At 42.2% G+C, this 115,343-nt stretch carries 96 protein-coding genes, 15 tRNA genes and 2 pseudogenes (2 of these 113 running past the window's edge); 82 read left to right on the top strand and 31 right to left on the bottom strand.

Features of this window, described 5'->3' with window-relative positions; genetic code table 11:
* From OCV24_RS13215 to OCV24_RS13195, 5 genes are all read right to left on the bottom strand, one after another.
* On the bottom strand, positions 1-166 hold the 5' portion of the coding sequence (locus tag OCV24_RS13215; protein ID WP_150879058.1) for a murein hydrolase activator EnvC family protein. 986 nt of this gene lie to the left of the window's left edge; only the first 166 of its 1,152 coding nucleotides appear in the window; its start codon is at positions 164-166; its stop codon lies off the left edge, out of view.
* A gap of 98 nt (positions 167-264) precedes the next feature.
* On the bottom strand, positions 265-1,086 hold the full coding sequence (gene cysE / locus OCV24_RS13210) for a serine O-acetyltransferase (protein WP_017055665.1): 822 nt from the start codon (positions 1,084-1,086) through the stop codon (positions 265-267).
* A gap of 47 nt (positions 1,087-1,133) precedes the next feature.
* Positions 1,134-2,180: an NAD(P)H-dependent glycerol-3-phosphate dehydrogenase gene (gene gpsA / locus OCV24_RS13205; RefSeq protein WP_136979562.1), complete on the bottom strand. Its 1,047-nt coding sequence runs from the start codon at positions 2,178-2,180 to the stop codon at positions 1,134-1,136.
* Positions 2,181-2,433: 253 nt separating this feature from the next.
* Positions 2,434-2,901: a protein-export chaperone SecB gene (secB, locus tag OCV24_RS13200; protein WP_009847959.1), complete on the bottom strand. Its 468-nt coding sequence runs from the start codon at positions 2,899-2,901 to the stop codon at positions 2,434-2,436.
* A 110-nt stretch (positions 2,902-3,011) separates the two neighbouring features.
* Entirely contained in the window at positions 3,012-3,446 is a 435-nt protein-coding gene (locus tag OCV24_RS13195) for a rhodanese-like domain-containing protein (protein ID WP_060466965.1), read from the bottom strand.
* A 393-nt stretch (positions 3,447-3,839) separates the two neighbouring features.
* Between OCV24_RS13195 and OCV24_RS13190 the strand changes: the two are divergent.
* From OCV24_RS13190 to OCV24_RS13110, 17 genes and pseudogenes are all read left to right on the top strand, one after another.
* Positions 3,840-4,088 (top strand): annotated as a pseudogene (locus OCV24_RS13190) (transposase); the annotation flags it as partial.
* 539 nt (positions 4,089-4,627) lie between these two features.
* Positions 4,628-5,752, top strand: a complete 1,125-nt coding sequence (wecB, locus tag OCV24_RS13185; RefSeq protein WP_102508059.1) for a non-hydrolyzing UDP-N-acetylglucosamine 2-epimerase — start codon at positions 4,628-4,630, stop codon at positions 5,750-5,752.
* A gap of 11 nt (positions 5,753-5,763) precedes the next feature.
* On the top strand, positions 5,764-7,026 hold the full coding sequence (gene wecC, locus OCV24_RS13180) for a UDP-N-acetyl-D-mannosamine dehydrogenase (RefSeq protein ID WP_102508057.1): 1,263 nt from the start codon (positions 5,764-5,766) through the stop codon (positions 7,024-7,026).
* Positions 7,023-8,294 carry a Vi polysaccharide biosynthesis UDP-N-acetylglucosamine C-6 dehydrogenase TviB gene (gene tviB / locus OCV24_RS13175; protein WP_167514279.1) on the top strand — a complete coding sequence of 424 codons (1,272 nt, stop codon included), beginning with the start codon at positions 7,023-7,025 and terminating at the stop codon, positions 8,292-8,294. Before wecC ends, tviB (OCV24_RS13175) begins: the two co-directional genes overlap by 4 nt.
* Before the next feature lie 89 nt (positions 8,295-8,383).
* On the top strand, positions 8,384-9,397 hold the full coding sequence (locus OCV24_RS13170; RefSeq protein ID WP_102508053.1) for an SDR family oxidoreductase: 1,014 nt from the start codon (positions 8,384-8,386) through the stop codon (positions 9,395-9,397).
* Positions 9,394-10,659 (top strand): lipopolysaccharide biosynthesis protein, encoded by a 1,266-nt coding sequence (locus tag OCV24_RS13165; protein ID WP_102508050.1) that lies wholly within the window; start codon positions 9,394-9,396, stop codon positions 10,657-10,659. The genes OCV24_RS13170 and OCV24_RS13165 overlap by 4 nt, the downstream gene beginning before the upstream one ends.
* Positions 10,656-11,639, top strand: a complete 984-nt coding sequence (locus tag OCV24_RS13160; protein WP_102508048.1) for a glycosyltransferase — start codon at positions 10,656-10,658, stop codon at positions 11,637-11,639. Before OCV24_RS13165 ends, OCV24_RS13160 begins: the two co-directional genes overlap by 4 nt.
* Positions 11,636-12,664, top strand: a complete 1,029-nt coding sequence (locus tag OCV24_RS13155; protein ID WP_150879056.1) for a hypothetical protein — start codon at positions 11,636-11,638, stop codon at positions 12,662-12,664. Before OCV24_RS13160 ends, OCV24_RS13155 begins: the two co-directional genes overlap by 4 nt.
* 352 nt (positions 12,665-13,016) lie before the next feature.
* Positions 13,017-13,943 (top strand): hypothetical protein, encoded by a 927-nt coding sequence (locus tag OCV24_RS13150; RefSeq protein ID WP_150879054.1) that lies wholly within the window; start codon positions 13,017-13,019, stop codon positions 13,941-13,943.
* 8 nt (positions 13,944-13,951) lie between these two features.
* On the top strand, positions 13,952-14,569 hold the full coding sequence (locus OCV24_RS13145) for a CatB-related O-acetyltransferase (RefSeq protein ID WP_150879052.1): 618 nt from the start codon (positions 13,952-13,954) through the stop codon (positions 14,567-14,569).
* Positions 14,569-15,729, top strand: coding sequence for a glycosyltransferase family 4 protein (locus OCV24_RS13140; protein ID WP_150879050.1), 1,161 nt, complete (start codon positions 14,569-14,571; stop codon positions 15,727-15,729). Before OCV24_RS13145 ends, OCV24_RS13140 begins: the two co-directional genes overlap by 1 nt.
* A gap of 44 nt (positions 15,730-15,773) precedes the next feature.
* Complete coding sequence (locus OCV24_RS13135; RefSeq protein ID WP_102506021.1) at positions 15,774-16,913, top strand: N-acetyl sugar amidotransferase; 1,140 nt, start codon at positions 15,774-15,776, stop codon at positions 16,911-16,913.
* A complete protein-coding gene (gene hisH, locus OCV24_RS13130) occupies positions 16,910-17,524 on the top strand; it encodes an imidazole glycerol phosphate synthase subunit HisH (protein ID WP_102506020.1) in 615 nt (204 codons plus the stop codon). The genes OCV24_RS13135 and hisH overlap by 4 nt, the downstream gene beginning before the upstream one ends.
* Complete coding sequence (locus tag OCV24_RS13125; RefSeq protein ID WP_150879048.1) at positions 17,511-18,275, top strand: AglZ/HisF2 family acetamidino modification protein; 765 nt, start codon at positions 17,511-17,513, stop codon at positions 18,273-18,275. The genes hisH and OCV24_RS13125 overlap by 14 nt, the downstream gene beginning before the upstream one ends.
* 7 nt (positions 18,276-18,282) lie before the next feature.
* The gene (locus OCV24_RS13120) at positions 18,283-20,403 is read left to right on the top strand and encodes a bi-domain-containing oxidoreductase (RefSeq protein ID WP_150879046.1); all 2,121 of its coding nucleotides are present in this window, start codon (positions 18,283-18,285) and stop codon (positions 20,401-20,403) included.
* Between the two features lie 47 nt (positions 20,404-20,450).
* Entirely contained in the window at positions 20,451-22,079 is a 1,629-nt protein-coding gene (locus OCV24_RS13115; RefSeq protein ID WP_150879044.1) for a heparinase II/III family protein, read from the top strand.
* 2 nt (positions 22,080-22,081) lie between these two features.
* Positions 22,082-23,305, top strand: coding sequence for a glycosyltransferase family 4 protein (locus OCV24_RS13110; RefSeq protein ID WP_150879042.1), 1,224 nt, complete (start codon positions 22,082-22,084; stop codon positions 23,303-23,305).
* A 149-nt stretch (positions 23,306-23,454) separates the two neighbouring features.
* Here OCV24_RS13110 and wecA read toward each other — a convergent pair whose 3' ends face one another.
* A complete protein-coding gene (gene wecA, locus OCV24_RS13105; RefSeq protein ID WP_102506015.1) occupies positions 23,455-24,516 on the bottom strand; it encodes a UDP-N-acetylglucosamine--undecaprenyl-phosphate N-acetylglucosaminephosphotransferase in 1,062 nt (353 codons plus the stop codon).
* Positions 24,517-24,725: 209 nt separating this feature from the next.
* On the opposite strand from wecA, the gene OCV24_RS13100 reads away from it, so the two are divergent.
* The 9 genes and pseudogenes from OCV24_RS13100 (at position 24,726) to OCV24_RS13060 (ending at position 35,683) form a co-directional block, all read left to right on the top strand.
* Complete coding sequence (locus tag OCV24_RS13100) at positions 24,726-24,848, top strand: hypothetical protein (RefSeq protein WP_261878787.1); 123 nt, start codon at positions 24,726-24,728, stop codon at positions 24,846-24,848.
* Positions 24,797-25,267 (top strand): annotated as a pseudogene (locus tag OCV24_RS13095) (2,3-bisphosphoglycerate-independent phosphoglycerate mutase); the annotation flags it as partial. The gene OCV24_RS13100 and the pseudogene OCV24_RS13095, both read left to right, overlap by 52 nt.
* A 200-nt stretch (positions 25,268-25,467) precedes the next feature.
* Positions 25,468-26,592 carry an LPS O-antigen chain length determinant protein WzzB gene (locus tag OCV24_RS13090; RefSeq protein ID WP_208806553.1) on the top strand — a complete coding sequence of 375 codons (1,125 nt, stop codon included), beginning with the start codon at positions 25,468-25,470 and terminating at the stop codon, positions 26,590-26,592.
* 802 nt (positions 26,593-27,394) lie between these two features.
* A complete protein-coding gene (locus OCV24_RS13085) occupies positions 27,395-27,937 on the top strand; it encodes an outer membrane beta-barrel protein (protein WP_017055686.1) in 543 nt (180 codons plus the stop codon).
* Between the two features lie 19 nt (positions 27,938-27,956).
* The gene (locus OCV24_RS13080; RefSeq protein ID WP_150879039.1) at positions 27,957-28,862 is read left to right on the top strand and encodes a serine/threonine protein kinase; all 906 of its coding nucleotides are present in this window, start codon (positions 27,957-27,959) and stop codon (positions 28,860-28,862) included.
* Between the two features lie 170 nt (positions 28,863-29,032).
* Positions 29,033-31,114, top strand: coding sequence for a YjbH domain-containing protein (locus tag OCV24_RS13075; protein WP_244291738.1), 2,082 nt, complete (start codon positions 29,033-29,035; stop codon positions 31,112-31,114).
* 508 nt (positions 31,115-31,622) lie between these two features.
* Entirely contained in the window at positions 31,623-32,756 is a 1,134-nt protein-coding gene (locus OCV24_RS13070; protein WP_017055689.1) for a polysaccharide export protein, read from the top strand.
* Positions 32,757-32,949: 193 nt separating this feature from the next.
* On the top strand, positions 32,950-33,390 hold the full coding sequence (locus OCV24_RS13065; RefSeq protein ID WP_017055690.1) for a low molecular weight protein-tyrosine-phosphatase: 441 nt from the start codon (positions 32,950-32,952) through the stop codon (positions 33,388-33,390).
* A 121-nt stretch (positions 33,391-33,511) separates the two neighbouring features.
* Positions 33,512-35,683: a polysaccharide biosynthesis tyrosine autokinase gene (locus OCV24_RS13060; RefSeq protein ID WP_150879035.1), complete on the top strand. Its 2,172-nt coding sequence runs from the start codon at positions 33,512-33,514 to the stop codon at positions 35,681-35,683.
* Between the two features lie 245 nt (positions 35,684-35,928).
* Here OCV24_RS13060 and glpQ read toward each other — a convergent pair whose 3' ends face one another.
* The 5 genes from glpQ to OCV24_RS13035 form a co-directional block, all read right to left on the bottom strand.
* Complete coding sequence (gene glpQ, locus OCV24_RS13055) at positions 35,929-36,984, bottom strand: glycerophosphodiester phosphodiesterase (RefSeq protein WP_137009026.1); 1,056 nt, start codon at positions 36,982-36,984, stop codon at positions 35,929-35,931.
* 78 nt (positions 36,985-37,062) lie between these two features.
* Positions 37,063-38,433: a glycerol-3-phosphate transporter gene (gene glpT, locus OCV24_RS13050; protein ID WP_017055406.1), complete on the bottom strand. Its 1,371-nt coding sequence runs from the start codon at positions 38,431-38,433 to the stop codon at positions 37,063-37,065.
* A 386-nt stretch (positions 38,434-38,819) separates the two neighbouring features.
* Positions 38,820-39,155, bottom strand: coding sequence for a hypothetical protein (locus tag OCV24_RS13045; protein ID WP_016784030.1), 336 nt, complete (start codon positions 39,153-39,155; stop codon positions 38,820-38,822).
* Between the two features lie 453 nt (positions 39,156-39,608).
* Complete coding sequence (locus OCV24_RS13040) at positions 39,609-40,250, bottom strand: N-acetylmuramoyl-L-alanine amidase (RefSeq protein WP_390902089.1); 642 nt, start codon at positions 40,248-40,250, stop codon at positions 39,609-39,611.
* On the bottom strand, positions 40,202-40,666 hold the full coding sequence (locus tag OCV24_RS13035) for a hypothetical protein (RefSeq protein ID WP_060466988.1): 465 nt from the start codon (positions 40,664-40,666) through the stop codon (positions 40,202-40,204). The genes OCV24_RS13040 and OCV24_RS13035 overlap by 49 nt, the downstream gene beginning before the upstream one ends.
* 320 nt (positions 40,667-40,986) lie before the next feature.
* Here OCV24_RS13035 and OCV24_RS13030 point away from each other — a divergent pair, with 320 nt between their 5' ends.
* The 16 genes from OCV24_RS13030 to gpmM all read left to right on the top strand — a co-directional run bounded on the left by OCV24_RS13030 (position 40,987) and on the right by gpmM (position 60,636).
* Positions 40,987-42,039, top strand: coding sequence for a helix-turn-helix domain-containing protein (locus OCV24_RS13030; RefSeq protein WP_150879033.1), 1,053 nt, complete (start codon positions 40,987-40,989; stop codon positions 42,037-42,039).
* A gap of 95 nt (positions 42,040-42,134) precedes the next feature.
* On the top strand, positions 42,135-42,455 hold the full coding sequence (locus OCV24_RS13025) for a hypothetical protein (RefSeq protein ID WP_137009019.1): 321 nt from the start codon (positions 42,135-42,137) through the stop codon (positions 42,453-42,455).
* 337 nt (positions 42,456-42,792) lie between these two features.
* Complete coding sequence (gene tviB / locus OCV24_RS13020; protein ID WP_150879031.1) at positions 42,793-44,073, top strand: Vi polysaccharide biosynthesis UDP-N-acetylglucosamine C-6 dehydrogenase TviB; 1,281 nt, start codon at positions 42,793-42,795, stop codon at positions 44,071-44,073.
* A 192-nt stretch (positions 44,074-44,265) separates the two neighbouring features.
* Entirely contained in the window at positions 44,266-45,309 is a 1,044-nt protein-coding gene (locus tag OCV24_RS13015) for an SDR family oxidoreductase (RefSeq protein ID WP_150879029.1), read from the top strand.
* A gap of 779 nt (positions 45,310-46,088) precedes the next feature.
* Positions 46,089-47,315 carry a hypothetical protein gene (locus tag OCV24_RS13010; RefSeq protein ID WP_150879027.1) on the top strand — a complete coding sequence of 409 codons (1,227 nt, stop codon included), beginning with the start codon at positions 46,089-46,091 and terminating at the stop codon, positions 47,313-47,315.
* Entirely contained in the window at positions 47,309-48,568 is a 1,260-nt protein-coding gene (locus OCV24_RS13005; protein WP_150879025.1) for an O-antigen polymerase, read from the top strand. The genes OCV24_RS13010 and OCV24_RS13005 overlap by 7 nt, the downstream gene beginning before the upstream one ends.
* Positions 48,561-49,595, top strand: a complete 1,035-nt coding sequence (locus tag OCV24_RS13000) for a glycosyltransferase (RefSeq protein WP_150879023.1) — start codon at positions 48,561-48,563, stop codon at positions 49,593-49,595. The genes OCV24_RS13005 and OCV24_RS13000 overlap by 8 nt, the downstream gene beginning before the upstream one ends.
* Positions 49,570-50,199 (top strand): HAD family hydrolase, encoded by a 630-nt coding sequence (locus OCV24_RS12995; RefSeq protein WP_150879021.1) that lies wholly within the window; start codon positions 49,570-49,572, stop codon positions 50,197-50,199. The genes OCV24_RS13000 and OCV24_RS12995 overlap by 26 nt, the downstream gene beginning before the upstream one ends.
* A 1-nt stretch (position 50,200) precedes the next feature.
* Entirely contained in the window at positions 50,201-50,977 is a 777-nt protein-coding gene (locus OCV24_RS12990; RefSeq protein WP_150879019.1) for a glycosyltransferase, read from the top strand.
* The gene (locus OCV24_RS12985) at positions 50,974-51,633 is read left to right on the top strand and encodes a sugar transferase (protein ID WP_150879017.1); all 660 of its coding nucleotides are present in this window, start codon (positions 50,974-50,976) and stop codon (positions 51,631-51,633) included. The genes OCV24_RS12990 and OCV24_RS12985 overlap by 4 nt, the downstream gene beginning before the upstream one ends.
* Positions 51,620-52,795, top strand: coding sequence for a DegT/DnrJ/EryC1/StrS family aminotransferase (locus tag OCV24_RS12980; RefSeq protein ID WP_150879015.1), 1,176 nt, complete (start codon positions 51,620-51,622; stop codon positions 52,793-52,795). The genes OCV24_RS12985 and OCV24_RS12980 overlap by 14 nt, the downstream gene beginning before the upstream one ends.
* 96 nt (positions 52,796-52,891) lie before the next feature.
* Complete coding sequence (locus tag OCV24_RS12975; protein WP_150879013.1) at positions 52,892-54,058, top strand: nucleotide sugar dehydrogenase; 1,167 nt, start codon at positions 52,892-52,894, stop codon at positions 54,056-54,058.
* 11 nt (positions 54,059-54,069) lie between these two features.
* The gene (locus OCV24_RS12970) at positions 54,070-55,074 is read left to right on the top strand and encodes an NAD-dependent epimerase (RefSeq protein WP_150879010.1); all 1,005 of its coding nucleotides are present in this window, start codon (positions 54,070-54,072) and stop codon (positions 55,072-55,074) included.
* A 310-nt stretch (positions 55,075-55,384) separates the two neighbouring features.
* Positions 55,385-57,319, top strand: a complete 1,935-nt coding sequence (locus OCV24_RS12965) for a polysaccharide biosynthesis protein (protein ID WP_150879008.1) — start codon at positions 55,385-55,387, stop codon at positions 57,317-57,319.
* A gap of 95 nt (positions 57,320-57,414) precedes the next feature.
* On the top strand, positions 57,415-58,968 hold the full coding sequence (locus OCV24_RS12960) for a bifunctional GNAT family N-acetyltransferase/carbon-nitrogen hydrolase family protein (RefSeq protein WP_017055391.1): 1,554 nt from the start codon (positions 57,415-57,417) through the stop codon (positions 58,966-58,968).
* A 135-nt stretch (positions 58,969-59,103) separates the two neighbouring features.
* A complete protein-coding gene (gene gpmM / locus OCV24_RS12955; protein ID WP_046223488.1) occupies positions 59,104-60,636 on the top strand; it encodes a 2,3-bisphosphoglycerate-independent phosphoglycerate mutase in 1,533 nt (510 codons plus the stop codon).
* Positions 60,637-60,760: 124 nt separating this feature from the next.
* Here gpmM and OCV24_RS12950 read toward each other — a convergent pair whose 3' ends face one another.
* Positions 60,761-62,098, bottom strand: a complete 1,338-nt coding sequence (locus tag OCV24_RS12950) for an MATE family efflux transporter (RefSeq protein WP_150879007.1) — start codon at positions 62,096-62,098, stop codon at positions 60,761-60,763.
* 262 nt (positions 62,099-62,360) lie between these two features.
* Here OCV24_RS12950 and OCV24_RS12945 point away from each other — a divergent pair, with 262 nt between their 5' ends.
* From OCV24_RS12945 to gdhA, 3 genes are all read left to right on the top strand, one after another.
* Positions 62,361-62,651 (top strand): co-chaperone GroES, encoded by a 291-nt coding sequence (locus tag OCV24_RS12945; RefSeq protein ID WP_010433998.1) that lies wholly within the window; start codon positions 62,361-62,363, stop codon positions 62,649-62,651.
* 51 nt (positions 62,652-62,702) lie between these two features.
* Positions 62,703-64,349: a chaperonin GroEL gene (gene groL / locus OCV24_RS12940; protein WP_017055388.1), complete on the top strand. Its 1,647-nt coding sequence runs from the start codon at positions 62,703-62,705 to the stop codon at positions 64,347-64,349.
* Between the two features lie 503 nt (positions 64,350-64,852).
* On the top strand, positions 64,853-66,205 hold the full coding sequence (gdhA, locus tag OCV24_RS12935) for an NADP-specific glutamate dehydrogenase (protein WP_150879004.1): 1,353 nt from the start codon (positions 64,853-64,855) through the stop codon (positions 66,203-66,205).
* Between the two features lie 135 nt (positions 66,206-66,340).
* Here the strand turns inward: gdhA and OCV24_RS12930 are convergent, their stop codons facing one another.
* Positions 66,341-67,636 (bottom strand): methyl-accepting chemotaxis protein, encoded by a 1,296-nt coding sequence (locus OCV24_RS12930; RefSeq protein ID WP_150879002.1) that lies wholly within the window; start codon positions 67,634-67,636, stop codon positions 66,341-66,343.
* A 252-nt stretch (positions 67,637-67,888) separates the two neighbouring features.
* Between OCV24_RS12930 and OCV24_RS12925 the strand changes: the two genes are divergently transcribed.
* Positions 67,889-68,965, top strand: a complete 1,077-nt coding sequence (locus OCV24_RS12925; RefSeq protein WP_137009163.1) for an HPP family protein — start codon at positions 67,889-67,891, stop codon at positions 68,963-68,965.
* Between the two features lie 199 nt (positions 68,966-69,164).
* On the opposite strand, the gene yciA is transcribed toward OCV24_RS12925, so the two are convergent.
* Positions 69,165-69,584 carry an acyl-CoA thioester hydrolase YciA gene (yciA, locus tag OCV24_RS12920; protein ID WP_137009165.1) on the bottom strand — a complete coding sequence of 140 codons (420 nt, stop codon included), beginning with the start codon at positions 69,582-69,584 and terminating at the stop codon, positions 69,165-69,167.
* A gap of 88 nt (positions 69,585-69,672) precedes the next feature.
* Complete coding sequence (locus OCV24_RS12915; protein ID WP_137027421.1) at positions 69,673-69,960, bottom strand: GreA/GreB family elongation factor; 288 nt, start codon at positions 69,958-69,960, stop codon at positions 69,673-69,675.
* 639 nt (positions 69,961-70,599) lie between these two features.
* Here OCV24_RS12915 and OCV24_RS12910 point away from each other — a divergent pair.
* Positions 70,600-71,616 (top strand): diguanylate cyclase domain-containing protein, encoded by a 1,017-nt coding sequence (locus OCV24_RS12910; protein ID WP_150879000.1) that lies wholly within the window; start codon positions 70,600-70,602, stop codon positions 71,614-71,616.
* Positions 71,617-71,862: 246 nt separating this feature from the next.
* On the top strand, positions 71,863-73,428 hold the full coding sequence (locus OCV24_RS12905; RefSeq protein WP_150878998.1) for a sensor domain-containing diguanylate cyclase: 1,566 nt from the start codon (positions 71,863-71,865) through the stop codon (positions 73,426-73,428).
* A 283-nt stretch (positions 73,429-73,711) separates the two neighbouring features.
* Here OCV24_RS12905 and OCV24_RS12900 read toward each other — a convergent pair whose 3' ends face one another.
* Entirely contained in the window at positions 73,712-74,647 is a 936-nt protein-coding gene (locus OCV24_RS12900; RefSeq protein ID WP_150878996.1) for a DMT family transporter, read from the bottom strand.
* A gap of 299 nt (positions 74,648-74,946) precedes the next feature.
* Positions 74,947-75,357 carry a nucleoside diphosphate kinase regulator gene (rnk, locus tag OCV24_RS12895; protein WP_017055385.1) on the bottom strand — a complete coding sequence of 137 codons (411 nt, stop codon included), beginning with the start codon at positions 75,355-75,357 and terminating at the stop codon, positions 74,947-74,949.
* An 850-nt stretch (positions 75,358-76,207) separates the two neighbouring features.
* Here rnk and OCV24_RS12890 point away from each other — a divergent pair.
* The gene (locus OCV24_RS12890; RefSeq protein WP_017055384.1) at positions 76,208-76,765 is read left to right on the top strand and encodes a VC2662 family protein; all 558 of its coding nucleotides are present in this window, start codon (positions 76,208-76,210) and stop codon (positions 76,763-76,765) included.
* A gap of 196 nt (positions 76,766-76,961) precedes the next feature.
* Here the strand turns inward: OCV24_RS12890 and epmB are convergent, their stop codons facing one another.
* Positions 76,962-77,984 carry an EF-P beta-lysylation protein EpmB gene (gene epmB, locus OCV24_RS12885; protein WP_150878994.1) on the bottom strand — a complete coding sequence of 341 codons (1,023 nt, stop codon included), beginning with the start codon at positions 77,982-77,984 and terminating at the stop codon, positions 76,962-76,964.
* A 33-nt stretch (positions 77,985-78,017) separates the two neighbouring features.
* Here epmB and efp point away from each other — a divergent pair, with 33 nt between their 5' ends.
* Complete coding sequence (gene efp / locus OCV24_RS12880) at positions 78,018-78,584, top strand: elongation factor P (protein WP_060467020.1); 567 nt, start codon at positions 78,018-78,020, stop codon at positions 78,582-78,584.
* Between the two features lie 180 nt (positions 78,585-78,764).
* Here efp and frdD read toward each other — a convergent pair whose 3' ends face one another.
* From frdD to frdA, 4 genes are read right to left on the bottom strand one after another with little or no spacing between them, the layout of a single operon-like run.
* Positions 78,765-79,142 carry a fumarate reductase subunit FrdD gene (gene frdD, locus OCV24_RS12875; RefSeq protein WP_017055381.1) on the bottom strand — a complete coding sequence of 126 codons (378 nt, stop codon included), beginning with the start codon at positions 79,140-79,142 and terminating at the stop codon, positions 78,765-78,767.
* 12 nt (positions 79,143-79,154) lie between these two features.
* Positions 79,155-79,538: a fumarate reductase subunit FrdC gene (gene frdC, locus OCV24_RS12870; RefSeq protein WP_017055380.1), complete on the bottom strand. Its 384-nt coding sequence runs from the start codon at positions 79,536-79,538 to the stop codon at positions 79,155-79,157.
* Between the two features lies 1 nt (position 79,539).
* On the bottom strand, positions 79,540-80,319 hold the full coding sequence (locus tag OCV24_RS12865) for a succinate dehydrogenase/fumarate reductase iron-sulfur subunit (protein ID WP_017055379.1): 780 nt from the start codon (positions 80,317-80,319) through the stop codon (positions 79,540-79,542).
* Complete coding sequence (gene frdA / locus OCV24_RS12860; RefSeq protein ID WP_046223495.1) at positions 80,319-82,139, bottom strand: fumarate reductase (quinol) flavoprotein subunit; 1,821 nt, start codon at positions 82,137-82,139, stop codon at positions 80,319-80,321. Before frdA ends, OCV24_RS12865 begins: the two co-directional genes overlap by 1 nt.
* Before the next feature lie 500 nt (positions 82,140-82,639).
* On the opposite strand from frdA, the gene epmA reads away from it, so the two are divergent.
* On the top strand, positions 82,640-83,611 hold the full coding sequence (epmA, locus tag OCV24_RS12855; protein ID WP_150878992.1) for an elongation factor P--(R)-beta-lysine ligase: 972 nt from the start codon (positions 82,640-82,642) through the stop codon (positions 83,609-83,611).
* 89 nt (positions 83,612-83,700) lie between these two features.
* Here epmA and OCV24_RS12850 read toward each other — a convergent pair whose 3' ends face one another.
* The 5 genes from OCV24_RS12850 to rsgA all read right to left on the bottom strand — a co-directional run bounded on the left by OCV24_RS12850 (position 83,701) and on the right by rsgA (position 90,685).
* Entirely contained in the window at positions 83,701-84,588 is an 888-nt protein-coding gene (locus tag OCV24_RS12850) for a DMT family transporter (protein WP_046223497.1), read from the bottom strand.
* Between the two features lie 149 nt (positions 84,589-84,737).
* Positions 84,738-86,618: a methyl-accepting chemotaxis protein gene (locus tag OCV24_RS12845; protein ID WP_077679881.1), complete on the bottom strand. Its 1,881-nt coding sequence runs from the start codon at positions 86,616-86,618 to the stop codon at positions 84,738-84,740.
* A 259-nt stretch (positions 86,619-86,877) separates the two neighbouring features.
* Positions 86,878-88,293, bottom strand: coding sequence for an SLC13 family permease (locus OCV24_RS12840; protein WP_150878990.1), 1,416 nt, complete (start codon positions 88,291-88,293; stop codon positions 86,878-86,880).
* Between the two features lie 264 nt (positions 88,294-88,557).
* Positions 88,558-89,469, bottom strand: coding sequence for an archaetidylserine decarboxylase (gene asd, locus OCV24_RS12835; RefSeq protein WP_060467027.1), 912 nt, complete (start codon positions 89,467-89,469; stop codon positions 88,558-88,560).
* Positions 89,470-89,629: 160 nt separating this feature from the next.
* A complete protein-coding gene (gene rsgA / locus OCV24_RS12830) occupies positions 89,630-90,685 on the bottom strand; it encodes a small ribosomal subunit biogenesis GTPase RsgA (RefSeq protein ID WP_017055372.1) in 1,056 nt (351 codons plus the stop codon).
* A gap of 150 nt (positions 90,686-90,835) precedes the next feature.
* On the opposite strand from rsgA, the gene orn reads away from it, so the two are divergent.
* From orn to OCV24_RS12750, 16 genes are all read left to right on the top strand, one after another.
* Positions 90,836-91,381, top strand: a complete 546-nt coding sequence (gene orn, locus OCV24_RS12825; RefSeq protein ID WP_017055371.1) for an oligoribonuclease — start codon at positions 90,836-90,838, stop codon at positions 91,379-91,381.
* Positions 91,382-91,560: 179 nt separating this feature from the next.
* Positions 91,561-91,636: transfer RNA gene (locus tag OCV24_RS12820), tRNA-Gly, on the top strand.
* Positions 91,637-91,703: 67 nt separating this feature from the next.
* Positions 91,704-91,780 (top strand) — tRNA-Met (locus OCV24_RS12815).
* Between the two features lie 59 nt (positions 91,781-91,839).
* Positions 91,840-91,915, top strand: a tRNA-Gly gene (locus OCV24_RS12810).
* Positions 91,916-91,976: 61 nt separating this feature from the next.
* Positions 91,977-92,053: transfer RNA gene (locus OCV24_RS12805), tRNA-Met, on the top strand.
* A 59-nt stretch (positions 92,054-92,112) separates the two neighbouring features.
* A tRNA-Gly gene (locus OCV24_RS12800) sits at positions 92,113-92,188 on the top strand.
* A 67-nt stretch (positions 92,189-92,255) separates the two neighbouring features.
* Positions 92,256-92,332 (top strand) — tRNA-Met (locus tag OCV24_RS12795).
* Positions 92,333-92,391: 59 nt separating this feature from the next.
* A tRNA-Gly gene (locus OCV24_RS12790) sits at positions 92,392-92,467 on the top strand.
* An 87-nt stretch (positions 92,468-92,554) separates the two neighbouring features.
* A tRNA-Met gene (locus OCV24_RS12785) sits at positions 92,555-92,631 on the top strand.
* 59 nt (positions 92,632-92,690) lie between these two features.
* A tRNA-Gly gene (locus OCV24_RS12780) sits at positions 92,691-92,766 on the top strand.
* Between the two features lie 67 nt (positions 92,767-92,833).
* A tRNA-Met gene (locus tag OCV24_RS12775) sits at positions 92,834-92,910 on the top strand.
* Positions 92,911-92,968: 58 nt separating this feature from the next.
* Positions 92,969-93,044, top strand: a tRNA-Gly gene (locus OCV24_RS12770).
* Between the two features lie 80 nt (positions 93,045-93,124).
* Positions 93,125-93,201, top strand: a tRNA-Met gene (locus OCV24_RS12765).
* Positions 93,202-93,260: 59 nt separating this feature from the next.
* Positions 93,261-93,336: transfer RNA gene (locus OCV24_RS12760), tRNA-Gly, on the top strand.
* A gap of 80 nt (positions 93,337-93,416) precedes the next feature.
* Positions 93,417-93,493 (top strand) — tRNA-Met (locus tag OCV24_RS12755).
* Positions 93,494-93,551: 58 nt separating this feature from the next.
* A tRNA-Gly gene (locus tag OCV24_RS12750) sits at positions 93,552-93,627 on the top strand.
* A 612-nt stretch (positions 93,628-94,239) separates the two neighbouring features.
* Here OCV24_RS12750 and queG read toward each other — a convergent pair.
* Positions 94,240-95,382 carry a tRNA epoxyqueuosine(34) reductase QueG gene (queG, locus tag OCV24_RS12745; RefSeq protein WP_017055699.1) on the bottom strand — a complete coding sequence of 381 codons (1,143 nt, stop codon included), beginning with the start codon at positions 95,380-95,382 and terminating at the stop codon, positions 94,240-94,242.
* 247 nt (positions 95,383-95,629) lie between these two features.
* On the opposite strand from queG, the gene tsaE reads away from it, so the two are divergent.
* The 8 genes from tsaE to hflC all read left to right on the top strand — a co-directional run bounded on the left by tsaE (position 95,630) and on the right by hflC (position 105,134).
* Positions 95,630-96,094 (top strand): tRNA (adenosine(37)-N6)-threonylcarbamoyltransferase complex ATPase subunit type 1 TsaE, encoded by a 465-nt coding sequence (gene tsaE, locus OCV24_RS12740; protein WP_017055700.1) that lies wholly within the window; start codon positions 95,630-95,632, stop codon positions 96,092-96,094.
* Positions 96,088-97,803, top strand: a complete 1,716-nt coding sequence (locus OCV24_RS12735; protein WP_060467033.1) for an N-acetylmuramoyl-L-alanine amidase — start codon at positions 96,088-96,090, stop codon at positions 97,801-97,803. The genes tsaE and OCV24_RS12735 overlap by 7 nt, the downstream gene beginning before the upstream one ends.
* A gap of 51 nt (positions 97,804-97,854) precedes the next feature.
* Positions 97,855-100,083 carry a DNA mismatch repair endonuclease MutL gene (gene mutL / locus OCV24_RS12730; RefSeq protein WP_150878988.1) on the top strand — a complete coding sequence of 743 codons (2,229 nt, stop codon included), beginning with the start codon at positions 97,855-97,857 and terminating at the stop codon, positions 100,081-100,083.
* 96 nt (positions 100,084-100,179) lie between these two features.
* A complete protein-coding gene (gene miaA, locus OCV24_RS12725) occupies positions 100,180-101,112 on the top strand; it encodes a tRNA (adenosine(37)-N6)-dimethylallyltransferase MiaA (protein ID WP_017055703.1) in 933 nt (310 codons plus the stop codon).
* Between the two features lie 193 nt (positions 101,113-101,305).
* Entirely contained in the window at positions 101,306-101,569 is a 264-nt protein-coding gene (gene hfq / locus OCV24_RS12720; RefSeq protein WP_017055704.1) for an RNA chaperone Hfq, read from the top strand.
* A 44-nt stretch (positions 101,570-101,613) separates the two neighbouring features.
* Positions 101,614-102,921 carry a ribosome rescue GTPase HflX gene (gene hflX, locus OCV24_RS12715; RefSeq protein WP_017055705.1) on the top strand — a complete coding sequence of 436 codons (1,308 nt, stop codon included), beginning with the start codon at positions 101,614-101,616 and terminating at the stop codon, positions 102,919-102,921.
* A gap of 27 nt (positions 102,922-102,948) precedes the next feature.
* Positions 102,949-104,151, top strand: a complete 1,203-nt coding sequence (gene hflK, locus OCV24_RS12710; protein ID WP_017055706.1) for an FtsH protease activity modulator HflK — start codon at positions 102,949-102,951, stop codon at positions 104,149-104,151.
* A 2-nt stretch (positions 104,152-104,153) separates the two neighbouring features.
* On the top strand, positions 104,154-105,134 hold the full coding sequence (gene hflC, locus OCV24_RS12705) for a protease modulator HflC (protein ID WP_046225119.1): 981 nt from the start codon (positions 104,154-104,156) through the stop codon (positions 105,132-105,134).
* A 145-nt stretch (positions 105,135-105,279) separates the two neighbouring features.
* On the opposite strand, the gene OCV24_RS12700 is transcribed toward hflC, so the two are convergent.
* Positions 105,280-105,468, bottom strand: a complete 189-nt coding sequence (locus tag OCV24_RS12700; RefSeq protein WP_017055708.1) for a DUF2065 domain-containing protein — start codon at positions 105,466-105,468, stop codon at positions 105,280-105,282.
* Between the two features lie 172 nt (positions 105,469-105,640).
* Between OCV24_RS12700 and OCV24_RS12695 the strand changes: the two genes are divergently transcribed.
* Positions 105,641-106,957: an adenylosuccinate synthase gene (locus OCV24_RS12695; protein ID WP_017055709.1), complete on the top strand. Its 1,317-nt coding sequence runs from the start codon at positions 105,641-105,643 to the stop codon at positions 106,955-106,957.
* 460 nt (positions 106,958-107,417) lie between these two features.
* Complete coding sequence (gene motX / locus OCV24_RS12690) at positions 107,418-108,053, top strand: flagellar protein MotX (protein WP_017055710.1); 636 nt, start codon at positions 107,418-107,420, stop codon at positions 108,051-108,053.
* A gap of 161 nt (positions 108,054-108,214) precedes the next feature.
* On the opposite strand, the gene OCV24_RS12685 is transcribed toward motX, so the two are convergent.
* Positions 108,215-109,624 (bottom strand): amidohydrolase, encoded by a 1,410-nt coding sequence (locus tag OCV24_RS12685; RefSeq protein WP_046225117.1) that lies wholly within the window; start codon positions 109,622-109,624, stop codon positions 108,215-108,217.
* A gap of 247 nt (positions 109,625-109,871) precedes the next feature.
* Between OCV24_RS12685 and rnr the strand changes: the two genes are divergently transcribed.
* From rnr to rplI, 5 genes are all read left to right on the top strand, one after another.
* A complete protein-coding gene (rnr, locus tag OCV24_RS12680; RefSeq protein WP_017055712.1) occupies positions 109,872-112,370 on the top strand; it encodes a ribonuclease R in 2,499 nt (832 codons plus the stop codon).
* 155 nt (positions 112,371-112,525) lie between these two features.
* Complete coding sequence (rlmB, locus tag OCV24_RS12675) at positions 112,526-113,266, top strand: 23S rRNA (guanosine(2251)-2'-O)-methyltransferase RlmB (protein WP_046225115.1); 741 nt, start codon at positions 112,526-112,528, stop codon at positions 113,264-113,266.
* A gap of 321 nt (positions 113,267-113,587) precedes the next feature.
* Positions 113,588-114,001 (top strand): 30S ribosomal protein S6, encoded by a 414-nt coding sequence (gene rpsF, locus OCV24_RS12670; protein WP_004735855.1) that lies wholly within the window; start codon positions 113,588-113,590, stop codon positions 113,999-114,001.
* Positions 114,002-114,132: 131 nt separating this feature from the next.
* Complete coding sequence (gene rpsR / locus OCV24_RS12665) at positions 114,133-114,360, top strand: 30S ribosomal protein S18 (RefSeq protein ID WP_000090472.1); 228 nt, start codon at positions 114,133-114,135, stop codon at positions 114,358-114,360.
* Positions 114,361-114,398: 38 nt separating this feature from the next.
* A complete protein-coding gene (gene rplI / locus OCV24_RS12660; RefSeq protein WP_136997320.1) occupies positions 114,399-114,851 on the top strand; it encodes a 50S ribosomal protein L9 in 453 nt (150 codons plus the stop codon).
* Between the two features lie 162 nt (positions 114,852-115,013).
* Here the strand turns inward: rplI and OCV24_RS12655 are convergent, their stop codons facing one another.
* On the bottom strand, positions 115,014-115,343 hold the 3' portion of the coding sequence (locus OCV24_RS12655; RefSeq protein ID WP_077679893.1) for a DUF481 domain-containing protein. It continues 612 nt past the right edge of the window; 330 of the gene's 942 nt are visible here — the last part of the coding sequence; its start codon lies off the right edge, out of view — the gene reads right to left on this strand; it ends in the stop codon at positions 115,014-115,016.

The raw sequence follows: 115,343 nt of genomic DNA, 5'->3' as shown, positions 1-115,343 counted from the left end.
GCTGTGAAGATAGGGCTTTTTGTTGACGAGATATTTCGCTCGACACACCTTTTAGCTCACCTTGCGATGCGGCAAATGACGATGAAGATAAAACAGCAACACAAAGGCTGGTCGATATCAAAAGAGTCGTATTAATGGCGAGAATTTTTTTCTTCATTATTGTCATTCAGTGTCTTTTTTTAGTTATCAGGTCGCACGCGTTTTTTTGAGTCTTTTCCCAGAGCAAGCCTTTTTCATCCCGACACTCGCATCTCGTTACTGCGCTTAAATCCCATCACCATAGATAAAATGCTGTGAGCGACCGTTAAACCCTTGGTCCATATCCAAAGACGGTTTATCCGTTTGTGGTTTGCCGACAATCTTGGCTGGAACACCAGCAACGGTAGTATGGGGAGGCACGGCTTGCAGTACCACAGAGCAAGAACCTATCTTAGCTCCTTCGCCCACTTCAATGTTGCCCAAAATCTTCGCACCGGCCCCAATCATGACACCTTCGCGAATCTTAGGGTGACGATCACCACCTTCTTTACCGGTACCACCCAATGTAACGTCTTGAAGAATCGACACATCATTTGCAACTACAGCCGTTTCACCAATCACAATACCTGTAGCGTGGTCGAGCATGATTGCTTTACCAATACGAGCCGCTGGGTGAATGTCCACTTGGCAGGCGACTGAAATTTGGTTTTGTAAGTAAGTAGCAAGCGCGATGCGCCCTTGTTTCCATAACCAATTCGCCACGCGGTAGCCTTGTAGAGCATGATACCCTTTTAAATAAAGCAGAGGCATTGAATACATTTCAACGGCGGGGTCGCGGGTGACCGTCGCGCAAATATCACAAGCGGCAGCGTCAATGATGTCTGCATCTTCCGCGAAGGCTTGTTCAACCACTTCGCGCACAGCCATTGCTGGCATTGAAGCGGTTTTGAGTTTATTGGCAAGGATATAACTAAGCGAAGCACTCAAACTGTCGTGATTGATAATAGTGGCGTGGTAAAAACTCGCTAGCATAGGCTCTTGTTCTGATTGCTCGCGAGCTTCCTTCACGATGCATTGCCAAACTTTTTGCTGTTCACAGTGTTTCATTCTTCCATCCATCTTATCTATTTTATTCCACGACTGAATACGCGATGTTATCGCTCTGACTTTTTGTCTCGAGCAAGTAGGTCTTGCGCCGCTAAGTGAGCATCTTTCCCTTGATACAGCACTTGATAAATTTGTTCAACAATTGGCATCTCAACGCCCATACGCTCTGATAGTAACCAAACTTCTTTGGTGTTGCGATAACCTTCGACCACTTGACCGATTTCTTCTTGCGCCGTGTCGACGTCTTTACCTGAACCTAAAGCTAAACCAAAACGACGGTTACGAGATTGGTTATCGGTACATGTCAGCACTAAGTCGCCCAGTCCAGCCATGCCCATAAAGGTTTCTGGTTGCGCACCAAGTGCGGCGCCTAGTCGGCTCATTTCAGCCAAACCTCGGGTTATCAAAGCCGTACGTGCATTGGCACCAAAGCCAATACCATCCGACATGCCTGCGCCGATAGCGATGACATTTTTAACTGCGCCGCCAAGTTGCATGCCGATGAAATCTGAGTTTGCGTATACGCGGAATGTTTTGCCGCAGTGGATCTTCTCTTGCAGCTCTTCTAGGAACTTTTCATCTGGCGAAGCCACTGAAATGGCGGTGGGCATACCCATCGCCAGTTCTTTAGCAAAAGTAGGGCCAGACAGAACAGCCAGTGAGTAGCCATCACCCAGTATATCGTGTGCGACATCTTTCAGTAGGCGCCCTGTCTCTGGCTCCAAACCTTTGGTGGCCCAGCAGATGCGAGAGTTCGTCGTTAAGTACGGCTTCAGGTTGTTGAGCACGATACCAAACACATGGCTAGGAACGACAATGAGAAGGTCACGGCTTGCAGTGACTGCTTTTTCTAAATCCGACTCAATGATTAAACTTTCCGGAAAATCGATATTGGGTAGAAACGCATTGTTAGCTCGCTCTAATTCGAGACGTGCCATATGCACAGGATCATGTCCCCAGAGAACAACATTGGCACCGTTACGAGCTAGAGATATCGCTAAAGATGTCCCGTAAGAACCTGCGCCAATCACTGTCATAGCAATCTCTTTGCCATAAGCATTGGTCGTATTAGTCGGGTGAGTTGTTTCTGTCATGCTTCCACCTAAAAATAATGAGGGAAATCGAAAAGTTCTGTGAGTGCTCTTTATCTAATAAAGGTGCTCCCCCTAAAAGGAAGCGCTCTCTACCAAGAGAATATACAAAAAATGCACATCGCAGAAGCTGCGATGTGCATTTAAAAGCTCATTCTCTAATAAAAGCCAAGCTTCTAATCAAAACTAAGCTCCCAATAAAAAACCAAGCTTCAAATAAAAGTGGCTATATAAGCGTTAAGTTCTGATTGGAGACTTAAGCTTGTTCGCCTTCAGCTTGTTGAGCTTGGTTTTGTAGGTAGTTCATGAACAAAGCATCGAAGTTGACTGGTGCTAGGTTCAGTTGTGGGAATGTACCTTTAACCACTAGGCTAGAAATCGTTTCACGAGCGTATGGGAACAAGATGTTCGGGCAGAAAGCACCTAGGCAATGTGCAAGCTGGCCAGCTTCCATTTCGCTTGCAGAGAAGATACCACCTTGCTGAACTTCACAAAGGAATGCTGTGTCTTCTGCGTTCTTAACAGTAACCGTTAGACGTAGGATGACTTCGTACACGCCTTCGCCAAGTTCACGGCTTTGAGTGTCTAGGTCCAGTTTTACATCTGGGTTCCACTCTTTTTGAAACATGTCTGGAGAGTTTGGTGCTTCGAAAGAGACGTCTTTTAGGAAAATACGTTGGATTGCGAAGTTCTGTTGTGCGTCTTGTTGTGCTGCTTCAGCCATTTTCTTGTCCTTAAAAATTTATAATTAGGTTTTGCCTGTCAGTTTGTCACTCACAAAGAGCGCCATACTTAAGCAAAACCTGAAAGTCATATTTGTTGAGTCAGGTCAGCTTATTTCTTACCTTTAACTAAAGGCAAGTTAGCTTCGCTCCACGCCGCTAAGCCACTTTTTAGTACGCTAACATTTTCAAAACCAGCTTTAACCAGTAAGTTAGCGCTTTCTTGAGCAGTTTGACCTGTCTTGCATACTACGATGATTGGGTCAGCTTTATGACTTTCAAGGTTACCAAAGCTATTTGCTTTAATATCTGACGGCAAAATGTGAAGTGCGTCAGTAATATGTCCCTTTTTGAATTCATCCTTTGTACGAATATCAACCACAACGCCGTTTTCACGGTTAATTAGTTGTGTGGTTTGCGCTGCAGTAACCTCTTTGTAGGCCGCGTTTGATGTTTTGATAACGCTCGCAATGATGGCAACAACCAAGCCGATCCATACGATGGCTAAAATCATATTCTCTTGAAAAAATGGAACTAACTCTTGCATATCTTGAACTCTTATTCGTTATTGGGCGAAAACTTATAGGGTAGGAGTATAGCGAGAAAGGGTAGGAGAATACAGAGGAAGGGTGTTGTGGAAGTCAGTGTTACCTCTCTTTCTTAATACTTCGCATCTCGTTCACCCGAATCCCACATTCGCACTTCAAATTATTCGACAACCCTAGCTTTTGGTTCTCCCCCTTAAACGCCGAACTATTGTGAGTGGTGATGTTAATAAAAGGGGGGGGGGGGGGGGGGAATTAGAGGGGGCTAGCTAATGCCTAACCAACCCCTTCCTGCCTCCCCTTATATTGATATTTTTTACAAAGTAACTGTAGTGGTCTAATGATCCCGGACACCAAATTAGGTGGTAAAGTCTCCACCATAAATGAGGTGTTCAATGACAAAACGACAACGACGTACATTTTCTGCTGAGTTCAAAATAGGTGCTGCAAGTTTGGATCTTGACCAAGGGGACTCCATATCTAAGGCTGCTAATTCTATGGGCGTAGGTGAAACGGCTTTATGGCGATGGGTCGACCAACTCAAAGTTGAGCGAGGTGGGATGACTCCAACGACTAAAGCCCTCACGCCTGAGCAAAAGAAAATCCAAGAGTTAGAAGCCCGGATTAACCGGTTAGAACGAGAAAACCCATACAATGAAAGTTTTGTCTCGCTGTATTAACGGCAAGATTTTTATCGACCTTGAAAAGCGCTACTGCGATGCCGGCACAAGAAAACCGTTATTACATAGGGTCGCAGTAGCTACAAGGTTTGCAATGCTTTCGCTGGGTGAACGCGTTGTAACAGCCTAATCGAGTAATATAACTATACTAGTGTGTATACGAGTAATTTGCTAAAATCAGCCCAAATATTAAAACCGTATAAAAAAACACATAACTGAAATTCTTGCCTTTAGGAGCCAAACCTAAGGGCGGTAGCGTACCCAAATACAACTTTTAGTAAGGTGAAAAGCTGATTTTTGGATGAAACCTGCTCAGGTTGGCGATTGGTGGCCTATTGGGGCGGTGTTAAGAAAGTAAGTGAAAATTTATGAGGGATGGTTGAGATTTGACTGTCTCAAAATGTATAAAAAGTGTCTCAGGTTGGTTTGGATGTCTGAGATGGAAATGTAAATTTTGAAGCGCTCAGATTAGCGTTTGTATTAGAACTATAGAAGTTGAAATCATGGCTAGGAAAAAAGTCTTAACCGTTTTTGGCACTCGCCCAGAAGCAATAAAAATGGCTCCTCTTGTTCACGCATTAGCAGCCGATGAGAGATTTGAATCAAAGTGTTGTGTAACCGCACAACATCGCGAAATGTTAGATCAAGTTCTTGAGCTGTTTGAAATCACTCCAGACTATGATTTAAACCTCATGAAATTCGGTCAAACACTGAATGATGTGACGGCGCGTATTGTTCAAGAACTCAAATCTGTACTCCAAGAGTTTAAGCCTGACGTTGTGTTGGTTCACGGTGATACGGCGACAACATTTGCTGCTAGCTTAGCCGCTTACTATGAGCAAATTGAAGTCGGGCATGTGGAAGCTGGCCTACGCACTGGTAATATCTATTCACCATGGCCAGAAGAGGCGAATCGCCGATTGACTGGTGTCCTTACTAAATACCACTTTGCTCCAACAGAAACCTCTAAAGAAAACCTCCTACGCGAAAACTTCAATCCAGAAGATATTTCGGTAACGGGTAATACCGTGATTGATGCTTTGCTGATGGTGAAGGATAAAATCGAATCTGATAGCGATTTGAATGCCACACTAGCCTTGCAATTCCCATTCTTAGACGATAACAAGAAACTCATTTTAGTAACTGGCCACCGAAGAGAAAGCTTTGGTGGTGGATTTGAGCGAATTTGTGAAGCTCTGTCAAGAGTAGCGAGAGAACATCAAAATGTGCAAATTCTTTATCCAATGCACCTGAATCCGAATGTAAGAGAACCAGTAAATCGTATCCTCGATGGTATAGATAATGTTCTGTTAATTGAACCTCAACAGTATCTCTCTTTTGTCTATTTGATGAGTCGGGCGAGCATCATCCTCACAGACTCCGGCGGTATACAAGAAGAAGCTCCTTCTTTAGGAAAGCCAGTTCTGGTTATGAGAGATACTACGGAAAGGCCGGAAGCTGTAGAGGCCGGAACGGTTAGGTTAGTTGGCACTGAAATCGATGCAATAACGCGCGAGTTAATTCATTTGCTGACAGATCATGATGCATACGAGAAAATGAGCTTTGCACATAATCCATACGGTGATGGTCTAGCTTGCCGAAGAATACTAGAAGAATTAGCAAAATAACTGGGTAATTTATGTCTTTTGAAACAATTTCAGTAATTGGTTTAGGCTATATCGGCTTACCAACAGCAGCAATGTTTGCTTCACGTAAAAAAAAGGTGATTGGTGTAGATGTCAATCAGTATGCGGTTGATACGATAAATCGAGGTGAGATTCATATCGTCGAGCCCGATCTAGATATGCTTGTAAGTGCAGCTGTGCAACAAGGATACCTAAAAGCAACACTAGTTCCAGAATCAGCAGATGCTTTTCTCATTGCTGTACCAACTCCTTTTAAACCTTGTAAACAGGGAGAGGTTCCAGAGCCTGATTTAAGCTACATAAAATCTGCTTCCGAAGCGATAGCTCCTGTACTGAAAAAAGGTGATTTAGTTATATTGGAGTCTACTTCACCTGTAGGTGCAACAGAGCAAATGGCTGCGTGGCTTGCAGATGCGCGCCAAGACTTGAGCTTTCCACAAACAGCAGGAGAATGGGCTGACATCAATATCGCACATTGCCCAGAGCGTGTATTACCGGGCAAAGTGGTGACGGAGCTTGTCCAGAATGATCGTGTGATTGGTGGTATGAGCAAGCGCTGTTCAGAGCGTAGTGTCGAACTGTATAAAACATTTGTGATGGGTGAGTGTGTAGTCACTAATGCTCGCACTGCCGAAATGGCCAAGCTTACAGAGAACTCATCGCGTGATGTTCAAATCGCTTTTGCAAACGAACTTTCGATGATATGCGATGAACTGGACATTGATGTTTGGGAGTTGATTTCACTCGCTAATCGCCACCCTAGAGTGAATATTCTTCAGCCGGGACCGGGTGTCGGTGGTCACTGCATAGCTGTAGACCCTTGGTTTATTGTTTCAAAAACGCCGGAAACAGCAAAAATCATTCACACTGCCAGAAATGTCAATGATTATAAGCCGGAGTGGGTAATTGATAAGGTGAAGGTTGCAGTAGCTGATTTTCTAAATGTTAACCCAACTAAAACAGCGAAAGATGTTACGATCGCTTGCTATGGGTTAGCATTCAAGCCAGATATTGATGATTTACGTGAAAGTCCTGCACTCGATATAACAGAGTCTATCGCTAAAAACCATCCCGGTGATGTGCTAGCGATTGAACCTAATATTACATCTATCGATATAGACAATGTAAGTTTAGTATCTATAGATGAGTCTCTGACTAGAACTGATATTCATGTCATGTTAGTTGATCATAAGCAGTTTAAAAAAATTAAAATTAATGATGCATTTGTTATTGATACTAAAGGTATTTGGGTATGAATTTGAAAGATATAAACATTGGTATTGTCGGTTTGGGGTATGTTGGACTTCCCCTAGCGGTCGAGTTTGGAAAGTCTCTACCGACCATAGGCTTTGACATCAATCAAAATCGAGTACGTGAATTGCGAGATGGTTATGACCATACTCTAGAGTGTGATGGTAGTGAGCTTAGAAACGCAAAAAATCTTAAATTTTCCTGCAACGTTGATGATTTGAAAGAATGTAATTTCTTCATTGTTACAGTCCCAACACCGATAGACCAGCATAAACAACCGGATTTAACTCCTTTAATCAAGGCGTCAGAAACTTTAGCAAAAGTTCTAAAAAAGGGTGATGTCGTTGTTTATGAGTCGACTGTTTACCCTGGCGCAACAGAAGAAGTTTGTGTCCCGGTTTTAGAGGAGTTAAGTAGGCTTTCTTTAAATATAGATTTCTATGTAGGTTATTCGCCTGAGCGTATAAATCCGGGTGACAAAGAGCATCGAGTTACTAACATATTAAAGGTTACTAGCGGGTCGACACCGGAAGTTGCAAGTTTTATAGATGAAGTATATGCATCAATCATTACTGCGGGTACTTTTAAAGCATCTAGCATCAAAGTTGCTGAAGCTGCAAAGGTAATCGAAAACACTCAGCGAGATGTTAACATTGCTTTAATAAATGAACTTTCTATTATTTTTAACAGGTTGAAAATTGATACTTTAGAAGTGCTAGAAGCTGCAGGAACTAAATGGAACTTCTTACCGTTTCGTCCTGGACTCGTAGGAGGACATTGTATTGGTGTTGACCCATATTATTTAACGCACAAGGCACAAATGGTCGGATATCACCCAGAGATGATTTTAGCAGGACGTCGCTTAAATGATAATATGGGAAGACATGTAGTATCAGAATTGGTAAAAGCCATGCTTAAAAAGCGCATACATGTCGAAGGGGCGAACATATTATTGATGGGTTTGACTTTTAAAGAAAACTGCCCTGACTTAAGAAATACCAAGGTAATCGATATTGTATCTGAGCTAAGGGAATATAACATTAATGTTGATATCACTGACCCATGGTGCTCTAGTATAGAAGCAGAGAAAGAATACGGCGTTAGCGTAACAAAGCCTAAAGTTGGACATTATGATGCTATTATTATGGCTGTCAGTCACGACGAGTTTAGATATATGGGTGCAGATGCCATCCGTCAACTTGGTAAAGAAACGCATATAATCTATGACTTAAAGTACGTATTAGACAAGTCTGATGTAGATATGCGCCTCTAAATTATAAGAATCACTATAGTAAAGTAGAAGTTATATTTTTCTTCTACTTTTTACTCATTAATATATGAAACGATACGAAAGAGAAATTTATGTCTAAATATGAACAAATAAAACTAGAACTACTTTCCTCACCAAAAACTTGGTTAGTTACAGGTGTTGCTGGGTTTATTGGTTCAAACCTTTTAGAAACGTTGTTAAAGCTTAATCAGAAAGTTGTTGGGCTTGATAACTTTTCGACAGGTTATCAAGCTAACTTAGATGAAGTTAGAGCTTTGGTTGAAGAAAAACAATGGTTGAACTTCTCGTTTATAGAAGGTGATATCTGTGACTATGATATTTGTAATAAGGCTGTAAAGAACGTTGATTATGTATTGCATCAAGCAGCTCTTGGGAGCGTTCCAAGATCAATTGAGGACCCTATAAGTTCTAATGCAGTGAATATTACAGGCTTTTTAAATATGCTCAACGCAACTAAAGAAGGAGGTATTAACAGTTTTGTATATGCAGCGAGTAGCTCAACGTATGGTGATCATCCCTCCCTACCTAAAGTGGAAAATAATATAGGAGCACCACTTTCTCCTTATGCAGTTACAAAATATGTTAATGAATTATATGCCGATGTCTTTGCAAGAACTTATGGGGTAAAGTCTATTGGACTAAGGTACTTTAACGTCTTTGGTCAAAGGCAAGATCCAAATGGCGCTTATGCAGCAGTTATACCAAAGTGGATATCAAAGATTATTAATGGTCAACAAGTACAAATCAACGGCGATGGTGAGACTACTAGAGATTTTTGTTATATTGATAATGTTATACAAATGAATATCATAGCAGCTACAGATTGTAATACCAATACAGATGTATACAATGTCGCATTAGGTGATAGGACTTCCCTTAACTCTCTATATTCCGAGATCGTTTCTCAACTCATCGAACAACAAATTATCAATGAATCTATTCCACCTTTATACGTAGAGTTCAGAGCAGGAGATGTAAGGCATTCACAAGCTGATATTTCAAAAGCAGTTGAAGCATTAGGTTATACTCCGGAGATTAAAATAAAGGACGGACTTAAAAAAGCACTTTCCTGGTATACAAAATGAATGAATTGACGAGGCTAAAAAATAGTTTTTTTTCACTATTAGGAGGTACTTTTTTTTCCTCGGTTTTAGGTTTTTTGAGTATTGGTCTTATTGCGAAAGGTTTAGGTTTAGAGCAATTTGGTATATTTTCCCTGTGTCTAAGTATCGTTGCAGTTATAGATAAGGTAGTAAATTTTCAGAGCTGGCAAGCTCTTATTAAGTTTGGTACCGACTATCTTAACAATAAGAAATATAATGAGTTTTCACAACTTGTTAAGTTTTGTATATTAATTGACTCTATAACGGCACTATTAGGTTTATTAATAGCTTTGATTTTTTCTCCCCTTATAGTAATGTATTTCTCATGGGGAGATGAATATCAAACAGTTCTTAACATCATTATTATTTCGCTTATCTTTAAGTTCTCCTCTTTTTCCCTTGGTGTATTCAGATTATTCGACCGAAACAAAGAACAAGCTTTGGTACAAGTCTATTCTTCTGTTATTAAATTATCATTAATTGGTGGATGTTATTTATTAGATGCAGATATTGAATATTATGCATTAGCTTGGACTGTATCTGAGCTTGTTTTAAACTTTTGTCTTTCTATTCAAGCTATTTTAATATTAAAATCAAAAAACAAAAAATGGTTTTTTCCTTTTGAAATTACCATGGATAAAAAGGTGTTTAAGTTTGTTTTCTGGACCAATCTCACTTCTTTAGTAGATCTCCCTGCGAAGGAACTCGATGTAGTTATTCTTAGTGTTTTAACTAACGAATCTCAAGCGGGTTTATATAGATTAGCAAAACAGGCAATGACAATAATTGGGCGTCTCGTCGGACCTCTATATCAATCTGTATATCCTATACAGGCTAATTTTATTGAGAAGAAGAAAATTGCTGATGTGATGAGTTTTACGAAAAATATCACTTTAAAAATTGGTGTTTTTTCAATATTACCAATTTTATTTTCTTATTTTTCAATGGAATATTTTGTATTGAACACTCTCGGACGTGAATATATAGAGCTTATCCCTATAGCGATTTTTGCAATATTTATAAAGTGCATTGATGTAATATTCACGTTGTACCATTCATTGTTTATAGCGTTTGGATATGTGAAGAAAAACGTCCAGATTGTGTTGATAGCAAATCTAATAATGATGTTATTGTTCCTATTCACCGTACCAGTTTATGGCACGTATGCTGCTATTACTTGCTTATCTTTTCAGTCTATGTTTACTTTTGCTTGGAAGTATAGATATATAAATGAAAGGTTATGATGGCTATGATAAATATCAACTTTGTGATTCCAAATAAAGGAAATTATGAAAATTATTATTCAGACTTTGATGGAGACATAGACAATAATTGGCGATTTTTTATTAACGGTGAATGGGCGTGGATAATTCAAACTTATCATAGACTTATAGACTATGGTGTTATGGTGCAACATCAAGAGAGTCCACTAGAGGAATGTATAAATGTTATTTTTGCAAATGACTACGTCGAACTAAAAAATAAGAATGAGTTTTATTGCATAGTTATTACTTTGGATAGAGTTGTGTTTTTTCCAGGTGACCTAAATGTTATCCAGAATAAGAGTCAGAAAATACCATTTCGCAAAAAGTACATACCTCATTGGAGCCAATGTGGAATTATTCCATCGTCAGATACCATACCGAAAAATGACAGGTTTAAAATAGGATTCTTTGGATTGCCGACTAATTCGATCAATCTTATAAGCACCTTGACTGAAGAGTTTAGTGATGAGGCGGAAATGTTTACATTTGGGCCGGATAACTGGAACGATTATTCTCATGTAGATCTAGCCGTTGGTATACGAGATTTTAAAGGAAAACATATACACAAACCGCCCACAAAACTGCTCAACGCATGGAAAGCAGGAGTTCCGTTTATCGGTGGAGGCGATTCTGCTTATGAACAAGTTGGTACAAACGGTTTCGATTATATAAGAGTTCAAAGTAAGAAAGAGTTGAAAGAGAAAATCAGATACCTGATGAATAGTAAAGAAGCTCGACATTTGTTATCTATGCGAGGTAAGGAGAGCTTTAGTCAATATAGCGATAGAAGTCTAGTCTTTGAGTGGGAAAAGCTCCTTTTCGCAGAAAGAGAAAAGTTTCAGATTTGGTCGAAGAGTTCTTTGGTGACCAAAAGCGTTCATGTTGAACTTAGAAGAGTGTTTTTTAATTATTTAAGAATAAAACGTCGATTACTAATGGCAATAGGTAAATACAAATGAAGAGTGACATATGGGGCTTAGTTCAAAAGTCTGATATAAAGTCTCAAATGTGGAGTAAACATAGCGTTACAGGTGTACGGCTAGTAGCTTTACCAAGATCACAAATTTTCGACTTGCTAGAACTAGTCTATTTAATTTATATAAACAGATCTAGACCAGACTTTTTTGTGTTTCGATATCTTAATGACTATCAATCATTTACAAGAACTATATGTCGTTCTATTTCAGAGATAGCGGTTATTCTATTCTGTAGAATTATTAAGATCAAGATTTTTTGGGTGTGTCATAATGTAGATAAAGAAAGTGTATCTTTTTTTCCAAAAATAACCAAATTGAGAAGAATATTATTATCTAAGGTGTCAGAAAAAATCTTTGTTACTAGTGAATTACTTGTCAAGGATGCTTCACATATTTTGAGAAAGAAAAATATAGACAATATAAGCTTTGGATTGATAGAAAAAAACGAAAATAAAGTTTCGTACCCAAATAATTTTAGAAGATTTAATCAAGACGCAGATTTAAGAATACTCATACTAGGTGCACCTGTAGCAAAGAGTAAGCATTTTGATTTAATTACAGACTTAATAGAGAGATGCCGCTGTTTAGACATATCTATCTCGGTATTTATAGCTGGTGAGTTTGATAAAAGTGAACGGAGCAATAACCTTAAGTTAAAGTATAGTGATTTTCCAGAAATAGATTTAATGGAAAGCTACGTAGGTCTAACCAAATCTTGTATTAAGGATAACTTTAACTATTATTTTCGTGTTTACGATGACCTCTCGGTGCCATATACCCTTTATGAATCTTGTAGTTATTATATTCCTACCATTTCATTAGATGGTTGCTTCACAGCTAGGTTAATTTCGCATTATGGTATTGGATATGTTTTGGATAAAGATATGAATAATGTGGAAATACTGTTGGATGATATCGTTCCTTTGGAAAATTATGACCGGTTTTTAAAGGTAAATAACTGGTGTTCCTTGTCATCTAAAATTAAAGAAAGCCTGTCGGATGACTAAATTTAAAACAAACTTTATACAATATATAACTTATATTCTGATCTTCTTTTTTATATATTCTCCTTACATTAAACTGTTAGGTATAAATATTAACTTCCCTCTTTTTTTGACCTTGATTTTGATCGCTTCTCTTTTGTTAAGAACTATAAAAATTGGTCTTGATATTAATGTTTTTCTACTCGCGTTTGTATACTTAATTCCATTTATTTATATACTCTTAACTACTATAATACATAGTACTATGGATACTCAAGTCATAATCGACTATGTATTGACGATTCTGTCAATATTTGCTGCAAAGGAACTAGTAACACTATATCAGAATTATATAGGTACTGAATCTGAAAGGTTTGTGAAGACATTATTTATATTAGGAGTTGTACATGCCTATATAATGGTTTCCGTATTTTTTGTACCATTCCTGAGAGATGCTCTATATAGCGTCGTTTATATTAATGAAGTTGGGGCTGAGTTTCTTGATTTGAATTATCGTTCTCCAGGGCTTACGACAGCAGGAGGGGATGGTTTGGCATTTATTCAGTCTGTCCTACTTGTCTTTGGTATTTTGTTATTTTCAAACATGAAGAAAAGAAAAAGTATAATTTCCTATCTTTTCTATTCTTCAAGTTTTGCTATTTTGTTGTTTTCCATATTCATATCAGGTCGGACGGGTTTCGTATTTCTTCTTTTTGGACTGTTCCTAATATTAACGTTCAGAAGCGTTCCTCTTCTCGTTATAAGTAAAAAGTTCACTTTTCGGATGTCTTTCCTGGTACTTGTACTAGTAACTTTATTGTTTGTTGCTTTCATGGTTTTGTCACAAAGTGATTATGTTAAGTTATTTCTTCGAGTATTTGAATTATTCTTGAGTTACTTCACAACTGGCGAAGCGACAACGACATCGACCAATGATCTTGGAACAATGTTTTTCTTTCCTCAAGATGAAATGCATTTATTGTTTGGGGATGGTAATTTTGGTCGATATAATGAAAATCGTATTATTGAGTCGGATGTCGGGTACGTAAGATTCATCTTTGGCAGTGGAATTTTAGGTACACTACTTGTTTATGGAACTATAATGGCGATTTCTACCATCCTTTTCAGTAGAACTGAGAGCTATTATGGTAGGTTTGTCGTACTTTTTGTATCATCCTCTCTATTTATAATGAATGTTAAGGTGCTTCACTATTTTGGAAGTGCACTTGTTATAAAATTATTCTTCTTGATTTTCTTTTTCTATATGACAAGAAAGTCAGGCAGTAGCGCAGTTTATCGATGAGGGACAACATGAGTTTATCTAAATTACACATACGCATAATTCATAAAGTGTTAAAAAAGCTCCGCCTTACCAATCAACTAAATTCTACGGTTCATTCTTCGTCTAAAATCGAATCTGGTACAAGTTTTATTAAGTCTTCAATGGAGAAATATTCATTCTGTGGCTACGATTGTGATATCAACCATGCTCAGATAGGAGCGTTCACATCTATTGCTAATAATGTGGTCATAGGCGGAGGTCAGCACCCTATTAAATGGGTTTCCACATCACCGGTATTTTATAAGGGTAGGGACTCCGTAGCTAAGAAGTTTTCAGAGTATGAGCGTGATAACATTAAAAATACAATAATTGGGAATGATGTCTGGATTGGACAGAATGTTGTTATTAAACAGGGTGTTAATGTTGGTAATGGTGCAGTTGTTGGTATGGGATCTATTGTTACTAAAGACGTACCTCCGTATGCCATTGTAGGGGGGAATCCTGCTAGGTTGATTAGGATGCGGTTCAGTAAAGATGTCTTAGAAAGCATTAATGCTAGTAAATGGTGGGATCTTCCAGATGAAAGAATACAGGAGTTAAGTGAGCATATTCGTAATCCAAAATTGTTCTTGGAGAATATTAAATAATGAAGATAATGCATTGTTGCTTAGCTGCATTTTACATTGACAACTATGGTTATCAAGAGAATATTCTGCCCAAGTATCATAAGCTTGACGGTCATGATGTATATATTGTTGCCTCAACAGAAACTTATAGTGAGAATAAAACCCTTTGTTACGTTACTGAATCCACATATGTAAATGAATATGACATTCCTGTTACACGACTACCTTATGTTGAATGGTTACCCCCCAAAATTGCCCGAAAATTTAGGTTATATAAAGGGTTAAAAGATCAACTTCTTCAATTCGAACCAGACATTATATTCCTACACGACATACAATTTATAGATGTTTTAACTATCGTCAATTACGTCAAATTAAGGCCAAATGTCAAAGTTTACGCTGATGGTCACACTGATTTTATTAACAGTGCCAGAAGTGCTCTATCCAAATACTTTTTGCACGGTGTAATTTATCGTTGGTGTGCGAAGAAAATAGAACCCTATGTTGAGACATTTTTTGGTGTAACACCTTTGAGATCAGATTTTTTCTCCGACATGTACAAGATTGACAAAAGTAAAATTGAGTTGCTTCCTTTAGGTTATGATGATTCTTTGTTAGCGACTGAAGATATTTCTGTGATAAGAGATAGTGTGAGGGCTATGTATGACATTTCTACAACAGACTTTGTCATAGTTACTGGCGGTAAAATTGACGAAAGGAAAAAAATCCACCTCCTTATAGAGGTGTTTAATAAGCTTTCGCTTTCAGATACCAAATTGTTGGTGTTCGGAGAATCTACGCCAGATATGGAGCCTTTAATTAATAAAGCAAAGCGAAATGAAAACATTATTTTCGCTGGTTGGTCTAAGCAAGAAGATATTTATCGAATGTTTTTGTCCTCTGATATTGCAGTTTTTCCAGGTACGCATTCTGTATTATGGGAGCAAGCCGTAGGTTTAGGGGTTCCGTGCATTTTCAAACGGTGGTCGGGAATGGAACATGTAGATTTAGGTGGCAATTGTATAATGCTTGAAGAGTCTTGCCCAGAGCAGTTATATGAAGCGATAGTATATGTTTACAATAAGCGTGAAGCCCTTAACGAGATGAAGCGAGTTTCTCAAATAAAAGGGAAAGAGTTTTGTTACAGCAGTATAGCACGCAGATCTATCGGATTAGAGTAGCTGTAATAGTTCCTTTTCGCTAATTAATTTTTAATGAGTACTTTATGATGAAAAATATAACCCAAATTTGTTCTAACTGTGTCATGGATACGACTGATTCGAAGATTGTTTTTGACGGGGATGGCGTTTGCGATCACTGCAATACTTTTAAGGCGATGATACTACCTAAGTGGAACCCTAACGGTATTTGTGATGATGCTCTTCTAGAACTAGCAACTAAAATTAAAAAAGAAGGTAAGGGGCATGATTTTGATTGCCTTATGGGAATGAGCGGCGGAGTTGATAGTTCATATTTATTATATCTCGCTGTTGAAAAAATGGGACTTCGTCCTTTGGTTTTTCACGTAGATGCTGGTTGGAACTCGCAAGAAGCTGTAAATAATATTCAGCGAATGGTGGATGGCCTAGGATTAGATTTATATACGGAAGTGATTAATTGGGAAGAGATGAAAGATTTGCAACTTTCATTTTTCAAATCAGGAGTTTCACATATAGATACCCCTCAAGACCATGCCTTTTTTGCGACCATGTATAAATTTGCATCTAAACATGGAATTAAGAATATTCTTACTGGTGGTAACTACTCTACAGAATGTACAAGAAATCCTTTAGAATGGATGTACTATCAATCTGATTCTAGACAATTGAAGGATATACATAATAGATTTGGCCAACGTCCTATTAAAACATACCCTGTAACTAATATCTTATGGCATAAAATATATTTACCATATATAAAAGGCATTAAACTAACTAGGCCTCTAGATTATATGAAATATGATAAAGAAGAGGCAACTAAGTTGTTAGAGGATAAGTTTGGATATCAGCGTTATCCTCAAAAACATTTTGAATCCCGTTTTACTCGTTTCTATGAAGGCTACTGGCTTCCACAAAAATTTGGTTATGATACTAGGAAAGTGCAATTTTCTAGCCTAATTCTAACTGACCAAATGACGAGAGAAGACGCATTAGAAGAGCTTAAGCAACCTGCAATGACCGACGAGCAAGTACGTCAAGAGTTTGAATATATTGCTAATAAATTAGGTATATCAACAACTGAATTACAGACTTATTTCGATGCGCCAAATAAAACTTACAAGGATTATAAGTCGATGCAAGGTATCTATGATATTGGAGCTAAAGTACTTAAAGGGCTAGGTATTGAGAAAGGTGGCAAACGTTGATTGCAATCGTTGATTATGGTTTAGGTAACATTCGAGCATTTGGTAATATCTATAATAGACTCAATATCCCTTTCGTTTATGCTTCAACTGTAGAGTCGCTGAAAGGTGCTTCAGGTATTATTTTACCTGGTGTTGGATCATTTGATTATGCTATGCATAAACTTAATGAATCAGGTCTTCGAGAGACATTAGACGATTTGGTTTTGAATGAAAAAGTTCCAATTATCGGAATCTGCGTCGGAATGCAAATGATGGCTATGAAGAGTGACGAAGGTAATTCAGAGGGACTGGCTTGGTTAAAGACGGCTGTCAGAAAGTTTGAAACAAAAGAAAACTACCCTTTACCACATATGGGGTGGAATCAATTATCTTTATTAGAAAACCCAATATTTAAAGACTTAGAAGAAAAACCTGAATTTTACTTCTTACACTCTTATCATTTTGATTCTGACTATGAGCATGTTATTGCTTCTGCAGAATACTCAAACTCAATCGGCTGTGTTGTTAATAAAGACAATATCTTCGGTATTCAATGTCATCCAGAGAAAAGTCACAAAGCAGGGATTACTGTTTTAAAAAACTTTGCTGAGGTCGCTAATGCTCAAGTCTAGAATTATTCCTGTTTTGCTTATCAGAGACAAGGGGTTAGTGAAAACAACAAAGTTCAGTGATGATAAATATGTAGGAGATCCACTTAACGCTGTTAGAATTTTTAACGAAAAAGAAGTGGATGAGCTAACGGTTTTTGATATCGATGCGACAGTAAATAATGCAGATCCAGATTTGAAAGTGATTGAGCACTTGGCCGCTGAATGCAGAATGCCACTTTGTTATGGTGGTGGCATCAAAACACTTGAGCAGGCGCAATCTATTTTGGCTCTAGGCGTAGAAAAGGTAGCGCTTAGTTCTGCTGCGATTGATAATCCCAAACTAATCTCAGATATCGCAACTCAAGTCGGTAACCAAAGTGTAGTAGTTGTTTTGGATGTTAAAAAGAAACTATTTAGCGGCTATAAGGCATACACGCATAACGGCACTAAGCCAGTTAAAAAGGGTTTATTTGAACTACTGAGAGAGTTTCAATTATTAGGGGCTGGTGAAATTATTATCAATAATATTGATTTGGATGGCACACAAAAAGGCTATGACCATCAGCTAATTAGTCGCTTGAAGTCTGAGCTTATTATCCCTTTTACTGTTTGTGGTGGTGCTAGCTCTTATGAGGATATAGGTAACGCTGCTCGAGAGCATAATCCAATTGGGTTGGCAGCTGGAAGTCTTTTTGTGTTCAAGGGTAAGTATCGTGCAGTGCTGATTAGTTACCCAAATAAAACTGAAAAAGAATTAATATATAAAATGTGAGTAAGATATGAGACAAGTATTACAAAATATAAGTAATGGGGAAACTAGTCTAGTAGAAGTTCCATGTCCGCAAACTAAAAAAGGCAGTTTGTTAATTTGTTCGAACAAAACCTTAGTGTCGGCGGGAACGGAGCGTATGTTAATTGATTTCGGTAAGGCTAACTTCATCGACAAAGCACGCCAGCAACCCGATAAAGTTAAAATGGTGCTAGGTAAGATTAAAACAGATGGCTTGATGCCCACTGTTGACGCCGTACGCTCTAAGCTTGATCAGCCTCTTCCCCTTGGTTACTGCAATGTAGGTACAGTTCTTGACAGCGGTGATACAAGTTTTGATATAGGTACTCGTATAGTTTCCAACGGCAATCACGCTGAAGTAGTTCGTGTACCTAAAAACTTATGTGCAAAAGTTCCTGATAATGTTGATGACGAATCAGCAGCTTTTACGGTTTTAGGCGCTATTGGTCTTCAAGGCGTTCGTCTTATTAATCCGACACTGGGTGAATGCGTAGTTGTTACCGGCCTTGGGTTAATTGGACTGATTACAGTTCAATTACTTCGTGCAAATGGTTGTCGAGTGCTAGGCATTGATTTTGATTCGACCAAATGTGAATTGGCGCGCCAACTAGGTGCTGAGACAGTCGATTTGTCTAAAGGCGAAGATGCAATTAAAGCGGCTGAGGCATTTTCACGAGGCCGTGGTGTTGATGGTGTTATCATTACCGCTTCAACGAAGAGTAGTGAACCACTAAGCCAAGCAGCAACAATGTGTCGTCAACGTGGCCGCATTGTGCTTGTCGGTGTTATTGGACAAGAGATTTCTCGCGCCGATTTTTTTGCTAAAGAACTCACATTCCAAGTGTCTTGTTCTTATGGTCCAGGTCGTTATGACACTGGATATGAAGATAACGGGAACGATTATCCTGTTGGTTTCGTTCGCTGGACTGAGCAGCGAAACTTCGAAGCTATTTTGGATATGATGGCTTCTGGAGCACTGGATGTTAAACCGCTTATTACTCACCGCTATGCGATTGACGACGCGCTTGAAGCATATAAGTGCCTAGATGACAAATCATCTTTAGGTATTGTTCTCGATTATCCAAACAATGATGCCGCAGTATTAACAGCTCGTTCTGTAACTCTAAAGTCAGAAAATACTTCAGCTCCGTCTTCTGCGTCTTGTGCATTCGTTGGTGCTGGGAATTATGCGTCACGTGTTTTGATGCCCGCTTTTAAAAATGCAGGTGCTGGATTAAATACAGTGGTGACTAGCGCAGGTATGAGCGCAGTGCACCACGGTAAAAAGCAAGGCTTTGTTAAAGCGTCAACTGACTATGCGGATGTGCTAGCTGATAAAGCTATTGATACAGTAGTTATTGCGACGCAGCACAACCTGCATGCTCAACAAACTATTGATGCTATTACCGCTGAAAAGCACGTGTTTGTCGAGAAGCCTTTAGCGCTTGCTGAGTCTGAAATCGACCTTATTGAAAACGCCTTTAATGAAAGCCAAACTAAACCTAAAGTAATGGTTGGCTATAATCGACGTTTTGCACCACATGTTGTGAAAATGAAAGCGCTCTTATCTTCTGTTAAAGGCCCTAAAACGTTCATCATGACAATGAACGCTGGCGATATCCCTTCTGATCATTGGACTCAAGATCCTACAGTAGGTGGTGGGCGAATTATTGGTGAAGCGTGTCATTATATCGACCTAATGCGTCATTTAGCTGGGTGTAAAATTACAGGCTTTAATTCGATGTGTATGGGTGATGCGCCTGGCGTTGCTATCCGTGAAGACAAAGCTAGCATCACACTATCATTTGAAGATGGTTCAATCGGTACTATTCATTACTTTGCTAATGGCGGTAAAGACTTTCCGAAAGAACGAATTGAAGTGTTCGCCAATGGTGCAGTTCTGCAACTCGATAACTTCAGAAAACTGGTTGGTTTTGGTTGGAAAGGGTTTAGTAAAATGAAATTGTCGAGCCAAGACAAAGGACAAAATGATTGTTCTAAGGCGTTTGTTGATAGTATTAAACAAGGCTCTGCATCACCGATTAAATTTGATGAAATCATTGAAGTTGCGAGGGTTTCATGCCTAGTAGCAGAGCAACTTAGAAAGTAAATCACCAGTAAAGGGTAATAAGGGGGCTAAGGCCCCTTTTTTTGGATATGAATAAAATTTTAAAGCTTTACCGCACTCTCAAGTACTTAAAGCCCATTCAATTCAGTAACCGTATGTCACGACGGTTCACGAAGGTTAAATTTACAAAACCAGAAGTAACCTTAAACGAAGTATCAACAACAGGTTGGCAAACATTTTCGGTCTTAAATTCATGCTATCAAGGCAATGGTCAGTTTGAATTTTTGAATGTCGTAGATACGGTTAGTGACTGGAATGACGCAACAAAAGCTAAACTTTGGCTTTATAATTTGCATTACTTCGATGACCTAAACCAGTCTGGGTGGCAAGACAGAATTGAAATTCATCATAGTTTGGTCAATACATGGATAAAACAAAATCCGAAGATGATAGGAAATGGATGGGAGCCTTATACCATTTCACTTAGGTCGGTAAATTGGATTAAATGGTTCTTGTCTGGTAATGAACCAAAAGAAGAATGGCTGGCTAGTTTGTCATTGCAGGTTCAAGCCTTAGAGCAGCAATTAGAGTATCACTTACTTGGCAACCACTTATTTGCAAACGCAAAAGCTTTGTTGTTTTCTGGTTGTTATTTCAAAGGGGAATTGGCTGATGAATGGTTAAAGCGTGGCTTAGGTATTTTAAAAGAAGAAATCCCAGAGCAAATTCTTGCTGATGGCGGTAATTTTGAACTAACGCCTATGTATCACAACACCATCCTTGCCGATATACTTGATTTGTATCAGTTAAGCCTTGTCTACCCATATAAGATTCCGAAAGCGACCAGTCAATACTGGTGTGAACTCATTGGAAAAATGTTGTCATGGGCTGAACACATGCAACATCCCGATGGTGACGTATCTTTTTTTAATGACTCAGCTATGGGTATTGCTCCCAAGTTGGTTAATTTGCAACGCTATGCCGAAGTGCTCAAGATTACGATTCCCGCCACTAATAAAGATCAAGTTACCTCTCTAAAAGAAAGTGGTTATGTGGTGGTTAAAGACCAAGTTAAAAAGCTAATCATTGATGTCGCAAAAGTAGGACCTGATTACATCCCCGGTCATGCTCATGCTGATACACTTTCATTTGAGTTGAGTATTGATGGTCACCGAGTACTTGTAAACAGTGGGACATCGGTTTATGGCTTAGGTGAAGAAAGACTAAGGCAGCGCAAAACCGAAACTCATAATACGGTAGTGGTTGATGACATGGATTCATCTGAAGTCTGGAGTGGATTTCGCGTAGCAAGACGTGCATACCCTAGTCAACCGTTCATTACGGATAATGAGGGCGGCATTAGTGTTGAATGTTCTCATGATGGTTACATGCGCTTGCCTGGTAAAGTGACGCACACTAGAAAGTGGAAACTAACGGAAGGTGACTTATTTATTATTGACAACCTAACGGGTACGTATAACCACGCAGAAGCCCATTATCACCTCCATCCTGATGTTAGAGTTGAAGGGGTAAATAACTCTAGTCAAGTTCAACTCCACTTGCCGAACGGTACTAAATACACGATTAACGCTGAAGGTGCTGACATTAAGGTAATTGAGACGACATGGCATCCTGAATTTGGCTTATCGATAGCCAATAAAAAGTTGGTATTAAATTTTAAACAGAATGAAGTAAACTTTGTTTTAAGGCGAGCGTAGCAATGCATATTCTTTTTCTTACTGATAACTTTCCGCCAGAAGGCAATGCGCCAGCAACCAGAACTTATGAACATGCTATCCGTTGGGTGCAAGCGGGGCATAAAGTGACGGTGATTACGTGCGCACCAAACTTTCCTGAGGGTAAGGTATTTGATGGTTTTAAAAACCGCTGGTATCAAACTCATGATCTCGATGGCATAAATGTCGTTCGTGTCAAAACGTTCATTACTGCAAATGAAGGTTTTGTAAAGCGTATTCTGGATTACATGTCTTTTATGGTGACGGGCTTTATCGCAGGGCTGTTTCAGAAAAAGCCGGATGTCATCGTAGCGACTTCACCTCAGTTCTTCTGTGCATGCGCTGGTTGGGCGTTATCAGCCGTTCGTAGAAAACCGTTTGTGTTTGAGCTACGCGATATATGGCCTGCGTCTATTACAGCGGTTGGTGCTATGAAGGACAGCTTTGCTATTCGTATGCTAGAAAGAATAGAAATGTTTTTATATCGAAGAGCCGATTCCATTGTTTCGGTAACCCATGCCTTTAAAAAGGAATTGATTGAGCGTGGAGTGGATAGAGAAAAAATAGAGGTTGTTTTAAATGGTGTTGATTTGACTAAGTATGAACCGTCGTTATCCAAATACACTGGTTTAGCGGAACAATATGACTTGGAAGGTAAGTTTGTAGCAGGTTACATTGGTACTCACGGTATGGCACATGGCCTAGAACATATCGTGGATGTAGCTGAACGCTTGCAAAACAATGATGATATTCGGGTCGTATTTGCAGGTGGTGGTGCAGCAAGACAAAAGGTCGTTGATCTTGTCGAAAAGAAACAGCTTAAAAACGTTGTATTAATTGATAGGCAACCAAAAGAGATGATGCCTAAGTTATGGTCTCTTTGCGATGTTTCTTTGGTTCCCTTAGTGAATAGCGATCTCTTTAAAACAGTTATACCCTCTAAAATCTTTGAATGCATGGGCATGGGGATACCAACGATAATGAGCGTGCCAGAGGGTGAAGCCACCGCTATTATTCGAGATACAAATTCAGGTCTGGTAGTCGAAAGTGAAAGTGTAGATCAAATTACCGCTGCAATTTTGCAATTGCATGAGGACAAAGAGTTATATCAGCGAATACGTTACAATAGTATAGAAACAGCACCAAAGTTTAGCCGAGATACTATGGCAGCGGATATGGAATCTATTTTTACAAAGTATGTTTGTTAGTTTTTTTAAACACTTAGCCGCACATTGGAAATATCCAAATTCATGTTCTGAAATTGGATATTTTTCTCTTTAAACCACCACATATGTAAGTTATACACAATCTTAGTTTAGTTTAGTTTAGTTTAGTTTAGTTGTATTTCTGTACTTTTCTATTTAGGGTATACTTTTCTGATATAAGAAGTGATCTTCCAAATGTTACTTAATATCACAAGATAAACTGCAAAGCAGATGAAAAAAGCATAAAACATGACATATTCTGGGATGTTTAGTATTTCACCGGAAATACCTATCACCGCGTAGAGAGTTGCAATACTACAAATAACGATAAGTGTTTGTGTTGAGCTTAACCCCAAACGCTGGGAAATGTGATGTAAGTGTTCACGGTCAGGCTTAAAAGGAGAGTCCCCTCTTCTTATTCTACGAATCATGATAGCAGCCATGTCCATCAAAGGCACAGCAATTAACCATAGCGCAGTAACTGGACGGAGTGGTGGAGAGCTTCCATTTTGACTAGATAGCAGCAATAGCCAGATCACGGTAAAACCAATCAACATACTCCCTGCATCCCCCATAAATACCTTTCTTTTTCGGCCAAAGGCACCGAGGTTTAGTAGGATATACGGAATGATCACAACGACCAATACTAAACAAATGTAGGCTAAATTTGATTGCCCGTCATGGTTAAGCATAATGCCGAGCCCACCAAAAGTTACGATAGATAACCCGCCCAGTAGGCCATCAATTCCGTCGACCATATTAAATGCATTGATCGCTCCCACTACTGCAAGCGTGGTCATAAAGTAACCAAGCCAACCTAGTGTAATAACATCGCCGCTACCAAAGACATCACCTATTGTATTAAGCTCAATACCACCCACAACCATCATGATAACAGATAGCCCCGCCTGTACTGCAAATCTTAGTTTAAAGCTGATGTCATATTTATCATCTAAAACTCCGATACCAACAAGTATTAAGACACATGCTGCATAGAGTGGTGTATTAGGCAAAGTGTGTGGGTTATTGAATAAGAAATAGAGAATAGAGATACAAATCGACACACCACCAACTAAAGGTATGGCACCGTTGTGTAATTTACGAGCATTTGGCTTGTCAACTAATCTTATTTTTTTTGCAAATTTACGCATGGTAAAAGTAGTCGCAAGAGAAAAGAAAAACAGGAAAAGGAGGTCAATAAATGAGATGAGCACGATTCAGCCTAATAATGTATTTTGGAGTATTTTAGAGTATTTAACATCGAGTTGAAAGAAGGGATAGTCATCTACGTGAGGAGACTGTCTCAAATTCTGTGCAATAGCTTGAACTAAGCCTTAAAAGCTTAGTTTAGGCTATATGATCAAGAAAGAGCTTGAAGTTTGTCCCAAGGAAGTAGTCAAAGGAATTAACTGAGTTCAGCTAAATGCCGATGAAAATTACGATTGAGGTCTTACTCAATGCGGTAATGGATGAGCATTTTGGCTATGAAAAAAACAACAACCTAACTCAGAAGTGGGTCATACCAATGTTGGTGCTGGCCTTTTAGTATATTAGGATTTCACTCGAATTACTAAGTCAAGCTCATATGGCGAGCTCGGCTAAACCGAAACACTATTGACAAAACTTTTCACATCATGGGCTTATACCTCTAGATGGTGTTCAATCTCATGAAGGTCACATCTACGCAGCTGTTGAAATAGCAGATGAGAGTGGCGTAGAGAATATCTACCTACATGCATTCCTATACGGTCGTGACACTCTACCACGTAGCGCAGGAAAAGGGCTATTCGCGAAGCTAGGTAAAGGCCGTGTAGCTTCTCTTATTGGTTATACTACGTAGTGGGCCGTGATAACAACTTGGACAGCGTTCAAGAATCTTTCGGCGTGCATACATAAGCACAATCAGAGTTTATATTCGATACAGCAGTTGCTTCTCCATTACGACCCACAGCCAGAAATGAGAGCACCAGAGCTAACTGAAAAACTTGTTACTGCAATCAAAGGCGGCAAATATGATGCCGATTGAACTAAAATAAAACTAGGTTATAGTGCGCTGCTAGTTGTCTGAAGAGCGCTTTCAGAAAGCTAACAAGTTACACGATACTAACACCATACGGTGTGATAGCATTTGTAGTTATTAATTCAGATATTTTGAGAGACTTATAGTGAAGCAGCATTACCAACCACAGCCTTACTCCCCAGAAAACCCGCCAATGTATAGCGCAAATGATGAACTTGATCTGCGAGACCTTTTTAAAGCGCTTTGGGACGGTAAGCTAATAATAATTTTGGTAACTACTTTATTTACTGCTAGTAGTATTGTCTTTGCCTTGTCAGCTCAAGAGTGGTGGTCTTCTAATGCTAAAATTACAAAAGCTCAGCCTCAAAACTTAGCTGAATATCAGCAGCAGGTGAAGCAATTTCAACCTGTTTTTAATATATATCAAGAAGATGGGACAGTTCTTGTTAGCACAGAACTAGATAGATTGATTGACTCTACGGTGTTGTTCCAACGATTTGTGAATGCCTTTAATTCAACTAATAATAAGAGAGCTTTTTTAGATAATAGTATCGAATTCCAAGAGTTTAAAAACTCTTTGGTGGTTGGCGAGTCTGATATGAGCGTTGACGAGGTTAGAGCCTTATATGCTCAATGGTTTAATAGAGTCTCAGCTTCTAAAGTTGATAAAAAGGATCATAATTCACCATACATTGTTAATTTTCAAACAATGACTAAAGAAGGCAGCTTTAACTTGTTAACCGCTTACATTTTGGCGACTGAGTCGAAGGTTCATCAAGACGCATTCAATAACTTGAGTGCAGTTGTTAGTGGTAAAAGGAATGAGTTGATTCAACAAAAAAGAATCTTAGAAAGCCAGGCTAGCAATCAATTATTAGTCGAAACTGAGCGAGCAAAATATGCTTTCAAAATTGCTAAGTCTGCAGGTGTCGATAGACCAATCCAAACAGGTAATGAAAAGGAACTGTTTAGTATTGATTTGGGTGCTAAGGGTTTAGATGCAAAAATTAAGGCTTTAGAATCGGTTAAAAATCTAAGTGTTATAGAGCCTCGCATTCAACAAATAAATGCAAAGCTAGATATGTTGGATCATCTTGATGTTGACCGTAGTGTTGAGTTTCAGACGTTTCGTTACATAGAAAGCGTAGAGCAACCGATCACTCGAGATAAACCTAAACGGTCTCTTATTGTCGTTCTCGGCACATTGCTTGGTGGAGTGTTGGGTGTTGTAATCGTGTTTATAAGATTTGTATTTAGAAAAGAAGATTAATTCGCTTTATTGGCTAGTGTTTATACACTAGCCATTTTTTATTCCCTCTTACGCCAAGACTGCGTAACGAATGACTACCGTAACTCCAAGCAAATACCGATACCTAACGTTTGGCGAATTAAAGTTGCTTATCCTTAACGCATACAATGCCAGACAGACATCTGAACATCATTCAAACGGTACTAGGCAAAGGCTCTGGCGATCGGGTGTTGCCTTATATATCGTTCTAGAGTTGAATATAAATCGATAGAGTTGAACGAGGCCCTTATTCGGCTCATAACGTTAGCTTTATGAAGTTTTTGAACCGTTGTGGTGCGTTTATTAATTATACATTTACTTGATAGTTGTTATTATCTATCATGTGTTCAATCAGTTGTTTAAGCTGAGTTATTCCTTTTTGCAAAACCTATCAGCAAGTCAGTCGGTAGGTAAGGAAGGCCTAAGCAGGTGGTTTGGCTATCGCAGTCAAAGAGGCTTTCTTCTTACGTCTGTGATCTAAGAGTTCCACTCTCGGAGTTGAGAGCAAAAAGGAGTACTTGTGATTGGCTTATGGTGTACTAAGCAAGTGACTCTTAAGTTCTTTAAGCTCAATTAAACATAGACAAACCTAGCGCTAATGAAGAGTGCAACATTGAGTGGTGATATCACCGATGTTGCTTAAATACGTCAGTTGTTTGGGGTCGGAAAGTACGTATGACTGCCTGATTTTTTGGGTCGTGGTACAAGAACTGATTAGACTACCACGCAGATTTGCTAGGAAAATCGGCATCAATTCAGTTTGAAATATGGAAGATATAATTATATGAAAATGCAGTGGTTAGTTAAAGTTTCACCTTTGTTGTTGCTATCAGCAACAGCCATGGGAGCTGAGAATTTATACGTAGGCGCCAAAGTTGGTAGTGTCTCTGCCGATAAGTTTGCCCCTTTAGTAGAAAGCAGAACGGCTATTGATGATTCAGACACCTCTTACGGTTTGTTTGTCGGTTATCAGATTGTCGATTCATTAGCCATAGAAGGTGGTTACAGCTACCTTGGTGAATATGATCTTAAAGACATTGTCGGTGGCAGCTATGACGCGAGCAGTTTTGATGTCGTACTAAAAGCCTCAGGCAATGTAAACGATAGTTTGGCTGTGTATGCCAAAGGCGGCTTTGCTGTTTATGATTGGAATGCAAATGGTAAGGGTGTTGAGTCTGATGATTCAGGCGTTGCTCCAACTATTGCTTTTGGTACTGAATACTCCATGACATCAGCAATGAAAATTGGCCTAGAATACCAAGTATACCAGGATGTTGGTGGTGTAAATATCGATTCATTTAATGTTGCTTTGTCTCATTACTTTTAATTATTTGTAGGGATCAATTGTGAAATATAAAATTTTAGCGTTATCAGTCGTTGGTGCAATTTTAGGGGGCTGTGGTAGCGATAATGACAATAGCACTCCTCCTGTTGAACCATATCGTAATATTATGGCATTCGACCCTGCAGTTATGGGTATGAAAGGAACATTCAGTTGTGACGATGGCACAACGGGCATTTTAGAAGCAACTAACTTTTATGGTGTTTCTGAAGTTACTGAGCTTACCGTTTTTAATAAGCCTGAAACTTGTTCGTTTTCCTATAACGCAACGCCAGGTGCCAAAGATGTATCTAACGGCAAAGACATGAGTAAGGTGAGCTACAAGTTCCCTAAAGGCTTAGCTAATCTCGATGACCTTGTGACATCTTCTCCAATCTCAACACTGATTGAGAAAGAGCTAGATGGCCAACCTTACAATGACACTGTAGGTGAACAGATTCTTAACGATCTTGGCTTGGGCTACTTAATAAACAATGGCCGTGCTAAGAATGTTGCTGACTTCCTGCGTCGTACTGAAGAAATTATTAATGGTCTTCCAGCGACTGAAAAGAGCCAAGTTTTAGCGACTAACGCGGTATTGTCAGATGTGCTAGTGGTTAGCCCGAATGCATCAGCAACTGATTTGTCAGCGGCAGCAGAGGCTATTGCGACAAAAGTTTTTAATGACTACCCAGACTACCCTAAAGCACCGAGTGGTAAGACAATTTTCTTGGATCTAACTGAAAACCCAACGTTAGTTGAAAAAGTAGTTGCTGATCCAACTGAAACTGTAGTTCTTCCACCGGAAAAAGAAGCTGAGCCTGTTCCAAATCCAGATGAAGGTACTAACCCACCTACTGGCGGTACTGGTGGTACTGGCGGCACTGGCGGTACTGGCGGTGGCGGTAACGGCGGTGGTACTGGCGGCTAATTTAAGCACCAATGATAAAAGGCACCACTCGGTGCCTTTTTTACACGCTGTCATTATTAAACGCTGTCATTATTAAACATAGTTACTATCCAATATAGTCACTGTCAAATACGGTTATAACCTATTGCATCCTAATGAAAATACTCAGTCATTCTAAAAACGTATCTCTCGTGGCATCTATTAGCGCATTAGCCATCTCTTCTAATGTTTATGCTGTCGATAACCTGATGTCGTCTCAAAGTTATACCGGTGCGATTATCGTTCCCAATGCTCAGGTAATGGACACTGGAGATATCTCTTACCTCTATGGCCAAGGTGTACCATACCGAGGAAAAACCAGCGACTTAGACAACATATTGTTTAGCGTTGGCTTATTCGATGGGTTGGAGGCAGCGGGTAGAATTGTCACCAAAACTTATGATTGTCACCTTTACCCGAATGTACCGAACTACGATCCTAACTGTGGTAACGGCATTCGTGATTTATCGGCTTCCTTTAAATACCAACTCCCTTTTATTAAAGATTGGACGGGGTTCGATGTTGCCTTCGGTGCTCAAGATTTAGGTGGGGCGGCAAATAATTTTAAAACTTATTATGCGGTCGCTGATTATGTGCCTGACTTTGTGCCGGCTCGGTTTAGTGCGGGTTTCGGTAAATCGGATATTAGCCATGGCGTGTTGAATGGGCCTTTCGCCAGTTTAGAGTATCAGCCATTGGATTTTGTTCAGTTGATTGCTGAGCACGACTCTGCTCAATTTAACGCTGGTTTAAAGGTGTTTACACCAGAAAACTACTTGCCGCTCGATACGCAACTCTCTTTTCAATACCAGTTTTACACCAGTGGCACTGCCGATATCGATATTTGGTCTGTGGCGGCATCTGCTCCCTTAATGGGCTTCTCTGAATCTCGCAGAGTCAATGAGTTAACTCTGGAAGACAAGATCTCAATAGAGCAAGCACACCATGAATTTTCTGGCGTTGTGCAACTTAAGAAAGCCCTAGTTGATGAAGGCTTTCTTAATGTGAGAATTTCTGCGGATGATCTTGGTTTAAATGTCGCTCTGGAAAACAGACGTTACAATCGTAACCAAGTTGATGGCGTTGGTGTCGCTTTGGGGATCATCTCTTCCTACGTGGGAGAAGGCATGCTTCAAGACCTTGGGGTTAAAAATTATCAGCAGCAGAATATTCGCCTGTTTAATTTGGTTAATGACATTCCAATGATGGAAGTGATCACCAGTGCCCCATGTTATCGAGAATTTGTGAAAACGGGTGAGCCTTGCAGAAACCTGATTGTTCGTACTTCCGATGTGAAAAAGAGATATGCCAAGGCGAAGTTTGATAAAGAGGCTGCTCGTTCCGGTTTTGGACGTACACAAGTTATCGTTTCTCCTGCTTTGTATCACAATACTGCGACAGAATACGGTGTATTTGATTACTCATTAGCACTGTCCACCAACCTTTATACTTCTCTGTGGAAGGGCGCCGCGTTGGATGTTAGACACTTAATGCCATTGGCGGATAGTGATGACTTTGAAGAAGGCAGAATCTGGGCCGATGATGCCTTTGAAAATGAAGTTGATAGGGTTCTTTTCCATCAAGCATTTCAATTGCCTTATAACCTCACCACTCAATTCTCATTCGGCCAAGTGTACGGCAACTTCTTGGGCTTCTTGAACGAAACTCAGTATGCCAGCAATAGCGGGCGACATATTCTTGGTTCTGAATACGCCAACTTCTCTGCTCAAGATAAATTTGATGCGAAAGGAGACGTTATCGCAGATGCGACGCCAATCATTGGCCATTACACCTACGCAAGGCCCGATTGGAATTGGCAAGGTAAAGTGCAAGCTGGCCAATTTTGGAAAGGTGACGAAGGGGTTCGAGTGACCAGCAGTCATTGGTTGGGAGATGTAAGGGTTGACGCTTCATACCAGACCACAAAAGCGGTAGGGAATAGTGAAGCCGAAGACTTTGTCACTCTTTCTATCGCGATCCCTTTAACACCATGGCGTGATATGAGCCCTAACTACGTTCAGTTGCGTGGTATCGACCAGTTTGTTTATGCGCTTCAAACTCGAGTGGGTGAGAGTAGTAACAACTTAGGTGAAGGCTTAGGTGTCGATACTGGGTTACAGCACAATATTGAAAGACAGTATTTCAACCGTAACCGAATCGGTGCAAGCTATTACCAAGAAAACCGACAACGCTTGCGTAATGCTTATCTAAAATATTTAGAAGCCGTTAAATAAGTTTGAGTAAGAGAAGAAGCGAAGGGCGGGCACAAAAAGTGTTCGCTCTTTGGCTTTTTTTCACTTACTCGTCTCTCGTTTACTGGTATTTATCATCTGCTCTTCCTAGTGCTAAACCATTCAACTAGGTTGATATTAAGCACAGATTGTGGATAATGCTTACGAATTAAACTGAGCGTTTGTACCTGCTTTTTTTTTTATGTTTAAATTGGCAATTCCATACCATTTTAAATGCCTTGGTGGGCAGGTTTGAATGCTTTGGTAACAAATTGAAATCCCTTGGTGGCAAATTGAAATACCTTGGGAAAATACATGACGCAGTGTGATGTCGCGAAATATCAAAGGGCGGTAGCGTTCTCATTTTCTGACTATAAATGGGAGGAAGATCGTGTTAATTCTTCGCATCTCTCCGATTCACCGCTGTGTAACTGATAAAATCATTTGCCTTCTATTCTTTGGATGTCCTTAGGGGCGTCAAAACACATTCCGTTTCTATGACTTGGTTAACATGAAGATTAATAAAAATCGTCTCCTTTTAGCGCTCCTTCCTGCATTATTGGCAGGGTGTACGACTCCAGGAACTCACCTTTCTACTGGCAACAAGAATGTGATTCAGCCTTCAGAGGAACAGCAAGAATCTGATATCTCTGATGTGGTTAACCTTTACCCATTGACGGCTCAGTCAGTATCGAGTTACCGAAATGAACCGTTATCGGTTTCCCAGGCTAACCCGACATTAGATGTTGATATTGCAAAGTATGAATATCAAGTAGGGGTTGGTGATATCTTAAACATCACTATTTGGGATCACCCTGAACTGACCATTCCTGCTGGTTCTTACCGTAGTAGTACGGAAGCGGGCAACTGGGTTCATGCTGATGGCACCATCTTCTACCCGTACATTGGGACGGTTGACGTTGTCGGCAAAACCGTGCGCGAAGTTCGTGCTGACATTGCGGCTCGTTTAGCAAAGTATATCGAGAGCCCTCAAGTCGATGTCAACGTGGCGGCGTTTCGCTCTAAAAAAGCATATGTCACAGGCGAGATAGAAAAGCCTGGCCAACAAGCCATCACCAATATCCCTTTGACCTTACTAGATGCCGTGAACCGTTCTGGCGGTTTATCTGAAAATGCCGACTGGCGTAATGTGTCATTAACGCGTAATGGCGTAGAAGAAAGCCTCTCACTTTATGGCTTAATGCAACGTGGTGATTTAACACAAAACCGTTTACTGCAAGCGGGTGATATTGTTCACGTGCCGCGTAATGACAATCAGAAAGTATTCGTGATGGGCGAAGTGAATGATCCTCAACTGTTGAAGATTGACCGTGTCGGCATGAGCCTAACGGAAGCCCTTAGCACCGTCGGTGGGATCAACCAACTGACCGCCGATGCCACTGGTGTATTTGTGATTCGAACTTCGGATGACAAATCAGAACGCATGGCGGATATCTACCAACTTAATATGGAAGATGCATCGGCACTGGTCATAGGCACCGAGTTTGACTTAAAACCTTACGATATTGTTTATGTTACCGCTGCGCCAATCAGCCGTTGGAACCGTGTGATTGGTCAGCTTGTACCAACCATTTCGGGCTTCAACGACCTAACCGAAGGTATGTTGCGCGTTCGTAATTGGTAGTATGCCCTGGTTGGTAAAAAGCCCTGTTTAATCATCAGGTTACATTTGGTGTGTAACCTGATTTTTTATGTTTAAACGTCAATGATGCTGAAAAGTACAAGTGCCTTTGGTTTGTAAATGCCTTTAGTTTGTAAGCGCATTCGGTTTGCAAGAGTATTCAGTTTAATAAGCACATTATAGTTAGAAGTCAGTTATGTTTGATAAAATTTTAGTGGTGTGCGTAGGCAATATTTGTCGTTCACCAACTGGAGAACGCGTTCTTCAACAATTGCTTCCCAACAAAAACATCGCCTCTGCTGGTATAGCAGCCGAAAAAAGTCGCTTAATCGGTAAGCCAGCAGACGACACCGCAATTTTAATTGCCGCTGAACATGGTATCGATGTTGAAAATCATCAGTCTCAACAAGTCACGCCGCAGCTTTGTGCTCAGTATGATTTGATCTTGGTGATGGAGAAGGGCCATTTGGAGGCGCTTACCCAAATTTCACCAGAGGCAAGAGGCAAAACCATGCTGTTTGGTCAGTGGATTGGTCAGCAAGACATTCCCGATCCGTACCGTCAAAGCCGTGAAGCATTTGAACATGCTTATAAGCTTATTGACGAAGCGGCACACGCTTGGGCGAAAAAGCTGTAATTAAAGCTAAAAGAAATCGAGTTAGCTTACACATCGCCATTAATAGAATCACATAAGAGAAAAGGGTACGTAAATCGTATTTACATTCTCTTAAAGTACTAGTTTAGGAAGTAGCAATCTGATGACAACACAACCATCTCAGCAAGCACATACTAATAATTCTGATGAGATAGATTTAGGGAAACTGCTTGGCATTCTGTTGGATGCTAAATGGTTAATCATGGTTACCACATTTGCTTTTGCTGTGTTTGGTATCGCATTTGCCCTACTTTCAACCCCGATCTACAAAGCGGATGCTCTTATTCAAATTGAAGAGAAGAGCTCTGGCGGTATCTCATCGATGGTCGGTGACATGGGCGAATTGTTCTCTCAGGAATCCTCTGCCACGACGGAAGTTGAGATCATTAAATCGCGTATGATCTTGGGCGAAACGGTCGATAAATTTAATTTAACCACCGTGACTTCACCTATTTATGCCCCCATTGTCGGCAAAGGCTTCGCACGTTTAACTGGCGACATTAACCACATTGCGGTGAGCCGTTTTACCTTGCCAAGTTATGCAAGTGCTTATGCTCACACGATTCAGGTTGTTGATGCCGAACAAGGCACTTATCAACTGGTGCGTGATGATGAGCGCGTTATCTTAACCGGTAAAATCGGTGAGCCAGCAACGGCTGACGGTTACAGCTTGTTTGTGGCAGATTTTGAATCAAGTAACGGCTTTGAGTTTGCTATTGGTAAACAAACCCGATTAGAAGCCATCGAATGGTTGAAATCTTCGCTGTCTCTATCTGAGCAAGGTAAGCAAACCGGTATTTTGAAGCTGAGCTTTGAAGGTGAAGACAAGCAGAAGATCTCTGAAATACTCAACCATATTAGCCAGATCTATTTCTTACAAAACGTAAAGCGTAATTCCGCGGAAGCAGAGAAAAGCCTCGCTTTCTTAGAAAGCCACCTTCCGGGTATTAAATCTGAATTGACCGGCTATGAAGACGTACTAAACAATTATCGCCAAGCCAATGATTCGATCGATTTAGGCTTAGAAGCACAGTCAACCTTGAAAGTAATGGTCGAGCTTGAAGCGCAATTGAATGAGTTGACGTTTAAAGAGAGTGAAATCAGCCAACGCTTCACTAAAGATCACCCGGCTTATAAATCTCTGCTTGATAAGCGTAAAACGTTATTGGGTGAAAAAGAACGCCTCAACAAGCAAGTGCAAAAACTACCCAAAACACAACGTGAAGTACTGCGTATGACACGTGATGTTGAAGTGAACCAACAGATCTACATCCAGCTACTTAATAAAGTTCAAGAGCTGAGCATTATTAAAGCCGGCACTGTGGGTAACGTTCGTATCTTAGATGATGCCCAAGCGTATTCTCGTGCTGTAAAACCAAAGAAACCACTGATTGTGGTACTAGCGACACTCCTTGGTGGCATGTTAAGTGTGGCGTTTGTGTTAGTAAAAGCGGCCTTTCACCGTGGTGTTGAAAGCCCAGACCAAATTGAAGAAATTGGTTTACCTGTGTACGCGGCCGTACCTAAATCTGATTTACAAGTTGAGCTAACCAACCGTTTTAAATCGAAGAAACAGAAAACGAAAGGGACTCAAGCCCTGCTTGCTGAATCGAACCCTGCGGATCTTTCCGTTGAAGCACTGCGTGGCTTAAGAACCAGTTTGCACTTTGCGATGCTGGAAGCGAAAAATAACATACTGATGATTTCTGGCCCAGCGCCAGGCATTGGTAAGTCGTTTATCTCAACCAACTTTGCCGCAGTTGCTGCGAAAACGGGTCAAAAGGTGCTGCTGATTGATGCCGATATGCGTAAAGGTTACTTACAACAAAGCTTTGGTGTGAAGTGGGATAATGGTCTTTCGGATGTATTAAGCAGCAAGCAAGACTTTGCTCAATCAATCAAAGCGACACCGGTAGAGAATCTCGATATTCTTACGCGCGGCCAAGTGCCACCCAACCCATCTGAACTGTTAATGCACCCACGCTTTGCAGAGTTGATTGAATGGGCATCCAAGGAGTATGACTTGGTGATTGTGGATACTCCACCTGTACTCGCGGTTACCGACCCAAGTATTGTTGGTGCCTTTGCTGGTACCACATTAATGGTGGCGCGCTATGCTCAAAACACCGTTAAAGAGATTGAGGTCGCTCGTAACCGCTTCGAACAATCGGGTATTGAAGTGAAAGGCGTTATCTTTAACGCCATCGAGAAGAAAGCATCAAGCTCATACGGCTACGGTTACTATAACTACGCTTATTCGAGCGATAAAAAATAACATCAAAGACGGGGTGTGTCACCACACCCCGTCATTTCGCCGTTCTACCATTCTGCTATTACGCCATTCTGCTATTCTGTTATTGAGAAGTGAGAAGTGAGAAGTGAGAAACGAAGTCTCTGGAATGAGCGCTTTACCTCTGCTTTTCCCACTCTTCGTATCTCGTTCTCACTCTTAGTTTTTCGTTCTTACTCTTTTCTGCTTGTTTGCTGTTTGCTTTCTTAACGGCTTAACGGCTTAACGGCTTAACGGTTAAGAAAATTGACCGCTTTGTCTGGAAAATCGGTAAACAACCCATCGACTTTAACTTGATTGTAAAAAACATCCAGCATGCCATCAAAGTTGTCCGCATAAGCCGGAATTCTTCCCGGATCGGCGCGGAAAGTATAAGGGTGCACTTCTAATCCGGCGTCTTTAGCCGACTTCATCAACGGCTTAATCATAATATTGCTTTTGGTGGATGCATCATCAACCAGCATTGGTTTCCAAGGACCAATCCCGTCTGCGTAGCTTGCAACCTTCTCCATACCTTCGTCTTCGAACATCCAGTCATAATTGTACGGCGTCGCTTTGTCGCCTTGATAAGTCATGGTTTCATTCCAGTCTGTGTAGGCCATCAACTGTACGAGTTTCAGATCCATCTGCATGGCTGGCATGAGTTCATTGTTAATGCGTTGCAGTTCATTGGTATCAAAACTCTGTAGATACACCTTGTCGTCTTTTGATAGGTAACCATATTGCTTCAAAGTCACCAGTACCGCTTTTGAAATATCTTTCCCTTCATGGCGGTGGAACCAAGGTGCTTTAATCTCAGGGTAGATCCCCACGTCATAACCTAATGTTTTATTTAGACCTTGGATTAGCTCAATCTCTTCGGCAAAAGTCGCGACGCGAAAATCAGACTGCCACATTGGGAAACGTTCAGGAAAACCGGCGACTTTATTCCCTTGCTTATCAATATTGAAGCCTTCGGTCACGGTGAGTGATTTGATCTCGGCCAGCGTAAAATCAATCGCATAGTAGCGGCCATCAGCTCGTGCTCGTGTTGGAAAACGCTCTGCGACATTGGTGACTCTATCTAAGTAGTGATCATGCAATACCACCAATTGGTCGTCTTTGGTCATCACGACATCTTGTTCGATATAGTCGGGTTTCATGGCATAGGCGAGCGATTTAGCGGGCAGTGTGTGCTCGGGTAAATAACCGGATGCACCGCGATGCGCAATCACTAAAGGATCGGCGAATGCATTAGCCGATAAGCTTAGTGCTAAAAAAGTCAGAGACAGTGACGTTGTTTTCATTATGTTTTCCCTTGATAGCACAAAGGCAGGGTTCGCCTGCCTCTGTGGTGTATTGATTTTTATTCCGTTAACGTTCGCTTAAGCCAACGCTTCTTTCTCTCGTTCGAGATCTTTTTGTTTGTGGTGTGCGCGCTCGCCTAAGAAGGCGTAAAGCAGACAAATGATTGAAGCAACACAAGCGCCGACCAAAATAATGAAACCACCATCCCAGCCGTAGTGATCCACCATAAAGCCAAGTACCGCATTGGCAGCAACCGCGCCGCCTAAGTAACCAAATAGCCCGGTGAGGCCTGCCGCCGTACCTGCGGCTTTTTTCGGTGCCAGTTCGAGCGCATACAAACCGATTAGCATCACTGGGCCGTAAATAAGGAAGCCAATCGCAATCAGTGCCAGCATATCAACCGTTGGGTTACCAGCTGGGTTTAGCCAGTACACCAAAACGGCGACGGTGACCAAAACCATAAAGAGAATCCCTGCCGGAGCACGGCGGCCCTTAAACAACTTATCTGAAATCCAACCACATAATAAGGTGCCAGGAATACCGGCCCACTCATACAAGAAGTAAGCCCAAGACGATTTATCCACCGAGAAGTCTTTTGCTTCTTTTAAGTAAACCGGTGCCCAATCGAGTACACCATAACGAATAAGGTAAACAAACGCATTTGCGATCGCGATAGACCACAACAACTTATTAGAGAAGACATACTTAAAGAAAATTTCTTTCGCTGTCATCTCTGTCTCATGAGATTTATTGTAATCGTCTGGGTAATCGTTTTTGTGTTCTTCAATCGGTGGCAGGCCACAAGATTGAGGGGTATCTCTTACCGTAAACCAAACAAAAATAGCGACGAGAGTGGCAAAAAATGCAGGAACATAAAAAGCGGTGCGCCAGTCATCGTTGAAAGCCCAAAGTCCCAATAAAAACATTGGACCAATCAATCCGCCGCCAACATTATGCGCGACATTCCATACCGACACTATCTCGCCACGTTCTTTGCGTGACCACCAGTGAACCATCGTTCGTCCACAAGCTGGCCAGCCCATACCTTGAAACCAACCATTCAAAAACAGCAGGATAAACATCGCGGTAATGCTGCCGGTTGCCCATGGCATAAAGCCAAAGCAGAACATCACCAGAGCCGACATTAACAAGCCGCCACTGAGGAAATAACGAGGGTTGGAGCGATCGGACACGCTGCCCATTAAAAACTTTGATAGACCGTAAGCGATAGAGACGGCCGCTAACGCTACCCCTAGCTCTCCTCGGCTGAACCCTTGCTCAATAAGATAGGGCATCGCCAAACTAAAGTTTTTTCGGACTAAATAGTAACCCGCGTAACCAACGAAGATGCCGAGAAAAAGCTGCCAGCGTAATCGCGCATAGGTGCCATCAACCTTATCTGCTGATAAGCGATCGATATGCGCCATAGGTTTGAATATTCCAAACATAGAAACCTCATAAAAATTGGGCTTAAAACGTACAATAAATGCTCGAACGAACAAAGTTGATCATCATTCGAAAGTGCACGCATTGTATGTGCTTCAAAATTAATTTCTGTGATAGAGATTGTTATTAACAAAAAAGATCATTTAATACAGCATATTAGTTTCATTTAATTAGAACGAACTTCATGTTTTCGCTTGCGTGTTTTTAACCAAGATGAGCATGAATGTGAGAAGTGATGAGTAAACGAGCGACAAAAAATAAAGAGCAGTAACGAGATGCGAGTGGCGAGATATGAAAAGCACCGCTCTTCGCATCCCGTTTACTCGCTACCCGCATCTGCTCTTTCAGCGCTTCGAATCCTGTTTACCCGTTACTCGTATCTGCTCTTCTATTTTTTCACCACGCCCCCTGTTAAATACAAACCAATCGCCGCTAATACCGGATAGCCAAAGGCTTCATTGGTCATTTCCCCTAACGGTTTCCAATCGTAGCCGTGCATACAACCCAAAATCACCATCACATGCAGTGCTACATAAGGAATGGTGAACAACAACACGATGTAGCGCTGCACTAACTTAAAAGGCTCATAGGCTTTAAGCAGTGCCAGTTTGTGCTTCGCTTTTTCTTCATCAGTAAAAAACATCGCATCTCCTGTGTTGGTGAGTGCATCTAACCCTTTGTTAATGGAAGACTGGCTCCCAAATATTCGCCCGAACAATGTCATGCTGCTCCTTGGTTCGTTGATGGTTATATACCGCCTTTCTAGTTCTTCCGTCATTACGCCATTTTGTTACTCAATCATTTCGTCATTTAGTCATTCCAGAACTGAGGGACGAGGTATCTGGAATCTGCTCTTTCTGCTCTTCAAGCTTTTCGCATATCGTTCATTTTTATCCCGAATTCTCTTCAGCTCCTAACGCGTTATCAGCAAAAGCTAGATTCTGAATCACGCTCGTGCCTCGCTGTTCAGAATGACGACTTAAGTAACGTCACACTCCAAAACTCTTCGCTATTCGCCACTCGTTATTCACCACTCGCACCGCTCGCGACTCCGTCATTCCGCCATTTTGTTACTTAATCATTTCGTCATTTAGTCATTCCAGAACTGAGGAACGAAGTATCTGGAATCTGCTCTTAAGCTTTCCGTATCTCGGTTACTCGAATCCCGCATCGGCTCTTACTCCCTTAGCCTCACCACCGGACACGCCTTATTTACCCCCCAATCTTTATGCCCCTTCACATTCTCATCTGAAATCAAGAACTGCTCTTGCAAGGCCGCCACCAAACCAAACAGTGCCTTACGCTGTGCAAGCGTGAAGTTATCTTCTGGTTGCAGTTCGGAATTACAACCACCGACCATGCAAACGCCAATATTGCCCTTGTTGTGTCCTTTCACATGCGCGCCGGTTTGCGACAGCGGCCTACCCAGTTCGACATCCCCATTGCGACGAATCACAAAGTGATACCCCACATCGCGCCAGCCTCTCTTTTTATGCCATCGGCGAATATCGGCGACGTGAACATCTTGCTCCGACGGTGTGGCGCTGCAATGCACAGTAATAAAAGAGTAGGGCGGGCAATGAGGTAAGCGGAGTAACACCGAAACCAGGCTGAAAGAATAGGAGGCTGAAGGCAAACAAGGATCTAACGAAGGGATGAACTCCACCTCGCCCGCTTGTTTTTCGGAATGAGCCTGCTCTTGCGAACCAGTCGGCTCTTCTGAATAGGGCGACTTTTGCGAATCATCTTGCTCTTGCAAAACAGACGCGGCTAACGGCTGGTGTGGAACTCGATCAGTTGCTGGTGGAGTGTTTGACAAAATAAATCCTCTTGTTGTTGTAACCAGGTGACTAAAAACGTTGATAACGATTCTTTTAAATCAGGGTGTAATGCGATGTGTTGTCGCAAACTCGCGGCTACGGTTTTTGCATAACCGGCGTGGTGACTGACATAACGTAAATACATCACGCAATAACCCAGAGGCTGGCTTCGCCGCGCTCGGCTGATCATCCAACACATGTCTTCATAGCTGGGATCTTCAAAACGCTCCTCTTCAAAACAAACCGATTCATCACTTATCGAACCATCAGCCATTAATCCATTGCTATCACGGCACCCGTCGCTCTGACTAACAAGTAGCGGCAGGTAAGACCGATTGAGGGAATAAGGACGACACTCGATGCTCGCCATGCCCGGCTGGTACGCTGAAATAAAAAGAGAAACTATCGCCTTCATTAAGCACCTTATTGCTGTATGGGGAGGGCAATGTACTTCAAGACTTTTGATTGGGGTTGGTGGCAATAACGCGAAAAAGGAAGAGCGCAGAAAAGTGAGAGGTGCTTCGAAGGTTATCATCTTAAGTAATGTTCTTGTTGCATATCAATGAGAGCACAAAGGAAAAACACGTTTTGTTACTTTTAATCTCGCCCCACCTTAGCCCCCAAAGCACCAAAAAGTGTTGTTAATGCACCTTTTATCAATGGTTATGCATATCTATCCGCTTTTATAGCGAGAACGATTTAAGTAGATAGACCCATTAACAAGGAGCGTTATTCATGTGTGTTTCCCTCATTCTCTCTTTCATCCCATTAAAAACCGGCTCGCCGATAAGCAAGTTGGTGTTATTAAAGTTGGCCGACAATGCCGACGCGCGTGGTGTGTGTTTTCCATCCTTAAATTACTTAGCACAATATTGCGAAGTATCGGTAAGAACCGTGAAACGACATCTTAACGAGCTAGAAAAACAAGGGTTTGTGAAGCGGATAAAGCGGTTTGATAACAAAGGCCGTCAGCGCAGCAATTTATACCAATTACGCCTACCCAGCGGTTGTCATATTGAACAGAGTGATTTAGACCGCTCGGACGTCGATAAAGCCGAGAACGAGCAACCGGAACTCAACCCAAGCCTTCCACAAAGTGACCATTCAGACACCCACCAGGGGGACTCAAGATCCAACACGGAGAGTGATCGCCCGGCACACATAATCTTTCATAAAGAACATAAAACAGATATCAGCTTGAAAAGCGGCATGGTAGACGACGCCGATATTCTTGATACCCCCAACGCCTCTGAAGAACATGCGACCTCCATACCTACAACCCAAAAAGAAGCCGTGATTGATCTGCTTACCGAAGAGGGCTGCGCACCGATTTATCATGAGTTCTACGAAATATTAAAACGCACCTACCCGAAGTTAGATGTGCTGCAAGAACTGCATGCCATGCAAGCTTGGTTGTACATCAACCCCGACAAGCGCAAACCCTTTGAACACATTGGCCACTTTGTGAATGGTTGGCTAAGAAGAAGTGCCCAAGCCAAAACCAAACGAGGTTTAACGCCTGTGCTTCAGCAAACAAAAGGCGCCAAGCAAACCCTAACGGTTAAACAAAAAAGAGCGGCTAAACCAACAGACACAAATAAACCGACAGCTGATCTCCACCATGCGCATTCGCTCCAAATCGACCAAGTTGAAAATAAGCAGCAACAACCAACACCGGTCTCTCAGGCCCTAGCGGACTACAAAGCCAAAAGCACCACCAACCCGTTTGAGGCGCGTATCAAGGCCCTAATTCAATCCAAATTGGCGAGTACCGACCCCGAGCAGTGAGAACCTGTATTTCACATTACTTAAAGGCTTAAATTAGCCAAAGCGAACACAGACATAAAAACGTCAAGAGACAAAGGTAAAATTAGGAGAGGCATATGGACGATACCAACCTAAAAAAGCTGACAACGGAAGAAAAAGTAAAGGTGTTAGAGCGCGAGATAGAACGGGTGGAAGGACGCATCGGCGAGTTCTTAACTTTGCTGGTTAACCACTACCCACAAGGGCTAACACGCACAGAAATTAAGGACTTGTTGGCGGTGAACAATAATGAAAGTTTTGTCTCACTTTATAGAAACGGTAAAATTTTCATTGATATAGAAAAGCGCTACTGCGACGCAGCACAAGAAAACCGGTACCACATAGGGACTAAGTTTCTGCAAGACGTACAATGTTTTCGCTGGGTGAATGCTTGGTAAGATGTTCGACCACTTCGCTTATAAATCAAACTGGTTAATATGCACTTACTTTGCTAGAATCCCCTGCGCAAAACAGCCACGGATAGCTGGGGGATGCATTCACCCCGTAAATACCTTGCCTTTAGGAGCCAAACCTAAGGGCGGTAGCGTGCCTGAATCTTAATGACTAGCCGAGCCTAGAACACTAACTATCTCTTCTTAAACTAAATTAAATATGTCTGAGTACCTAAAAGTGTACTGAGGCATTTTTTGATGTTTACCCATCACTAAGTTCATCGGAATCAAGTGAAAGGGTGGTCTCAATAAAATAATTATTAACAATCAGGTTTTATTACTTATGAATTTGTCAGTAGAAAATGCAAAAATTGCAATAATTGGCTTAGGTTACGTTGGTTTACCTTTGGCTGTAGAGTTTGGTAAAAGGTCACCAACGATTGGCTTTGATATTAACCAAGTACGTATTGATGAACTGGCGCTTGGTCGTGATAGTACGCTAGAGTGCAGTGACAATGAACTTGCTGAAGCCTCTCACCTTTCTTACACCACCTCTCTTCAAGACTTAAAAGAGTGCAATGTCTACATTGTTACCGTTCCAACACCGATTGATGAGCATAAACAACCCGATCTAACACCACTGATTAAAGCGTCAGAAGCGTTAGGCACAGTGATATCAGAAGGCGATATCATTGTTTATGAATCAACAGTATACCCAGGCGCGACGGAAGAAGACTGTATCCCAGTTGTAGAGCGTGTTTCTGGCCTTAAGTTTAACCAAGACTTTTTTGCTGGTTACTCACCTGAACGTATTAATCCAGGTGATAAAGAACACCGCGTGACTAATATCTTAAAAGTAACCAGTGGTTCGACACCAGAAGTGGCTGAATACGTAGATCAACTTTACAAGCGCATTATCACAGCTGGCACACACAAAGCATCTTCTATCAAAGTGGCAGAAGCGGCAAAAGTGATTGAAAACACGCAGCGCGATGTAAACATTGCCTTAATTAACGAACTTTCAATCATTTTTAGTAAGCTTGATATTGATACGTTAGAAGTACTTGAAGCTGCAGGCACAAAATGGAACTTCCTTCCATTCCGCCCGGGTTTGGTGGGTGGCCACTGTATTGGTGTGGATCCTTACTACCTAACGCACAAAGCGCAAACAGTCGGTTACCACCCAGAGATGATCTTAGCGGGGCGTCGACTAAATGATGGTATGGGGCAGTATGTTGTTTCTCAATTAGTTAAAAAAATGCTGACAAAACGCATTCATGTAGAGGGTGCTAACGTACTGTTGATGGGGCTAACTTTTAAAGAGAACTGTCCTGACCTACGTAATACTAAAGTAGTTGATATTGTCTCTGAATTGAAAGAGTACAACATCAACGTAGACATTATGGACCCATGGTGTTCAAGCGAAGAAGCGCAACACGAATACGGCCTAACTTTGTGTGAAAAAGAACAACAAAATCATTACGATGCAATCATCATGGCGGTATCTCACAACGAGTTCAAAGAGATGGGCGTAGAAAAAATCCGCTCGTTTGGTAAATCAGAGCATGTTCTGTATGACTTGAAGTACGTTCTAGACAAAGAAAGTGTGGATATGCGTCTTTAATTTATAGACAGAACTAAAACTCAGGAGAGAAACGTTTTAGCTCCTGAGTTTTATTATGAGGTAGGAACGAGAACCTCAACACTGTAAGCTGAACTTATTCATACTGAGTTTCGAGAAACGAATATGGCTCAGAGTTTATAAACACAATTTATCCTGTCGAAAAATAATATTTGCCTCTCCACGGAAAACACAATGACCAAATACGAACAAATCCAACAAGAGCTAGCTGAGTCACCAAAAACATGGTTAGTAACGGGTGTTGCGGGCTTTATTGGCTCAAACCTACTTGAAAAATTACTAAAGCTTGATCAAACCGTGGTGGGGTTAGATAACTTCGCAACGGGGCATCAGCACAACTTAGATGAAGTTAAAGGCTTAGTAAGCGACGCTCAGTGGGATCGCTTTAGCTTTATTAAAGGCGACATCCGAGAGCCTCAAACATGCCAACAAGCCGTAAAAGGTGTTGATTACGTACTGCACCAAGCAGCACTCGGCTCTGTACCTCGTTCTATCGCTGATCCACTTACCACGAATGCTGCGAACATCACCGGTTTTCTAAACATGCTAGATGCTGCAAAAGAAGAAGGGGTAAGCAGCTTTACTTATGCAGCGAGCAGTTCGACATACGGCGACCACCCAGCGTTACCAAAAGTGGAAGAAAATATTGGCAACCCACTTTCGCCTTACGCAGTAACTAAGTACGTAAACGAACTTTACGCAGGCGTATACGCTCGCACTTACGGTTTTAAATCTGTTGGTCTAAGGTATTTTAACGTGTTTGGGCCTCGCCAAGACCCAAGTGGTGCTTATGCTGCAGTTATTCCGAAGTGGACTGATTCCATTATAAATAACGAAAATGTATATATCAATGGGGATGGTTTAACGAGTCGAGATTTTTGTTTTGTGGAGAATGTGGTTGAAATGAATATTTTAGCTTCATTAGCGTCAGACAATACAAAAGATGAGGTATATAATGTCGCTTTGGGTGAAAGGGTTACCTTAAATGACTTATACGAATCAATATTTAATATAGTAAATATTCTTATTGGAAATATAACGAACAATTTGATATATCGAGAATTCAGGGCGGGAGATGTACGTCATTCTCAAGCAGATATAAGTAAAGCTATAAGTAAATTAGGCTATTCAAGTAAGCATAAATTTTCTGATAGTATTGGGGTTACGGTTGAATGGTATATAAATAATGAAATAAGAAAAAATCATCATGAAAAATAATAAGGGAATAGATGTACTATATTCGATACTACCTTTTTTTTATACAGTAAGATCTAGGTATGATAATTTTAGTAATTTTTTGTCATGGTTGATTAGTTTTCCTATATTTTACATCATGATTTTTAATATGATGGAATCCACTGCCCCTGTTATTAATATGTTGATTTATTTTTTGTGCATTAACTTAGTTTATGAGATAGGTTATATTTACAATGATAAAGTCACGACTAAGAAAGAAAAAAGCCCCACTATAAGATGCTCATTTTTATTTACGGATGAAAATTATGAGTTGGTTATTATTCTTAAAGCTGTTTTAGCTTTTTCAATTAGTGTTTATTTTTTTGAAATAAGGTTTACATTTGGTTTGTTTTTATTGTTACTTTCCTTTTTGCTTCACAATGAAGTAAGGAGTAATTATAACATCTTAACTTATTGTCTACTATTCTCAATAAAAACTTTATTACCGGTTTTGTTTTTTGTCAATAATTACTTTTTGATTTGTTTTTTAATGCTAGTTGTAGTGTTTCCTAGGGTTATAGAGCATACATCTAGGAATCGTTACAATATAAAAAGCATACAGAATTTATTGATTGACCGTGATTTGTTTAGAATTTTATATACAATGTGTTCATGTGTTATAATGTTATTATTTTCTTTTTATTACTCCATTGAGAATAGTTTGATTGTAGCCTGTTCTTTTCTATTTCTTATAACTTACAAGTTTCTAGCCAAATTCATTAAGGATAGAAAAATTCTAAAAATCAAGAAACATCCAGACTATGAATATAAATAACTTACTTAGTATAGCTTTAAGACTTGTTACTATATTTTCAAAGTTTATATTTGCAGGGTGGATGATAACAAATGATAAATTAGGACTATACGGTGAGATTTCAATTATATTGGCTGTTGTTTATTTTTTGACCTATCTATTTGGTCTTGAATTTTACTACTTTATTGACAGGTTGGTAAATGAGAATGGTTTGTTTAATTCTCATTTGGTAAAATTATTACCGTATATTTCTATTTGTCTTTTAATACTGTTTCTTGATTTGTTTATTAATTTAGATTTTATTCTTAATTATTCTGGTTTAAATATAGGAATTAATAGTTTTATATTGCTGGTTTTCTTAGAAGGCAATGCTCAAGAGCTAACTCGATTATTAATAGCTAAGGGAGAAATAGTAACTGCTAATATATTAATATGCTTTAGGGTAGCAATATGGCCGATTATTGTAATGTTTTTTTCCGTGCTAGATATAATAGGGATTATTGATATCTGGACTTATACATTGTTATCGTTATTTTTTATATCTATATTTTGTTTGCTTGGGGTTGGTGGTTTTTCATTCAGCAAAATATTTTGTAACTTGCGTAATATTTTCAAGGATAGAAAAATTTTGTTTAAAATGTATTATTCAAATATAGCGCATCGAAGCATCTACTCGTTTGATAAATTGATTTTATTATATTTTACAAACTCATCAGTAGTAGGGATATATAGCTTCAACATGAATATTATAATGGCATTGAATTCAGTCTGGGATGCATCAATTCTATCTAAAAATTTGAGTATGTTTTTAAAGGGTTGTAATGTTAAGTACAGAGCTGTTTTGAAGAAAAATTTTACATTTTTCTTATCAGTAATGCTGTTTGTCATCGCTGGCTATTTGATAATATCAAAAACATATTACTCCTTAATTGGGTACATGCCAGAGTATATATCAGAGAAAATTAGTAGTTTGATTGAAGTTGTTGATTTAAAAATGATCTTAGTTTGTTTTTCTGTCAGTTTCTTTATTTATGTTTACCAAGATCTAAGAAACTATCTATATGCGTTAAAGTTTGATCATGTTTTGTTTTGGGTTAATATTTATATGCCATTAATATTTTTCCCTATATTTGTTTTTACTTCTTGGTTGTTTGGCTGGGCTGGGATCTTTGCATATTCATTATCTTATTTGGTTGTTAGTTTTTTATTATATAGAAGAATAGAACAATGTTAGAGGCAATTCTTACATTATTTCAAGTTTTAATGATTGTAATGATATTAATTTATTTGATGTTTTTGTTTCATAAAAACCCTAAGAAATTATTGTTAAATCCGATGTCATATTGCTTAGTCTGTTCTGTAATGTATTTAGGGGTGCCATATATTACTCCTGATTACTTGTTTGAATATTTTGGATATGAGATTGATATAGATACCATTGTTTATATAAAATTACTTTCTATTTATGTGAATGTAACGTTCGCTTTTATATTATACATATCCCACCGATTTGTGATGCCTAACTTTAATAATTTAGTTGTGTCAAACAGTTTGGGTGAATTTATGAGGAGATACTTGATATTTATTCTAACCTTAATTTCATTACTCTCAATCTATATTCTTGTAAAGTATTCACCACAGTTATTTGCGAATTTTTCTAGTCGAGGTGTTGCATATTCAATTTATTCTGATGTGTTTAACAATTTTAAAATCCCTATTGTATTTGCAGTCGCATCTGTTTGCTCGATAACGCTTTCAATATTTATTCGTTTTAAGTTGATTTATTTTACACCACAAATAATTCTAATCATATTAGCTGGATTGAGTGGTGATAGAGATATGATTTTTTCAATTATTGTGTTTTTTATGTTGATTGGGGTTATTAAAATACCCAATGATAAGATAAAAAAACTTGTTATATTTGTTTGTATTACAATGTTACTCCTTATTATATTTAGATTTTTCCAAAATGGATATTTTTCTTCTGGAACTCACGGGATTAGAATTGACTATTTGTTACTTTCTGAGTTTTATCATACTGCATTTACAACGACATATATGATTCAGAATAATTTAGTGTCTAACGGGAACTTATTCGAGTATATATATACACCTATATTGAAAAATGTATCATTTTTATTTGGTATTGAGAGGGTTTCTTGGTATGCAGATATAGTTAGTGGGCATATAGGTCGCGGATTTGGCTTTGCTGGTAATATAATGTCCGAATCTTTGTATTATGGAGGTGTGATTTTGTTATTGGCCTATCCCTTTATTATTTCATTCCTTCTACTTCTTTGGATATATATATGGAAAAAGGGTAGTTATTGGGGGTTTGTTATGTTGCTAATATATATACCCAATATAAGACTCTTCTTTAGAGGGAGTTTTTGGGATAATTACATTGCTATAATGCACTGGTCAATAATTTTGGTATTACCTATAATGTTTTTAATGTTTAAAAAGAAAGGCGTTAGTTATGAATAAGTATATGGTTAACTATGATCTTAGGCAGGGGGGGGCTGAAAGAGTTTTTCATAGTTTATCTTGCTACGAAGGTAGTACTTTTAATTACATCTTACTCAAAGAAAACCGTAATTTCTCATACCAAGATGAGCAAGAATCTTCTAACTTGAATATTTTATCAAATTCAGAGTGTAAATTTTTTCCTTATATTAAGCTCATAATTTTTTTCCTAAGAAACCCTGGTTGTTATGTTTCTTTTAAATATAATATATCATTTATTTTACTAGTGGTTAATTTCTTTGTGCCTAAAAAAAGAAAAGTCTATACTAGAGTTATTAGTTCTATATCTAGGGAGCAAAGTGAAGTCGGGTTTTTTAAGAAGTTTTACATTAAGTTCGCATTAAAAAAGTCTGATGGGATAATACTTCAATCAAAAGGTATGATAGGAGATGCAGTATCTGCAGGTGTTAGTGACTATAAGGTGATCAATAACCCTTTGGGAAGTTTGAAGACGATAGACATAACTGAAGCTTCTCCTAGATTTGTTTTATTTGTAGGTCGGATTAATTTAGTTAAGCAAATTGAACATATTGTTGAGGCTTATTCAAAATCTAACTTTCCCAAAGATGGTGTTTTTCTTTATATTGTTGGAGAAGGTTGTATGAGTGTTAAATCTTCAGTTTCTGAATTAGCTCGTAAACTAGGCGTGTCCGAAATGTTAGTTTTTCTTGGTTCAGTTAATGATGTTCATAATTATTACGCTAAAGCCGAGGTGTTAATGTTGACTTCTAAATATGAAGGGTTCCCAAACGTTCTTTCTGAGGCTATAAGCTATAATTGTCCAGTTATATCCTACGATTGTATCTCTGGGCCCTCAGATATCATAATCGATGGTGTAAATGGTTTCCTAATACCGCAAGACGACATTGATAGTTTGACTACTAAGTTAAACAATATTAGTGAACTTTCTGGCTCTGATATTAGACACACTGTTGAAAGATTTAATGTTATGGAAGTAAATTATGACTACGAAGAATACGTTAGATGATAAATTATTACTTATTGATTTATGTAATACGCTTTATAAAGTAAACACTTGGTATGAGTTTGTTCATTGGAGCGGGGGGTTGAAAACGTATAGTCTCCTCAATTCATTTTTATTTAAATCGATTAACTTTACGCTTGAAAAAATTTTTAATATATCTTTGTCTAGATTTATTTTGGCTTTATATTCAAAGTTTTTAGTAAATGAAAACACTTCTTATAAGGATTATGTTGTTCATTTGAACTCGAATTATCTAAATGAAAAAGTTTTGAATTTCATATCTCACGTCGATGCTAGGAAAATAATAATAAGTGGTACTGATTCAAGAATTGCCGAAGAGATAAAGCTTTTTTTTGATTTTGACGATTGTATTGCAACAGTAATATCAAAAAATAATACGGTTAATGTTTTTGAACTTAACATTTATAAAAATAAAACTAATCATATAGAGCTTGGTGTATATAAAGAGAAACAGATAGTAACTGATAATTATGCTGATTTCTCATTTGTCAATTTTGATGTCGAAATAATAGCGGTGTGTAACAATGAAAAGGATAAGGAATTTTGGCATTACCACAAAGTAGACAGGATTATAGAAAGTGATTGAAATGAATGAACTGGCAATTGTTATACCGATATATCACGGAGATAAATTTATATTTATTAAAGAGGCTGTTAATAGTTCGTTATATTTTTCTGAAAATATTGCGGATGTTATAGTTGTGGCTGATGGTCCTTTAGATTCAGATGTTATCAATTATCTTAATCAAAATAACATCCATTTGATTCAGTTGGCTGTTAACTCAGGATTGCCTGTCGCTTTAAATATAGGTATACAATTCGCCCTTGAACGCGGGTATGAGTTTATCGCAAGGATGGATGCTGACGATATCGTTGTAAATGATAGGTTCAAAAAACAACTTGAAACTCTAAAATCAGATTTGAAAGTTGACTTCTGTTCAAGCAATGCTGAAATAATAGATTCAAAAGGTGTTCATTTAAAAACTACTAACTTCTCAGCTAAATTGACAGTTGATAGTTTGTTGAACAAATGCACGGTAATACACCCATCAGTTATGTTTCGCAGAGATTTCTTTTATAAATATGGATTCTATGATGAAAGACTTATGAAGTCACAAGATTTAGATTTGTGGTTAAAAGCTGTGTCTAATTCTTGCGTATATTATCTTAATAAAGAGGTTTTACTAAAGTTTAGGTATGATGATAGTTTGGTTAATAGGCGTATTCGTGAGCAAAGTTATAATATTAATATCAAAAAAAACTATATTACTAGCATTTTTCAATATAGGTTCTTGATTAAGAACTATGTTGTTAAGTATTCCCCTGTTTTTGTTTTGAAGTTTCTTCTAGGGTTATCTAAATGAAAAATGCTTTCGATTATTTATTTTCTTTCTGCGGCCTTTTGGTTTTATGGCCAATAATATTTTTGGGTTGGATTTTCGCTAGTTGGAGCACTAAGTCAAATGGTTTTTTCTTACAAGATCGAGTTGGATTAAACGGCACTATATTTAAAGTCATTAAGCTTAAAACTATGTCCGACACACCTAATCATTCGTCATCTGTTACGGCTTTGAACGTAAACAGAATTACTGCATGTGGTTCTATTTTAAGGAAATATAAAATCGACGAGTTACCTCAGTTGATTAATGTGCTTCTAGGTCACATGAGTTTTGTTGGGCCTCGTCCGGATGTTCCTGGTTATGCGGATAAATTAATTGGTGATGACAGAACCATATTGAAAGTGAAACCAGGTATTACAGGTTATGCTACTTTGTATTTTAAGTATGAAGAGGAAATATTACTTAGTACTAAGGATGCATCAGATTTTAATAATGAAGTTATGTTTCCTTTGAAGGTGAAATTGAATTGTATGTATATTAGAAATAAAAGCACTCTATTTGATATAGATATAATATTACAAACAGTAACAGGTATTACTTTGTTTAATAAAAAAATCATGCCTTTAAGGTCAACTAAGGAATGTTTGGAATTATTAAGGACAACTAATGTTAAATACTAAAGTGTCACCTTGGCCGTGCTTTACTCATGAGGAGGCTAATGCTGTTAAGCAAGTTTTACTTTCTAATCGCGTTAACTATTGGACAGGCCAAGAAGGGCGTGAATTCGAAAAAGAGTTTGCGGCTTGGGTTGGCTGTGAATATGCAGTGGCGCTAGGTAACGGAACGCTAGCGTTAGATATTGCATTGAAAGCTCTAGGGGTAAGTCAAGGTGATGAAGTTATTACTACATCGCGGACTTTTTTGGCGTCAGCTTCCTCGATAGTGACGGCGGGAGCAATCCCTGTTTTCGCTGATGTGGATTTGAATAGTCAAAACATTACCGCTGAATCAATACAAGCGGTACTTACACCAAAAACAAAAGCGGTGATCGTGGTCCACCTTGCGGGTATGCCTGCCGAGATGGATGCAATTATGGCGCTCTCTGAAAAGCATGGTTTCAAGGTTATTGAAGATTGTGCTCAGGCGCATGGTGCTAAATACAAAGGTCGCAGTGTCGGTACGATTGGTGATATTGGTGCTTGGTCTTTCTGCCAAGACAAGATCATGACCACCGGCGGCGAAGGCGGCATGGTAACCACCAACAACAAAGATCTATGGTCGTTTATGTGGTCTTATAAGGATCATGGTAAAAGCTTTGATGCTATTTACAACCGCGAGCACCCACCGGGCTTCCGTTGGCTTCATGAACGCTTTGGTACCAACTGGCGCATGACAGAAATGCAAGCGGTTATTGGTCGTATCCAAATCCAACGCATGGCTGAATGGACCCAAAAGCGTCAGTCTAATGCTGCTATTATTGAAGCGGCGATTGCTGAACTTTCAATTGTTCGAAGTGTGGAAGTTCCAGATTACATCGAACATGCTGAATATAAACATTATGTGTTTATTCGCCCCGAGCACCTAAAACCAGGTTGGACTCGCGATAAAATTGTTGAAGCGATTGTTGAACGCGGTGTACCTGCCTATCAAGGCAGTTGTTCTGAGGTTTATCTAGAAAAAGCATTTGATGGCACAAGTTACAGGCCTGAAACGCCGTTAAAGAATGCCGTTGAGTTAGGTGAAACCAGCTTAATGTTTTTAGTGCACCCAACTTTATTACAGGGTGAGATTGAGAAGACGGCTGAAGTTATTCGTGCTGTTTTACTCGAAGCTCAAATCTAATTAAATCTTATGATAGGCAAGGTTAGAGCTTTCCCTAATTATTTTTATATCAAATTCTTAATTATACAAATTACAACGTCAGCGAAGAAAAATAAAATGAAAATTGCAATTGCCGGTACCGGCTATGTAGGCTTATCAAATGCGATGTTGTTATCACAGCATCATGACGTTATCGCGGTCGATATTATCGAAGAGAAAGTGAGATTACTTAATGACAGAGTATCTCCTATCGTCGATGCTGAAATTGAAGATTTCTTGGTAAATAAGCCGTTAAACTTCACCGCAACTTTAGATAAAAAAGCGGCGTATCAAGACGCGGAATTCGTGATTATCGCAACACCGACCGATTACGATGTTGAAACCAACTACTTCAACACCTCATCAGTTGAAGCGGTGATTAAAGATGTGATGGCGATTACCCCAAACGCGGTAATGGTGATCAAATCAACCGTGCCTGTCGGTTATACCGCGCGCATTAAACAAGAATTAGAGTGTGACAACCTGATGTTCTCGCCAGAGTTCTTACGTGAAGGTAAAGCGTTATACGACAACCTACACCCATCACGTATTGTGGTCGGTGAGCGCTCTGAACGTGCTCAAGTTTTTGCGAACTTGTTGTTAGAAGGTGCGGTTAAAAAAGACGTTGAAATCCTATACACTGATTCAACAGAAGCGGAAGCCGTTAAGCTATTCTCGAATACTTATCTAGCGCTGCGCGTTGCTTACTTTAACGAGCTAGACACCTACGCCGAGTCACACGGGCTAGATACGCGTCAAATCATCGATGGTGTAAGTTTAGACCCTCGCATTGGTTCACACTATAATAACCCTTCGTTTGGTTACGGCGGTTACTGTTTACCAAAAGATACTAAGCAGTTGCGTGCCAACTACTCTGATGTACCAAACAATATTATTGGTGCGATTGTCGATTCGAATACCACACGTAAAGATTTTATTGCTGACTCTATTATTAAGCGCAACCCGAAACGTGTGGGTATTTATCGCTTAGTCATGAAGTCCGGTTCAGATAACTTTCGCGCGTCCAGTATTCAAGGCATTATGAAGCGCTTGAAGGCAAAAGGTATTGAGGTTGTAGTGTTTGAACCTGAACTTAAAGAAAAAGAGTTCTTCCGTTCATTAGTGCTCACCGATTTTGACCAATTTAAATCAAGCTGTGACGTGATTGTCTCAAACCGCATGGCTCAAGAACTGGCGGATGTAAAAGACAAAGTCTACACACGCGATCTATTCGGTTCAGATTAAGGAACAAAAAAATGAAGTATTTGGTAACGGGCGCGGCGGGTTTTATCGGCAGTGCAGTAGCAGAGCAGCTAACGGCGAAAGGCCACACGGTTGTCGGTGTCGATAACCTGAATGACTACTACGATGTCGCTTTGAAAGAAGCGCGCCTAGCCCGTATTCAACATGCCAATTTTAAACTGGTTCAGTTAGACATTGCCGATCGCGATGGTGTAGCTAGCTTGTTTGAAACCGAGCAGTTTGATCAAGTGATTCACTTGGCTGCACAAGCGGGGGTTCGCTATTCAATTGAAAACCCACACGCCTACGCCGATTCGAACTTAGTCGGTCATTTGAACATTCTTGAAGGGTGTCGTCACAATAAAGTGAAGCACTTGGTGTATGCCTCTTCAAGCTCGGTTTACGGGTTGAATGCGAAAACACCGTTTGCAACGTCAGATTCGGTTGATCACCCAGTTTCACTGTATGCGGCGACCAAGAAGTCGAATGAGTTGATGGCGCACAGTTACTCTCACCTATACGACATTCCAACCACAGGCTTGCGCTTCTTTACTGTGTATGGTTCGTGGGGCCGCCCAGATATGGCACCATTTATCTTCACTAAGAAGATCCTCGATGGCGCTACCATTGATATCAACAACAATGGCGATATGTGGCGTGACTTTACTCATGTAAAAGACATTGTTGAAGGTGTTGTGCGTATCGCAGATGTGATGCCAACGCGTGAAAACGATTGGACGGTCGAAGCGGGTTCTCCAGCAACCAGTTCTGCGCCTTATGCGGTGTATAACATTGGTCACGGTTCACCAATCAACTTGATGGATTTTGTAAAGGCGATTGAAGACGAACTCGGTATTGAAGCGAAGAAAAACTTCCGCGAGATGCAGCCTGGTGACGTTTACCAAACTTATGCCGATACACAGGACTTGTTTGCCGCAACAGGTTACACACCTAAAGTAACGGTAAAAGAAGGCGTTGCTGAGTTTATCCAGTGGTATCGCGAGTTTTACTGCAAGTAAAATAGTACACGTTATTAAAAAGGACTTTTCTTTCAGTATCTTTGGTCTCAGCATTATTGGCTTATTTGCTTGAGTTTCCAATATATGAGATGCCAGTTAGTTTAAGATCCTTTCTTTGATAGGTCATAAATTCCCCAATAGGTGAAAGTTGTCGAATTGTCGGGGTGTTTATATCCATCAAAATTGAAGCTTGAATTAAATATTCAGGCTGTCGTTCACACGTTCTTCTTGTGAACTTCAAACATGTTCAATACATCCCACTCATGCAGTCTTTGTGGTTTATTAAATACTAATAAATAAGAATATTTCTATGCAACGTCTACATTTCATATGGCACCTTTCTCGTTTTAAAAAGCGAGTTATCAGTGTTTCTATCGATACTTTACTTATTATCTTTGCTCTGCATATTGCGTTGTGGACAAGGTTAGGTGAATTTCATTTCTTGAATAATGGTGACAACTTATTACTGACAGGCTTAACAGTAATAGCGACGGTCATTGCTTTTACTAAAATAGGACTTTATCGCGCCGTTCTTCGCTACCTTACCTTTCAAGCGCTGTTTGTAGTGATGGCTGGTGCAATATTTTCGGCAATATCTTTGGCGATATTTGCTTATTACTTACAAGAGCCGATCCCTCGCACAGTACCTATTATTTATGGTGCTTATTTAGCTTTGTTATGTGGTGGTTCTCGTTTAGTGGTTCGTAACCTTATTGCGACGACTTCACCGTCTAAAGATTCACCCGAAGAAGTATTAATTTACGGTGCGGGATCTGGTGGCCGACAATTGGCTTTAGCGTTAAGGGCGTCTGGGAGCTATCGAGTACGCGCGTTTATTGATGAAGATAGAACATTAACTCATACCGTTATTTTAGGTTTACCGGTTATCGATTTAGATAAAACGGAACGTTTGATCGAGAAGTACGACATTTCTAAGATATTGCTAGCAATACCCAGTGCCTCTCGTGCACGCCGTAAGCAAGTGTTGAATTTGTTAGCGCCACTGCCTGTTGAGATTCAAACCGTTCCAGAAATGGCTGATATTGTGTCAGGTAAAGCGAAAATTGATGAGCTTACTGATGTTCCCATTGAAGATTTGTTAGGTCGTGATGCGGTTGAGCCTCAGCAGGCTTTAATGGAAGCCAATATCAAGAATAAAGTGGTGATGGTGACCGGTGCCGGTGGCTCAATCGGTTCTGAACTTTGTCGTCAAATCCTAAAGCAACAACCTAAAACGCTAGTTTTATTTGAAGTCTCTGAGTTTGGCTTGTATCAAATCGACCGTGAGCTTTGTTTAGCAAAAGAAACCCAAGGTTATGATGTTGAAATTGTGCCGTTATTGGGCTCAGTTCAGCGTTCACACCGCCTGTTAACTTCCATGCAGTCTTTTGGCGTTCAAACGGTTTATCATGCAGCTGCTTATAAACATGTCCCTCTTGTCGAGTATAATGTAGTAGAAGGTGTGCGTAACAATGTTTATGGCACTTACTACACAGCTAAAGCGGCTATCGAAGCCGGCGTTGAATCTTTTGTGCTTATCTCGACAGATAAAGCGGTGCGCCCAACCAATGTTATGGGCACAACCAAGCGTATGGCTGAACTAGGTTTGCAGGCGTTGGCCGAGCAAGAGAACCAAAAAGAGAATGGCACACGTTTTTGTATGGTTCGCTTTGGTAATGTACTTGGGTCTTCTGGCTCGGTAATTCCTTTGTTTAAAAAGCAGATTAAGGCCGGTGGTCCACTCACCGTTACCCACCGTGATATTACCCGTTTCTTTATGACCATTCCTGAAGCAGCGCAGCTAGTTATTCAAGCTGGCGCAATGGGCAAAGGTGGCGATGTATTCGTTCTTGATATGGGCGAATCGGTCAAAATCACAGATCTTGCAGAAAACTTGATCAACCTTTCAGGGCTTTCTGTGAAGAATGAAGAGAACCCTCATGGCGATATTGAGATTCAATTTTCTGGTCTTCGACCTGGCGAGAAACTTTATGAAGAATTGTTGATTGGAGACAACGTGGAGCCAACGGCTCATGCTCGGATCATGACCGCTCAAGAAGTCTTCTTGCCGATAGAAGAATACGACACTTTACTAGAATCTTTAGATTTTGCTTGTCATAACCTACAGCATGAAACGATACGTCAACTTCTCGTCGACGCGCCGGCTGGGTTTAAACCGACTGATGGGGTTGGTGATTTGGTTTGGAATGCCACTCAAGTACGAAAAGAGGTTGTAGGAGTCTAAGGCGTGCTGATCTTACTCTCGGCTAGGTGTATGTATCGGTCAAAATATGGCATTCTCATTGTTACTGTTTAAAAAGGACACATGGATAGTAGGATATGGATACCAACTCGCATCAACTCTCTTTACGCACCATTGAACCATCGGATTACACCGAGCTCGCGGCATTAATGGATCTCGTCTTTCCTGATGTTGGAGGGGCGTGGCCACGTTTGACCATCCTGGATCTGATTCATCAGTTTCCTGATGGGCAAATTTGTATTGAAGATAACGGCAAGATCATCGGCGCCGCTTTGACGATTAAAGTGAATTACAATCGCTTTTCTCTCCCTCACCTTTATACGGACATCATCACGGAAAATAACGTGATTCAGAACCAAGTGACAGGCGATGCCATGTATGGTTTGGATGTCTTTGTACACCCCGATTACCGAGGGCTTCGTTTGGGCCGCCGTTTGTATAATGCTCGTAAAGAATTGTGCCGGAGCAAGAACTTTAAAGCCATATTAGCAGGTGGTCGCATTCCTCATTACCACGAACATGCGAATGAACTGAGCGTGGCGGAATATATCGACAAAGTAAAACGTCGTGAACTTCATGATCCCATTTTGTCGTTTCAATTAGCGAATGATTTCGATGTGAAACGAATTATGCGCGGCTATCTACCCGAAGACGACGCATCCAAAGGGTATGCCACGCTGCTGGAGTGGGATAACTTTTTCTATGAGGAAGACATTCAATCGGTTCACGATGTAGAGAAAAACCTGATCCGCATTGGCGTGGTGCAATGGCAAATGCGTGCCATGAACGATTTAGAAGATTTGCTCGATCAAGCGGAGTTCTTTATTTCTTCTCTGGCCAATTACCAAGCTGACTTCGCGCTTTTCCCTGAATTTTTTAACGCACCACTGATGGGGCTGAAAAAGGAACAAAACTCGGTTGAGGCCATCCGTTTTCTCGCTGGCTTCACAGAAGAGATCAAATCGCGCTTTTCCCAATTAGCGGTGACCTACAACATCAATATCATCGCCGGTAGTATGCCGATTATTGAAGAAGACGGTAAGTTGTATAACGTCGCTTACCTACTGCAGCGTGACGGCAGCATTAATGCTCAGTACAAAATCCACATTACGCCTCATGAACAAAGAGATTGGGTGATTGATGGTGGCGACAAGGTACAGGTGTTTGATACGGATGCAGGTAAAGTGGGCATACTCATTTGTTACGACAGCGAGTTCCCGGAGCTAGGCCGAATGATGGCGGAGCAGGGCGCACAAATTGTGTTTGTACCGTTTTGGACGGATACCAAAAATGGTTACCAGCGCGTTCGTATTTGTTCGCAAGCGCGAGCGATCGAGAATGAATGTTATGTGGCGATTGGTGGCAGTGTTGGCAACTTACCTCGTGTTGATAATGTCGATATTCAATACGCACAGTCCGCCGTGTTCTCACCCTCAGATATTTATTTCCCGCACGATGCAACGTTGACAGAAGCCAGTGCCAATACCGAAATGATCATTTTTGCAGATGTCGATTTAACGAAGCTTAAGCAGCTTAATATGGAAGGATCGGTGACTAACTTGCGCCACCGTCGACTTGATTTATACGGGGGCTTTACCAAAGCAAACATGAGATCATCAAATACAAAATGATGATTTTTTTCATGTTCAGTTGCCCGACCTGCGCCCTTTCTTGATCTTCCGCTACAGTTTTGACTGTAAACTGTAGTAAAATTACGCTAATTTGTTTCTATACCGATTTATTTTGAATTGAACGAGGTCAGTCCTATGTCAGCTAAGAAGCCAATGGCTCTAGTGATCCTTGACGGTTACGGTTACCGTGAAGACAACCAAGACAACGCGATCGCGAACGCGAATACACCAGTAATCGACGGTCTTATCGCTAACCAACCTAACACGCTAATCTCTGCTTCTGGCCTAGATGTAGGCCTACCTGATGGTCAAATGGGTAACTCAGAAGTGGGTCACACCAACATTGGTGCGGGCCGCGTGGTATACCAAGATTTAACGCGTATTACGAAATCAATCGCAGACGGCGAATTTGGTCAAACTGAAACGCTAGCGAACGCTATCGATAAAGCGGTAAAAGCTGAGAAAGCCGTGCACATCATGGGCCTTATGTCGCCAGGTGGCGTTCACTCTCATGAAGACCACATCTACGCAGCGGTTGAAATGGCCGCTGAACGTGGCGCAGAGAAAATCTACCTACACGCATTCCTAGACGGCCGTGATACGCCGCCACGTAGCGCAGAAAACACATTAGCGCGCTTCCAAGCGTTATTCGCGAAACTAGGCAAAGGCCGTGTGGCTTCGCTTATTGGTCGTTACTACGCAATGGACCGTGATAACAACTGGGATCGCGTTCAAGAATCTTACGACCTGCTTACTCAAGCAAAAGCGGAATTCACATTCGACACGGCCGTAGCTGGCCTAGAAGCGGCTTACGCTCGTGAAGAAAACGATGAGTTTGTTAAAGCAACGGAAATCAAAGCGGAAGGCGAAGAGTCTGCTGCTATCGTTGATGGCGATGCGGTTATCTTCATGAACTACCGTGCCGACCGTGCGCGTGAAATCACACGTGCGTTCGTGCCTAATTTCGACGGCTTTGAGCGTAGCGTATTCCCAGCAATCGACTTTGTGATGCTGACTCAATACGCAGCAGACATCCCACTTCTTTGTGCATTCCCACCGGCTTCTCTAGAGAACACTTACGGCGAATGGCTATCAAAAGCAGGCAAAACGCAGCTACGTATCTCTGAAACCGAGAAATACGCGCACGTGACGTTCTTCTTCAACGGCGGTAAAGAAGACGAGTTCGAAGGCGAAGAGCGTCAACTGGTGGCTTCTCCAAAAGTCGCAACTTACGACCTACAGCCAGAAATGAGCGCACCAGAGCTAACTGACAAGTTGGTTGCAGCGATCAAAGGCGGCAAATACGACGCTATCGTTTGTAACTTCCCGAACTGTGACATGGTTGGCCACACTGGCGTTTACGATGCAGCGGTTAAAGCCGTAGAGTCGCTAGACGAATGTCTTGGCAAAGTGGTAGCAGCAATCAAAGAAGCCGATGGCCAACTGCTAATCACTGCGGACCACGGTAACGCGGAAATGATGGTAAACCCAGAAACGGGCGGCATTCACACGGCGCACACGAACTTACCAGTGCCACTTATCTACGTGGGTAACAAAGACGTTGAGTTTAAAGAGGGCGGTAAACTGTCTGACCTAGCACCAACCATGCTTTCTTTATCTGGTATTGATATCCCAGCTGAAATGTCAGGTGACGTGCTCGTTAAGTAGTCAGTAGTTAAGTAATGGTTTGGCTCAGCGGTTCACGTTGAGCTTTAACGATTTTGAAAGCCCGCACTTCAAAGTGCGGGCTTTTTTATAGATGCGAGATACGAGTAAACGGGATGCGAAGAGCTTACCCGCATCTCGAATCTTTCTCTACTCGAAGCGCAAAGCAGTATCCGGTAATACCGCCGACAATATTCCCCAAAGCCAAGCCAATAAACAGTCCTTCGACGCCATCGATTTGGCTGCCTATCCATGCAAAAGGTAAGGTAAACACAAACAGGCGCATGAAGCTCCATTGGAAGGCTTTGAGTGGTTGATGCATCGCGTTCATGCCGCTGATCAGCATCATCACAATGCCTTGGAACCCATAGCTAAAGGGTACAACTAGCAGGTAATGCCATAATATGCCTCGCACCGACTCTTCTTGAGAGAACAGAGCGGCCAAAGGAATGCTCAGCGGTACCATCATTAAGAAAACCAAACCTTGGAACAATACGGCAAAACGCATGCTCAAAAAGAGCCCGTCAAAGCTGCGTTTAGGGTTGTTTGCGCCAAAGTTCTGCGCCATGAAAGGGGTCAGGGCCGAGGTGAGAGACATTAATACGATGATAAGAATCGATTCAATACGTTGCGCTGCGCCGTAAGCGGCCACGGCTTCAGTGCCTTGTTTGGCTAACATCATCATGATGATAGCGCCAGCAAGTGGGTTTAGGGCATTAGAGAGTGCGGCTGGGGTGCCTATTTTTAGGGTCTGTCGCCAGTCATTGATGATATTGGCCAGTTTAGGGGGAGCCAACAGTTTCTCTCGTATTGTTAACACGTACAGTGAGCCACATAACGCACCAAACCAACTAAAACCGCTGGCAATGGCTGCGCCTTGAATCCCCAGCTCAGGAAAAGGCCCATAACCAAAGATGAGTAGCGGATCTAAGACGCCATTGATCAGCCCTGCGATCATCATAATTTTGGCTGGCGTTTTGGTGTCGCCGCTGGCTCGTATGGCGCTGTTGCCTGCCATTGGGATAACCAGTAATGGGATCGCGAGATACCAGACCAACATGTATTCCGATATCAGCGGCAATAACGCTGGCTTTGCCCCTAACTGAATAAACAGTGGTTCTAAGAAAATAATACCCAGCGTTGAAGCGCAGCCGACAAGCAGTAAGGCAAGCAGTAAGCCATGACAGGTAAAACGTGCCGCATTTTGCGCACTGCCTTGGCCAAGTAATCGGCCAATACACGTCGATAAGCCAATGCCAATGCCCATGGTGATGCAGTTGATGGCAAAGGTAACCGGAAAAGTAAAACTGACCGCCGCTAAGGCTTGGGTGCCAAGCAACGAGATAAAGAAGGTGTCGACTAGGTTAAACATCAAGATCGCCACCATACCGAAGATGGTCGGTATGGTCATAGTGCGCAGAGTGTTTGCTATCGGGGCGGTTAAAAGCCCGTGCTTATCTTGCATGTAAAACGCCGATTGAAACGAAAAACGTAGGATAAATCAGAATGAATCAAATGTAGAGAGCGGATAAACAGATGCGGGATAGGGAGGCTTCTTTTTTCTTTTTTCGCTACTCGTTCATTTGCATCTCGAATCTGCTCTTTCGATCACAATTTTTATCTTTTCCCCCCTTGGGATCTTCCACATTGCCCCCAACATATTGAGTAACCTCATGCCAATCGTGGCAACTATCATATTAAATGGAAATTATCAGGAGATACGACCGATGAATATCCGTCCTCTACACGACCGAGTTATCGTTGAGCGCCAAGAAGTTGAATCTAAGTCTGCTGGTGGCATCGTTCTAACTGGTTCTGCCGCTGAAAAATCAACGCGCGGTATTATTCTAGCTGTTGGCAAAGGCCGCATTCTAGAAAACGGTTCAGTACAACCGTTGGACGTTAAAGTTGGCGACACCGTTATCTTTGCAGAAGGCTACGGCACTAAAACTGAAAAGATCGATGGCAAAGAAGTTCTGATCATGTCTGAAAACGACATCATGGCGATCGTTGAGTAATCCGACCCATAAAACAGAACTGACTGAATAAAGAATTGAAAGGAAATTAAGATGGCTGCAAAAGACGTTAAATTTGGTAACGACGCACGTATTAAAATGCTAGAAGGTGTAAACGTTCTGGCTGACGCTGTAAAAGTAACGTTAGGTCCTAAAGGCCGTAACGTTGTTCTAGACAAATCATTTGGCGCACCGACTATCACTAAAGATGGTGTGTCAGTGGCTCGTGAAATTGAACTTGAAGACAAGTTCCAAAACATGGGTGCACAAATGGTGAAAGAAGTGGCTTCGCAAGCGAATGACGCGGCGGGCGACGGCACAACAACAGCAACCGTATTGGCTCAGTCTATTATCGCTGAAGGCCTAAAAGCGGTTGCTGCTGGCATGAACCCAATGGATCTTAAGCGCGGTATCGACAAAGCGGTTATCGCAGCGGTTGAAGAGCTGAAGAACCTTTCTGTGCCATGTTCAGACACGAAAGCGATTGCTCAAGTCGGTACTATCTCTGCGAACTCTGACGCAACAGTCGGTAACATCATTGCTGAAGCGATGGAAAAAGTAGGTCGTGATGGCGTAATCACGGTTGAAGAAGGTCAGGCTCTGCAAGACGAGCTAGACGTAGTGGAAGGTATGCAGTTCGACCGCGGTTACCTGTCTCCTTACTTCATCAACAACCAAGAAGCGGGTTCTGTTGATCTAGAAAGCCCATTCATTCTTCTTATTGATAAGAAAGTGTCGAACATCCGTGAACTGCTTCCGACTCTAGAAGCAGTAGCAAAAGCATCTCGTCCACTGCTAATCATCGCTGAAGATGTAGAAGGCGAAGCGCTAGCAACGCTTGTTGTGAACAACATGCGTGGCATCGTGAAAGTGGCGGCTGTTAAGGCGCCTGGTTTCGGTGATCGTCGTAAGTCTATGCTGCAAGATATCGCTATCCTAACGGGCGGTACGGTTATCTCTGAAGAGATCGGCCTAGACCTTGAGAAAGTAACGCTAGAAGACCTAGGTCAAGCTAAGCGCATTACTATCACTAAAGAGAACTCAACCATCATTGATGGCGCGGGCGAAGAAACAATGATTCAAGGTCGTGTTGCTCAAATTCGTCAACAAATCGAAGATGCAACGTCAGACTACGACAAAGAGAAGCTTCAAGAACGTGTCGCTAAGCTAGCTGGCGGTGTTGCAGTGATCAAAGTAGGCGCAGCAACTGAAGTTGAGATGAAAGAGAAGAAAGACCGCGTTGAAGATGCCCTTCACGCAACTCGTGCTGCCGTTGAAGAAGGTGTGGTTGCTGGTGGTGGTGTTGCACTTATCCGTGCTGCATCTAAAGTTGCTGGCCTTGAAGGTGACAACGAAGAGCAAAACGTCGGTATCCGTGTTGCACTGCGTGCAATGGAATCGCCGATTCGTCAAATCACTAAGAACGCTGGCGATGAAGAATCAGTGGTTGCTAACAACGTTCGTGCTGGCGAAGGTAACTACGGTTACAACGCGGCGACTGGCGAATACGGCGACATGATTGCAATGGGTATCCTAGATCCAACTAAGGTAACTCGCTCTGCACTTCAGTTCGCAGCATCAGTTGCGGGTCTGATGATCACAACAGAAGCGATGATCACAGATAAGCCTCAAGACGCAGCGCCTGCAATGCCTGATATGGGTGGCATGGGCGGTATGGGTGGCATGGGCGGCATGATGTAAAATCATCCCCCTGACTTAATCCTATAAAGTCTGAAAAGCCCCGTAGGACTAGCGCTTACGGGGCTTTTGTTTGTTTTGAGTTTCTATAGTATTCAATGGAAGAGCATAATTTCTAAGGTTCTTAAGGGATTAATGAGGGGAGAGTAGCTTTTGAAATCAAGTTGCCAGATGTTACAGCCTTAAGATCTTATATTGGCTTATATGCTTAATCACGTTCGATAAGAGCGTGACATATTACGTAAGCGATGTTAAGTATAGAAAAGCTCACATCTTCTTTACCCAACAAAGCTAATACCTAATAATAAACATTCATCGAAGTTACGCAATTAAATGACTGACTTGTGATGAAAATGATTATTAAATGACTCTCCCAAGCCTATCAATTCAATAACCTCAAGGTGTTGCTTTTATGTGCAGCTGCCTCTGTTAAAGATGTGCTCTCAGAAATAAATACCGTGAAATAATATGGATATACATTTTTAAATATAGCAAGGATGAATAATATGCAACATATACACAATACGATTGTTTCATTACAACACAGTAGCCCCGCGCAAAAAGAGTTTTATCAAGCGGTAGAAGAGGTTCTATCCTCTCTTACACCGGTTATCGAAAGCAATCGTCAATATCAAGAACAAGCGATTATTCAAAGAATTGTAGAGCCTGAAAGGCAGATCATTTTTCGTGTACCTTGGGTTGATGATGCCGGAAACGTGCAAGTCAATAAAGGCTATCGCATAGAGTTTAACTCGGCATTAGGCCCATACAAAGGAGGGCTAAGGTTTCACCCATCAGTAAACGCTAGTGTCATTAAGTTCCTTGGTTTTGAGCAAATATTCAAAAACGCACTGACGGGATTACCTATTGGTGGCGGCAAAGGTGGCTCTAATTTTGATCCCAAAGACAAATCTGATGGTGAAATCATGCGTTTTTGTCAATCTTTTATGAACGAACTATATCGTCATATTGGCCCTGTTACTGATGTGCCAGCAGGTGACATCGGTGTCGGTGCTCGTGAAATTGGCTATATGTTTGGCCAATACAAGCGTTTAACCGGCCGTTACGAAGGTGTGTTTACTGGTAAAAGTTTACTCTGGGGGGGCTCTCTTGGGCGCAAAGAAGCTACTGGGTATGGCGCCGTTTACTTTGCCGAATACATGCTTAATGATCGTCAAGATACGCTGAAAGGTAAAAGGTGTCTGGTATCTGGTGCTGGTAATGTTGCGATTTACGCTATCGAAAAGCTTTATCATATTGGAGCACTTCCAGTAACTTGCAGTGATTCTCGCGGGACGATCTATCATGAGAGGGGCATCGATCTTGAGTTACTTAAAGAGCTCAAAGAAGTGAAGCGCTGTTCCTTAGAAGAGTACTTAAGTACTTATCCTGAAGCGGTCTACACTCCAGTCGATGATTATCCTCTTGATGGCCATGCAATATGGCGTTATCAAGCGGACGCTGCATTTCCGTGCGCAACACAAAATGAACTTACTTTAGCCGATGCGCAAGCGCTTATGAGTAACGGTTGTCGATTGATCTGTGAAGGTGCGAATATGCCAACCACTCAAGAAGCGGCGAATGCAATTGTTGATTCCAAAATTGCGTACGGTCCTGCTAAAGCGGCAAACGCAGGCGGTGTTGCGACCAGTCAACTTGAAATGGCGCAAAATGCCAGTATGCAAAAATGGACGTTTGAAAAGGTAGATTCTCATCTACAAGTCATAATGAAGAACATTTTCACCAGTGCGAATGAGACCAGTAAAGAGTTTGGACAACCTGGTAACTTGGTACTCGGTGCGAATATTGCGGGGTTTAGAAAAGTTGCTGATGCAATGATCGAGCAAGGCGTTGTTTAAACATTCTACTCGTAGTAAAAAGTCAGTGTTTAGTCACTGACTTTGTTGTTTTTATACCTGACGACATGAAACCTCATCGAGTTGACCATAGCGTGTCATCTCGCGGGTTAGAATGTGTCGATCGTTAAATTTTGATTAATGTTGGCTATTAGAAAGATTCATCACCGTGCTCGAAACATTCTCTGCACCTTTATGGATCTCATCCATGACAGTCGAGACTTCGGTAATCTTGGCATTGCCTTCTTCCGTAATTGATGACATTTCGGTCATCATATTGGTCACCTCGTTGATGAGTTGTTGATTTTCTTCGACGACTTTGATTATTTCGTTTGTCGAGTCTGAAGTTCGAGACGCGAGTTGTCTTACTTCGTCAGCGACTACGGCAAAACCTCTCCCGTATTCACCGGCTCTTGCGGCTTCGATGGCGGCGTTGAGTGCCAATAAATTCGTTCTCGCTGCGATCTCTTGAATTGTAGCGACAATATTTTGAATACTTTTCGAACTGTCATTGAGTGAATGCACCTTTTGAGAGGTACTGGCCGCTTTTTGGGATACCGTTAAAGAGACCTCTACCGAATCGGCAAGCAGTTTCGATCCTTCCAGTGCTATTTGCGCCGTTTCTAGTGATGTTGAGTAGGCTACCTCTGAAGCTTCAGCAATCGCATGGCTGCGTTCAATGCGATCCGTTATGTTGCTGGCAAGCTTGACGATTTTCACGACCTTGCCTGCTTCATTCATGATGGGGTTGTAGCTGGCCTCAATCCAGATGCTTGCTCCGTTAGAGTTGCGACGTTGAAAAAGCCCCGACTTTACCTGTCCTTTTTGCAATTCTTGCCAGAAGTGAGGGTGATTATTATAGAATTCCTCAAAACAGAACATGCGATGATGTTTACCTACCACCTGGTTTTCTCTGTAACCCAACGTATTTAAAAAGTTTGAGTTGGCGGTCAGTATTGTCCCTTCAGGATCAAATTCAATAATCGCTTGTGATTTGTCTAAGGCAGAAAATAACGCATCATTTTTTTTGTTTTGCTCGTTGATCTCTGTGATATCAGAAGCTAGTTTTGCTACGCCAGTGACACGACCATCTGAATTTTTGATCGGTAAATAGGTCGCTTCTAGAACAACCGTGTCACCTTGCTTATTTACTCTCTCGAACGTGCCTTCTTTTGAGACACCATTGGCAAGATCTCGCCAAAAGCTTTGATAAAGCGAAGAGCGAATATAGCTATCCGTACAGAGCATTTTGTGGTGCTGCCCTTTTACCTCATCTAATGAGTACCCGACAAGCGTTAAAAAGGGCGCACTGGCATCTTGGATGACGCCTTCAGGGGTAAACTCGATCCATGCAACATGCTTTTTTAAAGACTGATAAACATTGTCGGAATGGCTAGGTTTTATCTCTGGCTTTTGCTTCTTAGTAAAAAACACCACTGACCTTACTTAAATAGGAAATATACGAATCAAATGAAATTGATGCGATTATACACAGTTGCTATGAGTTTTGAATGACCATTTTCTAGCCGTTCTAAATGTATAATTCTGCAGGGTGTTCAAGGTAGGATAAATGCGCTTATTGATATATCAATGGGGGGGGGGGGCTTACTTCGCACTCTATTTTAAACACTTTAATAACTTTTGCACTTCGCATAGAATCCCATTTTGACTTTTATTATGATGTTTATGTCGAATGTGAAGCGTTTACTCAATTTTTGCTATCTTACTATTCCCATATTTTTTGCTTCATTCATTGTTGCCGGATTAGCAAGCTATGGTCATGTTACTCCAACGACCCCTTTATTGATTGCTTCTATAGGCGCTTCAATCACAATTATCTTTGTGGTTCCTAGTAGTCCAATGGGTAAGACGTGGCCTTTAATCGGTGGGCATTTAGTTTCTGCATTGATAGGACTCGGTTTATCTGCGGTGTTTAATAACATCATAATATTGTTCACACTGACGATAACCTGCACCATTATGGTTATGATTGCATTGAAATGTGTTCATCCTCCAGGGGTTGCTACTGCGCTTATTCCTGTGTTGAGTCAGACATCGAACCCGGTTGATGTTTGTTTTTTGCTCGATCCGGTTTTGCTCAATGTTATTCCTTTAGCATTCTCTGGTATTGTTTATCGTAGATGGATTGTGAGTAAATCTTCAAAGACGCCTCAACATTTATCAAACTCCGCACTTTCTGCTCATGACAAATCATCATTCTATTTTGATGAATTGCACGAAGTTCTGGAAAATAGAAATGATTGGTTGGATGTTGATGAAAGAACGATCGATGAGATTTTTAAACAAACTCATTTGCTCGCTTTAGAACACAATAATCAAAAACTAACTTGTGAACACGTCATGACGAGTGAAATTTTGACTCTTGCCGAAAATGACTCTGTCTACGATGGACTCAAGATACTTCAGAAAACGAAGTTTAGCGCTATTCCAATCGTTAACATCGATCACAAGATTGTAGGTATCTTTTCTCTGGTCGACTTTTTACTCTATGTTGAACATAGAAAAATTAACTCTTTTGTTGGTTTATATCTTCTAGCGAAGAAAAGAACATCTAAGACCATTGGTCAATATATGAAAAGAAATCCGGTTTCAATGCACAAGGACCAGCATATTGCGCGTTTGATACCTTATTTAACTTCAGGCTTTCATCACATACCAATTATAAACGATAGTGATCAGTTAATAGGTATGATAACACAGTCAGATCTGATTGAATTTTTGTATAACTTAAAGCAACAATAGGTAGAGGGGATGATTAAACTCCCAGAAATTTGAGCCTTCCTGGGAGATGCTGGTGAAGTCCTGATAGCTAAAACTAGATCACTGAATTGATACAGATTACAATACTGGCTCTGTTTTTATAACGAGGCTTAGAAATAAGACGACGAAGTGTGATGGAGTAAATTTTATTTTATAAGTTGTTGGTTCTTTTTTAATTCGTTTAATTAGCAGCATCATTTTTTAGAATCGGTCTTGGTTTCCCTGCCAAATCTATAGCCACATAATTAAAATTTGCCGCACAAACTTGGAATCGCAGATTAACATTATCTTCTTGAATCGGTTTGACCCAAACTTCCAAATCAATCGACATTGATGTTCTACCCGTTTTAACGCATTCACCATAACAGCAAACAACATCACCGACCTTTACTGGCTTTTTAAAAGTGATGCTTGATACTGAAACTGTTGCTATTCGTCCTCCTGATATTTCTTGAGCTAGAATTGCTCCAGCTAAATCTAGCTGTGACATTATCCATCCCCCAAAAATATCACCATTCGCATTAGTGTCTGCGGGCATTGAAAGAGTACGTAAAAGAAGCTGCCCTTTAGGCTTTTGTTTGGTATTTACTGAAGTACGCAAGATAGGTTCCTATACTAAATACAATATATTACTTTATTCTACCACACTCTTATATAATGTGAAAATATGGTAGAATTATTGACTATTTTTATCTTTTGTTGTTAATTGTTTTCTCGTGTGAAATGTTTTTTATTTTATACTTCCTTTTTTCTCCAAAAATATACAATTCAAAATTATCGTTTTCGGATAATCTAAAAATAGAAGAACCCAAGTATGAATAAATTGAAATTAAACCATCGTTTGGGTTGCTTTTTTTATTTGAAACTAAAATTATTTGATAGCTTTTATTTCTTTCTTCATCAAAGAATTTAACTCTATCTCCAATGTTTGCTCTTCTCTTTATATCGAAGTTATCATATGGATAGATATCTTCCATTTTTTCAAAAACACTAAGTAAAATAACAGGAGATTGGAAAATAAAGAAAGAGCTAGTAACCAGTTTTTGTATTAAATAAAAAAATAATACATAAATGAAGTTTATTTAAAGCACCTCCAGAATTAGTTGATAAACACTAAACTAACGTCCGAAAGTGATACTTTCGGACTAAATTCTGTAAGATGAATAACATTTTTAACACCTTTGTTTTTTATTTTAAAATGAATATACCAGAAGCGTTTTTTTATTCAATTGAGAATTTTTTATAAATTAAAAATAGAGTTAAAGCGCATGTAAAACATTTTATTAACACAAAAAAACAGAAATATCTCCTTTACAATATTTTCGTCTGGCGGTGGTGAGCTCGTGATCAACGATGAATGGCTTTGTTGCGTAATTCATTGGAACTAAATTCAGAACCTACGATCTGAGCCGTTACGTCCATTCCCTCTCGTAGCCCTATGTCTAAACCTCGTTATAAAATAACCAACTGGAAGCAATACAACCAATCACTCATTAACCGGGGCTCTCTAACCAAGAAAGAAAAAGACATTAAAATTAAATGTGTTATTAAGGCATAGAACCTCGCGATTTTTTTCTTTATATTAAGACACCACTCCCACAAACTTTGTCAAGATCATGCAAGCCGATTTGAACATCATTGCCGAACTCGAAAAGAAAATTGCAGAACTCGAAAAAGAGAATGCTGATCTCAAACGACATAATGCTCGCCTGCAAGAAAAGTTGAATGCCGCACTCGACAGTAATGGCTTGTGTTTGTGGGAGCATCATATTCCTTCAGGACAACTCACTATCTTTAATATGGATTGGGGAAAAATGCTCGGCTACCAACCGCACGAGCTGACAGCGACGTTTGAAACTTGGAAAAATAACTTACACCCTGATGATTATCACCAGGCCATGAAAGCTTTTGAAGATCATCTAGCGGGAAGGTGTGATTTGTATGAAGTTGTTTACCGGATGACCCATAAAGATGGCAGTGATAGCTATGTGTATGATAGAGGTCGTGTTGTCGAATTTGATACCAATGGAGTTCCGCTTAGAATTATGGGTACGCACATCGATATCACCAAAGAAAAACGCTTTGAACAACAGTTAGCGACTTTGGCCTCTACCGATAGGTTGACGGGGTTATTCAATAGACAAGCCATCGAACAACGTTTTCGTGAGATGAAAAGCGCGGATACATTAGTTAAAGCGGCGATGATCTTTATTGATATCGACAACTTTAAAGCGGTCAATGACACATTAGGACACCAGGCGGGCGACCAGGTGTTGAGTTTTATTGCTCAGCGTTTAGGTACGCTAGCCTCTGACGTCGCTTCTCTAACTTCTGATTTAGCTAAATCATCCTCTGAACCGGCGCAAATCGGACGAATTGGTGGGGATGAATTTGTCATTTTGTTTCCCGATATGGAACCAGACCAAGTCACTCACTTTTGTGAAGAGTTGTTGCAAAAGGCGGTACCTGAAAGCAATCAAATGCTGACGGGTGTCTCTATTGGAATGAGTATCGGTGTGTGTTTCTTTAACCAAGGTGATCATCATTTTGATGACGTTTACCAGCAATCTGATTTGGCTATGTATCAAATTAAGAAGAACGGTAAAAATGGAGTGAAAACTCTGCACCTTTGATGGGAATGGCACTGTATTTTGAGCACTGTTTTTAAACATGATGTCTTGTTGTGATGGGTGCGTACTGGTTTTATATTTTCCTTTTCTGAGATGATAAAAAATATATATACATATGAACTCGGACACTTATTGGTGGTAAGTGCAGCTTATAATCTATATTTCTACTTCTGCGAGGAATTGACTGAAAATCTTAACTTTAAATGTTAATGTTATGCAAAATGTAGCGTTAAGAAATGGATAAAAACAATGTTAGAAAAGGTTAATTTAAGAAAGTTAATTCTAGTCTTGTGTGTATTTTCTGTAATGGTTACTTTATTAAACGCTTTCTATTCACTTTATCAAGTGCAGCGAAATATCATCATTAATACGACGCTTGAGTCGAATCGAGTTTATGCTAAGAAGATGGCAGAAATGACGGATGTTTTTCTTGATTCCGCGATGACACAACTTGAATACAGTGCAAAAGCCTTATCTGACCTCACCAATGATAAGGAGGCGTTGGCAGAGGAAACGAAACGACTCAAAAATCAAACAAATATGTTTAACTCTGTGGTGGTTGTCAACTCTGATGGCGTGATCACGTCGGTTTCTCCTGAAACCATTAAAGTGCAAGGGATCAAGTTGAAGAGTGAAAGCTCCCTTCAATCATTAAAAGCCCAAGCTCCTTTGGTAACGGATCCTTTCGTGTCCCCTGCAGGTAACTATCTTATTAGTCTGTCATACCCTATTTTTTCGAGTCAAGGGACATATCTCGGTTATATCAGTGGGAGCATTTATCTAGAAACGGCGAATATACTAGGGAAGTTGTTGAGTGAGCATAGTTATGAGGATGGCTCGTACCTTTACGTTGTGGACCGGCATGGAACGTTGATTTATTACCCAAATAAATCAAGGATCGGTCAAGTAATCACAAACAATCGCGCAATCAATACTGTATCAAAGGGAGAAAGTGGCAGTCTAGATATTGTGAACTCTTTGGGTATTCAAATGTTGGCAGGATTTGCTCCTGTCTCTCAGGCTGGTTGGGGCGTAGTTGTTCAGAAATCGAAACAAAGTACGCTACTGACAGTGAATCAACAAATGAAAGAAGTGTTTATCACAACGCTTCCTGTTGGAGGGCTGACATTAATGTTTATTTGGGGTTTTTCTAGCTTTATATCCAAACCGTTAAAACAATTAGCCATGGCTGTAAAAGAGGCGGGTAGCCATTCAAGTACGGTGAACAACGTAAAGCAAATCCACTCTTGGTATTTTGAAGCATCACAACTTAAGAGTAGCTTTATCAAAGCCTTTGGGGTCGCGTTTGAGACGATTGACACGCTTCATACCGCAAGTTTAACGGATTCGATGACCGGTTTATTAAACAGAAGAGGCTTAGATAAAGCGATTGAGAGATTACAATCTCAAGCTATCCCATTTTCTATTCTCGCATTGGACATCGACTTTTTTAAATCAGTTAATGATAACTTTGGCCATGATGCTGGTGATGATTTATTAAGACGTTTTGCGCAATTGATGAAAGAGCAATCTCGAGAACAAGATTTGTTGTTTCGAACTGGTGGAGAAGAGTTTATTATTTTTTTACTCAATTCCGATGTTCAAGATGCTTTTAAATCTGCAGAGCGGTTACGTAGAAAGGTGGGGTTATACGACTTTGCGGGTATAGGAAGCGTTACGGTTTCTATTGGTGTTGCTTTTTGGGGCAACGAGCAACAATCCATTCGCTCGACGTTAAAAGAAGCGGATACGGCCTTATATCGTGCAAAAAACAATGGCAGAAACCGCTCTGAGATTTTCTCTGCTGACAAATAGCTCCTGAACTTGAGAGGTAAGAAAGAAGTTAAATAGTCTGAATGGTACGTAAAGCAAACATATGAGCTTAATGGAGATGCTCGCTGAAGTAATACTACTTCAAGAATATTGAGTAAATATCAATGACCTTGTTCATTTATGAAGTGATGATATCACCTTAATTAGCTGCCTAGGTTAACTGCGTGACGACACCGGTTGAATACATTATCCATATGATAATAGAAAACCTTTCCGCGAGTTATGTGCGAAAGCGCGTTGTTGGCTAGAAAAAAGTTAATGATGGTTACGGATTAAGTTTATGATGGTTACGGATTTTTAAGTGGAGCCATGGCCAAATACTGACAAGTAACACCCCGACTAAGATCAGAAGCGAACCCCAGATAAAGCCGCTGTGCGCTTGTTCATCCAGAAGAAGAATACTCGCTAGTACGCCAATCACTGGTGTCATGAATGATAAAACGCCTAACTGTGATGCTTTGTATTTTCGGATAAGGCTAAACCATGCTAAGTAGCTGGCAAAGCTCACAAATATAACCTGAAATATTAGGTTGATTGATGCGTTGTAAGTGAGTGAAAAATGAAGTTGGTCTGTAATGGTCGCATAACTGAGCAGTAATACACCGGCTCCTCCAAGCTGAAAGAATAATGTATGCTCTGCTGAAGCTAGTCCTAATCGAGTACATCGAACCACTACGGTTGTCGCGCCCCAAAGTAAGCCTGCGATCAGGGCCATAATGTCACCTATTAACATATCCTGTAGGTTGGTGCTCGCTTCATCTCGCGAGAAAAACGCGACGGCAATTCCACAAAAAGCGATGCAGATTCCGACCCACTGCATTCCGGCCAGTGTTTCGTGTTTGTTGAATAATTGCAGGCCAATAGCAGCAAAAATAGGTGCGGTATATAAGAAGACGGTCATATGAGAGGCGGTGGTATATCTCAAGCCTTCTGCAACAAACAAAAATTCCAACGCAAAAAGTGCGCCTACGACGACGCCTGATATTAGATAGTTTTTAGATTGTTTCAGTGAGTTGTTTTTGAGGGTCATTATTACCCACACCATTAATGCGGCGAGAAAAGAACGACCTCCAATTTGTAATACAGGAGCGATTTGGTCGGCAATTGACTTGATGGCCGCTTGTTGGACTCCCCAAATAAAACAGATCATAAGCATGGATAAACTTGCCGTGACATCGACATTAAGCCTTGAGTCGTTCATTAATATTTTCCTTGATAATTGTATATTGTAAGAACAGCTGATTAGGTTTTTTATCCTCTTATTTTTTCTAAATACCGTCGCCAAAGATGATTGATGGCTGATCAACGTTATATTATCCGTATTCAACGTTGAGTAATTAGACCCTAACAAGGTGTAGAAAACCTTACAGAGAGCTCTCTACCTCAGCTTGCAAGTAGGATAACTGAGCTTTTAGCTTTGTATCGGCCGGGGTCGTGAGCGGCAAGAAGTTCTCGTGTTCTTAAAATGCTCAAGTGGATCCATTTGAGCATTTTTTTTCGCTACAGGCGGTATTCGCCAGCCCTTTCTGGTTGGTATGTAATATCTAGGATCGTGACATCAACTTGAGACCCATCTGGCTTCGTCCATTGAATGGAATGGCCGGTGGATAGGCCAATCAAAGCACTCCCTATCGGCGCTAAAATTGAGATTTTTGTGCCGCTACTGTCCACGTCTTTTGGGTAAACCAAAGTCAAAGAAAACTCTTTCTTTGTCGCATCGATTGAAAATGTCACTGTTGAATTCATCGTGACTATGTTGTCAGGCAGTTGATCGGGTTCAAGAATGGTCCCACGCTCCAATTCTTGTTCGAGTTGCTCTGTAGACGGGCTGTTGCGTGGTAAAGACTCAATCAGGTCATAGATTCTATCGACATCTAAGGATGAGAGTGTGATATCCGGTTTCGTATTCATATTTTCCTCATAAATAATAGCGCTGACGTGTTAGACAGCGCTAAGCATTAAACTAAGTATTTGATCTAACGCCTTATTACTCAGTCAACATTAAAGTAAATAGGAGGTTAGACAGATAAAACCACAACTTGGATGACCGTGTTTTGGATGACAGTGTTTTTTGATAACAGTGTTGTTGCTCTAATCCATCCGTGTTGTGGTCTAGTAAGTGAGTGTTAATCCAATGTTTGAGTAACGATAGATTGAGTCGGTGTGTTGTGAAATAAACACTTTCGCAAGGTAGCCTAAAGTTGGTCGTGTTTTTAGACACAACTCTCTATCTGAAACGTATTTGGGTGGTGAGCTTATCGGTGTTTGTACGGTTTTGTATTAAGTGAGAATTATCACTGACCATTCGGCTCGAAGTAGAAGTGCCGTCACGATAAGCTTTTTGGTCAACACTTTCCCCATGGAGATGACTCTACTCTAGATACCCCTGAAATCAAGCTCGAAGTGCGATACTTCATGGGTCAGATAATCAATTGTTGAGAATAAGAGATATCAATCAAAAACATGGTGTTTGGTTCTCATCGGATTCTCAATTTATAGGGTATTAAGCGTCCACAGTGGCAAAGAATGATGACCTGTTTAACCAGAACCTTCCGGTTGTATGGTTGTCCGGGGATAGGGGGCTTCATTGCGCTTTATGAGTTTAAAGCTATATTCAACAGTATAGTCATGACATTGTTTTAACATGGGTGACTGTATAATAAAGGACAATAGACGCTTGATTTAGAATGTATAAATCAGGTTAATAATAAATCAAAGCAACAATAAATCTAGGCAATAATAAGTCAGTGGAGACTCCCCAATGAAAAAACTACTTTCGATACTTGCTGTTTCTGCAGCAGTGATGGCACCAGCAGCATTTGCTTCTTCGCCTGTTATGTTCTCAACGATCAACGGTTTTAACGCACCAGACGCCGATGCGGTTGGCGGTGTACGTGTTGCGCTTCTTCACGGACAAGTGAGCGATCTAAAAGGCCTTGATCTTGCCGTTGTTGGTATGTCTGAAACGCAAACCACAACCGGTGTCAACCTGGGTATTTTCGGCGCATCAAAAGTGAACCAAGAGATGACAGGTGCTTCACTTGGCTTCTTCAACTGGAATACGGGTAACACAACAGGTGTAAACCTAGGTGCCGTGAACATTACTAACGATGTTAAAGGTGCCAACGTAAGTTTCGTCAACTACTCTGAAGGTAACACTTTGGTTGATGTAGGTGCCGCGAACTTATCTGAAGTATCAACCGTTCAGGTGGGTATTTTCAATAAAACAAACAAGATTGAAGGCGTACAAGTTGGTTTGATCAACTGTGCTGACAACGGTTTCTTCCCATGTTTCCCAATTATTAACTTCGCTAAATAATTGATTTTTTCGTTTGTTATTGAAAAATCGAACTAATGACTAACGCCTAAACCTATGGTTTAGGCGTTGTTTTAATAACGGTTTATAGCTCATGTCACCAAGGTTTAGTTTTCGCTACCTTCTGGTTCATTGAGTCGAAAGGCTCGAATAGGGGCGGTGACTCTGAGTCGATACGATCTGAATAGGTACGAAGACTCTATTCAATGTGTAGGTCGAGTGGGGTTTTACTGCTGCGACCGCCGATCTCGCGAGTTAACTTGGGCACTAGGTAACCAGAAACTTCAGAGATTAAGCCTTTAAAGTGATGCTTTGCTTCTTCATCCGAGATATGGAAATGCGCCGCGCCCTGTACTTTATCAAGCACATGCATGTAGTAAGGCAATACACCGGCATCGAATAGCTTTTCGCTTAATGCTTTCAATGAGTCAGCACTGTTGTTGACCCCTTTCAACATCACACCTTGATTAAGTAGAGTTGCACCCGTTTGTTTTAGTTTGTGAAAGGCTTGCTTGAGCTCTGCATTGATCTCATTGGCATGGTTAATATGGCTAACCATGACGACATTGAGCGGCGTTTGTTTGAGTAGCAGACACAACTCATCCGTTATTCGAGCAGGAATCACCACAGGTAAGCGACTGTGGATACGCAACGTTTTGATATGTGGAATGGTCTCAATGGCTTTCACTAGCCATTCGAGTTCGCTGTCTTTTGCCATCAGTGGGTCTCCACCCGATAAGATCACTTCGTTGATCTCTGGGTGCTCTGCGACATAGTCGAGGCTGGTTTGCCACGCTGACTTTGATCCCTTGTTATCTTGGTAAGGGAAATGACGACGGAAGCAGTAGCGACAGTTGATCGCGCAACCGCCTTTTACAATCATCAATGCACGGTTTTTGTATTTATGCAGTAGCCCGGGAATGGCGTTGTCTTGTTCTTCTAATGGATCGGCGGAGTAGCCGGGATGAACCTCAAACTCTTCGCTGAGCGGTAAAGCCTGTCGCAGTAAAGGATCATGTGGGTTGCCTTTTTCCATTCGCTCAACAAAGCTTATGGGCACTCGAAGCGAAAACAGCTCACGCGCCGCGAATCCTTTTTGCCACGGTGCAGGGTCTATTTCTAATACTTCGAGCAGTTTTGTCGGGTCAGAGATCGCATTCGATAGCTGTTTGAGCCAGTTTTGCTCAACAGATTCGACTTTTCGGGTTATGATATGCGGCATTGAAATCAACTCAAAGATGTGTAAGAGGAAATCATGGCGTCAGTAAGCACCAATGAATTCAAAGGCGGTTTAAAATTCATGATGGATAACGAGCCTTGCTCAATTATCGAAAATGAATACGTTAAGCCGGGTAAAGGCCAAGCGTTTAACCGTGTAAAACTTCGTAAACTGCTGTCAGGCAAAGTGTTAGAGAAAACATTTAAGTCAGGCGATACCGTAGAACTAGCCGACGTTATCGACGTTGAACTAGGCTACCTATACAGCGACGGCGAATTCTACCACTTCATGAACAACGAAACATTCGAGCAAATCGCGGCTGATGCAAAAGCAGTGGGCGAAACAGCAAAATGGTTAGTTGAAAATGACGTTTGTACTCTAACGTTGTGGAATGATAACCCTATCACAGTAACTCCACCAAACTTTGTTGAGATCGCAGTAACTGAAACCGATCCTGGCCTGAAAGGCGACACACAAGGTACTGGCGGTAAGCCTGCAACTCTAGCAACTGGCGCGGTAGTTCGCGTACCTCTATTCATCGCAATCGGTGAAGTTGTTAAAGTTGATACTCGTACTGGCGAATACGTTGGTCGTGTGAAGTAATTGACTTCAAGTATCTGAAAAAGGTCGCTTAGGCGGCCTTTTTTGTATCTGGAGATCGGGGAGAACCGAGCCAGAGAGATATGAGATGTAACCAATAGCAAAAAAGCAGAACAAGATAATCTTGTTCTGCTTTTAGTTTTAGAGCTTCGAGGCTCGTTTACTCGAATCCCGAATCTGCTTTTAAATCATAAAAATGAAAATAACAGACAATGCGCTAATTAGGCCTGCGAAGAAGTAGCAACCCACTTTACCCGCAACGCCGACGTGGAACTTAAGGTCGTGCATACCGTGATGAAGACGGTGCATGGCGTGCCACATTGGCAGTGCTAACGTGCCGATGATGAATAGCGCACCGATAATGCTGGTGGCAAATTCAGAGACACGTTCGTAGCTCATCGCGTTAGCGTCAATAATGCCCATTGGCACTAAGATACCAAGCACTAAGATCGTGATGGGTGTGATCATCGCGAACCACGTACCGCCAGCGCCGAATAAGCCCCACCAGATTGGCTCGTCAGAACGTTTAGGAGCACGATTTACTTTGTAGTTTGTGTTCATAACGAAAGCTCCTTACACCACAACAAGAACGATTAAAGAAATAAAAGCCACCGCTGCCCACTGAGTCAGTACGATGATTCTTTTGTCCACCAATTTACCTTTCAGGCGGATCGGCATTACTTGAGGCATCATGCTGAAGAAGGTTTGAGCGTGCATCAAGCTACCTAGCAGTGCCACGATATTAATACCGACAACGATAGGGTTCGCCATAAAGCTCAACCAACCTGCCCACGCTTCAGGGCCTTTCACTAGCGCACCTAAACCAAAGGTTAGGAACAGAGTGAACAGAATCAAAGGCAGTACAGTTGCTTCGCGTAGCATGTAGAAGCGGTAGAACGGATGGTTGCTCCACCACGTTCTCTTCATCTCACGAACATAAGGCTTACGATTGCTCATCTTATGCCTCCTCTGTTGTTTTTACTTGGTTCTTGCTAACTGAAGTGCCGTCTGGTTTGAACATCGAGATAACGAAGTCCATTGAAGACTCAACTTTGCCTTGGTTTACCGCTGCTGCTGGGTCTACTTTCTTCGGACACACTTCAGAGCAGTAGCCGACGAACGTACAGCCCCAAGCGCCGTTTTCACCGTTGATAAGCTGCATACGTTCAGCTTTACCATTGTCACGGCTATCGAGGTTGTAACGGTGAGCAAGAGTCAGTGCCGCAGGGCCGATGAACTCAGGGTTTAGACCAAACTGAGGACACGCTGCGTAACAAAGACCACAGTTGATACAACCAGCGAACTGTTTGTATTTCGCCATTTGTTCTGGCGTTTGAATGTTAGTGCCGTCTTCAGGCTTACGATCGTTACCAATGATGTAAGGTTTGATCGCTTCAAGGCGCTCGATAAACGGCGTCATGTCGACAATCAAATCTTTCTCGATTGGGAAGTTCGCAAGTGGTTCGATCGTTAGGCCGTTCGGGTAGTCACGTAAGAAGCTCTTACACGCGAGTTTAGGCACACCATCAACCATGATGCCGCAAGAGCCACAGATCGCCATACGACAAGACCAGCGGTAAGAGAGGTCTTTATCTTGGTAGTCTTTGATGTAACCAATCGCATCAAGTACTGACATAGTGTCATCAAAAGGCACTTCGAAAGTCTGCATATGAGGTTCTGCATCTTTCTCTGGATCGTAGCGCAGGATGTTTACTTTTTGGATACGGTTCGCTGACATTATGCTTGCTCCTCTTCACGCTTGTCGTTTGCCTCAGCGGCTTTTTCTGCTGCTGCGGCTTTCTCTGCGGCTTCACCGTACAAACGCGCTTTCGGTTGAGACTTAGTAATCTTCACATCGCTGTAGTCGATGGTTGGTGCTGAGTCTTCTTGGTAGAAAGAAAGCGTGTGTTTGAGGAAGTTCACGTCGTCACGCTCAGTGCAGTTGTCATCTAAACGCTGGTGTGCACCACGAGACTCTTTACGAAGAATCGCTGAGTGAACCATCGCTTCTGCCACTTCAAGGCCGTAACCCACTTCGATAGCGTAAAGTAGGTCGGTGTTGAACACTTTGCCTTTGTCTTTAATGCTGATCTTCTTGTAGCGCGCTTTCAGTTCAGTGATTTTGTCGATGGTTTCTTGCATCAAGTCTTCTTGACGGTAGATACCACAACCCGCTTCCATGGTGTGACCCATTTCAGTACGGATATCAGCCCAGTTCTCATCGCCTTCTTGATTCAAGATACCAGCGATGCGATCTTCAACCGCTTTCACCTGTTTAGCGATAGATTCTTCATTCCAACCTTTGAATTCTGCAGCGCGTTTCACGGCGTGTTCACCGGCAACGCGGCCAAATACCACGAACTCAGCCAGAGAGTTAGAACCTAGGCGGTTTGCACCGTGTAGGCCAACTGACGCACATTCACCCACGGCGAATAGGCCTTTGATGCGAGTTTCACAAGTGCCGTTGGTTTCAATACCACCCATGGTGTAGTGAACCGTCGGGCGAATAGGGATTGGCTCTTTTGCAGGATCAACGTTGACGTACGCTTTTGCTAGCTCACAGATAAACGGTAGGCGTTCTTGTAGGTACTCTTCACCAAGGTGGCGAAGGTCAAGGTGTACCACATCACCAAGTGGGTGCTTGATGGTGTTGCCTTTCTGCTGCTCGTGCCAGAATGCTTGAGAAACTTTGTCACGAGGACCCAGTTCCATGTATTTGTTTTTCGGCTCGCCCACTGGAGTTTCAGGGCCCATGCCGTAATCTTGCAGGTAACGGTAGCCGTTCTTGTTGACGATGATACCGCCTTCACCACGGCAACCTTCGGTCATCAAGATGCCAGTGCCAGGTAGGCCTGTTGGGTGGTATTGAACGAACTCCATATCACGCAGTGGCACACCGTGGCGATAAGCCATTGCCATACCGTCGCCCGTTACGATGCCGCCGTTGGTATTGCAGTGGTAAACACGACCTGCGCCACCGGTTGCAAGAACAACGGATTTCGCTTTGATGGTAACAAGCTCACCTTCAGACATATGAATCGCGATTAGGCCTTGAATTTCGCCTTCCTCTACGATCAAATCCACCACAAAGTACTCATCAAATCGTTTGATTGTGTCGTACTTCATCGAAGTCTGGAACAGAGTATGAAGCATATGGAAGCCGGTTTTATCCGCCGCGAACCACGTTCTCTCTACCTTCATACCGCCGAATCGGCGCACGTTTACTTCCCCGTTTTCTTTACGACTCCATGGGCAGCCCCATTGCTCCATTTGGATCATTTCGCGAGTCGAGTTTTCAACAAAGTATTCAACAACATCCTGTTCACATAGCCAGTCGCCACCGCCAACCGTATCGTTGAAGTGGTTATCTAGGCTATCTTCGTCTTTAATTACTGCTGCTGAACCGCCTTCTGCTGCCACCGTGTGCGAACGCATTGGGTAAACTTTAGAAATCAGTGCTACTTCCAATTCAGGATTAGCTTCAGCCGCAGCAATCGCTGTACGAAGACCAGCGCCGCCTGCGCCGATGACTGCGATATCTGTGGTAATTGTCTTCACAGTTATTCTCCAGTGTGATGCGGAGTATTCCGCTTGTTATTATAAAAAGCTTATTGATCGTACTGACTAATTGGTAGCTCTTACTAATTGGTAGCACTTACTAATCGATAGCACGTAAACGGCATCAACCGTTTATCACCCCTAAGCCTTAAGTGGTAGGTTCAGTGTAAGAGAGGATGGTCTTTGAAAAGTTGATGTATTTGGGTTTTTAGGTCGGTAATGCATATGGAAGCATAGAATTTATAGGTTATGTGACTGCAATCACGGCAATGAACTATTGATAGCGTTCCTCCTACAAGGCGTGTGTTAACAGCTTGTTGAGTATGGTTTTCGTTATCAATATTCTCATCGTGCCAACATCGATAAATGTGTTGTAGTACGTGATTTTCTTGCTTCATCAAAACAAGGTGCTGGTTTGATAAGGCAAAGATAGAAGCTTACAAAAGAGGCGAAAAGTGGTAATTTTCGTTGCCTATCATTCAGTAATATGGAACTCGATAATGCACTCCACATGGCAACCAGCCGCCACTATTAAGCAGTTAAAGCAACGTGCTGATATCCTTAATCAAATCCGTCAATTTTTTGCAGAGCGAGATGTGATGGAGGTGGATACGCCTGCGATGAGCCACGCCACGGTGACGGATGTGCATTTACATACTTTTAAAACAGAGTTCGTAGGGCCAGGTTATGCGCAGGGTCAGCCACTGTTCTTTATGACAAGCCCAGAGTTTCATATGAAACGACTGTTAGCGGCGGGCAGTGGCTGTATTTACCAAATTTGTAAGTCTTTTCGTAATGAAGAGAACGGCCGTTACCACAACCCTGAATTTACGATGCTGGAGTGGTATCGAGTGGGGTTTGATCACCACGATTTGATGGACGAAATGGACCTGCTGTTGCAGCAAATCCTCAAGTCGGGCACAGCCGATCGAATGACCTACCAGCAAGCCTTTATTGATGTGCTCGGTGTGTGTCCGCTGGAAGACTCGATGGCGACTTTAAAGCAAGCCGCAGCGAAACTGGGTCTTAGTGATATTGCGGACCCTGAAGGAGATCGCGATACCTTACTGCAATTGCTGTTCAGCGTGGGTGTTGAAGAAGAGATTGGTCAAACAGTGCCTGCGTTTGTTTATGATTTCCCGGCATCGCAAGCAGCGTTAGCTAAGATCAACCCTGATGATTCACGAGTGGCGGATCGCTTTGAGGTGTATTTCAAAGGCATCGAGTTAGCCAATGGCTTCCATGAGTTAGACAAACCACAAGAACAACTGCAACGTTTTGAAGATGACAATGCCAAACGTATCGAGATGGGTTTAGTGCCTCAACCGATTGATTATCACTTGATTGAGGCATTAACAGCGGGCTTACCCGATTGTGCGGGTGTGGCGTTAGGTATCGACAGGCTAATCATGCTGGCTTTGGGTTATGACCATATCGATGATGTGACCGCTTTCCCTTTCCCGCGTTCTTAGCTTTCGGTTTTTACTGAGAGTTAATCGTCATTCGCTATTAACTCTCAGCTTCGAATTCGCTTCACTAGCTGACTAGGGTTCCTGAGCCACTAGCTAACCAGGATACCAGTACCAAGTACGGCAACAATGGCGCCGATCCAAGCGTAAGCATTCGGCCTCCGTTTGCTGTAAAGCCACAGTATCGGTAACAACATGATGGGGGTGGTTGATGACAGTAGAGCGACCATGCCAACATTACCTTCCTGCAGTGCATACAAGATCAGTGTCATTCCCAGCGCCATTGCTAAAAAACCGTTAACCGCGGTGATGGCGAATATTTGTCCATTCATCGGATTCAGTGCTCGCGAATGCTTGGCTCCGGTTAAGCGAAATAGTGAGTGAGCAATAAAGGCGGTGATCATTCGAATCGCTGAAGCGGCAACTGGGTCAATCTCAGTTTGCATGATGGGTTTTGCAATGATGCCACCCAGCGCTTGGCAAATCGCGGCGGTAATACCTAGAGCGACGCCAACCCACACAGTGCCCTTAATGGTTTCAAGTTGGTTTTGGGATTGACCTCGTCGACCAAAGAAGATGGCAGTTAATACACCACTAAACACCAACGCCGAGCCAATCAGCTCCATCGAAGTCATGCTTTCACTAAACAGGAAGTAACCAAGAATGGCGGAGAATACGGCGTGGCACGAGAACAGCAAGCCAGCTTGGCGTGGCCCCATTCGGTTCAGGCAGGCAAATAGGGCGGTATCGCCAATGAAGATACCAATCAGGCCAGAAAGCATCATAGGTGTCACTAGGTCGGCCTCGACACTTGCCCAGCCACCGGTAAACCAAGCCATGCTCGATAAGATGACCGCAGTGCAACCCATGCGCCAGCGGCTATAGGCGAAAGAACCTAAATGTTGAGCCGGTTTTACTGACATTAAGCTCGCAATCGCCCAGAGAAAAGCGGCCGCTAGAGCTAACCATTCAAATCCCATGTCATTAACATCCTTGTGTCTGGGATAAATTAGCTCATCAATATGCATCAAACCGAACGGAGAACAAAGTGATTCTTAATAAAAGAACCATGAACGTTTACAGTTCGGCCTAGCTTGGTTCGGCTTAGCTTGATGTGATCAATTACGCTTTACACTTTAAAGCGCTCCACATCTTGGCGCATCGACTGTGCAGCATGGCTCATTTCGTTTGAGCTATTGCGACTGCTTTCTGCTTGCTGTGCAAGATCGTCAGAGGCATCTTTGATCCCTTGTGTATTGCGGCTTATGTCTTCGCTTACGGCGCGCTGTTCTTCTGCGGCACTGGCAATTTGTAGCGCCATGTCGTTGATTTCAGTGATCGCTTGGGTGATTTTAGTGAGGCTGCCATGGGCTTGCTCTGCGAATCCAACACTATTTTCCGCCAACTGAGTGCTGGTGGTCATGCTGTCAACGGCATGTTCGGTATTCTTCTGCAGCGTATCAATCATCTCGCGGATCTCTTCCGTTGAGCCATGCGTTCTTTGACTTAGCACGCGAACTTCATCGGCCACAACGGCAAACCCACGGCCTTGTTCACCCGCACGGGCGGCTTCAATGGCGGCATTCAATGCCAGCAGGTTGGTTTGCTCGGCAATGCCTTGAATGGTCGATAGGATCTGGTTGATGCTCTGAGCGTTGCTCTCCAATTCACGAATAACATTGGCGGCGTCTTCAACTTGCGTTGCCAAGCCAGTAATGGCATCACGGTTTTGCTGAATAACCTCTTGGCCTTCATTACAAGCGGTAGCTGACGCTTGAGAAGCGGATGCGGTTAGTTCAGCATGGCTGGCCACTTCTGCGGCGGTGGCCGACATTTCATGAATCGCGGTCGCAATCTGGGTGATGTCATTTTGTTGATTTTCAACGCGAATTGAAGATTGGGTCGCCAGTTGATTGGCTTTTTCTGAATGATTGTTTAAATCGTGGCTGTGCTCAATGACCCCCTTAAGCATGCTTTGCATTTGGCTTAAGAACTGGTTGACGAGCTCGGCAAGTTTGCCAATTTCGTCCATGCGTTTGATGTCAATTCGCTGAGTGAGATCGCCTCTGCCTTGAGCGAGTTGGGTCAGCGCTTCAGACAATGTTTGCAATGGGTAGAGTAAGCGGTTGATGACGATGGTGCTCGCAATTGAAATGACGATGTACAAAATGAAAGAAGTCAGCGTGATAAATTGAATGGCATCGGATACCGCAGAAAATGCCATGGCTTTATCGATAACAATGCCGAGTGACCAGTTGGTATTTGGAACGTTAGCAATGTAGACCATTTTATCCCCTTGGCCTGGCCAAGTAAGCGTGGTGATCATTTGGTTTTTAATCAGTTGCGAAACTCGGTTTGCTGTTAACTCTGGGTTCAAACTGGTCAAGGGTTTTTGGCTGAGCGCTTCATCACTGTACGCAACGATATTGTTGTTGCCATCGACTAAAAACGCAAAGCCATCGTTCTCGAGTTTTACATTAAGCACCGTATCAATGATGCTAGTGACGGTTAAATCTGCCGCAAGGACACCCTGTTTTTCACCGTTGAATGCTTTAGCAAAACTGATGACGATGCTGCCATCGAAATCTTGATAGGGTTCGGTAATGATGAGATCGGACGTTGCGTTGGCATCTTGATACCAAGGGCGAGTGCGAGGATCGTAGCCTGCTGGCCAATCTTCCCCTTTGTCGCCATAAGCAATAGTGCCGTCGCTGAATCCTGCATAAACAGACAGGAATTGTCCGGCTTGTTTGGTGATTAACAACTCGCGGTCAGAGTTATTACTGTTGGAAACAGTAGCTTCATTGGCCAGCATCATATCACTGCGAATGGAGAGCCAATCGGCAATGTAATTCGTGGTGCCGACACTCACATTTTTCATTTCTTGGTTGATCGCAATTTCAGTCTCTTGATTAAGCTGATTCACTGATATCCAAGCTTGAGCGCCACTTACGACGGCGATAATAACCGCGATTGCGATCTGAATTTTAAATTTAATAGTATGTCTCAAGGTCTATTCCTCCCTTTTTAGACAAAACGCGAATTAAAGTGACGTACTTGATATTGCAATGATGTGTTACTGGTACGTGTATAGTGTCGTTATATGAAGCGTTATAAATGTGTTTAAAATCAAAAATTTAAAAATAATTGTGATTTTTTTAATAAACAGTGAAGTGAAATCACAATTATCTATCGATTAGAACTTGATAAGCCCTCCAGATACGAAATAACGATGGCTATCTGGAGGGCGGTGATAAGAAGTTAACGCGCTAGGTGATAATAAATAGCGCGAGGTAGACGAGCAGCAAGCCGATGACCCCTAAGATGACCCCCATCTTCGCCATGTCTTTACTTTCGATAAGCCCAGTGGAGTAGGCCAATGAGTTTGGTGGTGTCGATACTGGAAGAATCATCCCCAGTGATGCTGAGAAAGCGACCACAACCAGCAAGCCTTGTAGGCCACCAATCGCAACTAAGCTTTCCATCGATGCGCCGATCGCAGCGGCAATAGGCATCAGTAAGTTGGCCGTCGCGGTGTTCGACATGAAGTTGGCCATTAACCAACACACGATAGACAATGTCAGTACCACAGCTGCAGGTGAGAGCGATTCATAATCAATCGCGTGTGCCAATGCTGCTGCTAAGCCAGTTTTATCAAGCCCGATACCGATAGCGATACCACCGGCTACCAACCACAACACATCCCAGTTAATTAGCTTGAGTTCATCTTTGCCCATGATGCCAGTGAGTGTAAATACGGCCAATGGAATAATAGACACGACGTAGGTGTTCATGCCATGTAGCTTGGTGGTCATCCACAGCACAATTGTCGCAGCAAAGGTGATGTAAACTACGATGGCTCGCCAACTCTTTTGAAACTGCCCATTGAGCTTGAGTACCATGTTCTTCTGCTTGGAAGGAAAGAGTTTCTGAAGAAGGAACCAAGCAATGGTGAGTTGGATAATGACAAAGGGTAAGCCCATTATCATCCAACTGAGGAAGTCGATACTGTTTTCGCCAGTTAAATACTGCAATGCTATTGCGTTGGGCGGTGTACCGATTGGAGTGGCGATACCACCGGTGTTGGCGGCGATTGGGATACACAACACGAGCGCTTTAATCCCCATGTCGCCTTTAGGCGCAGAAGCCACAATTGGGCCTAATAGAGCAAGCATCATTACGGTGGTTGCCGTATTCGACATAAACATCGAGAACACAGCAGTAATCAGCATCAAGCCGAGCATAATGAAGCGCGGTTCTGTACCGAAGGGCTTGAGTAAAACCCGAGCTAGGTTGTTATCTAATTCGTATTTTGAGGCAGAGATTGCAAGCGCAAAACCACCCATAAAGAGAATAATGATAGGCGATGAAAATGCACCGAATATGTCGGTATATTTGATTAAATCACCGAGATCGTGCCCTGATGGTGGGTTTCTAAATAAGTGTAGGCCTTTGTCGGATATCATCACTAATTCTAGTGCAATGATCAAAATCGAAGTGGCAAATACTGGCACCGGTTCCAGAACCCAAAGTAGTGCCGCTAACAGGAATATTGCCAGCAAGCGATGCTGAATGAGAGTGAGGTCATCGATTGGGATTGAATCGATCGGCATGAGTAACACGCCTAAGGGAATCGCAAAACAAATCAACAGCTTGACCAAGACGCCAACATTGAGTTTAGGCATGACACAAAGACCCTATTAATAAAATATCTTCAAATAGAATAAGTTATCTGTTTTTTTTGTACTTGGAGGTGGGTTGTAAAAACGAAAAGTTGTTCAAGATTTCAACGACTGTTTTGTTTTTGGTCAAACTTTTACGGGGGAGTTCTAGGTTTGTTACGAGCAGGATCTACAGCAATGAAAAAGGCGCGTTATTGACTAGAAATAACGCGCCTTTAAAAGATTGAGCAGTTAACTTGTATTTAATTTACATGTCAATGCAGAAGGTTAGGCTTGGTCTGTGTTCTCAGTTGAATCAGCCGTTTCAGCCTCTACTTCCTGACCCGCAATGTGCGCGAAAGGTGTGCCCAGAACGGTTTTCACGCCATTCTGCATCGTTTCGTCAAACTTGATGGCGTCTTTAGCAAATAGGTTGATGACCGTTGAACCAAGCTTAAAGCGACCCATCTCTTCGCCTTTCTTCAAGATGACGGATGTGTCACCTTGTGCTGGGTAATCCCATTTGTAGACAGAGTTACCGCGAGGTGGTGTGATGGTGCCAGCCCATACTTGCTCGATGCTGCCGACAATGGTCGCACCAACAAGCACTTGTGCCATTGGGCCAAACTCGGTATCAAAGATACAAACCACACGCTCGTTACGTGCGAATAGATTTGGAACGTTCTCTGCTGTTAGCGGATTTACTGAGAAAAGATCACCTGGAACGTAGATCATCTGGCGCAATGTACCGTCGCATGGCATGTGCACGCGGTGGTAATCACTTGGTGATAGGTAAAGCGTTGCGAATTCACCGTCTTTAAATTCATCCGCCAGCGCTGCATCGCCACCCAATAGCTCGCGCGCTGAGTAGTTGTGGCCTTTAGCTTGAATCAGTTGACCGTCAGTAATGGGGCCAAATTGGCTGACGCAAGCGTCGGCAGGGTGAACAATAACAGAGTCACCTTCGGCAATAGGGCGCATGTCTTCTTTTAATTCACGTACGAAGAATTCATTGAATGTTTTAAAGTGTTTTGGATCGCTATGCAGCGCTTCATCCATGTTCACTTTGTATTGTTTGATGAACCAGTTGATAACTGCTGTCGTTAAGCCGCCCGCTTTAGCCGACGCTAATTTACCGACTAGTCGAGTCAGTCCATGTTGTGGAATCCAGTACTGCAATCCAACTTTAATCTTATCCATTGTATTCATTTTCCAATGCTGTTTATTTTTAATGCTAATCGCTTTTAGTGCAAACGAGGTTATGACGGTTTAGGGCGCGAGATGTTACTTAAAATTGCGGCCATTGTCAGTAATCACTGTCATCGTCAGTAAAAGCACATGCTTGTTCACCAGAGTGCGGTTAGAGATCTGCTTTCTTACTTCGCGAGTACTGACGGTTATCTTTGTTGTCAGCCATTGTTTCAATAATGCGATGGTAACTAGCGAAACGTAAGCGACTAATTCTGCCATCTTCAACGGCTTCACGCAGAATACATCCAGGGTCGTCATTGTGTTTGCAGTCACGGAACTTACAACCGCCTAAGTATGGCTTGAATTCAATGAAAGCGTCAGTGATCTCATCCGGTTCTAAGTGCCATAGGCCGAATTCACGTACGCCTGGAGAGTCGATTAGGTCGCCGCCAGAAGGGAAGTGGTATAAACGAGCTGCCGTGGTGGTATGCTGACCAAGACCTGAGTTCTCAGAGACTTCGCCTTCTTCAATGTCTAGAGTTGGCATTAGCGCATTAACTAAGCTGGATTTACCCACACCCGATTGGCCAACAAAGATGTTGATGCGATCTTTGAGTTCGGCTTCCAATTCTTTGATGCCGTAGCCAGACTCTTTACTTACAAACATCACTTTATAGCCAATTTTCTCATATATTGTCAGTGTTTCACGGTATTCCGTAATTTGCTGTTCAGTGAGTAAGTCGACCTTATTGAGAACCACAAGCGGGGCAATGTTTACCGTTTCTGAAGCAATCAAATAGCGGTCAATGATATTAAGTGAAAGCTCCGGTAGCACGGCTGAAACAATAACCATTTGGTCAACGTTGGCAGCAACCGGCTTTAGGCCATCGTAGTAATCAGGGCGAGTCAGCATTGAAGTTCTCGGTTCAACCGCTTCCACAACGCCAGAAATTCCGGCCATTGATTCTAAGCCTGCGCGCCAGATAACTCGGTCACCAGAAACTAAAGTCTCAATACTACGGCGTAAGTTACAACGATGAACTTCGTTAGTTTCAAGATCTTCGATATCAGCATGCTGACCAAAGCGTGTAATAACTAATCCACTCTTTGTACCGCCAAGCATGTTTTCATCCCACTGGATAGAATCTTCTTTCTTGAGTCGCTTGTTCTGGTTGCTACGTACACGACGTACTTGACCTTTGGTCAATTTCTTTTTTTTAGCCACAATTTTTCACTTAACACATCTAACTTGATGATTGGGGACTCAAACAAGGTGTTGCTGGTGCCATATGATTTCGATGGCCCTAAAGCTAGTTTGAGTATAGTTATTTGGGTATAGTACCTCTTTTACACATAAACAAATAGGCGACGCCTTATGTCCTTTAGCGATCAGAACCTTATTTGGGTTGATCTAGAGATGACAGGACTTGATCCTGAAACTCATAAAATCATTGAAATTGCGACTATCGTTACTGATAGTGAGCTTAACATCCTGGCTGAAGGACCTGTTTTGGCTATTCACCAACCTCAGAGTGAATTGGACAAGATGGACGAGTGGTGCACAACGACTCATACTGGCAGCGGCCTAGTGAAGCGAATTCAAGAAAGTACGGTTTCAGAACAAGATGCAATCCAACAAACGATTGAATTTCTTGAGAAGTGGGTACCAAAAGGTAAGTCACCGATTTGTGGCAACAGCATTGGCCAAGATCGCCGTTTCCTATACAAGCACATGCCTGAATTGGAAGAGTACTTCCACTACCGCTATGTTGATGTCAGTACCTTGAAAGAACTTGCTCGTCGTTGGAAGCCTGAAGTGTTAGATGGGTTTTCTAAGTCGGGAAGTCACCTGGCATTAGATGATATTCGTGAGTCGATCGCTGAGTTGCAGTACTATCGAAAAACGATTATTAATATCTAATCAGATCAAACGATCACGTTTATCTAACTTTTCAGGGACCTAAGAGCTGATTTTTTTGAAAATCTGTGTGCTTTTACAGCAGTTGAGTAAAAACTTGCGTAATTTTGCATTAAGGACTTGCATCACAAAAAAATGCTCTTATAATTCGCAGCCCTAAACGACGAAAGACGTTTCAGATTGCGATACTAGCTCAGTTGGTAGAGCGCAACCTTGCCAAGGTTGAGGTCATCGGTTCGAACCCGATGTATCGCTCCAAATTCTCTCTTGTGCTTTGCACTGAAGAAGATGGTCAAGTTCCATTGTACTTAACAATGCATCCGGACGCGGGATGGAGCAGTTTGGTAGCTCGTCGGGCTCATAACCCGAAGGTCGTCGGTTCAAATCCGGCTCCCGCAACCACATTACAGTTAGACGTTGATTTGCTGCTTGTTAGCAGACAAGATTAACGGTTAACTTATGCGATACTAGCTCAGTTGGTAGAGCGCAACCTTGCCAAGGTTGAGGTCATCGGTTCGAACCCGATGTATCGCTCCAATTTCTTTCTAAGAATTGATATTGGAAATATAGAGTCATCAACTTAAATGATGCATCCGGACGCGGGATGGAGCAGTTTGGTAGCTCGTCGGGCTCATAACCCGAAGGTCGTCGGTTCAAATCCGGCTCCCGCAACCACATTACAGTTGAACGTTGATTTGCTGCTTGTAAGCAGACAATATTAACGGTTAACTTATGCGATACTAGCTCAGTTGGTAGAGCGCAACCTTGCCAAGGTTGAGGTCATCGGTTCGAACCCGATGTATCGCTCCAAATTCTCTCTTGTGCTTTGCACTGAAGAAGATGGTCAAGTTTCATTGTACTTAACAATGCATCCGGACGCGGGATGGAGCAGTTTGGTAGCTCGTCGGGCTCATAACCCGAAGGTCGTTGGTTCAAATCCGGCTCCCGCAACCACATTACAGTTAGACGTTGATTTGCTGCTTGTAAGCAGACAAGATTAACGGTTAGCTTATGCGATACTAGCTCAGTTGGTAGAGCGCAACCTTGCCAAGGTTGAGGTCATCGGTTCGAACCCGATGTATCGCTCCACTTTTATTCGAACAAGAAGTAGTATTCTTAGAGCTTTGCTCAGAATGAAAATGGTTTAGTCTCATTGTCTTAAACAATGCATCCGGACGCGGGATGGAGCAGTTTGGTAGCTCGTCGGGCTCATAACCCGAAGGTCGTTGGTTCAAATCCGGCTCCCGCAACCACATTACAGTTAGACGTTGATTTGCTGCTTGTAAGCAGACAATATTAACGGTTAGCTTATGCGATACTAGCTCAGTTGGTAGAGCGCAACCTTGCCAAGGTTGAGGTCATCGGTTCGAACCCGATGTATCGCTCCAAATTCTCTCTTGTGCTTTGCACTGAAGAAGATGGTCAAGTTCCATTGTACTTAACAATGCATCCGGACGCGGGATGGAGCAGTTTGGTAGCTCGTCGGGCTCATAACCCGAAGGTCGTCGGTTCAAATCCGGCTCCCGCAACCACATTACAGTTAGACGTTGATTTAACGCTTGTTAGCGAATAGATTAACGGTTAACTCATGCGATACTAGCTCAGTTGGTAGAGCGCAACCTTGCCAAGGTTGAGGTCATCGGTTCGAACCCGATGTATCGCTCCAGCTTTATGCTTTTAAGACGTAACACTCTTAAAGCCTCTCGGTTAGAGACAAGAGTCATCAACTTAAATGATGCATCCGGACGCGGGATGGAGCAGTTTGGTAGCTCGTCGGGCTCATAACCCGAAGGTCGTTGGTTCAAATCCGGCTCCCGCAACCACATTACAGTTAGATGTTGATTTTCTGCTTGTAAGCAGACAAGATTAACGGCTAGCTTATGCGATACTAGCTCAGTTGGTAGAGCGCAACCTTGCCAAGGTTGAGGTCATCGGTTCGAACCCGATGTATCGCTCCAGCTTTATGCTTTTAAGACGTAACACTCTTAAAGCCTCTCGGTTAGAGACAAGAGTCATCAACTTAAATGATGCATCCGGACGCGGGATGGAGCAGTTTGGTAGCTCGTCGGGCTCATAACCCGAAGGTCGTCGGTTCAAATCCGGCTCCCGCAACCACATTACAGTTAGACGTTGATTTAACGCTTGTTAGCGAATAGATTAACGGTTAACTCATGCGATACTAGCTCAGTTGGTAGAGCGCAACCTTGCCAAGGTTGAGGTCATCGGTTCGAACCCGATGTATCGCTCCAGCTTTCTTCTAAAAAAGCTAATAATATTCTTTGAACCACTGCGTTTAAAGGCGACCTTGAAGGTCACGCTCTTTCTTTAATGCTGCGAAGCATAATTCCCCAAAAAAGCAAATAATCCTCCATCACGGTGGATATTTTTTTGTCTTAAATTTTCCTTAGCAACTGGAATGCTAGTAAACATCAGGTCTCTGAAGCAGCTACTTGAGGTTTTTTATATCTATAAACAGACTTATCCACAAATTCTTCCATGTGGATAACTTGGTTGATAAAGTTATTTCAGGCTTGATTCTTTATATATATCAAAAAGATCTTTCTTGTTTTTAAGACAATGCTTAAATTGAATATCTATTAAGCTATTGTTTTATATGGCTTTTCTAGTGTTTGTTTGAATTTATAAAAGATCGTTAATTTGTTGTTTTTTGATCTTAATCATTTATCGGTACTGTGTTTAACTTTGTGTAGGTGTCGGATGTTTACGAGAGATCTGAATTTTTTCCACATTGTTAAATTGAGAACAAGGTCAAACATTGTTCGAAAATTATGTGCAACGAGTTGTGTCGAATATTGGACTATTGATATGAGTTTGTTTGTTAAGTGTTGATGCACAAAGGGCTAGGCGTCTCTTGGTAAGCCTTTTTCAACAATACGAATAAGTCGGTGCTTTTTGGTAGACACTTTGTTGTGACCTTCTTGTTCCCTGTTAGCGTTCGGTAACTGTTGTAGTTGTTTTCCCAAAGCCCACTCAATATGAACATCCAATAATTCACTTTGACCGCGATACGATTCTAATGATTCAACAATGCGTTGTTGAAAAGGCGCATTGCCCATGGCGACAAAAATGTTTCGCAGCCATTGGGTGTGTCCAATACGTCTGATCGCTGAACCTTCCATTCTTTTGAGAAAAGTAGCCTCATCCCAGCTTGAAAGAGCAACCAGATCGGACTCTTCGAAATCTTCTCGACGGTGGAAATCTTTTTGGTCGGTAATATCGGCATGACGATTCCAAGGACATACGAGTTGGCAATCATCACAACCGTAGATACGGTTACCAATCGCTTCTCTGTACTCTTCCGGAATAATACCGTCGAACTCGATGGTTAAGTAAGAGATACACTTGCGAGCATCCACTATGCCATCATCAATAATGGCACCGGTTGGGCAGGAGGTGATACAGGCGGTACATTTTCCGCATTCATCGACACTGGGTTCATCGACCGGAAGAGGGATGTTAACTAACAGTTCTCCTAAGAAAAACCAAGAACCGGCCTCTTTATCTAGGATTAGTGAGTGTTTGCCTGTCCAACCCAGCCCTGCCTTTTGAGCAAGAGGCCTTTCTAAAATTGGTGCAGAGTCGACAAATGGGCGTGAATCTAAACCTTCGACTTCTTTCTCAATTTTTTGGCCCAGCTTTTTCAATTGGTTACGGAACAATTTGTGATAGTCACGGCCCAATGAATAACGACTGATATAGCCTTGAGTGGTATCGCTGAGATTAGAAGCAAACTGCGCTTCTGGTGGTAGGTAGTTCATTCGGGCGCTGATCACTCGAATCGTTCCAGGATGAAGCTCATCAGGACGTGCTCGCATCATTCCATGCCGAGCCATCCAATCCATTTCGCCGTGATTACCCGCATCTAGCCATGCTTGAAGAGGAGCTTCGTGTTCACTTAAATCAACATCGCAGATGCCAACTTTTTGAAAGCCTAACTCTTTTCCCCAAATTTTAATTTTTTCAGCAAGATGGTCTAGGTTCATGGCTTGATTCTTAATTCTTATTTTCTCTGTTTTACAATTAGAGATAAGGCTAATTAAAATTAGGTTCGGCAAAAATGGGGGCGGATCTTAACGGATCTTAGCGGTATTGACCAGAACAGACGTATTTTCGTCAGTATTTTTCACAGAACTTACACTTGAGTGCTTGTTTCCTAAAAGCATCACGGTTTACTATTCTTGTTCTTTTGATTTTTATATAGTCAACGATCGATTTTTAGAGAACGTATTCATGAGCATTAAGCAATTTACTTTGAAAGATGAACAAGCAACGATTCAATTAGGAACGGAGCTTTCTAATCTTTGCTCACAGCAGACGACTATTTATCTGCACGGTGATCTTGGCGCCGGTAAAACGACTTTCAGTCGCGGTTTTGTAAAAGCACTTGGCCATCAAGGAAATGTAAAGAGCCCAACGTATACTCTAGTTGAACCTTATCAACTTGCAGATTGGCAGGTGTATCACTTTGATCTCTATCGCTTAGCCGATCCTGAAGAGTTAGAGTTCATGGGAATTCGTGACTACTTTACTCCAGATGCTATCTGTTTGGTGGAGTGGCCAGAGAAAGGCTACGGGATGCTACCGGAAGCTGATTTGGATATTGAGATTCGTTACCAAGACGATCACCGTATTGTTTCTTTAACCGCTAACAGTGAATACGGACAGCGCTTACTTAATCAGTTGGATTTATGTTGATTTCTAAACGCCTTTTTTCTACAGCAGCCATGATGGCTGCTATTTTATCTTTACTGTTTTCTTCACTTTCTTTTGCTAATTCACTTAAAGGTTTGCGGGTTTGGCCTTCTCCTGAAGAAACTCGTGTGGTGATCGATCTGCAATCGGAAGCTGATTTTAGTTATTTTACTCTGAGTAGCCCGAGTCGTTTAGTTGTCGATTTAAAAAATACCAACCTTGCGACCCAGTTGCCTGTTGTGGTGAAAGATAGCCCTATTCTGTCGAAAGTCCGTAAGAGTTCCCCACCAGAGAAAAACACTTATCGCTTGGTGTTTGAGTTGAAAAGGTCGTCTGAAGCCGATTTGTTTAAACTCAGCCCAACGCCAGGTGGTCAATATGGTCACCGTTTGGTGATTGACCTCCCTCATGGTGCTATCAGTAAAGATAAGTCCACGCCGAGTAAGTCAACGGTAAGTAAAAATATTAATCAGGTTAAGCGTCAGAAAGATATTCTGATCGTGATAGATCCTGGCCACGGTGGTGAAGATCCAGGCTCGATTGGCCCAACTCGTAAGTACGAAAAGAATGCGACTTTGAGTATATCTCGTAAGCTTGCAGCCCAGTTGAATGCGGTGCCAGGAATCACGACGCGCTTAACACGCAATGCTGACTACTTTGTGAACTTGAACCGACGTGTTGCGATTGCTCGTGAGAATGAAGCTCACCTGCTGATCTCTATTCACGCGGATGCCTTTACGACACCTCAACCCAGAGGGGGATCGGTGTTTGTGTTGAATACTCGACGTGCGAATACCGAAATATCACGTTGGATTGAAAACAAAGAGAAACAATCCGAATTATTGGGTGGTAGCGGCGCGGCTTTCACTAGCAATATGTATGATAAGAATGTCAACCAAACCTTGCTTGACCTGCAGTTTAGTCACTCTCAAAAAGAAGGCTATAAATTGGCAGCGGCGATCCTGTCGGAAATGGGTAAGGTCGCAAGGCTGCATAATAGGAAGCCGATTAATACTAGTTTGGCAGTATTGCGTTCCCCACAAATTCCATCGGTATTGGTCGAGACAGGCTTTATTTCTAATCCGACGGAAGAGAAGCTTCTTTTTCAACGCTCACACCAAGATAAACTTGCGCGTGCTGTGACCAAAGCGGTCGTTAAGTATTTGAAAGCGAATCCGCCTGAAGGGATCATCTTGTCGAAGGCCACATCATCAACGGGTAGCGTTAGCCAACATAAGGTGTCTCGTGGCGAGTCGCTATCTGTGATTGCCAGCAAATATGGCACGTCGACGCAGGCCTTGATGAAACTCAATAACCTGAAATCGAGTAGCCTAGCAATCGGCCAAGTGCTTAAGATCCCAAGCAGCGCTTCAGGCTCATCATCTAGCAGTGCAGTCAAAACCAAGACCATAACGCACACGGTTAAGTCTGGAGAATATCTCGGCAAGATAGCCAGCCGTTATAAAGTTTTGGTCGCGGACATTAAGCGCGAGAACCGTTTGAAGTCTGAAACCCTGAGAGTGGGCCAAAAGTTACGTATTACGGTTGAGGTGAAAGATGTACCCTTACGTAAGCATAAAGTCGTACGAGGGGATTATCTTGGCAAGATTGCTTCTAAGTATGGCGTGAGCGTTAACAGTATTCGCCAAGCGAACAATCTACGATCCGATGGTTTAGCCGTCGGCCAAGTGCTGATTATTCCGCACAAATAAGCTTTTTAACGCAGACATGTTTCCATCAATGGCAGTAAGGTAGCTATGAATATGACGATCAAAATACTGCCAGCTCGGTTAGCTAACCAAATCGCAGCGGGTGAAGTGGTAGAAAGGCCTGCCTCTGTTGTCAAAGAGTTGGTAGAGAACAGTTTGGATTCAGGTGCCACACGTATCGATATCGATATCGAGAAAGGTGGCGCCAAGATGATCCGCGTTCGTGACAATGGCAAGGGGATCGTTAAAGATGAGCTTGCGTTGGCATTGAGCCGTCATGCTACCTCCAAAATCCATACCCTTGATGACCTTGAGGCGATCGTCAGCCTTGGTTTTCGTGGTGAAGCGTTGGCGAGTATTAGCTCTGTCGCACGCTTAACCATGACCTCTCGCCCTGCAACTCAAGATCAAGCTTGGGCTGCACACAGTGAAGGGCGAGAGATGCAGGTTAAACTGCAGCCTGCTGCGCACCCTATTGGTACCTCGGTTGAGGTGTTGGATCTGTTCTTCAATACACCAGCACGGCGCAAGTTCTTACGTACCGAGAAAACCGAATTTACTCATATTGATGAACTGCTTAAGCGAATTGCGCTAAGCCGCTTTGATGTGACGATCAACCTGCGTCACAACGGCAAGATGATTCGTCAGTACCGTGCGGCCAAAACCGATGTTCAGGCTGAAAAGCGTATTGCAGCCGTGTGTGGTAATGCTTTTGTCCGTCATATGCTTAAGATTGAGCTCGAACATCAAGGGTTGAAACTTCATGGCTGGATCACCACGCCTGAAGGAGCAAGGCAGCAAAGCGATCTGCAATACTGCTATGTGAACGGCCGTATGATGCGCGACAAATTGATCAACCATGCAATCCGTCAAAGCTATGAAACTAGCCTTCGACCAGACCAATTTGCGACGTATGTGTTGTTCATTGAGCTAGACCCGCATCAAGTCGACGTGAATGTGCACCCTGCCAAGCATGAAGTGCGTTTCCATCAAGCACGCCTTGTGCATGATTTTATTTACCAAGCATTGAGTGATGGTCTTGCGCAAAGTAAACAGATCGACGCTGCGCCAATTAATCAGTCGGCTTTTCATCAATTAGACGTGGATCATTATCAGCAAGATGGTGCTGTTTCTGAATCTAGCAATGCGTCCAATGTTTCCGAACAAGAAGACACTGTGCCTGCCGATTCAGAGCAAAACTTAGTGTCAGAAAGGGTGCGACAGGCTATTGAGCAAACGCCAGCTTACCCAAGAAAATCAGAACCTGAACGAGCTTCTAACCGGTCTCAAGATCGTGTTAATGACGGCGGGCAAGACTATGCTTCATCAACTAACTCCAGTTCATCAACCAGCCCAAATTCATCAACTAACGTAAGCTCGTCCACTCACCTCAGCTCGCTTGAGCGTGAAACCAATTTTACCGGCTCTCCTCGTCAAGAATGGATAGAGTCTCGCCCTGCACCGAAGAAAGAAAAAGAGTCGCACCAACACCATGCTGATCCCGCGCCTTCTAGGCGCGAAGTGAAAGCTTACAAAGAGCTTCTAAAAACCCCTGATTTTGATGAACAAGCCGTTGTGGATAGGCAAGTCGTTGTGGATAGATCAGAGGCAAACGTTGCGCCTTTGCAGAGGAATCCGATTTCGAATAAGCCTGACGATATTAAGCCCGTTGATACGAAACCAAGAGCTCCGGTAACTGACTTGGGGAAGGCGGTTACCGTTGTAGAGCGTCAGTACCTCGTGATGGGCAATAAAAATGGCTGTGTATTGGTTTCTTTAGCCAAGGCTGAGTTGTTGCGTGTTATTGGTCAGATGGATACTCAAAGTGGACCGTTGAAAAGCCAACCGTTGTTAGTGCCTTTATCTATTAAGCTTGGTAGTGAACTTGTCGAGGTAGCGAAAGCATTAAGCCAAACACTGACGTTACTTGGTATTGAGCTTAAGGCTCGCAACAGTGAGACGGTGATGGTGATGGGTGTGCCTTCGCCCTTGAGACAGCAAAACTTACAAATTTTGATCCCAGATCTGTTATCTTACGCGGCTTCAATAAACGGCCAGATTGTAGAGCATCACGCGGCTAATGTTGTTAACGACCTGTTGCCATCACTGGCTTCCTGGATCGGGATTCAAACCGCGCAAGTAAAAAGCGACTACACTTTATCTGAGGCGGTTCAGCTCGTTGGGGAACTTGAACAGCTTTGGCATGGTCTACTTCCATTAGATGATCCTGAGTTTGTTCATCCTATCGATTTTTCAGCGACCATAGCCGCGTTTTCGGTTTAACTTTTTCGCGACCACATTTATCTTTTCAGCTGAATGTATCGCGACATAAAGCCCTTTGCTATAAAGGCTCTAACAGAGAAAATTATACTAAATATCATGACTGAAAAATTACCTTTAGCGTTGTTTTTAATGGGCCCAACGGCATCAGGAAAAACAGATTTAGCTATCCGCTTACGTCAGAAGTTCCCAGTAGAGATCATCAGTGTCGATTCGGCATTGATCTACAAAGATATGGATATTGGCACCGCTAAACCGGATGCGGAAGAGCTCGCGCTTGCGCCTCATCGCTTGATTGATATTCTGGATCCCAGCGAAGCGTATTCGGCGGCAGATTTTCGTCGTGATGCGATCAATGAAATGAATAAGATTGTAGCGGAAGGCAAAATCCCGCTACTGGTCGGTGGCACAATGCTGTATTACAAGGCCTTGTTGGAAGGTTTATCGCCATTACCTGCCGCGGATCAAGAGATTCGTAAGCAAATTGAAGCGGAATCTATCGAGCAAGGTTGGCAAGCACTGCACGATCAATTAAGAGAGATAGATCCCGTCTCAGCTGAAAGAATACACCGAAATGATCCACAAAGGCTTTCAAGGGCATTGGAAGTTTATCGAATTTCGGGTAAAACATTAACTGAGCTCACTCAAACGAAAGGCGATAGCCTGCCATTTCGTGTAAAACAATTTGCTATAGCTCCCAAGGAAAGGACAGAACTCCATCGCCGTATTGAGCTGCGCTTCGAGAAGATGATAGAAGCGGGTTTTGAAGAGGAAATGAAGGCGTTGTACGCCAGAAAAGATCTTCACCCAGAGCTCCCATCGATCCGATGCGTTGGTTATAGGCAGATGTGGGATTATTTAGACGGGAATTGTGATTTAGACGAAGCGGTTTTCCGTGGTGTCTGTGCAACCCGTCAGTTGGCCAAGCGACAAATCACCTGGTTGCGCAGTTGGGATGATTTAACTTGGTTAGATAGCGAAAACATTGAACAAGCGTTAGAAACTCTTTCAGATGCAATAGCATCTGATTAGTATTGCTGTGTATAATGTGATCGCTTTTGCGTGAATATACTCTGGAAAGGATCCGTTATTGAGGCTTTTAAAAAATCACAGCCTTTCAATAACAACGGAGTTTTTTTATTCATTTAGCTCAGATGCAAAGGCCGCACCTTTTTGTGCACCACTAGCTAAATAATTACAACAAAATACAAATAAGGAAAATAAAATGGCTAAGGGGCAATCGCTACAAGACCCATTCCTAAATGCACTCCGTCGTGAGCGCATTCCAGTCTCTATCTATCTTGTTAACGGCATTAAGCTGCAAGGTCAGATCGAGTCTTTCGATCAATTTGTGATCTTATTGAAGAACACAGTAAACCAGATGGTTTATAAGCATGCGATTTCTACTGTGGTTCCTGCTCGTGCGGTTAGTCACCACAACGGCGAGCAACGTGCGCCATCTGATCGTCCAGAGAAGACTGAAGATTAATTATTTAACGAATACAGCACATGCTGTAATAAGGAGTTGGTTGCTTGTTTGACCGTTATGAATCCGGCGAGCGAGCCGTACTTGTTCATATCAACTTCACGCAAGAGGGAGAATGGGAAGACCTAAGCGAATGTGAAATGCTGGTCTCCTCTGCGGGGGTAGAAACGCTACAAGTGATTACTGGTAGCCGCCAATCCCCACTCCCTAAATACTACGTTGGAGAAGGTAAAGCCCTAGAAATCGCTCAAGCCGTTCAGCTGACCGGTGCTGAAATTGTGATTTTTAACCACTCTCTCTCTCCTGCCCAAGAGCGAAACCTCGAGCAATTGTGTAAATGTCGTGTGATTGATCGCACGGGGTTGATCTTAGATATCTTTGCACAACGTGCGCGAACTCATGAAGGTAAGCTACAAGTTGAGCTCGCTCAACTTCGTCATATCTCTACTCGACTGATTCGTGGTTGGACTCACCTTGAAAGGCAGAAAGGTGGTATTGGTCTTCGTGGTCCAGGTGAAACTCAGCTGGAAACTGATCGACGTTTGTTGCGTGACCGTATAAAGGCAATACTGCGTCGTTTAGCAAAAGTAGCTAAACAACGTGAACAAGGACGACGTGCTCGTCATCGAGCTGAAATCCCAACAATTTCTTTGGTTGGTTATACCAACGCAGGGAAATCAACACTTTTCAATCGTATTACTAGTGCAGGTGTTTATGCGGCAGACCAACTGTTTGCAACCTTAGACCCAACACTACGTAAGATTGATTTGGCAGATGTCGGGCCTGCAATTCTCGCAGATACCGTAGGTTTTATCCGTCATTTACCACACGACTTGGTCGCTGCGTTCAAGGCTACGTTACAAGAGACGCAGGAAGCTGACATTTTGTTACATGTTGTTGATGCCAGTGATGACCGCTTTCGTGAGAACATTCAGGCGGTTCATGAAGTATTAGAAGAAATTGATGCTCATGAAGTGCCAACCCTTGTAGTCATGAATAAAATTGACTGCATGGAAGACCAAAAACCTCGAATTGAAAGAGACGAAGAGGGCGCACCTCGCGCTGTTTGGGTTTCTGCAATGGAAGGAGAAGGTATTGAACTGCTGTTTGAAGCTTTAACTGAGCGTTTAGCTAGCCAGATGGTTCAATTCCGGTTGTGTATTCCACATCAACATCAGGGCCGTATTCGCAGCTTATTCTTTGAGATGAAATGTATTCAACAAGAAGAGTATGATGAAAATGGTAACTTGTTGATAGATATCCGAATGCAACAAATAGATTGGTCTAAACTTGAAAAAAGAGAAGGGGCGCTCTTAGGTGACTTTATCGTTACCAAAGAGACTGCTACAGTATAACGTCATATCAAATGATGGAGCTTTCTAATGGCGTGGAATGAGCCTGGAAATAATAACAACGGTGATAATAACGGCCGCGATAATGACCCTTGGGGTAATAAAAATAATCGCGGCGGCCGAGATCAAGGACCGCCAGATCTAGACGAAGTGTTTAATAAACTAAGTCAAAAGTTAGGTGGCAAGTTTGGTAAAAAAGGTGGTGGCGGTAACGGACCATCTATTGGTGGAGGCGGTGCAATTGGCTTTGGTGTCATTGCCGTTATTGCCATTGCTATCTGGTTCTTTGCTGGTTTCTACACGGTTGGTGAGGCAGAAAGAGCCGTCGTGCTTCGACTGGGTCAGTTTGATCGTATCGAAGAACCTGGCCTTAACTGGCACCCACGTTTCATCGATGAAGTTAAAGCGGAACAACTGGTAAACGTTCAAGCGATTCGTTCGCTACGTGCTTCAGGCACTATGCTGACAAAAGACGAAAACGTTGTGACCGTTGAGATGGGCGTTCAATACCGTGTTTCTGACCCATACAAATACTTGTATCGTGTAACGAATGCGGACGACAGTTTACGTCAAGCAACCGATTCTGCGCTTCGTGCGGTAATTGGTGATTCACTGATGGATAGTATTCTAACGAGTGGCCGTCAACAGATTCGTCAAAGCACTCAAGAAACGCTAAATCGTATTATCGATAGCTACGACATGGGTATTTTGATTGTTGATGTGAACTTCCAATCAGCACGTCCACCAGAGCAAGTGAAAGATGCATTTGATGATGCAATCGCGGCTCGTGAGGATGAAGAGCGTTTCGAACGTGAAGCTGAAGCATACCGAAATGACATTCTTCCAAAAGCAACAGGTCGTGCTGAGCGTTTGAAGAAAGAAGCGGTTGGTTATTCAGAGCGCATCGTAAATGGTGCTCTAGGTCAAGTGGCTCAGTTCGAGAAATTGCTACCGGAATACCAAGCAGCGCCTGAAGTAACACGTAACCGTATGTACTTAGATACAATGGAAAAAGTGTACTCAAGCACATCGAAAGTGCTGATTGATTCAGAATCAAGCGGTAACTTGCTATACCTACCAATTGATAAGCTAGGTGCTCAAGGTGAAGGTCAGTCGGGTAAGCGCTCGACAAAAGCCCCATCGACTTACGATCAAATTGAGTTAGAAACTCAAGCGGATCCAAAGTCTAGCACTCAAACTCGTTCAGATAGTTCACGTCAAGGGAGATACTAATAATGCGTAAGTTAATGATCCCTGTATTGGTTGTGACGTTGGCTTTACTACTAATGTCAGTATTTGTGATTCCTGAAGGCGAGCGCGGTATTGTGATTCGTTTTGGTCGTGTATTGAAAGATAACAATGATATCTCTCAGATCCACGAACCGGGTCTGCACTTTAAGTTGCCATTGTTCGACCGTGTGAAAACACTTGATGCGCGTATTCAGACAATGGATGGTCGTTCAGACCGTTTCGTAACGTCAGAGAAAAAAGACGTCATCATTGATTCATACGTTAAGTGGCGTATCCAAGACTTCGGTCAATACTACTTGGCAACAGGTGGCGGTAATGCATTGACGGCTGAAGCGCTACTTGAGCGTAAAGTAACTGATGTATTACGTTCTGAGATCGGTTCGCGTGAAATTAAGCAAATCGTGTCAGGTCCTCGTAATGAGGATATTCTGCCAGACTCTGCTGATAGCGAAGTGGTGACAACGGTAGCGGCTGCGGAAGCGCTAGAGGTTGATGGTGAACGCGATAAGATCATGGCAAACGTATTGTCTGATACTCGTGAGAGTGCGTTTAAAGATCTTGGGGTTGAAGTTGTTGATTTCCGAATGAAGAAAATCAACCTTCCAGACAACATCAGTGACTCTATCTATAAGCGGATGCGTGCCGAGCGTGAATCGGTTGCCCGTAAGCACCGTTCACAAGGTCGTGAGAAAGCAGAAGTTATTCGCGCTCAAGCTGAGCTAGAAGTAGCGACTGTGCTTGCTGAAGCGGATCGTACCGCTCGAATCACGCGCGGTGATGCCGATGCAGAAGCAGCGAAGATCTACTCTGATGCTTTCAACAAAGATCCTGAGTTCTATGGTTTCATGCGTTCACTGCAAGCTTATGAGACATCATTTAGCGATAAGAGCGACATTCTAGTATTGGATCCGAAGACAGACTTCTTCCGTTACATGAATCAAGCAAGCGGTGTTCAAGAAAAATAAGCGGATTCGTGAGTTAATGACTAGCAGAATGCGTTAAAAATCAAAAGGCTCCCATCATGGGAGCCTTTTTGTTTTCTGGCAGCTGAGAATTCACTGTTTTGAAACTTCAGGGAGGCAGCTCAACAGCGTTGTGCTTTGAGAAAGCCTAACGATAAGTCATGAACGCGATAACTGCTCCGGCGACAACAAGACAGCCTCCAATGCGACGTAGCTGGGTGTCTGGTTGCTGGCTAAGTTGGGCAACCATATTTCTCCAACCGTTTGGTGCCACTAAGGGCCCAAGCCCCTCGACGATAAGAACAAGCCCAATAGCGAGCCAAATTGAATGGGACATCATGCTGCCTTATATTTATAAAAAGATAATGATATCAGCATCTTTAAAGCTCCGCCCTGAGTTATCGCAGATTTGTTTTTGAATGGCCTTGATGATTATGAACAAAAAGTGACTGCAAGAAGCATGATTCAGTGCTAGAATCCATTTTTAATTAGCAACAGAAATTGGAAAGATGGGAAATAACGTAGTCGTTCTAGGCACCCAATGGGGTGATGAAGGTAAAGGTAAAATCGTTGACCTTTTAACTGAAGATGCAAAATATGTGGTTCGCTACCAAGGCGGTCACAATGCAGGTCACACACTTGTAATTGACGGTGAAAAAACCGTTCTTCACTTAATTCCATCAGGCATCCTACGCAATAACGTTAAATGTGTTATCGGTAACGGTGTAGTTTTATCGCCTGACGCACTTCTAAAAGAAATGAAGCCTCTTGAAGATCGCGGTATCCCTGTACGTGAACGTCTTTTCATTTCTGAAGCTTGTCCTCTAATTCTTCCGTACCACATTGCTATCGACAACGCGCGTGAAGTCGCTCGTGGCGCGAAAGCTATCGGTACAACGGGTCGTGGTATCGGTCCAGCTTACGAAGATAAAGTTGCTCGTCGCGGTCTACGCGTTGGTGACCTTTTCGATAAAGAAGCCTTTGCTGAAAAGCTAAAAGAAGTCATGGAATTCCATAACTTCCAACTAGAGCATTTCTACAAAGCCGAAACAGTAAGCTACGAAGAAGTACTTGAGCAAGCGATGAGCTACGCAGACATGCTAACTGCGATGGTTATCGATGTAACTGACGAACTAGACGCAGCACGTAAGCGCGGCGACAAGATCATGTTCGAAGGTGCTCAAGGTACGCTACTTGATATCGACCACGGTACTTACCCATACGTAACGTCTTCTAACACGACGGCTGGTGGTGTTGCTGCAGGTTCTGGTTTCGGTCCTCGTCACATCGGTTACATCCTTGGTATCACTAAGGCTTACTGTACTCGTGTTGGTTCAGGTCCATTCCCAACTGAGCTATACGATGGCCTTGAGAAGCAAGATCCAATTGGTAAGCACTTAGGCGATGTTGGTCACGAGTTTGGCGCAACAACAGGTCGTCTACGTCGTACAGGTTGGTTCGATGCGGTTGCTATGCGTCGTGCAATCCAAATCAACTCTCTATCTGGTATCTGTCTAACAAAACTAGACGTTCTAGATGGCCTAGAAGAACTGAAAATCTGTACTGGTTACAAGATGAAAGATGGTTCTATCCTAGAGGTTTCTCCAATGGCTGCTGAGTCATTTGAAGAAGCAACGCCAATCTACGAAACTATGCCTGGTTGGACTGAGAACACATTTGGTGCTAAATCAATTGATGCGCTTCCACAAGCTGCTCTTGATTACATCAAACGTATCGAAGACCTAACTGGCGTGCCAATTGATATTATATCAACTGGCCCAGATCGTAACGAAACTATCATTAAGGTTCACCCATACAGCGCGTAATGCCTGTCTGAGTGATTCAACACATAAAGTGTTGTGATAATTAAATCGTTTCTAAAAGCCGACTTTGTTAAGTCGGCTTTTTAATACCTGCAATTTGAGAGTCGAATACCAATCACAGTAAGTAAGTGATCAAAAATAGCGCCGGAAAAATGCTTGAGAACAAGGCAGAATTTTTCGATAAGTAGTTATTCTACAATCAAAAATTCTAACGAAGTTATCGAGTATTTTAACAAGCTAGAGTGAGCAGTTATTTACTACGATTGGTATATAGCTTTGGGTGGTGATATTTTGCACGCCATCTGGCAAAATATTGCCCGTTAGCGGCAAGTTTTGTCTAAAGCCGTCAAGGTTATTGCCGATACAGATATCATGGAAAGTGAAGTTCACCCTATTTTGTGCGCGTAGAAATCCTCTGTCGCCCTCAATAGATAACTTTAACGACAGATAATAGAGTGCAGGTATGAGGCTACGAATTGTAGCAGCTTCATTGATAATGGCGCTGAGCTCACCCTTGAGTCATGCAAATTTGGCTGATGTGGGGGAGCCCGTTCCAATATATACAGAAGCTGAATTGATTAAATTAATTGAGAATAATCAACACCTAGAGCGCGTGAAAGCTGATAAGTGCCAGTTAGTTGAAGATATCGTTGCGCGTGCGACGCGTATTAGCTTGCCTTCTTATGAGTTTTTATATGGTGATATGTTGGCGTGGGGTGTGTGTGTTCCTCAAGACGTAGAGCTTGGTTTGTATTATATGGAAAACGCAGCACATCAAGGTTTACCCACCGCGTTAGAGCAACTGGGACGTTATTATTCTCGTGGTACTTTGGTTCAACAAGACAAAGAACGTGCGATTCCGTATCTACGTGAAGCGGCTGCTATGGGGAACCTAAGTGCGAGTATTCATTTAGCTGAGCTGTTGCTACGTGACTATGGTAGCCCGCTAGATTACGAAGATGCTTATCGCTGGTTATATAACTCGGTAACGGCAGACCAAAGGCAACACAAGCGCATTACTGTGCTTAGAAGTGGGTTAGAGCAGAGGATGCCTGAAAACATTATCGCTCGAGCCAAGCGCCGAGATGTATTCTGGTAACCACGAATACTATTTTAGGTTGATGATTAACTCCTGCACTCGTTACTCATCAATATTAAGGTAGATAGAAACAGAAAGGCCTCGCCGGTGAATACCCGCGAGGCCTTTTTGATCTGCACTGTTTTTTATTTTTAAAAACCGTAGCGAGCTAGTGTTCGTCGTTACTGCACAACCTCACCAGACTCAATGACCGTTTCACGAACCACTTTGGTGAAATCGAGCGCTTCTTGGCGAATCTTATCTTCGTCTACTGTCAGCATGTTGCGGTCTTGCATGATGATCTTGCCATCCACGATGGTGTGGCGAACGTTCCCCGAGTTTGCAGAGTACACTAAGGCTGAATATGGGTTGTACACAGGAACCATGTTTGGTGCCTTGGTATCGATCACTATGATGTCGGCGAGCTTACCTGCTTCAAGAGAACCAATTTTATCTTCCATGTGCAATGCTTTGGCTGCGCCCATTGTTGCCATGTCGATCACTTTGAGCGGCGGCATTGCGGCACGATCTTTATTAACCAGCTTGTGAACCTTAGCCACTTGGTTGAACTCATCAATTGTGCTCAATGTGTTACCAGACATCGGCCCGTCGGTACCTAAACCGATACGTATGTTCTCGTCATACATCTTAAGGGCAGGGGATACGCCTTTCGCTGATTTGATATTGGCACTCATGTTATGAGCAACGCCCATGTCTGACTTTTTCACAAGTTCGATATCTTGATCATCCACTAAGATCATGTGTGCGCCAACGAGGTTTTTGTTGAGTGCACCAATGCTGTCCATGTATTGAACTGGTGATAGTCCATTTGAACGTTCTGCGATTTTCTCTTCTTCACGGTGTGATTCTGCAAGGTGAATCATCACTGGCACATCTAGCTCTAAAGAGAGTTTAGAAATTTTCTGCAGGATCTCAGTCGTATTTGTGTAAGGCGCATGTGGGGCAAACGCTGGAGTAATTCGAGGATGATCTTTGTATTCTTCGATGAAGTTCAGTGCGTACTTAATCCCTTCTTCGGCATTGGCCGCATCGGCGACTGGGAACTTAATCACGCTTTCACCTAAAATGGCACGCATCCCGATCTGGTCGACAGTTTTCGCGACTTCATCCTCAAAGTAGTACATATCGGCGTAAGTGGTGACACCGCCTTTCACCATTTCAATGTTACCTAGGTTAGCACCAATGCGGACCATGTCTCGCGAAACCAGTTTCTTTTCTAGTGGGAAGATGTAGCGATGGAGGCGATCGGGCACATCATCGGCGAGTGAACGGAAAACCGTCATCGATACGTGAGTATGAGTATTAATGAGACCGGGCATGACGATATCGCCATCCACATCGAGTACTTGCTTAGCTTGGTATTGCTTCTCTAATGAAGCATCGCCTACAGCAATGATTTTGTTGTTTTTTACGACAACAGTACCGTTCTCATAAACCGTTTTGTCTTGGTTCATCGTGAGAACCATAGCGTCGGTAATCATCAGATCTGCTTTTTCCATCGCTGAACTGGCGAATGAAAATAGGGCTAGGCTTGTCATTGCAGAAGCCAATAAAGTGCGTTTAAGTTTCATATCAATACTCGAAACAGAAGTGGGAAAAGTATCAGAATCATAGAGTATTTCATTTATCGAGCAAACGTTTGTTTTATCGTTTGCTTGAGGTTCTGATGATAGATAATGGCGATGAAGTCATTTTTAACAAAGGGAAATATGCATCAATTTGAGGTTATTTTAGGCTTTTCCAAAGCATATCTGTAGGTTACCTCTAGCATCAGATATACTAGGGGTATATACATTCCTTGCTTAAGCAGGCCCGCCTATGTCAAAAAAAACACCGATGCCAGAAAATACCACCACGACAACCAATATTGATCCCTTTGCAGACCGAGAGTCTAAAAATTACGACAACCCAGTACCAAGCCGAGAGTTCATTTTATCGTTTCTAACAAAAGCGAATATTCCAATGAACCGTAACGATCTATTCGAAGCTTTGGGTCTTGAGGGTGAGGAGCAATACGAAGGCTTGCGTCGTCGTTTACGTGCAATGGAGCGTGATGGACAGCTCATCTTTACTCGTCGTCAGTGCTATGCATTGCCTGAGAAGATGGAACTGATTAAAGGCTACGTGATTGGTCATAAAGACGGTCATGGTTGGGTTCGCCCAGATGGCAGTGTCGGTAAAGATAACGATATCTTGTTGCCGCATCACCAGATGAAAACCATCATGCACGGTGATTACGTGCTGGCTCAGCCGACTGATAATAGTAAGCGCGGTCGTCGTGAAGGACGTTTGGTTCGTGTTCTTGAAGAGCGCAAAACGCCACTTGTTGGTCGTTTTTTCCTAGAGTATGGCCACTCTTATGTGGTCGCCGATGATTCACGGATTAGCCATGACATCCAGATCCCTACTGAGCATAAAGGCGGTGCTCGAATGGGTAATGTGGTTGTGGTTGAAATTACGGATCGCGGTGGTCGTTCTCGTAACATGATGGGTAAAGTCACCGAAGTTCTCGGTGAGAACATGGCACCGGGTATGGAAACGCAGATCGCGATCCGCACTCACCAGATCCCAAATGAGTGGCCTGAAGCGGTTGATAAGCAAATCGCAAACCTAGGCGAGCATGTGCCTGAAGAAGCAAAAGAAGGACGTGTTGATCTACGTAAACTGCCATTGGTCACGATTGATGGTGAAGATGCTCGTGACTTTGATGATGCGGTTTATTGTGAAGCGAAAAAAGGCGGGGGCTGGCGCCTATGGGTGGCCATTGCAGACGTAAGTTACTACGTTCGTCCAGATACAGCGCTAGATAAAGAAGCGATTAACCGAGGTAACTCGGTGTACTTCCCATCGCAAGTCGTACCAATGTTGCCAGAGATATTGTCCAATGGCCTATGTTCATTGAACCCTCAAGTCGACCGCTTATGTATGGTGTGTGAGATGACTATCTCAGACAAAGGCACACTATCAGGCTACAAACATTACGAAGCTGTCATGAACTCTCATGCTCGTCTGACTTACAACAAAGTAGGCGCGATCTTAGATGGCAATGAAGAGCTTCGCGAGCGTTACGAGCCAGAAGTACCGCATCTTGAAGAACTGCACAAGATGTACAAAGTGCTTAAGAAAACGCGTGATGAGCGTGGTGCGATTGAGTTTGAAACGGTAGAAACGAAGTTTATCTTCAATGCGGATCGTAAGATCGACCGTATTGAGCCGGTAGTCCGTAACGATGCACACAAGATCATTGAAGAGTGTATGATTCTCGCGAACATCGCATCGGCGTCTTACGTAGAAAAAGCGAAGGAGCCTGCTCTATACCGTGTTCACGAAACACCGGGAGAAGAGCGTTTAGTTGGTTTTAAAAGCTTCTTAAGTGAGTTAGGTCTAACGTTGGAAGGAGGGTTATCTCCATCACCAACAGATTACGCCGAATTAATGCAGAAAATTCATGAGCGTGAAGATCGTGAGCTAATTCAGACCATGTTGTTACGCTCGATGAAGCAAGCGGTATACAACGCAGATAATGCGGGTCACTTTGGTTTGGCACTGGAGCGTTATGCGCACTTTACTTCACCAATTCGTCGTTACCCTGATCTATTGTTACACCGCGCAATTAAGTACTTAATCGCTAAAGAAGAAGGTCGCAGCAGCGAACGTTGGACACCAACGGGTGGGTACCACTACACGTTCGATGACATGGATTTCTACGGTGATCAGTGTTCAATGACTGAGCGTCGTGCGGATGATGCAACACGTGAAGTGAACGACTGGCTGAAATGTGAATACATGCAAGACCATGTCGGCGAAGTGATGGATGGTGTTATTGCCAACGTGACTGGCTTCGGCTTCTTTGTTCGTCTAACTGAACTGCACATTGATGGCTTGGTTCATATCTCTGCGCTAGCGAATGATTACTACCAATTTGATGCTGTTGGTCAGCGCCTAGTGGGTGAGAGCTCTGGTAATATCTACCGCTTGGGTGATTCGGTTAAAGTGAAAGTTTCTGCGGTTAACTTAGAAACTCGTCAAATTGACTTTGATTTGGAAGACACTGAGCGTCAGCCGCGTGGTAAAGGAAAAACGGCCAAGAAACGCGCAGCAGATGCGATGAAAAAGGCAAAGAGCAAGAAACGCTCGGCAGTAAAGAGCAATCAACCAGGAACGTCTGCGAAGCCTTTGGTTGAGCCAACTAAGCGACCAGACGGTAGTACTCAAGAGTCTGATAAGAAGAAATCGGCGAATAAAACCGGTGCTGCTAAAGCTCGCGCTAAGAAAAAACGGGCAGCAAGTCGTAAGCCAAAAGCGGATAAGTCTTAATATTTTGGTTTACAAGGACCAGCACGGTTTAGCGTTTCACTAATTGAATACGAGAGTATCAGGCGAAAAACGCATACTCTCGAAATAAACAACACAGAGAGGGAGGTGTCGGAATGGATGCACTCTTCTCTGAGCACTATGAGTAACTTGAGATAATGAGTAACGAATTTATTTACGGTATTCACGCGGTGAAAGCCGTACTAGAAAAAGATCCAGTACGTTTTATTGAAGCGTATGTACTGAAAGGTCGCCAAGACGAGCGTCTTCTTCCATTGCTGAACCAACTGCAGCAGTTTGGTGTATCGATCCAACAGATGGGCCGTAAGCCGCTTGATGAAAAAGCACAAGGTGCGAATCACCAAGGTATTATCGCGAAGGTAAAGCCTGCTAAGCAGCTTAATGAAACGCACCTAGACGATATTCTAGCGCAACATGAACAGCCATTACTGTTGGTTTTAGATGGCGTAACAGACCCTCACAACCTCGGTGCTTGCCTTCGTAATGCCGATGCGGCTGGTGTGGCTGCGGTTATCGTTCCGAAAGACCGCTCTTCGCCGTTAACGGCAACGGTAAGCAAGGTAGCATGTGGTGCGGCTGAAACGGTTCCTCTAGTACGTGTAACCAACTTGGCTCGCACAATGCGTGCATTGCAAGAGCAGGGCGTATGGTTTGTGGGAACTGCGGGTGAAGCAACGCATGATATTTACCAAGCGAAGCTAACTGGCCCATTGGCTGTAGTGATGGGCGCGGAAGGTGATGGTATGCGCCGTTTAACGCGTGAAACTTGCGATGATTTGATTAAGATTCCAATGGCAGGCAGCGTGTCTAGCCTGAATGTTTCTGTAGCGTCAGGTATCTGCCTATTCGAAGCGGTAAGACAGCGTTTAGCTCAATAACGCCTACTCAGTAATACTGGGGGTAGTGATGCTTTACGACATAAAGCATTAGAACTATTCTAAGTCTATGAATTTATTAACGCTCACCCGAGTTGGTGAGCGTTTCTTTTTCTGGCTCAAGAGAGAGAATATTTCACTTTCTTGGATGGCTAGATGGCGAAAGGAAAACTGTTTCATTATTAGCCAAATACCGCTTGCTAATACCGGGTTCTTTCTATAATATTTGCCGTCCTTAAAACTCGGTCATTTTTCTTTAGTTCCTTGCTTCCCTTGGACGACCGAGCCTTTCGTGGAAGCTAATAATCCGTAAGGAGCAACCAAATGCGTCATTATGAAATCGTATTCATGGTTCACCCTGATCAAAGCGAGCAAGTTGCTGGCATGATCGAGCGTTACACTGGTTCAATCACTGAAGCTGGTGGTACTATCCACCGTCTAGAAGACTGGGGCCGCCGTCAAATGGCTTACCCAATCAACAAACTTCACAAAGCTCACTACGTTCTTATGAACGTTGAAGCTGGCCAAGAAGTGATGGACGAGCTAGAAACTGCTTTCCGTTTTAACGATGCAGTTCTACGTAACATGATCATGCGCACAAAAGGCGCTGTGACTGAGCAATCTATCATGCTTAAGCAAAAAGAAGAGCGTGCAGAGCGTGCTCCTCGTCGTGATGACCGTGAAGAACGTGCACCTCGTCGTGAAGAAGAAGCTAAGCCAGAAGCTGCTGCTGAGTAATTCTTTTTTGACCCTTTAGGTCATTAAATTTTATTCAACTCGTTTAGGTATTTCACTTCAAGCATTTGCTTTCGCTTATTTATAAGCTTGTGTCAATACCGCATTATTAAATTTAGATCAGGAGATAGCCCATGGCTCGTTTCTTCCGTCGTCGTAAATTCTGCCGTTTTACTGCAGAAGGCGTACAAGAGATTGACTACAAAGACGTAGCAACTCTAAAAAACTACATCACTGAAGCTGGTAAAATTGTACCTAGCCGTATCACTGGTACAAGTGCTAAATACCAACGTCAGCTAGCTCGCGCTATCAAGCGTTCTCGCTACCTAGCACTACTACCGTACACTGATAAGCATCAGTAATCGGTAATAGTTAACAATAGTTTAAGAGGACAAAGATAATGCAAGTTATTCTACTTGATAAGATCGGTAACCTAGGTGGCCTTGGCGACCAAGTAAACGTTAAATCTGGTTACGCTCGTAACTTCCTTATCCCACAGGGTAAAGCAGTTATGGCAACTAAAGACAACGTTGCTATGTTCGAAACTCGCCGTGCTGAACTAGAAGCTAAAGTTGCTGAGCAACTAGCTGCTGCTCAAGCTCGCGCTGAGAAAGTTAACACTCTAGAAGGCGTTACAATCGCTTCTAAAGCTGGTGACGAAGGTAAACTATTCGGTTCTATCGGTACTCGTGACATCGCTGACGCTATTACAGCGGCAGGTGTTGCAGTAGCTAAGAGCGAAGTACGCCTACCTGAAGGCGCTCTACGTAACACTGGTGAATTCGAAGTAAGCATCCAACTTCAATCTGAAGTTTTTGCTACTGCGAAAATCACTATCGTTGCAGCTGAGTAATTTCAGTACCAAGACGAATTCTTTCTTTTGAAAGTTTTAAACACCAGCTACGGCTGGTGTTTTTTTATGTCTGGGATATAGGAAATATAAGGAAGGGTTGTGGTAAGTAAAAAGCTTACGGTGATCTAAATGCTCTTATTGCTGAACAAGCAGTTGTTCAGATTAGAATTGGAATAACAGGTTAACAGACAGCACTGAGTCTTCTTTGCTCAACCCATTAGGCACCTTGTCGTGGTATTGACGAGAGTGAGCGATCTTCAACGCAATATTATCAGTGATATCGTTGATCGCTTCTAATTCAGTATCAAAGTTTAGGTTGCTGTGTCCTGACACAACAGTCACATTCGCTTTGAATTGTAAGTTCGGCAAAACTTGCCATGACGTATTCACGTTGCCACGGAAAATCGCTTCCTCAACAATGTCGGGGAAGATGATGTCATCATCGTCTATCTCATCAAGGTTAGGTTCTTGGTAACGAAAACCAGGCCCTAT

The sequence above is a fragment of the Vibrio kanaloae genome, assembly GCF_024347535.1.
In the GTDB taxonomy this organism is placed as follows: Bacteria; Pseudomonadota; Gammaproteobacteria; order Enterobacterales; family Vibrionaceae; genus Vibrio; species Vibrio kanaloae.
This window is presented reverse-complemented; position numbering and strand designations above follow the sequence as displayed.

Coding starts and splice junctions, on each gene's coding strand:
- miaA (WP_017055703.1), top strand. CDS start 100,180: ATGACTGAAAAATTACCTTTAGCGTTGTTTTTAATGGGCCCAACGGCA.
- rplI (WP_136997320.1), top strand. CDS start 114,399: ATGCAAGTTATTCTACTTGATAAGATCGGTAACCTAGGTGGCCTTGGC.
- OCV24_RS13165 (WP_102508050.1), top strand. CDS start 9,394: ATGAATGAATTGACGAGGCTAAAAAATAGTTTTTTTTCACTATTAGGA.
- epmB (WP_150878994.1), bottom strand. CDS start 77,984: ATGCCGCATATCATAACCCGAAAAGTCGAATCTGTTGAGCAAAACTGG.
- OCV24_RS12695 (WP_017055709.1), top strand. CDS start 105,641: ATGGGAAATAACGTAGTCGTTCTAGGCACCCAATGGGGTGATGAAGGT.
- hflC (WP_046225119.1), top strand. CDS start 104,154: ATGCGTAAGTTAATGATCCCTGTATTGGTTGTGACGTTGGCTTTACTA.
- OCV24_RS12890 (WP_017055384.1), top strand. CDS start 76,208: ATGAAAAAACTACTTTCGATACTTGCTGTTTCTGCAGCAGTGATGGCA.
- OCV24_RS13115 (WP_150879044.1), top strand. CDS start 20,451: ATGAATAAAATTTTAAAGCTTTACCGCACTCTCAAGTACTTAAAGCCC.
- OCV24_RS12945 (WP_010433998.1), top strand. CDS start 62,361: ATGAATATCCGTCCTCTACACGACCGAGTTATCGTTGAGCGCCAAGAA.
- rnk (WP_017055385.1), bottom strand. CDS start 75,357: ATGAATACGAAACCGGATATCACACTCTCATCCTTAGATGTCGATAGA.
- OCV24_RS13100 (WP_261878787.1), top strand. CDS start 24,726: ATGCCGATGAAAATTACGATTGAGGTCTTACTCAATGCGGTAATGGAT.
- OCV24_RS12990 (WP_150879019.1), top strand. CDS start 50,201: ATGAATGAACTGGCAATTGTTATACCGATATATCACGGAGATAAATTT.
- tviB (WP_167514279.1), top strand. CDS start 7,023: ATGAATTTGAAAGATATAAACATTGGTATTGTCGGTTTGGGGTATGTT.
- OCV24_RS13005 (WP_150879025.1), top strand. CDS start 47,309: ATGTTAGAGGCAATTCTTACATTATTTCAAGTTTTAATGATTGTAATG.
- gpsA (WP_136979562.1), bottom strand. CDS start 2,180: ATGACAGAAACAACTCACCCGACTAATACGACCAATGCTTATGGCAAA.
- OCV24_RS12905 (WP_150878998.1), top strand. CDS start 71,863: ATGTTAGAAAAGGTTAATTTAAGAAAGTTAATTCTAGTCTTGTGTGTA.
- epmA (WP_150878992.1), top strand. CDS start 82,640: ATGCACTCCACATGGCAACCAGCCGCCACTATTAAGCAGTTAAAGCAA.
- wecC (WP_102508057.1), top strand. CDS start 5,764: ATGTCTTTTGAAACAATTTCAGTAATTGGTTTAGGCTATATCGGCTTA.
- OCV24_RS12850 (WP_046223497.1), bottom strand. CDS start 84,588: ATGGGATTTGAATGGTTAGCTCTAGCGGCCGCTTTTCTCTGGGCGATT.
- OCV24_RS13140 (WP_150879050.1), top strand. CDS start 14,569: ATGAAGATAATGCATTGTTGCTTAGCTGCATTTTACATTGACAACTAT.
- OCV24_RS13025 (WP_137009019.1), top strand. CDS start 42,135: ATGGACGATACCAACCTAAAAAAGCTGACAACGGAAGAAAAAGTAAAG.
- groL (WP_017055388.1), top strand. CDS start 62,703: ATGGCTGCAAAAGACGTTAAATTTGGTAACGACGCACGTATTAAAATG.
- OCV24_RS12685 (WP_046225117.1), bottom strand. CDS start 109,624: ATGAAACTTAAACGCACTTTATTGGCTTCTGCAATGACAAGCCTAGCC.
- OCV24_RS13060 (WP_150879035.1), top strand. CDS start 33,512: ATGACAACACAACCATCTCAGCAAGCACATACTAATAATTCTGATGAG.
- OCV24_RS13070 (WP_017055689.1), top strand. CDS start 31,623: ATGAAGATTAATAAAAATCGTCTCCTTTTAGCGCTCCTTCCTGCATTA.
- rpsR (WP_000090472.1), top strand. CDS start 114,133: ATGGCTCGTTTCTTCCGTCGTCGTAAATTCTGCCGTTTTACTGCAGAA.
- OCV24_RS12865 (WP_017055379.1), bottom strand. CDS start 80,319: ATGTCAGCGAACCGTATCCAAAAAGTAAACATCCTGCGCTACGATCCA.
- tsaE (WP_017055700.1), top strand. CDS start 95,630: ATGAGCATTAAGCAATTTACTTTGAAAGATGAACAAGCAACGATTCAA.
- OCV24_RS13145 (WP_150879052.1), top strand. CDS start 13,952: ATGAGTTTATCTAAATTACACATACGCATAATTCATAAAGTGTTAAAA.
- motX (WP_017055710.1), top strand. CDS start 107,418: ATGAGGCTACGAATTGTAGCAGCTTCATTGATAATGGCGCTGAGCTCA.
- OCV24_RS13170 (WP_102508053.1), top strand. CDS start 8,384: ATGTCTAAATATGAACAAATAAAACTAGAACTACTTTCCTCACCAAAA.
- OCV24_RS13015 (WP_150879029.1), top strand. CDS start 44,266: ATGACCAAATACGAACAAATCCAACAAGAGCTAGCTGAGTCACCAAAA.
- OCV24_RS12700 (WP_017055708.1), bottom strand. CDS start 105,468: ATGTCCCATTCAATTTGGCTCGCTATTGGGCTTGTTCTTATCGTCGAG.
- hflK (WP_017055706.1), top strand. CDS start 102,949: ATGGCGTGGAATGAGCCTGGAAATAATAACAACGGTGATAATAACGGC.
- OCV24_RS13125 (WP_150879048.1), top strand. CDS start 17,511: ATGCTCAAGTCTAGAATTATTCCTGTTTTGCTTATCAGAGACAAGGGG.
- OCV24_RS13065 (WP_017055690.1), top strand. CDS start 32,950: ATGTTTGATAAAATTTTAGTGGTGTGCGTAGGCAATATTTGTCGTTCA.
- OCV24_RS13085 (WP_017055686.1), top strand. CDS start 27,395: ATGAAAATGCAGTGGTTAGTTAAAGTTTCACCTTTGTTGTTGCTATCA.
- queG (WP_017055699.1), bottom strand. CDS start 95,382: ATGAACCTAGACCATCTTGCTGAAAAAATTAAAATTTGGGGAAAAGAG.
- OCV24_RS13135 (WP_102506021.1), top strand. CDS start 15,774: ATGATGAAAAATATAACCCAAATTTGTTCTAACTGTGTCATGGATACG.
- OCV24_RS13160 (WP_102508048.1), top strand. CDS start 10,656: ATGATGGCTATGATAAATATCAACTTTGTGATTCCAAATAAAGGAAAT.
- OCV24_RS12950 (WP_150879007.1), bottom strand. CDS start 62,098: ATGCAAGATAAGCACGGGCTTTTAACCGCCCCGATAGCAAACACTCTG.
- OCV24_RS12925 (WP_137009163.1), top strand. CDS start 67,889: ATGTCGAATGTGAAGCGTTTACTCAATTTTTGCTATCTTACTATTCCC.
- rnr (WP_017055712.1), top strand. CDS start 109,872: ATGTCAAAAAAAACACCGATGCCAGAAAATACCACCACGACAACCAAT.
- OCV24_RS13110 (WP_150879042.1), top strand. CDS start 22,082: ATGCATATTCTTTTTCTTACTGATAACTTTCCGCCAGAAGGCAATGCG.
- OCV24_RS13120 (WP_150879046.1), top strand. CDS start 18,283: ATGAGACAAGTATTACAAAATATAAGTAATGGGGAAACTAGTCTAGTA.
- OCV24_RS12910 (WP_150879000.1), top strand. CDS start 70,600: ATGCAAGCCGATTTGAACATCATTGCCGAACTCGAAAAGAAAATTGCA.
- OCV24_RS12915 (WP_137027421.1), bottom strand. CDS start 69,960: ATGGAAGATATCTATCCATATGATAACTTCGATATAAAGAGAAGAGCA.
- OCV24_RS12980 (WP_150879015.1), top strand. CDS start 51,620: ATGTTAAATACTAAAGTGTCACCTTGGCCGTGCTTTACTCATGAGGAG.
- wecB (WP_102508059.1), top strand. CDS start 4,628: ATGGCTAGGAAAAAAGTCTTAACCGTTTTTGGCACTCGCCCAGAAGCA.
- OCV24_RS12840 (WP_150878990.1), bottom strand. CDS start 88,293: ATGCCTAAACTCAATGTTGGCGTCTTGGTCAAGCTGTTGATTTGTTTT.
- orn (WP_017055371.1), top strand. CDS start 90,836: ATGTCCTTTAGCGATCAGAACCTTATTTGGGTTGATCTAGAGATGACA.
- OCV24_RS13030 (WP_150879033.1), top strand. CDS start 40,987: ATGTGTGTTTCCCTCATTCTCTCTTTCATCCCATTAAAAACCGGCTCG.
- OCV24_RS12965 (WP_150879008.1), top strand. CDS start 55,385: ATGCAACGTCTACATTTCATATGGCACCTTTCTCGTTTTAAAAAGCGA.
- OCV24_RS13045 (WP_016784030.1), bottom strand. CDS start 39,155: ATGACATTGTTCGGGCGAATATTTGGGAGCCAGTCTTCCATTAACAAA.
- cysE (WP_017055665.1), bottom strand. CDS start 1,086: ATGAAACACTGTGAACAGCAAAAAGTTTGGCAATGCATCGTGAAGGAA.
- hfq (WP_017055704.1), top strand. CDS start 101,306: ATGGCTAAGGGGCAATCGCTACAAGACCCATTCCTAAATGCACTCCGT.
- gdhA (WP_150879004.1), top strand. CDS start 64,853: ATGCAACATATACACAATACGATTGTTTCATTACAACACAGTAGCCCC.
- frdC (WP_017055380.1), bottom strand. CDS start 79,538: ATGAGCAATCGTAAGCCTTATGTTCGTGAGATGAAGAGAACGTGGTGG.
- OCV24_RS12995 (WP_150879021.1), top strand. CDS start 49,570: ATGACTACGAAGAATACGTTAGATGATAAATTATTACTTATTGATTTA.
- OCV24_RS13035 (WP_060466988.1), bottom strand. CDS start 40,666: ATGAAGGCGATAGTTTCTCTTTTTATTTCAGCGTACCAGCCGGGCATG.
- OCV24_RS12970 (WP_150879010.1), top strand. CDS start 54,070: ATGAAGTATTTGGTAACGGGCGCGGCGGGTTTTATCGGCAGTGCAGTA.
- mutL (WP_150878988.1), top strand. CDS start 97,855: ATGACGATCAAAATACTGCCAGCTCGGTTAGCTAACCAAATCGCAGCG.
- secB (WP_009847959.1), bottom strand. CDS start 2,901: ATGGCTGAAGCAGCACAACAAGACGCACAACAGAACTTCGCAATCCAA.
- OCV24_RS13195 (WP_060466965.1), bottom strand. CDS start 3,446: ATGCAAGAGTTAGTTCCATTTTTTCAAGAGAATATGATTTTAGCCATC.
- glpT (WP_017055406.1), bottom strand. CDS start 38,433: ATGTTTGGAATATTCAAACCTATGGCGCATATCGATCGCTTATCAGCA.
- asd (WP_060467027.1), bottom strand. CDS start 89,469: ATGGATAAGATTAAAGTTGGATTGCAGTACTGGATTCCACAACATGGA.
- frdD (WP_017055381.1), bottom strand. CDS start 79,142: ATGAACACAAACTACAAAGTAAATCGTGCTCCTAAACGTTCTGACGAG.
- OCV24_RS13155 (WP_150879056.1), top strand. CDS start 11,636: ATGAAGAGTGACATATGGGGCTTAGTTCAAAAGTCTGATATAAAGTCT.
- rlmB (WP_046225115.1), top strand. CDS start 112,526: ATGAGTAACGAATTTATTTACGGTATTCACGCGGTGAAAGCCGTACTA.
- OCV24_RS12735 (WP_060467033.1), top strand. CDS start 96,088: ATGTTGATTTCTAAACGCCTTTTTTCTACAGCAGCCATGATGGCTGCT.
- glpQ (WP_137009026.1), bottom strand. CDS start 36,984: ATGAAAACAACGTCACTGTCTCTGACTTTTTTAGCACTAAGCTTATCG.
- OCV24_RS12900 (WP_150878996.1), bottom strand. CDS start 74,647: ATGAACGACTCAAGGCTTAATGTCGATGTCACGGCAAGTTTATCCATG.
- gpmM (WP_046223488.1), top strand. CDS start 59,104: ATGTCAGCTAAGAAGCCAATGGCTCTAGTGATCCTTGACGGTTACGGT.
- rpsF (WP_004735855.1), top strand. CDS start 113,588: ATGCGTCATTATGAAATCGTATTCATGGTTCACCCTGATCAAAGCGAG.
- efp (WP_060467020.1), top strand. CDS start 78,018: ATGGCGTCAGTAAGCACCAATGAATTCAAAGGCGGTTTAAAATTCATG.
- OCV24_RS12985 (WP_150879017.1), top strand. CDS start 50,974: ATGAAAAATGCTTTCGATTATTTATTTTCTTTCTGCGGCCTTTTGGTT.
- OCV24_RS13000 (WP_150879023.1), top strand. CDS start 48,561: ATGAATAAGTATATGGTTAACTATGATCTTAGGCAGGGGGGGGCTGAA.
- OCV24_RS12960 (WP_017055391.1), top strand. CDS start 57,415: ATGGATACCAACTCGCATCAACTCTCTTTACGCACCATTGAACCATCG.
- tviB (WP_150879031.1), top strand. CDS start 42,793: ATGAATTTGTCAGTAGAAAATGCAAAAATTGCAATAATTGGCTTAGGT.
- OCV24_RS13010 (WP_150879027.1), top strand. CDS start 46,089: ATGAATATAAATAACTTACTTAGTATAGCTTTAAGACTTGTTACTATA.
- OCV24_RS12975 (WP_150879013.1), top strand. CDS start 52,892: ATGAAAATTGCAATTGCCGGTACCGGCTATGTAGGCTTATCAAATGCG.